The sequence below is a fragment of the Embleya sp. NBC_00888 genome, assembly GCF_045207655.1.
In the GTDB taxonomy this organism is placed as follows: Bacteria; Actinomycetota; Actinomycetes; order Streptomycetales; family Streptomycetaceae; genus Embleya.
Window position 1 is genome coordinate 3,852,800 of sequence record NZ_CP108784.1, and the last position, 115,343, is coordinate 3,968,142.

The 115,343-nt window shown below is 70.6% G+C and carries 100 protein-coding genes and 1 riboswitch (1 of these 101 cut by a window edge); of the genes, 52 read left to right on the forward strand and 48 right to left on the reverse strand.

Annotated elements, in window-relative coordinates; genetic code table 11:
• Window positions 1–245, forward strand: the final stretch of a protein-coding gene (locus tag OG948_RS15920; RefSeq protein ID WP_406297188.1) for a VanZ family protein. It extends 397 nt beyond the left edge of the window; only the last 245 of its 642 coding nucleotides appear in the window; its start codon lies beyond the left edge, outside the window; the stop codon is at window positions 243–245.
• Window positions 246–274: 29 nt separating this feature from the next.
• Here OG948_RS15920 and OG948_RS15925 read toward each other — a convergent pair whose 3' ends face one another.
• Window positions 275–1,921, reverse strand: a complete 1,647-nt coding sequence (locus tag OG948_RS15925; protein WP_395874609.1) for a DNA repair helicase XPB — start codon at window positions 1,919–1,921, stop codon at window positions 275–277.
• A 192-nt stretch (window positions 1,922–2,113) separates the two neighbouring features.
• Between OG948_RS15925 and OG948_RS15930 the strand changes: the two genes are divergently transcribed.
• Window positions 2,114–3,100 carry an ABC transporter ATP-binding protein gene (locus tag OG948_RS15930; protein ID WP_406300269.1) on the forward strand — a complete coding sequence of 329 codons (987 nt, stop codon included), beginning with the start codon at window positions 2,114–2,116 and terminating at the stop codon, window positions 3,098–3,100.
• On the forward strand, window positions 3,097–3,945 hold the full coding sequence (locus OG948_RS15935) for a hypothetical protein (protein ID WP_406297190.1): 849 nt from the start codon (window positions 3,097–3,099) through the stop codon (window positions 3,943–3,945). Before OG948_RS15930 ends, OG948_RS15935 begins: the two co-directional genes overlap by 4 nt.
• A 551-nt stretch (window positions 3,946–4,496) precedes the next feature.
• Here the strand turns inward: OG948_RS15935 and OG948_RS15940 are convergent.
• Window positions 4,497–6,917: a helicase-associated domain-containing protein gene (locus tag OG948_RS15940; RefSeq protein WP_406297192.1), complete on the reverse strand. Its 2,421-nt coding sequence runs from the start codon at window positions 6,915–6,917 to the stop codon at window positions 4,497–4,499.
• Window positions 6,918–7,202: 285 nt separating this feature from the next.
• On the opposite strand from OG948_RS15940, the gene OG948_RS15945 reads away from it, so the two are divergent.
• From OG948_RS15945 to OG948_RS15960, 4 genes are all read left to right on the forward strand, one after another.
• On the forward strand, window positions 7,203–8,237 hold the full coding sequence (locus tag OG948_RS15945) for a hypothetical protein (RefSeq protein ID WP_406297194.1): 1,035 nt from the start codon (window positions 7,203–7,205) through the stop codon (window positions 8,235–8,237).
• 224 nt (window positions 8,238–8,461) lie between these two features.
• Window positions 8,462–9,856: a hypothetical protein gene (locus OG948_RS15950; RefSeq protein ID WP_406297196.1), complete on the forward strand. Its 1,395-nt coding sequence runs from the start codon at window positions 8,462–8,464 to the stop codon at window positions 9,854–9,856.
• A gap of 723 nt (window positions 9,857–10,579) precedes the next feature.
• Entirely contained in the window at window positions 10,580–11,590 is a 1,011-nt protein-coding gene (locus tag OG948_RS15955) for a WxL protein peptidoglycan domain-containing protein (RefSeq protein ID WP_406297197.1), read from the forward strand.
• A gap of 43 nt (window positions 11,591–11,633) precedes the next feature.
• Complete coding sequence (locus OG948_RS15960; RefSeq protein ID WP_406297198.1) at window positions 11,634–12,851, forward strand: hypothetical protein; 1,218 nt, start codon at window positions 11,634–11,636, stop codon at window positions 12,849–12,851.
• A 57-nt stretch (window positions 12,852–12,908) separates the two neighbouring features.
• Here the strand turns inward: OG948_RS15960 and OG948_RS15965 are convergent, their stop codons facing one another.
• The gene (locus OG948_RS15965; RefSeq protein WP_406297199.1) at window positions 12,909–14,375 is read right to left on the reverse strand and encodes a trehalose-6-phosphate synthase; all 1,467 of its coding nucleotides are present in this window, start codon (window positions 14,373–14,375) and stop codon (window positions 12,909–12,911) included.
• 228 nt (window positions 14,376–14,603) lie between these two features.
• Between OG948_RS15965 and OG948_RS15970 the strand changes: the two genes are divergently transcribed.
• Together OG948_RS15970 and OG948_RS15975 are read left to right on the forward strand one after the other, a co-directional pair.
• Window positions 14,604–15,008, forward strand: coding sequence for a peptidase inhibitor family I36 protein (locus OG948_RS15970; protein ID WP_395874536.1), 405 nt, complete (start codon window positions 14,604–14,606; stop codon window positions 15,006–15,008).
• On the forward strand, window positions 14,993–15,961 hold the full coding sequence (locus OG948_RS15975; protein WP_406297200.1) for a hypothetical protein: 969 nt from the start codon (window positions 14,993–14,995) through the stop codon (window positions 15,959–15,961). The genes OG948_RS15970 and OG948_RS15975 overlap by 16 nt, the downstream gene beginning before the upstream one ends.
• Window positions 15,962–15,983: 22 nt before the next feature.
• On the opposite strand, the gene OG948_RS15980 is transcribed toward OG948_RS15975, so the two are convergent.
• Window positions 15,984–16,961, reverse strand: coding sequence for a glucosyl-3-phosphoglycerate synthase (locus OG948_RS15980; protein ID WP_406297201.1), 978 nt, complete (start codon window positions 16,959–16,961; stop codon window positions 15,984–15,986).
• 192 nt (window positions 16,962–17,153) lie between these two features.
• Window positions 17,154–17,306, forward strand: a riboswitch (SAM riboswitch).
• 16 nt (window positions 17,307–17,322) lie between these two features.
• On the opposite strand from OG948_RS15980, the gene thrC reads away from it, so the two are divergent.
• The 7 genes from thrC to OG948_RS16015 all read left to right on the forward strand — a co-directional run bounded on the left by thrC (window position 17,323) and on the right by OG948_RS16015 (window position 25,163).
• Window positions 17,323–18,597 carry a threonine synthase gene (thrC, locus tag OG948_RS15985; protein WP_406297202.1) on the forward strand — a complete coding sequence of 425 codons (1,275 nt, stop codon included), beginning with the start codon at window positions 17,323–17,325 and terminating at the stop codon, window positions 18,595–18,597.
• Window positions 18,594–18,872, forward strand: a complete 279-nt coding sequence (locus OG948_RS15990) for a ubiquitin-like small modifier protein 1 (protein ID WP_395874544.1) — start codon at window positions 18,594–18,596, stop codon at window positions 18,870–18,872. The genes thrC and OG948_RS15990 overlap by 4 nt, the downstream gene beginning before the upstream one ends.
• A 421-nt stretch (window positions 18,873–19,293) precedes the next feature.
• Window positions 19,294–19,497, forward strand: a complete 204-nt coding sequence (locus OG948_RS15995) for a cold-shock protein (protein WP_020557826.1) — start codon at window positions 19,294–19,296, stop codon at window positions 19,495–19,497.
• Window positions 19,498–19,948: 451 nt separating this feature from the next.
• On the forward strand, window positions 19,949–21,574 hold the full coding sequence (gene groL / locus OG948_RS16000; protein WP_020557825.1) for a chaperonin GroEL: 1,626 nt from the start codon (window positions 19,949–19,951) through the stop codon (window positions 21,572–21,574).
• Between the two features lie 195 nt (window positions 21,575–21,769).
• A complete protein-coding gene (locus tag OG948_RS16005; RefSeq protein ID WP_406297204.1) occupies window positions 21,770–22,348 on the forward strand; it encodes a Uma2 family endonuclease in 579 nt (192 codons plus the stop codon).
• A gap of 296 nt (window positions 22,349–22,644) precedes the next feature.
• Window positions 22,645–24,159 carry a hypothetical protein gene (locus OG948_RS16010; protein WP_406297205.1) on the forward strand — a complete coding sequence of 505 codons (1,515 nt, stop codon included), beginning with the start codon at window positions 22,645–22,647 and terminating at the stop codon, window positions 24,157–24,159.
• Window positions 24,156–25,163: an ARPP-1 family domain-containing protein gene (locus OG948_RS16015; protein WP_406297206.1), complete on the forward strand. Its 1,008-nt coding sequence runs from the start codon at window positions 24,156–24,158 to the stop codon at window positions 25,161–25,163. The genes OG948_RS16010 and OG948_RS16015 overlap by 4 nt, the downstream gene beginning before the upstream one ends.
• Here OG948_RS16015 and OG948_RS16020 read toward each other — a convergent pair.
• Entirely contained in the window at window positions 25,127–25,510 is a 384-nt protein-coding gene (locus tag OG948_RS16020; protein WP_395874552.1) for a hypothetical protein, read from the reverse strand. The genes OG948_RS16015 and OG948_RS16020 overlap by 37 nt on opposite strands.
• A gap of 45 nt (window positions 25,511–25,555) precedes the next feature.
• Here OG948_RS16020 and OG948_RS16025 point away from each other — a divergent pair, with 45 nt between their 5' ends.
• On the forward strand, window positions 25,556–25,825 hold the full coding sequence (locus tag OG948_RS16025) for a DUF4031 domain-containing protein (protein ID WP_406297208.1): 270 nt from the start codon (window positions 25,556–25,558) through the stop codon (window positions 25,823–25,825).
• Window positions 25,826–25,865: 40 nt separating this feature from the next.
• Here OG948_RS16025 and OG948_RS16030 read toward each other — a convergent pair whose 3' ends face one another.
• A complete protein-coding gene (locus OG948_RS16030) occupies window positions 25,866–26,495 on the reverse strand; it encodes a metal-dependent phosphohydrolase (protein ID WP_395874572.1) in 630 nt (209 codons plus the stop codon).
• A 114-nt stretch (window positions 26,496–26,609) separates the two neighbouring features.
• The gene (locus tag OG948_RS16035; RefSeq protein ID WP_406297210.1) at window positions 26,610–28,730 is read right to left on the reverse strand and encodes a HelD family protein; all 2,121 of its coding nucleotides are present in this window, start codon (window positions 28,728–28,730) and stop codon (window positions 26,610–26,612) included.
• A 607-nt stretch (window positions 28,731–29,337) separates the two neighbouring features.
• On the opposite strand from OG948_RS16035, the gene OG948_RS16040 reads away from it, so the two are divergent.
• A complete protein-coding gene (locus OG948_RS16040) occupies window positions 29,338–30,657 on the forward strand; it encodes a M14 family metallocarboxypeptidase (RefSeq protein ID WP_406297212.1) in 1,320 nt (439 codons plus the stop codon).
• A gap of 826 nt (window positions 30,658–31,483) precedes the next feature.
• Here the strand turns inward: OG948_RS16040 and otsB are convergent.
• Genes otsB through OG948_RS16055 form a run of 3 tightly spaced genes read right to left on the reverse strand, consistent with a single transcriptional unit; the run spans window position 31,484 to window position 33,510 of the window.
• A complete protein-coding gene (otsB, locus tag OG948_RS16045) occupies window positions 31,484–32,335 on the reverse strand; it encodes a trehalose-phosphatase (protein ID WP_395874560.1) in 852 nt (283 codons plus the stop codon).
• Between the two features lie 10 nt (window positions 32,336–32,345).
• On the reverse strand, window positions 32,346–33,164 hold the full coding sequence (locus tag OG948_RS16050; protein WP_406297213.1) for a LytR C-terminal domain-containing protein: 819 nt from the start codon (window positions 33,162–33,164) through the stop codon (window positions 32,346–32,348).
• Window positions 33,165–33,174: 10 nt separating this feature from the next.
• A complete protein-coding gene (locus OG948_RS16055) occupies window positions 33,175–33,510 on the reverse strand; it encodes a DUF3263 domain-containing protein (protein WP_406297214.1) in 336 nt (111 codons plus the stop codon).
• A gap of 159 nt (window positions 33,511–33,669) precedes the next feature.
• Here OG948_RS16055 and OG948_RS16060 point away from each other — a divergent pair, with 159 nt between their 5' ends.
• A complete protein-coding gene (locus OG948_RS16060; RefSeq protein WP_406297216.1) occupies window positions 33,670–34,014 on the forward strand; it encodes a cupin domain-containing protein in 345 nt (114 codons plus the stop codon).
• A 94-nt stretch (window positions 34,015–34,108) separates the two neighbouring features.
• Here the strand turns inward: OG948_RS16060 and OG948_RS16065 are convergent, their stop codons facing one another.
• From OG948_RS16065 to OG948_RS16080, 4 genes are all read right to left on the reverse strand, one after another.
• Window positions 34,109–35,044: a carbohydrate ABC transporter permease gene (locus OG948_RS16065; protein ID WP_331772331.1), complete on the reverse strand. Its 936-nt coding sequence runs from the start codon at window positions 35,042–35,044 to the stop codon at window positions 34,109–34,111.
• Window positions 35,041–35,955: a carbohydrate ABC transporter permease gene (locus tag OG948_RS16070; RefSeq protein ID WP_406297218.1), complete on the reverse strand. Its 915-nt coding sequence runs from the start codon at window positions 35,953–35,955 to the stop codon at window positions 35,041–35,043. The genes OG948_RS16065 and OG948_RS16070 overlap by 4 nt, the downstream gene beginning before the upstream one ends.
• Before the next feature lie 44 nt (window positions 35,956–35,999).
• The gene (locus OG948_RS16075; protein WP_406297219.1) at window positions 36,000–37,313 is read right to left on the reverse strand and encodes an extracellular solute-binding protein; all 1,314 of its coding nucleotides are present in this window, start codon (window positions 37,311–37,313) and stop codon (window positions 36,000–36,002) included.
• Window positions 37,314–37,732: 419 nt separating this feature from the next.
• Window positions 37,733–38,524 carry a DeoR/GlpR family DNA-binding transcription regulator gene (locus OG948_RS16080; RefSeq protein WP_395867020.1) on the reverse strand — a complete coding sequence of 264 codons (792 nt, stop codon included), beginning with the start codon at window positions 38,522–38,524 and terminating at the stop codon, window positions 37,733–37,735.
• Window positions 38,525–38,768: 244 nt separating this feature from the next.
• Here OG948_RS16080 and OG948_RS16085 point away from each other — a divergent pair, with 244 nt between their 5' ends.
• Both OG948_RS16085 and nagA read left to right on the forward strand, forming a co-directional pair.
• Window positions 38,769–39,725 carry an ROK family protein gene (locus OG948_RS16085; protein ID WP_406297221.1) on the forward strand — a complete coding sequence of 319 codons (957 nt, stop codon included), beginning with the start codon at window positions 38,769–38,771 and terminating at the stop codon, window positions 39,723–39,725.
• Entirely contained in the window at window positions 39,722–40,864 is a 1,143-nt protein-coding gene (nagA, locus tag OG948_RS16090; protein ID WP_406297222.1) for an N-acetylglucosamine-6-phosphate deacetylase, read from the forward strand. Before OG948_RS16085 ends, nagA begins: the two co-directional genes overlap by 4 nt.
• A gap of 71 nt (window positions 40,865–40,935) precedes the next feature.
• Here nagA and OG948_RS16095 read toward each other — a convergent pair whose 3' ends face one another.
• Window positions 40,936–42,039 carry an ADP-ribosylglycohydrolase family protein gene (locus OG948_RS16095; RefSeq protein ID WP_395867014.1) on the reverse strand — a complete coding sequence of 368 codons (1,104 nt, stop codon included), beginning with the start codon at window positions 42,037–42,039 and terminating at the stop codon, window positions 40,936–40,938.
• A 396-nt stretch (window positions 42,040–42,435) separates the two neighbouring features.
• Here OG948_RS16095 and OG948_RS16100 point away from each other — a divergent pair, with 396 nt between their 5' ends.
• Window positions 42,436–44,508, forward strand: coding sequence for an arabinofuranosyltransferase (locus OG948_RS16100; protein ID WP_406297224.1), 2,073 nt, complete (start codon window positions 42,436–42,438; stop codon window positions 44,506–44,508).
• 91 nt (window positions 44,509–44,599) lie between these two features.
• Here OG948_RS16100 and OG948_RS16105 read toward each other — a convergent pair whose 3' ends face one another.
• The 6 genes from OG948_RS16105 to OG948_RS16130 all read right to left on the reverse strand — a co-directional run bounded on the left by OG948_RS16105 (window position 44,600) and on the right by OG948_RS16130 (window position 51,965).
• On the reverse strand, window positions 44,600–47,194 hold the full coding sequence (locus OG948_RS16105; protein ID WP_406297226.1) for a bifunctional FO biosynthesis protein CofGH: 2,595 nt from the start codon (window positions 47,192–47,194) through the stop codon (window positions 44,600–44,602).
• Between the two features lie 202 nt (window positions 47,195–47,396).
• The gene (locus tag OG948_RS16110) at window positions 47,397–47,816 is read right to left on the reverse strand and encodes a PIN domain nuclease (RefSeq protein ID WP_406297228.1); all 420 of its coding nucleotides are present in this window, start codon (window positions 47,814–47,816) and stop codon (window positions 47,397–47,399) included.
• A complete protein-coding gene (locus tag OG948_RS16115) occupies window positions 47,813–48,028 on the reverse strand; it encodes a type II toxin-antitoxin system VapB family antitoxin (protein WP_406297230.1) in 216 nt (71 codons plus the stop codon). Before OG948_RS16115 ends, OG948_RS16110 begins: the two co-directional genes overlap by 4 nt.
• Window positions 48,029–48,202: 174 nt before the next feature.
• A complete protein-coding gene (locus OG948_RS16120; RefSeq protein WP_406300270.1) occupies window positions 48,203–49,978 on the reverse strand; it encodes an amidohydrolase family protein in 1,776 nt (591 codons plus the stop codon).
• A gap of 164 nt (window positions 49,979–50,142) precedes the next feature.
• Entirely contained in the window at window positions 50,143–50,931 is a 789-nt protein-coding gene (locus OG948_RS16125; protein WP_406297231.1) for a glucose 1-dehydrogenase, read from the reverse strand.
• 86 nt (window positions 50,932–51,017) lie between these two features.
• Complete coding sequence (locus OG948_RS16130; protein ID WP_395867007.1) at window positions 51,018–51,965, reverse strand: TIGR03619 family F420-dependent LLM class oxidoreductase; 948 nt, start codon at window positions 51,963–51,965, stop codon at window positions 51,018–51,020.
• 117 nt (window positions 51,966–52,082) lie between these two features.
• Between OG948_RS16130 and OG948_RS16135 the strand changes: the two genes are divergently transcribed.
• Entirely contained in the window at window positions 52,083–52,922 is an 840-nt protein-coding gene (locus OG948_RS16135) for an enoyl-CoA hydratase/isomerase family protein (RefSeq protein ID WP_406297233.1), read from the forward strand.
• Window positions 52,923–53,328: 406 nt separating this feature from the next.
• Here OG948_RS16135 and OG948_RS16140 read toward each other — a convergent pair whose 3' ends face one another.
• Window positions 53,329–54,960 carry a FadD3 family acyl-CoA ligase gene (locus OG948_RS16140; protein WP_406297234.1) on the reverse strand — a complete coding sequence of 544 codons (1,632 nt, stop codon included), beginning with the start codon at window positions 54,958–54,960 and terminating at the stop codon, window positions 53,329–53,331.
• Window positions 54,961–55,095: 135 nt separating this feature from the next.
• On the opposite strand from OG948_RS16140, the gene OG948_RS16145 reads away from it, so the two are divergent.
• Entirely contained in the window at window positions 55,096–55,872 is a 777-nt protein-coding gene (locus OG948_RS16145; RefSeq protein ID WP_395867002.1) for an enoyl-CoA hydratase/isomerase family protein, read from the forward strand.
• 168 nt (window positions 55,873–56,040) lie between these two features.
• Here the strand turns inward: OG948_RS16145 and OG948_RS16150 are convergent, their stop codons facing one another.
• Together OG948_RS16150 and OG948_RS16155 are read right to left on the reverse strand one after the other, a co-directional pair.
• Window positions 56,041–57,069, reverse strand: coding sequence for an acyl-CoA dehydrogenase family protein (locus tag OG948_RS16150; protein ID WP_406297235.1), 1,029 nt, complete (start codon window positions 57,067–57,069; stop codon window positions 56,041–56,043).
• A 13-nt stretch (window positions 57,070–57,082) separates the two neighbouring features.
• A complete protein-coding gene (locus tag OG948_RS16155; protein ID WP_406297236.1) occupies window positions 57,083–58,225 on the reverse strand; it encodes an acyl-CoA dehydrogenase family protein in 1,143 nt (380 codons plus the stop codon).
• Between the two features lie 215 nt (window positions 58,226–58,440).
• Between OG948_RS16155 and OG948_RS16160 the strand changes: the two genes are divergently transcribed.
• Window positions 58,441–59,607, forward strand: coding sequence for an acetyl-CoA C-acetyltransferase (locus tag OG948_RS16160; RefSeq protein WP_406297238.1), 1,167 nt, complete (start codon window positions 58,441–58,443; stop codon window positions 59,605–59,607).
• Window positions 59,608–59,700: 93 nt separating this feature from the next.
• Here OG948_RS16160 and OG948_RS16165 read toward each other — a convergent pair whose 3' ends face one another.
• From OG948_RS16165 to OG948_RS16185, 5 genes are all read right to left on the reverse strand, one after another.
• Complete coding sequence (locus OG948_RS16165; RefSeq protein WP_406297239.1) at window positions 59,701–61,902, reverse strand: MMPL family transporter; 2,202 nt, start codon at window positions 61,900–61,902, stop codon at window positions 59,701–59,703.
• Between the two features lie 199 nt (window positions 61,903–62,101).
• Window positions 62,102–63,193, reverse strand: coding sequence for an NAD(P)H-dependent flavin oxidoreductase (locus OG948_RS16170; RefSeq protein ID WP_406297240.1), 1,092 nt, complete (start codon window positions 63,191–63,193; stop codon window positions 62,102–62,104).
• Window positions 63,190–63,963 carry a CoA-transferase subunit beta gene (locus OG948_RS16175; protein WP_406297241.1) on the reverse strand — a complete coding sequence of 258 codons (774 nt, stop codon included), beginning with the start codon at window positions 63,961–63,963 and terminating at the stop codon, window positions 63,190–63,192. The genes OG948_RS16170 and OG948_RS16175 overlap by 4 nt, the downstream gene beginning before the upstream one ends.
• Window positions 63,960–64,829 carry a CoA transferase subunit A gene (locus tag OG948_RS16180; protein ID WP_406297243.1) on the reverse strand — a complete coding sequence of 290 codons (870 nt, stop codon included), beginning with the start codon at window positions 64,827–64,829 and terminating at the stop codon, window positions 63,960–63,962. Before OG948_RS16180 ends, OG948_RS16175 begins: the two co-directional genes overlap by 4 nt.
• A gap of 142 nt (window positions 64,830–64,971) precedes the next feature.
• Window positions 64,972–65,730: an enoyl-CoA hydratase family protein gene (locus OG948_RS16185; RefSeq protein ID WP_355533169.1), complete on the reverse strand. Its 759-nt coding sequence runs from the start codon at window positions 65,728–65,730 to the stop codon at window positions 64,972–64,974.
• Window positions 65,731–65,946: 216 nt separating this feature from the next.
• On the opposite strand from OG948_RS16185, the gene OG948_RS16190 reads away from it, so the two are divergent.
• Together OG948_RS16190 and OG948_RS16195 are read left to right on the forward strand one after the other, a co-directional pair.
• Complete coding sequence (locus OG948_RS16190) at window positions 65,947–66,750, forward strand: SDR family oxidoreductase (RefSeq protein ID WP_406297244.1); 804 nt, start codon at window positions 65,947–65,949, stop codon at window positions 66,748–66,750.
• Window positions 66,751–66,754: 4 nt separating this feature from the next.
• Window positions 66,755–67,405 (forward strand): TetR/AcrR family transcriptional regulator, encoded by a 651-nt coding sequence (locus tag OG948_RS16195; RefSeq protein WP_395866986.1) that lies wholly within the window; start codon window positions 66,755–66,757, stop codon window positions 67,403–67,405.
• Between the two features lie 154 nt (window positions 67,406–67,559).
• Here the strand turns inward: OG948_RS16195 and OG948_RS16200 are convergent, their stop codons facing one another.
• Window positions 67,560–68,831: an acyl-CoA dehydrogenase family protein gene (locus tag OG948_RS16200; RefSeq protein ID WP_406297245.1), complete on the reverse strand. Its 1,272-nt coding sequence runs from the start codon at window positions 68,829–68,831 to the stop codon at window positions 67,560–67,562.
• Window positions 68,832–68,960: 129 nt separating this feature from the next.
• Between OG948_RS16200 and OG948_RS16205 the strand changes: the two genes are divergently transcribed.
• The 4 genes from OG948_RS16205 to OG948_RS16220 all read left to right on the forward strand — a co-directional run bounded on the left by OG948_RS16205 (window position 68,961) and on the right by OG948_RS16220 (window position 74,899).
• Entirely contained in the window at window positions 68,961–70,478 is a 1,518-nt protein-coding gene (locus OG948_RS16205) for a class I adenylate-forming enzyme family protein (RefSeq protein ID WP_406297246.1), read from the forward strand.
• 210 nt (window positions 70,479–70,688) lie between these two features.
• Window positions 70,689–72,884: an acetate--CoA ligase family protein gene (locus tag OG948_RS16210; protein WP_406300271.1), complete on the forward strand. Its 2,196-nt coding sequence runs from the start codon at window positions 70,689–70,691 to the stop codon at window positions 72,882–72,884.
• 344 nt (window positions 72,885–73,228) lie between these two features.
• On the forward strand, window positions 73,229–74,110 hold the full coding sequence (locus tag OG948_RS16215) for an enoyl-CoA hydratase/isomerase family protein (protein WP_406297248.1): 882 nt from the start codon (window positions 73,229–73,231) through the stop codon (window positions 74,108–74,110).
• 234 nt (window positions 74,111–74,344) lie between these two features.
• On the forward strand, window positions 74,345–74,899 hold the full coding sequence (locus tag OG948_RS16220; protein ID WP_406297249.1) for a flavin reductase family protein: 555 nt from the start codon (window positions 74,345–74,347) through the stop codon (window positions 74,897–74,899).
• A 58-nt stretch (window positions 74,900–74,957) separates the two neighbouring features.
• On the opposite strand, the gene OG948_RS16225 is transcribed toward OG948_RS16220, so the two are convergent.
• The 3 genes from OG948_RS16225 to OG948_RS16235 form a co-directional block, all read right to left on the reverse strand.
• Window positions 74,958–76,619, reverse strand: a complete 1,662-nt coding sequence (locus OG948_RS16225; RefSeq protein ID WP_406300272.1) for a cation acetate symporter — start codon at window positions 76,617–76,619, stop codon at window positions 74,958–74,960.
• 53 nt (window positions 76,620–76,672) lie between these two features.
• Complete coding sequence (locus OG948_RS16230) at window positions 76,673–77,098, reverse strand: DUF485 domain-containing protein (protein ID WP_406297250.1); 426 nt, start codon at window positions 77,096–77,098, stop codon at window positions 76,673–76,675.
• Window positions 77,099–77,525: 427 nt separating this feature from the next.
• Window positions 77,526–77,984: an ATP-binding protein gene (locus OG948_RS16235; protein ID WP_406297251.1), complete on the reverse strand. Its 459-nt coding sequence runs from the start codon at window positions 77,982–77,984 to the stop codon at window positions 77,526–77,528.
• A gap of 284 nt (window positions 77,985–78,268) precedes the next feature.
• Here OG948_RS16235 and OG948_RS16240 point away from each other — a divergent pair, with 284 nt between their 5' ends.
• The 6 genes from OG948_RS16240 to OG948_RS16265 all read left to right on the forward strand — a co-directional run bounded on the left by OG948_RS16240 (window position 78,269) and on the right by OG948_RS16265 (window position 83,945).
• Window positions 78,269–79,120, forward strand: a complete 852-nt coding sequence (locus OG948_RS16240) for a helix-turn-helix domain-containing protein (RefSeq protein WP_406297253.1) — start codon at window positions 78,269–78,271, stop codon at window positions 79,118–79,120.
• 11 nt (window positions 79,121–79,131) lie between these two features.
• Window positions 79,132–79,323, forward strand: a complete 192-nt coding sequence (locus OG948_RS16245; RefSeq protein ID WP_406297254.1) for a hypothetical protein — start codon at window positions 79,132–79,134, stop codon at window positions 79,321–79,323.
• A gap of 70 nt (window positions 79,324–79,393) precedes the next feature.
• Window positions 79,394–79,585, forward strand: coding sequence for a hypothetical protein (locus OG948_RS16250; protein WP_406297256.1), 192 nt, complete (start codon window positions 79,394–79,396; stop codon window positions 79,583–79,585).
• Window positions 79,586–79,677: 92 nt separating this feature from the next.
• Window positions 79,678–79,869 carry a hypothetical protein gene (locus OG948_RS16255; protein ID WP_406297257.1) on the forward strand — a complete coding sequence of 64 codons (192 nt, stop codon included), beginning with the start codon at window positions 79,678–79,680 and terminating at the stop codon, window positions 79,867–79,869.
• A 380-nt stretch (window positions 79,870–80,249) separates the two neighbouring features.
• Window positions 80,250–83,012 (forward strand): SdrD B-like domain-containing protein, encoded by a 2,763-nt coding sequence (locus OG948_RS16260; protein WP_406297258.1) that lies wholly within the window; start codon window positions 80,250–80,252, stop codon window positions 83,010–83,012.
• A gap of 135 nt (window positions 83,013–83,147) precedes the next feature.
• Window positions 83,148–83,945: a hypothetical protein gene (locus tag OG948_RS16265; protein ID WP_406297259.1), complete on the forward strand. Its 798-nt coding sequence runs from the start codon at window positions 83,148–83,150 to the stop codon at window positions 83,943–83,945.
• A 119-nt stretch (window positions 83,946–84,064) separates the two neighbouring features.
• On the opposite strand, the gene OG948_RS16270 is transcribed toward OG948_RS16265, so the two are convergent.
• Window positions 84,065–85,438, reverse strand: a complete 1,374-nt coding sequence (locus OG948_RS16270) for a right-handed parallel beta-helix repeat-containing protein (RefSeq protein ID WP_406297260.1) — start codon at window positions 85,436–85,438, stop codon at window positions 84,065–84,067.
• 85 nt (window positions 85,439–85,523) lie between these two features.
• Between OG948_RS16270 and OG948_RS16275 the strand changes: the two genes are divergently transcribed.
• Together OG948_RS16275 and OG948_RS16280 are read left to right on the forward strand one after the other, a co-directional pair.
• Window positions 85,524–86,681: a Dyp-type peroxidase gene (locus OG948_RS16275; protein ID WP_406297261.1), complete on the forward strand. Its 1,158-nt coding sequence runs from the start codon at window positions 85,524–85,526 to the stop codon at window positions 86,679–86,681.
• Window positions 86,678–86,854 (forward strand): hypothetical protein, encoded by a 177-nt coding sequence (locus OG948_RS16280; protein WP_406297262.1) that lies wholly within the window; start codon window positions 86,678–86,680, stop codon window positions 86,852–86,854. Before OG948_RS16275 ends, OG948_RS16280 begins: the two co-directional genes overlap by 4 nt.
• An 80-nt stretch (window positions 86,855–86,934) precedes the next feature.
• Here OG948_RS16280 and OG948_RS16285 read toward each other — a convergent pair whose 3' ends face one another.
• From OG948_RS16285 to OG948_RS16300, 4 genes are all read right to left on the reverse strand, one after another.
• Window positions 86,935–88,002 (reverse strand): Zn-dependent alcohol dehydrogenase, encoded by a 1,068-nt coding sequence (locus OG948_RS16285; protein WP_402234589.1) that lies wholly within the window; start codon window positions 88,000–88,002, stop codon window positions 86,935–86,937.
• Window positions 88,003–88,244: 242 nt separating this feature from the next.
• Complete coding sequence (locus OG948_RS16290) at window positions 88,245–88,871, reverse strand: hypothetical protein (RefSeq protein WP_406297263.1); 627 nt, start codon at window positions 88,869–88,871, stop codon at window positions 88,245–88,247.
• 915 nt (window positions 88,872–89,786) lie between these two features.
• Window positions 89,787–90,119, reverse strand: a complete 333-nt coding sequence (locus tag OG948_RS16295) for a helix-turn-helix transcriptional regulator (protein ID WP_406297264.1) — start codon at window positions 90,117–90,119, stop codon at window positions 89,787–89,789.
• A 514-nt stretch (window positions 90,120–90,633) separates the two neighbouring features.
• Window positions 90,634–91,560, reverse strand: coding sequence for a cyclase family protein (locus OG948_RS16300; RefSeq protein ID WP_406297265.1), 927 nt, complete (start codon window positions 91,558–91,560; stop codon window positions 90,634–90,636).
• Between the two features lie 346 nt (window positions 91,561–91,906).
• Here OG948_RS16300 and OG948_RS16305 point away from each other — a divergent pair, with 346 nt between their 5' ends.
• Window positions 91,907–92,833, forward strand: coding sequence for an SDR family oxidoreductase (locus tag OG948_RS16305; RefSeq protein WP_395866956.1), 927 nt, complete (start codon window positions 91,907–91,909; stop codon window positions 92,831–92,833).
• A gap of 97 nt (window positions 92,834–92,930) precedes the next feature.
• Complete coding sequence (locus OG948_RS16310; protein WP_406297266.1) at window positions 92,931–94,115, forward strand: acyl-CoA dehydrogenase family protein; 1,185 nt, start codon at window positions 92,931–92,933, stop codon at window positions 94,113–94,115.
• A 17-nt stretch (window positions 94,116–94,132) separates the two neighbouring features.
• Here the strand turns inward: OG948_RS16310 and OG948_RS16315 are convergent, their stop codons facing one another.
• Complete coding sequence (locus OG948_RS16315) at window positions 94,133–95,353, reverse strand: IS110 family transposase (RefSeq protein WP_331770323.1); 1,221 nt, start codon at window positions 95,351–95,353, stop codon at window positions 94,133–94,135.
• A gap of 239 nt (window positions 95,354–95,592) precedes the next feature.
• Between OG948_RS16315 and OG948_RS16320 the strand changes: the two genes are divergently transcribed.
• From OG948_RS16320 to OG948_RS16355, 8 genes are all read left to right on the forward strand, one after another.
• Complete coding sequence (locus OG948_RS16320; protein ID WP_402234582.1) at window positions 95,593–96,378, forward strand: SDR family oxidoreductase; 786 nt, start codon at window positions 95,593–95,595, stop codon at window positions 96,376–96,378.
• A 647-nt stretch (window positions 96,379–97,025) separates the two neighbouring features.
• Window positions 97,026–98,207: an acyl-CoA dehydrogenase family protein gene (locus OG948_RS16325; protein ID WP_395866951.1), complete on the forward strand. Its 1,182-nt coding sequence runs from the start codon at window positions 97,026–97,028 to the stop codon at window positions 98,205–98,207.
• Between the two features lie 13 nt (window positions 98,208–98,220).
• Window positions 98,221–99,387 carry a CaiB/BaiF CoA transferase family protein gene (locus OG948_RS16330; protein ID WP_402234580.1) on the forward strand — a complete coding sequence of 389 codons (1,167 nt, stop codon included), beginning with the start codon at window positions 98,221–98,223 and terminating at the stop codon, window positions 99,385–99,387.
• The gene (locus tag OG948_RS16335; protein ID WP_406297267.1) at window positions 99,384–99,911 is read left to right on the forward strand and encodes a MaoC family dehydratase N-terminal domain-containing protein; all 528 of its coding nucleotides are present in this window, start codon (window positions 99,384–99,386) and stop codon (window positions 99,909–99,911) included. The genes OG948_RS16330 and OG948_RS16335 overlap by 4 nt, the downstream gene beginning before the upstream one ends.
• Window positions 99,908–100,381, forward strand: a complete 474-nt coding sequence (locus OG948_RS16340) for a hypothetical protein (RefSeq protein WP_406297268.1) — start codon at window positions 99,908–99,910, stop codon at window positions 100,379–100,381. The genes OG948_RS16335 and OG948_RS16340 overlap by 4 nt, the downstream gene beginning before the upstream one ends.
• 12 nt (window positions 100,382–100,393) lie before the next feature.
• Window positions 100,394–101,533, forward strand: coding sequence for an acyl-CoA dehydrogenase family protein (locus tag OG948_RS16345; protein ID WP_406297269.1), 1,140 nt, complete (start codon window positions 100,394–100,396; stop codon window positions 101,531–101,533).
• Between the two features lie 238 nt (window positions 101,534–101,771).
• Complete coding sequence (locus OG948_RS16350) at window positions 101,772–102,461, forward strand: hypothetical protein (protein ID WP_406297270.1); 690 nt, start codon at window positions 101,772–101,774, stop codon at window positions 102,459–102,461.
• Window positions 102,458–103,204, forward strand: a complete 747-nt coding sequence (locus OG948_RS16355; RefSeq protein ID WP_406297271.1) for a hypothetical protein — start codon at window positions 102,458–102,460, stop codon at window positions 103,202–103,204. The genes OG948_RS16350 and OG948_RS16355 overlap by 4 nt, the downstream gene beginning before the upstream one ends.
• A gap of 52 nt (window positions 103,205–103,256) precedes the next feature.
• Here OG948_RS16355 and OG948_RS16360 read toward each other — a convergent pair whose 3' ends face one another.
• On the reverse strand, window positions 103,257–104,105 hold the full coding sequence (locus OG948_RS16360; protein WP_406297272.1) for a TIGR02452 family protein: 849 nt from the start codon (window positions 104,103–104,105) through the stop codon (window positions 103,257–103,259).
• A 109-nt stretch (window positions 104,106–104,214) separates the two neighbouring features.
• On the reverse strand, window positions 104,215–104,778 hold the full coding sequence (locus OG948_RS16365) for a dihydrofolate reductase family protein (RefSeq protein ID WP_406297273.1): 564 nt from the start codon (window positions 104,776–104,778) through the stop codon (window positions 104,215–104,217).
• A 255-nt stretch (window positions 104,779–105,033) separates the two neighbouring features.
• Here OG948_RS16365 and OG948_RS16370 point away from each other — a divergent pair, with 255 nt between their 5' ends.
• Window positions 105,034–105,900, forward strand: a complete 867-nt coding sequence (locus OG948_RS16370; RefSeq protein WP_406297274.1) for a GyrI-like domain-containing protein — start codon at window positions 105,034–105,036, stop codon at window positions 105,898–105,900.
• Between the two features lie 130 nt (window positions 105,901–106,030).
• On the opposite strand, the gene OG948_RS16375 is transcribed toward OG948_RS16370, so the two are convergent.
• Together OG948_RS16375 and OG948_RS16380 are read right to left on the reverse strand one after the other, a co-directional pair.
• Window positions 106,031–106,996: a DUF4419 domain-containing protein gene (locus OG948_RS16375; protein ID WP_406297275.1), complete on the reverse strand. Its 966-nt coding sequence runs from the start codon at window positions 106,994–106,996 to the stop codon at window positions 106,031–106,033.
• A 106-nt stretch (window positions 106,997–107,102) separates the two neighbouring features.
• Entirely contained in the window at window positions 107,103–107,882 is a 780-nt protein-coding gene (locus OG948_RS16380; RefSeq protein WP_406297276.1) for an SDR family NAD(P)-dependent oxidoreductase, read from the reverse strand.
• A 350-nt stretch (window positions 107,883–108,232) separates the two neighbouring features.
• Here OG948_RS16380 and OG948_RS16385 point away from each other — a divergent pair, with 350 nt between their 5' ends.
• Window positions 108,233–108,997, forward strand: a complete 765-nt coding sequence (locus OG948_RS16385) for a hypothetical protein (RefSeq protein ID WP_406297277.1) — start codon at window positions 108,233–108,235, stop codon at window positions 108,995–108,997.
• A 236-nt stretch (window positions 108,998–109,233) separates the two neighbouring features.
• On the forward strand, window positions 109,234–110,034 hold the full coding sequence (locus OG948_RS16390; protein WP_406300273.1) for an MMPL family transporter: 801 nt from the start codon (window positions 109,234–109,236) through the stop codon (window positions 110,032–110,034).
• A 317-nt stretch (window positions 110,035–110,351) separates the two neighbouring features.
• Here OG948_RS16390 and OG948_RS16395 read toward each other — a convergent pair whose 3' ends face one another.
• The 5 genes from OG948_RS16395 to OG948_RS16415 form a co-directional block, all read right to left on the reverse strand.
• Complete coding sequence (locus OG948_RS16395; protein ID WP_406297278.1) at window positions 110,352–111,296, reverse strand: ABC transporter permease; 945 nt, start codon at window positions 111,294–111,296, stop codon at window positions 110,352–110,354.
• Between the two features lie 5 nt (window positions 111,297–111,301).
• Window positions 111,302–112,237: an ATP-binding cassette domain-containing protein gene (locus OG948_RS16400; RefSeq protein ID WP_406297279.1), complete on the reverse strand. Its 936-nt coding sequence runs from the start codon at window positions 112,235–112,237 to the stop codon at window positions 111,302–111,304.
• A 140-nt stretch (window positions 112,238–112,377) separates the two neighbouring features.
• Window positions 112,378–112,737 carry an ATP-binding protein gene (locus tag OG948_RS16405; protein WP_406297280.1) on the reverse strand — a complete coding sequence of 120 codons (360 nt, stop codon included), beginning with the start codon at window positions 112,735–112,737 and terminating at the stop codon, window positions 112,378–112,380.
• A 238-nt stretch (window positions 112,738–112,975) separates the two neighbouring features.
• On the reverse strand, window positions 112,976–113,962 hold the full coding sequence (locus tag OG948_RS16410; protein ID WP_406297281.1) for an acyl-CoA dehydrogenase family protein: 987 nt from the start codon (window positions 113,960–113,962) through the stop codon (window positions 112,976–112,978).
• Window positions 113,963–114,133: 171 nt separating this feature from the next.
• Complete coding sequence (locus OG948_RS16415; RefSeq protein WP_395866927.1) at window positions 114,134–115,321, reverse strand: acyl-CoA dehydrogenase; 1,188 nt, start codon at window positions 115,319–115,321, stop codon at window positions 114,134–114,136.
• Between the last annotated feature and the right edge of the window lie 22 nt (window positions 115,322–115,343).

Genomic DNA, 115,343 nt, shown 5'->3' on the forward strand with positions numbered 1-115,343 from the left:
TGCGCGGCCCGCTTCGGATCCTGCTCACCGTCGGCGGGCTGATGCTCGTCGTCGAGTCGGTCCAGGGGCTGTTCGTGGTCGGCCGGGCGTTCGACATCGACGACGTGATCCTGAACGCGACCGGCGCGTTCCTCGCCTACATATTCCTGGGCCGGCACCTGGCCGCCCGCGTCCACCCCCGCCGCACACCGTTTTGGCGGCGGGAGCGGACCGTGAAGACGCCCGAAGGGCGCCCGAGCCACTGATCGAACGTTCCCCGGACCGAACGCCCCGGCTACCTCTGCTTGTCCAGGTCGTCGGAGTCGACGATCCGGTACGCGTAACCCTGTTCCGCGAGGAAACGTTGCCGATGCGCCGCGAAGTCCTGGTCGATGGTGTCCCGCGCGACGACCGAGTAGAAGCGCGCACCCCGGCCGTCCGCCTTGGGTCGCAACACCCGCCCGAGTCGCTGGGCCTCCTCCTGCCGCGACCCGAACGAACCGGACACCTGGATGGCCACCGTCGCGTCCGGCAGGTCGATCGAGAAGTTCGCCACCTTGCTGACCACGAGCGCCTGCACCGCGCCGGTGCGGAACGCGTCGAACAACCGCTCGCGCTCCTTGTTGGTGGTCTCGCCCTTGATCACCGGCGCGTTCAACACCTCGCCCAACTCGTCGAGTTGGTCGATGTACTGGCCGATGACCAGGGTCTGTTCACCACGGTGCCGCTCGACCAGGTCCTTGACCACGCGCGTCTTGCTGGCGGTGGTCGCGCAGAAGCGATAGCGCTCCTCGGGCTCGGCGGTCGCGTAGGCCAGCCGTTCGGTCTCCGTCAATGTCACCCGAACCTCGACGCAGTCGGCCGGCGCGATGTATCCCTGGTTCTCGATCTCCTTCCACGGCGCGTCGTAGCGCTTGGGGCCGATCAGCGAGAACACGTCGCCCTCGCGGCCGTCCTCGCGCACCAGCGTCGCGGTCAGGCCCAGTCGACGCCGAGCCTGCAGGTCGGCGGTGAACCGGAAGATGGGAGCGGGCAACAGGTGGACCTCGTCGTACACGATCAGGCCCCAGTCCCTGGAGTCGAACAGCTCCAGGTGCGGGTAGACGCCCTTTCGGCGCGTGGTCACCACCTGGTAGGTCGCGATGGTGACCGGCCGGATCTCCTTGCGGGTACCGCTGTACTCGCCGATCTCGTCCTCGGTCAGCGACGTGCGCTTGACCAGTTCGGACTTCCACTGGCGGGCCGAGACCGTGTTGGTGACCAGGATCAGCGTGGTCGCCTTCGCGGTCGCCATCGCCGCCGCGCCCACCAGCGTCTTGCCCGCGCCACACGGCAGCACGACCACACCCGAGCCGCCGTGCCAGAAGCCTTCGACCGCCTCCTGCTGGTACGGCCGCAACTGCCAGCCGTCCTCGGCCAGGTCGATCGTGTGCGCCTCGCCGTCCACGTAGCCCGCGAAGTCCTCGGCGGGCCAGCCGAGCTTGAGCAGCACCTGCTTGATCTGCCCGCGCTCGGAGGGGTGCACCACCACGGTGTCCGGGTCCACCCGGGTGCCGACCAGTGGAATCATCTTCTTGCTGCGCAGCACCTCCTCCAGCACCGCGCGATCGGTGGTGGTCAGCACCAGGCCGTGAGTGGGGTGCTTGGACAGTTGGAGCCGGCCGTAGCGGCCCATCGTCTCCGCGACGTCCACGAGCAGCGCGTTGGGCACCGGGTAGCGCGAGTAGCGCAGCAGTACGTCCACGACCTGCTCGGCGTCGTGGCCGGCGGCGCGCGCGTTCCACAGGCCCAGCGGGGTCAGCCGGTAGGTGTGCACGTGCTCCGGGGCGCGCTCCAGCTCGGCGAACGGCGCGATGGCCCGGCGGCAGTCGGCGGAGGCCTCGTGCCCGACCTCGAGGAGCAGGGTTTTGTCGGACTGGACGATCAGCGGGCCATCGGGCACGGGCCAACCTTTCCGCAAGGAGGAGGGGACGGGACCAACAAGTGTCAACCATCCGCCCGGCGGCCGTGTTCCGAAAACCGTTTGTCATCGGCGGGAGCAGGCATTAAGGGCCGTACTGCCCAGGGAGGAGCGCCAGACCCATCCTTACGGAGGAACACACAAACCGGCCGGCCTACCTACCCTGGATACTTGATGGCGCAACAAACGTCGTCGGCCTCCGACGATCGGGTTCCCCGTCCCGATCGCACCGCCGCCGAGACCCCCGAGCACGCCGGCGAACCCATGGGTCCCGCCGTGTCCACCCGTGCCCTGACCCGGGACTACGGCGGTGGCACCGGGATCTTCGGCATAGACCTGAAGGTGCCGCGCGGCTGCGTATACGGCCTGGTGGGACCCAACGGCGCGGGCAAGACCACGCTGTTGTCCATCATGGGCGGCACCCGGCGGGCGGATTCCGGCGAGGTGGTCTTCGGCGTCGATCGACGCCGCGTCGCGGTGTCCACGGACGTGCCCGAGTTCGAGCCCTGGCTGACCGCGTCCGAGGTGGTCGAACTGGCCGGAAACCTCGTCGACCGTCGGCTGCCCCGGGAGAAGGTCAAGGTCGCCCTGCACCGTACCGGCCTGTCCGCGTGCGGCGACCGCAAGGCCGGCTCGCTCTCGCGCGGCATGACGCTGCGCCTGGGTCTGGCCGCCGCGCTGGTGGCCGACCCCGAACTGTTGATCCTGGACGAGCCCACCTCGGCGCTGGACCCGCGCGGTCGGGCCGACGTGCTCGACTTGGTGGCGAGCCTGCGCGAGCACACCACGGTCGTCTTCTCCAGCCACATCCTGGCCGACGTACAGCGGGTCTGCGATCACGTGGGCGTGGTGCGCGCGGGCCGGCTGCTCTACCAGGGGCCGACCGCCGAACTGGTGGACACGCACATGCGGCCGAGCTGGCTGGTCCGGGTGCGCGGTGGCGGCACCGACCTGTTGCGCGCGTTCGCCGCGGAGAGCTGGGTCGCGCGCGTGTCGTCGCTGCGGCCGGGGCTGTTCCGGGTGGAGGCCCGGTCGCTGGAGGCCGGTGAGCGGCACCTCGCCGAGGTGCTCAGCCGCAGCACCGCCCGGTTGGTGTCGGTCGCGCCGGAGGAGTCGGACCTGGAGGCGGCATTCCTGTCCATCACCGGCGGTCCGCGATGACCCGATCCGGCGCCGTTCAGGCGCCCGCGTCGACGTCGACCGGCCCGCCCGCGGTGGTGGCCGACGCGGAGCGGGTGCTCCCGCGCGGGCCGCGCCGACTGGGGCTGTGGCGCCTGGAGTGGCTGCGGCTGGTGCGCACCAAACGTTTGTCGCTGCTCCTGGTCGCCTATCCGGGCGTGGGCCTGATCGGCCCGGTCTTCGCCAGGCACCGTGATCGCATCGTCGAGGCCCTGCACATCGACGCGGTGGCACCGGCGAGCGGGATGCGGGCGGACAGCGGGATGGCGGTGTACACCTACGCCGCCGGCCAGATCGGCATCCTGGTCGGCCTCGCGCTGATGGCCAGCGCGCTCGCGGTCGACCATCGACCCGGTCTGGCCGCGTTCCATCGCACCCGGCTGCGGCGACGTCGCGATCTGGTGGTGCCCCGGTACACGGTGACCACGGCGGCGGTCTCGTTGGCCTACCTGATGGGCAGCCTGATCGCCTGGGCCCAGGTGCACTGGATGTTCGGCCCGCTGCCGGCGAAGGCCGTCTTCTACGGATCCTTCTACGGGATCGTGGGCGTGGTGCTGGAGGTGAGCGTGGTCGCCGCGATGGCGGCGTTCCTGCGCCGACCCGTGGCGATCTTCGGCGGATCCCTGGTCGCGTTCGTGCTGATGCCGGTCGCGGCGCTGTGGCGCCCGTTGCAGCACTGGTTGCCGAGCCAGCTCTTCAACTGCCAGGTCGACCTGCTGCGCAGGCACACTCCCGGCGAGTACGTCGACAACCTGGTGGTCGCCGTGGTGCTGTCCGCGCTGTGCGTGTGGCTCGCGGTGTGGCGGATCGGGCGCCGGGAGATGTGAGTTGGGCTGTGTTGGGCGACTTCGTCGCCGGCTCGCGAAGGGGTGGGGCGTGGGTGGGGGCGTGGCGTGGCGGGCCGGAGTCGTGGGTGCGGCGTTGCTGTTTGTTGGGCGACTTCGTCGCCGGCTCGCGAGGCACCGCTTTTTCTTTCCCCCGCAAGCTCCTCCAAGAAAAAGCGGCGCCTCGCTCGGGACGGTGTGTCCCTCCGCTTCGCTCCGGGGCACACCGTCCATACCTGCGGCTCCGCCGCTCTCCGCGCTTCGCGCGTCGATCACTGGGGTGGGGGTGGGTCGGGGGCGCTGACGCGCCGTGGGGGTGGGGCGGGTCGGCAGCCGAAGGACGCGACGCGGGCCTGCTGCGGGGTGGGTGCCGGGGCGTGTCTTCGATCTCCCGTCGGGCTTCGTGGCGTGAGCGGCGAGGGGCCCGACGGGCGGATGCCGTGCGTCGGTGTGCCGGAGAAGCAGCCGCATAGTGGTTCCATTCGGCTGATTCTCCGGTGCGGCGAGGCGCGGTACCAGGCGGCGCGGACCCACCAGGATCCGCCGGGCAGGGCCTAGCCCGCCTCCGCGACGCCGGTGATGCGGTGCAGTGGGTAGGTGTGGATCTCGCCGGTGCCCTGTTCGTGGGCGGTGACGTAGCCGCCCTCCAGACGCAGCGGGACCACGATGTGTTGGGTGGCCCGGCCTTCCCGGGTGACGTGCCCGATCCACACCGCGCGCCGCTCGGCGTGTGCGGCCTGGAGCGCGAGCAGCGTCTCGGCGGCCGAGGTGCGTGGCAGTTCGACCGGCTCGCCGTCGCGCTCCGCGCCGTCGTCGGCGGCCCGGCCGGTGGCGGCCGCGTCGCCCGCGCGGATCGCGGTGACGGCCGCGCCGAGCAGCGCCTCGCTCGGGGCCGGCGGCTCGCCCGCGACCCGGGGCGGCGCCGAGCGCGGCGGGGTGCGCTTGGTGTCCGGGCGGGTGAGCACCAGATCGCCGGTGGCCGACTCGGCGACCGGCGCGAAGCCCATCGCGCGCAACTTCTCCAGCACGCCGTCCGGTGCCGACTCGGCGGCCAGCACGGTCGGCGCCAACCTGCGCAGGCGCAGCCCGGCGGCCCGGCGGTCGGCGAGCAGTTCACCCAGCAGCGCGTCGTCGTCGCAGCGCAGGAAGGCCGCCGCGGTGCCGACCCGGATCCGGCCGTGCCGGCGGGCCACGTCGTCCACGAGGTAGCTGAGCGGCTGCGGCACCGGGGTACGCGAGTGGGTGGCGAGCAGGTGGTGCAGGTCGCCGGCGGTGCGGCCGGCGTCCAGCGCGCGGCGTACCGACTCCTCGGTGAAGCGGTACACGGTGGCGCCGCCGGTGGACTCCACGTCGGCGGCCAGGTGCAGTTCGTGCGCGAGGTCCAGGACCAGCGGGCCCGGCGCCACCGCGGTGAGGTCGGCCTGGAGGAGTACGTGGTTCAGCGGCTCGGGGAGCAGCGGGGTCAGCGCGTCGCCCGCCTCGTAGACCCGGCCCTCGGCCAGCGTGCGGGCGTATCCGGCGAGCGCGCCTCGGCCGGTGATGCCCAGCAGTTCGGCCTCGACCAACATCGCCCGGAACAACTCCCGCGGCAGTCGCGCCGCCCGGATCGGCTGATGCCAGGTCAGGTGCGCGAGCAGCGACTCGGCGTCGGTGGCCGAGCCCGGCGGCAACGCGGCGAGGGTGGCCAGGATCCGACGACGCACCTCGGGGGCGGCGGTACGGTCCACCTGCAGGCCCAGCGCGCCGATCGGCCGGTCCTTGTCGTCGCGCGAGCCGACCAGGGCGGGCACTCGGGTGGTCTCGAGCCAGGTGCCGGCGAGCGCGGCCCAGCGGGTGCCGACCGGGGTCCGGCGCCAGGTGTCGTAGGCGGGCGTGGGCAGCCACTGCTCGTCCGGTTCGCCGTCGCCGGCGACCAGACCCATCGCGTAGGCCAGTTCCAGCCACAACGCGACCTCGGCCTCGGGCGCGTCCAACTGCACCGCCGCGCGCTTGAACTCGCGCATGCCCAGGCCGCCGGCCCGCAGCACCGAGGGACCGCCGGTGCTCCACGCCTCCAACAGGTCCTCGACCCGGCGGACGGCGGTGAACGCGGAGCCGGCCGCCAGGTTGTCCACAGCCTGTGGATCGTGCCCGCGCACCGGCAACTCGGGAGGGGTCGGTTCCACCGTGCGATGCACCCGGCCGCCGCGCAGGTGCAGCGCGATCTCGCGGGGCAGCACCACCGCGTCCGGGCCGGCCGGTACCAGCAGTGCCCTGGCCAGCAGCCACTCCACCGGGGTCCGGGCCGCGTCGGCGCGCACCGGCCGGTCGGCGCCGCGCACGCTGCCCGTGGGCGGGCCCCAGACCAGCTTGTCCAGCACCTCGCGGGCCGCCTCGGGCGCCTGCGCGAGCAGCGATTCCAGGCGGACCGGGTCGGTGCACAGGTCGGTGACGGCCGCGATCGCGGAGACCGCGTCGTGGGTGGAGCCCAGGCCGAGGTCGGCGAGCAACTCCTGGAGCCGGGAGGGCGCGGTCGCGGCCAGCGCGCCGGCCAGCGTCGGGCCCAGTCCGGCCGGACTCGCGCCGATCAGGTCGCGCACCGTCCGCACCACCCGCAGCCCGCCGTCGGGCCCCCACAGCAGGGCCTGCTCGCGCAGGTTGGCCACCGCTCGCGCGAGCGCCTCGGGGGCCGCGCCCACCAGCGGGGACAACCGCGCCGCGGTGAACCCGTCCGGGAGCACCACCGCGGCGTCCACCACCTGGAGGGTGAACCGGTCCAGCCGCTCCAGGGCGCGCGCGATCGAGGCCCGCGTGGTGGCCCGGGTGGCGAGCTGGGTCAGGTCCACCGGGACCGGCGTGGTCAGGTCCGGCCGGGCCCGCAGCAAAGCGCCGAGAGCCGCGTCGGTACGTCCGCGCAGATCCTCGGCGAGCGTCCGGGGGCCGGAGTCGGCGGGCCGATCCGCCTCGGCACGGGTGGGCGACGCAGCTGTGGTCATCCCATCAACGTTAGACGGTTCGCCCGTCGACGATCACCGCTCCCGGGATCCCGATGCCCTCGAAGATCCGAGGAAGCTCCCGAAAAAGCCCCGAAGGAGCCCCGGAGGAAGCCGAGCGGAAGCCGTGGATCCGGGCCGCCGGCGCCCGATCCACGCGATCGGGGCGATCACCATTTCGGTCAACCCCTCGCTCCGCTTCGCCCGCGCCCCTACGCTGAGTTGTCGCTTTACCGACGCAGGCGTTGTGCCGATTCGACGATCCCTCGGCGGGGGTGGGGTGGGGGCGTGAACTTCGAGAGCGATCACCTGGTTCTGCAGTACCTGGGCGAGGTCGGCGACGCCGCCCAGCGCAGGCTCCGTCCCGCCGATCGGGCCCGACTGGTGGAGCGCCTGCGCAGCCAGATCAACAGCGAACGCGAGCGGTTGAACGCGCACACCCCCGGGACCGTGCAGGTCGTCCTGGATCGGCTCGGCACCCCCGAGGCGGTGGTGGGCCACGAGTTGTACCGGCTCGGCGACCTGCGCAGCGCCGGGGCCGACGACGGTGTCGGCGCGATGTCGATGCGCGGTTCGCGCTACGCGACGGTGGCCCGGCAGATGGGCTTTCGCGCGGACGCGACGCCGATTCCCGCGGTGGTGGATCCGTCCCGACCGCAGCCGAGCACACCCCCGCCCCGGACCTCGCCCGAGGCTGCGGCGCCGGCCGGTCCGCCCACGCTCGCCGAGACCGCCGCCGGCGGCACCGCCGCGACCAAGCCGGTGCCGCTCGCGGATCCCGAGGAGGAGCCGCTGTGGTGGCGGACCCCGCCGGAGGGTGGGACGCCGGAGCGGCCCGGCCCCGACGTGTACGGCGACGGTTCACTGCATGCGCCGGCGTACCCGATCGGCGTGGTCTCCGACACGTCGGCGACCTGGGACGACGAGGAGTCGCTGACCGAACCCACTCCGGCGCTGGGCATGTTCGGGCCGGGCGCGCTGCGCACGCAGGTGCGCGAGGTGTTCGCGATCGCGATGATGGCGATCGGCGCGATCGTCGCCTCGACCGCGGTGGTGGTGCTCGGCCTCCTGGTGGTCTTCACGGCGGGCGCGTGGTCGCTCAAGGAGCGGCGCTTCGCCGCGTTCTACGTCCCCGGTGCGACCGCGCTGGCGTTCGCGATCGGGATGTGGATGCGCGCCACCGGGCACATGGGCGTGGACCTGACCAGTGATCAGGCGTGGGACCGGTACGGCGAACTGCTTCCCGCGATGGTGCGGATCGCCGCGATCGCCGCGTCGCTGTATCTGCTGTGGCGGCTGAATCGGCGTCAGCTCGCGGCGTAGGCAGCCGAATTGCCGTATCGGATCACCGCGTAGGCGAGGGAACACAACCGGTACCCGGACCCCCGTTCGGGTGTGACGCACTCCGCTGTCGGAGCGCCGCACCCGCTCTTTACGATGCCATTAATTAGGTTAGCCTTACCTCCTCTGCGCAGGGCGGCGCCCGGACCTACCGCTAATAGGTCCGGGCGTCGCCCTGTGCACACTGCCAGATGGAGGAGCCAAGGATGACGAACGGAGCGCGGCCCCAGCCCGCGAACCGCTTGATCCGCTTCGGTGCGATAGGCGCGACCGCCGCGCTGGCGATGGCCGGCGTGAGCCTGGCCTCGCCCGCGCAGGCCGCCACGACCCCGTCCGTGACCGTGTCGCCCAACGTCGACGTCAACCCCGACGGCGCCACGATCACGGTCGACGGCACGGGCTTCGACAAGGTGCGCAACTCCGGCAACGGGGTCTACGTCCTGTTCGGTCCCAAGATCGACGACTACTTCACCAACGCGGGTGCCTACAGCGCCCAGGCGTGGGTCGCGGGCAGCAAGATGACCGCCGACGGGGCCTTCACGACCACGCTCGAGGTCAAGGCCAAGTACACCGACGGCAACGGCAAGGAGGTGGACTGCCTCAAGCAGGAGTGTCGGGTCGTCACCTTCGCCGCGCACGGCGCCAGCATGACCGATCGCAGCCAGGACACCTTCACGCCGGTCGCGTTCAAGAACAACACGCCGGTGCAGACGCCCAAGCTCGCGGTGACCCCGGCCGTCGGGGCCGACCCGGCCGGGCAGACGTTCACCGTCACCGGCACCGGGTTCGACCCGGTCCGCGACGGCGGCAACGGCATCTACGTCGCGTTCGGTCCCAAGGGCGCCGACTGGAACACCAACCCGGCGCCGTACCAGGCGACCAAGTGGGTGCGCACCAACCCGTCCGGATCATCGAGCCAGGCCAAGCTGAACGCCGACGGCAGCTTCTCGCTGACGCTGGACGGTATGAAGGCCAAGTACAAGAACGCGAGCGGCGTCGAGTACGACTGCTCCGTCACCACGTGCAACGTGGTCACCTTCGCCGCGCACGGCTCGCCCGACCGTACCCAGGACACCTTCCTCCCGGTCGCGTTCAAGCCCGTGACGGTCCCGCCGGGTCCCGGCACCGGCTACCAGGTGATCACCACCGACGTGCAGGGCGGCCCGCTGGCCCTGGGCGTCGGCGGCACCGACGTCGCGCTCCCGGGCGTCACCCTCAACGGCAAGGACGCCTTCACCGGCGGCGCGCTGAACCCGCTCACCGTCTCCGACGCGCGCGGCACCAACGCGGGCTGGACGCTGACCGGTCAGGCCAGTGACCTGACCGCGACCGGCGGCCGGATCGTCGGCGACAACCTCGGCTGGACGCCCACCGCGAAGTCGGTCACCGGTTCGCTGCCCACCGGCGGCGCCACACCGCAGGTCACCGCGGGCGGCAAGGCCGAGCCCGGCGCCGGTCTGGGCCGGCCGCGCACGCTGTGCTCGTCGGCGGCCGGCGCCAGTGCCGGTTCGTTCGAGTGCGGCGGCGACCTCAAGCTCGGCATCCCGGGCATCACCGTGCCCGGCACCTACACCGGCACCTTGACGCTCACGCTCATCTGACGCCGACCCGAACCGGGGCTTTCCCCACACGCCGACGACGGCCATCCCCCGACGCCGACGCGTCGGGGGATGGCCCCGGCGCGCCGCCCCCAGGGCCCCACAATCCCCCGCCGAGCACCACGACACCCGGCATCCACCCATCGGACTCCCCAGCCGCACTCACCTCGCCGCCCCGGAGAATCACCCACCCGCAACCCCCGTGCGAGTGCTCCTCCGGCACACCGACGCACCGCACCCGCCTGTCGGGCCCCTCGCCGCCCGCACGCAGCGAAGCCCGACGGGGGATCGAAGCCCCGCCCCGGCACCCCCGAAAGAGGCCGCGTCGCTTCCTTCGGCTGCCGAACCGTCCCACCCCAAGGCGCGTCAGCGCCCCCGACCCACCCCCACCCCGGTGATCGACGCGCGCAGCGCGGAGAGCGGCGGAGCCGCAGAACTTGGGCTTCGTGGCCCGGAGCGAAGCGCAGGGACACGCCGTCCCGAGTGCCGAACCGTCCCACCCCAAGGCGCGTCAGCGCCCCCGACCCCGCCCCACCCCGGTGATCGACGCGCGAAGCGCGGAGAGCGGCGGAGCCGCAGGTATGGACGGTGTGACCCGGAGCGAAGCGCAGGGACACGCCGTCCCGAGCGAGGCGCCGCTTTTTCTTGGAGGAGCGAAGCGGGGGAAAGAAAAAGCGGCGCCTCGCGAGCCGGCGACGAAGTCGCCCAACAAAGGAGCACCCCGCCATGCGTGCCGCAGCTCGACTCTTGTGTGCCCTGTTCGCCACCGTGTTGCCGCTGATCGCGCTCGCGGCGCCCGCCCGGGCCGCCGACGAGTTCACCTGGGGCGTGCAACCGGCGGGCGGGCGCGACCACTTCGTGCTGACCGCCGGGCCCGGACAGACCCTGGTCGACGTGGTCGGCGTGTCCAACTTCGGCGACAAGCCGCTGACCCTGCGCGTGTACGCCACCGACGCCGTGCTCGCCGCCGACGGCGGGATGACCCTGCTGACCGCCGCCGAGCGGCCCAAGGACGTCGGCGCGTGGATCGGCTTCGACGCCGAGACGTACACGATCGCGCCGGGCAAGCGCGCGGACATCCCGTTCCGGCTGACCGTCCCGGCGGACGCGAGCCCCGGCGACCACACCGGTGCCATCGTCGCCTCGATCAAGGCCGAGGCGACCGGCCCCGGACAGCAGCGCTTCGACGTCGACCGGCGGGTCGGCGCGCGCGTGTACCTGCGGGTGGACGGCCCCGCGGTGCCCCGCCTGGCGATCGAGGACCTGCGGCTGTCCTACGACAACCCGATCGCGATGTTCGGCGGCGGCGAGGCGATCGTGCGCTACCGGGTCCGCAACACCGGCAACGTGCGCACCTCGGCGAGCGCCGAGACCACCGTCACCGGGCTCGGCGGATGGCGGCTGGGTGGACCCGCCCGCGCCGCCCTGCCCGAGTTGCTGCCCGGCGCGACACACGAGGTGGTCCAGCGATTCACCGGCGTCTTCCCGGCCGGTCGACTCACCGCGGACGTCACGGTCACCGGCAACCCGGCGACCGTGACCGCGAAGTCGACGAGCGTGTGGGCGCCGCCGTGGCTGCTGCTGGCCGCGCTCACGCTGCTGCTCGGCGCGCTGATCGCCTACGTGGTGACCGTGCTGCGCCGCCGCCGAACCCGGGCCGCCGCCGCGCGCGATGCCGCCGCCGCGCCGAACGCCGCCGACATCCCCACCGAAGTCACCGCCGACTCGACCGGCTGACCGCCCGCCGTCGCGTCGCCGCCCCGACCCTCCAGGAGTTCACATGTACACCTCGCACCGCATCCGTCGCGCCGCGACCGCGGCCGCCGCGCTCGGCCTGGCCGGCGCCGGCGTGCCGGCCGCCGCCCCCGGCGCCCTCGCAGCCCCCGCAGCCCCCGCCGACACCCGCGCCGAGACCCTGGCCGCACCCTCCGTCACCGCGTCGCGCAGCACCGAACTGGCCGCGGCCGGCGACGAGATCACCGTCGTCGGCCGAGGCTTCGCGCCCGGCGCGCGGGTCACCGTCGCCCTCTACGGCGGCGACACCGCCGACCGGACGGGCAGCCGTACGCTCGTCGCCGATGCCCGGGGCATCGTCGCCACGCCGCTGCGGGTGGGCACCGGATTCGCCCCGGACGCACCGGCGTTCGAGGTCCGGGTCGGCGCCGAGGGCGGGCCGACCGCGAAGGTCGCGGTGACCTTCGCCGCGCAGGCGCCGGCCGGCGCCCCCAAGTCGCTGCGCGCCGCACCGCAGGCGGCGGCCGAGCAGGCCCGAGCCCCGCAGGCCGCTCCGCAGGCGGCGGCCGGCGGTGCCAAGCTGACCGTCACGCCGAGCACCGGCCTGGAACCGGCGGGCGCGTCGGTCACGGTCAAGGGTTCCGGCTACGTGGCGGGCAGCGGCAACGGGATCTACGTCGTGTTCGGCCCCAAGGAGGCCGACTGGACCACCAACGCGGGCAACTACGGCGCCTCGAAGTGGCTCAAGGCGTACGGCGCGGACGGGATCAACCCGGACGGCACCTTCTCCGTCACCCTCACCGACGTCAAGGCCTCGTACAAGAACGGCGCGGGCAAGGACGTCGACTGCCTCAAGACCGAGTGCTACGTGCTGACCATGGCCGCGCACGGCTCGCCCGACCGCAGCCAGGACGCGTTCGTGAAGGTCTCCTTCAAGGGCGGCTCGACCACGGCCGGATCCGGCACGACGGCGGGGGCCGGCAGCACGACCGGAACCACGACCGGAACCACCACCGGCACCACCTCGGGCACCGGCTCGACCGGTTCGGCGAGCACCGGCGGCGGGACGAGCGGGTCGACCGGCGGCGCGGCGACGAGCGGCTCGACCGGCGGCGCGGGCAAGTCCGGCGGCGGCAGCCTGCCGCTCACCGGGCCCGCCGGCCTGGTCGGCGCGAGTGTCGCCGGCGTCGCCCTGGTCGCCGCCGGCACCGTCGCGATGGTGACCACCCGGCGCCGCCGCGGCACCCCGCCCGCCTCGGCCTGAGTCCCCGCCCTGGAACGCCGGTCGGCCCGGCGTTCGAGGGCGGTTCGCCGGTCGCGGCTACTTGCCGAGCGCGTCCAACTGCTCCAGGAACCACTGCTGCGGGTTGAGCGCGACCGCCGCCGCGGCCAGCCGCTTGGTGCGTTGCAGCCGCTCCGCGGGCTCCATCGTGAGCGCCGTGTGCAGCGCCTCGGTGGTCTGCGACACGTCGAACGGGTTGACCACGATCGAGTCCTCGCCCAGCTCCTCGAACGCGCCCGCCTCGCGCGAGAGCACCAGCGCGCAACCCCCGTGCGCCTCGTCCAGCAGCGAGACCACCGGCACCTCCTTGGCGACCAGGTTCATCCCGTCCCGGATCGGGTTCACCAGCGCGACGTCGGCCAGCCGGTACGCCGCGAGCGAGCGCGGGAAGTCGTCGTTGACGTGCAGGATCAGCGGCTGCCAGTCGCCGGTGCCGAACTCGTCGTCGATCTCCTTGGCCACCCGCTGCACGGCGGCGGTGTACTCGCGGTACTCCGGGAGGTCGTGCCGCGAGGGGTAGGCGAACGCGACGTGCACCACCCGGCCGAGCCATTCCGGCCGGGTGCGCAGCAGTTCGCGATAGGCCAGCAGACCGCGAACGATGTTCTTGGACAGTTCGGTGCGGTCCACCCGGACGATCACCCGGCGATCGCCCACCGCCTCGCGCAGCCCGGCGAGTCGGGTGTCCACGTCGGCGCGGGAGGCCCGCTCGCGCAGGAAGTCGGCGTCCGCGCCCAGGCCGTGCACACCGATCTCGGTCACGTGGCCCGCATGGGTGACGGTCATCGCGTCCCGGTCCACCACCGCGCCGAGCACGTCCGCGCAGCAGTCCAGGAACGCGAGCGCCCAGCGCCGGGTCAAAAAGCCCGCGTGGTCGGCGCCGAGCACGCCCTCCAGGACGAACCGCGCGATGTCGTCGGGAAGCAGCCGGAAGTAGTCCGGCGGCGCCCACGGGGTGTGCGAGAAGTGCCCGATCCGCAGGTCCGGACGCAGCCGGCGAAGCAGCACCGGCACCAGGGTGAGGTGGTAGTCCTGCACGACCACCTTCGCGCCCTCGGCGGCCTCGTCGGCCAGTGCCTCGGCGAAGGCCTGGTTGTACGCCTCGTAGGAGGCCCACTCCTTGCGAAAGCGCGCGTCGAAGACCGGCTTGGACGGGGTGTCGTAGAGCAGGTGGTGGACGAACCACAGGGTCGAGTTCGCTATGGCGTTGTAGGCCCGCGCGAAGGTGCCCGGATCGATGTCCAGCATCCGTACGGCCAGGCCACCGGTGTCGTGACCGGCCAGATCCAGCCGGCCCGAGGGGGCGGCCCGGGTCGCGGTGCGATCGGCCTCGCCCAGGGCCGAGCACACCCACACCGCGCCGGTCCCCTGGCCCGCGGTGGACAGCCCGGACACGAGTCCGCCGCCGCCGCGACTGACCGACAGTGTGCCGTCGTCCTCCAGTGCGAAGGACACGGGACCGCGATTCGAGGCGACCAGGACACCGGCGGGAGGGGGAGCACTCATGCCCCGACCCTAGCCACGCTTTCCGGTGCGCAAACCCGGCCCGATCGCCCCCGCGGCTCGAACGGTGTGGCGAGTATCACGTGCGCTTGTCATTACCGGGAGTAGCGGAGGTGTGCTTTCTCTTGACTCGTCGGGCCGATCTCGCCCGGGTTCGACCGGGGCTCTCCCTGCGGACCCGTTCGTTGGACGGGGTCCGAAAAAGGGCGACGGGGCAAGGGGGAATCGGGAATGGGCAACAATCGTGGCCTGGCCGCGGGCGCCGTGGCCGCCGCATTGATCCTGGCGAGCGGCGCGACACCGGCGGTCGCCGAGGGCGACGGCGCGTGCAACGACGGCGACGCGTGTCTGTACTACAACTCGAACGCCAAGGGCGCGCGTTTCGATCACCGGTACAACGTGGCCAACTACTCGGGGTACCGGTTCATGCCGTCCCCGGACGGCAGCAGCGGCGCGTGGACGGCGGTCAAGAACAACGCGGCGTCGGTGTGGAACAACGATCCGACGCACATCCTGCGGATCTACTACGGCAGCAACTATCAGGGCCCGGTACAGGAGATCGGTCCGAAGTCCACGGCCAATCTCGATCCGGCGCTGAAGAACAACAACGCGTCGGGCAGTTGGACCGCGCAGTAGTGCGCCCGCGCCGCGTCCCGAGCCCGGTCCTGGTGGGCGTCGTACTGGGCGTGGTGTTGTGCGCCGCGTCGGCGGGGTGCACCGCGAGCGACGAGCGCGCGGACCCGGCGGCGCGGGCGCCCGGCCGCGCCGACCCGTCGGTCCCGCCGCCGCTGAACGCGGTCCCGCCCGCGGGCGAGGTGACCCGGCTCGACCTGCCGATCGCGGCCTACCTGCCGACCCCGGAGCAGCGCGCCCGGCAGACCGCGGCCGAGCAGGTGCTGATCCGGGCCTGCCTGGGCCGGCTGGGCCTGACGTATCCCACCCCCGCGACGGCGGACACCGAACCGGTGCTGCGCTCGCGCACCGAGCGCCGGTACGGGGTGGGCGACCCGGTCGAGGTGGCCGGCTGGGGTTTTCGGCCGCCGGGAGCGGCGCAGGCGGGCGACAAGCCGAGCGCACCGGCCCTGGGCCGCGAGCTGGAGGTGGCGCTGTACGGCGCCGCGGCGGCGGACGGGGTGCCGCCGGCACCGACCGAGGGCAGCGATCGGCCGGGGCCGGGCTGCCTGGGCGAGGCGCGGTTCGCCCTCGGTGTCGATCCGGCGCTGGAGCGCGCGGCACTGCCGAGCCGCCTGGATGTGGAGTCGTTCGAGCGCTCGCGCGCGGATCCTCGGGTGCGCCGGGTGCTCGCGCTGTGGTCGACGTGCATGCGGGGGAAGGGGTTCGACTACCCCGACCCGTTGGCGGCGGGCGGCGATCCGGCCTGGGACACGCCCGTGCCGAGCGCACGCGAGATCGCGGCGGCGACGGCGACGGTGGCCTGCCGGGCCGAGCACAACGTCGCGGGCATCTGGTACGCGGTCGACGTGGCGTATCAGCGGCAGGCGATCGAGCGCGAGGCCGCGGCGCTGACCCGGGTGCGGGCGGCCCGGGAGAACACCGTGCGCAAGGTCGCGGAGGTGCTCGGCGGCTGAGCCCGCCGGCGCCGCCCGGCGATCAGCGCTCGACCAGGCGGGTTCGTGCGCGGTATGCGGGCACAGTCGCCATCGGTGGCCGCTCCCGGGCCGCGACGTCGTGCGTACGCAGCCGGAAACCGCCCTCGTCCCGCTCGAACTGGGTCAGCGCGGTGCTCAGCTCGACCGGGTGCGCGCCGTTCGGGCCGCGCCGCAGCCGGCGCTCGACGGCCTGGAGTATCTCCGCCGCCATCCGGCCCAGCCCGGCCTCGTCCTGGTGGTTGTGCCGGCGCACCCCCACGTCCACCTGCGCCATCGCGTCCAGACCGACCAGGCGCAGGGTGTCCACGAGCATCGCGGTCTCGACGCCGTAGCCGCACGGGAAGGGCAGTTGTTCCAGCAACGAGCGGCGGGCCGCGTACTCGCCGCCGAGCGGCTGGACGAAACCGGCGAGTTCCGGCCAGTGCAGGTTGAGCAGCGGACGCGCGACCAATTCGGTCACCCGGCCGCCGCCGGCGGGCACGATCGTGTCGCCGATCTCCAGCGGCCGGTCGTACATCGCCTTGACCAGTTGCACCGAGGTGTCGGTGAGCAGCGGGCCGAGGATCCCGGTGACGAAGTCGGCCGAGAAGTCCTTGAGGTCGGCGTCCACGAACGCGACGATGTCGCCGTCGGTGACCAGGAGCGAGCGCCACAACACCTCGCCCTTGCCGCGCACGGCCGGGAGCGCGGGCAGGATGTCGTCGCGGTGCACGACCCGCGCGCCCGCGTCCGCGGCGATCCGGGAGGTGTCGTCGACCGATCCGGAGTCGACCACGACCAGCTCGTCCACCAGCGGCGCGCGCTCGATCAGCTCGGTGCGGACCACCTTGACGATGTCCCCGACGGTCGCCGCCTCGTTCAACGCCGGCAGGACGACGCTGACCCGAGTGTCTCGTTTGGCGTCAAGAAGCTTGTCGACGGGCCAGTCCGCGGCGACGGAGGACCGTCGTCGAAGCCAGGCGCTCACCTCGGGCTGCACGTTCGAAATCCCCTGTCGTCGCCGGTGTTCCGGCCTCGGTCACGGCCACCCTTCATCGTCTCGCGAGGTGGACCGGATGATCGACGCGGCACCGGTTCGGTTACAGTCGTCGTCACCGGTAACGACGATCGCACGTCGTGCCGGACAAACGCGGACCGGCCACCTCGCGAAGGGTGTGTCCACCGCCATAGCAGCTCATCCAGAGGGGCAGAGGGAACGGCCCGTTGAAGCCCCGGCAACCATCCGATCGTCATTCCTCGTGACGCGCTTTCGGCGCGAGCGAGCACCGGCGGATCGGACAGGTGCCAAGTCCGGCCCGTGGAACCCCACGGGTAAAGATGAGGACAGAAAGGCCCTCGCCATGGCGACACCCACCGCCACCCGTTCCACCAGCGCCACCTCCACCTCTTTCGGTCCGGCCGTCGCGCTGTCGTGTCGCGAGTGCGGCGAACGCACCGAACTGGGTCCCAAGTACGCCTGCGAGTCCTGTTTCGGCCCGCTCGAGGTGGCCTACGACTTCGGTACCGTCACACGTGAGCGGATCGAGGCCGGCCCGCAGAACATCTGGCGCTACGCGCCGCTCCTGCCGGTGTCCGCGGACGTCGCGTCCCGGCCCAATCTGAACCCAGGTTTCACCAAGCTGGTCCGCGCCGAGAACCTGGGCCGCGAGCTGGGCATCGCGAAGCTGCACGTCAAGGACGACTCGGGCAACCCGACGCACTCCTTCAAGGACCGCGTGGTCGCGATCGCCGTCGAGGCCGCGCGCACGTTCGGCTTCACCACCCTCTCCTGCTCCTCCACCGGCAACCTGGCCGGCGCGGTGGGTGCCGCCGCCGCCCGGGCGGGCCTGCGGAGCTGCGTGTTCATCCCGTCCGACCTGGAGGCCGGCAAGGTCGTCACGGCGGCCGTGTACGGCGGCGAGCTGGTCGCCATCGAGGGCACCTACGACGAGGTCAACCGGTTCTGCTCGGAGCTGATCGGCGACCCGGCCGGTGAGGACTGGGGCTTCGTCAACGTCAACCTGCGGCCGTACTACGGCGAGGGTTCCAAGACGCTCGCGTACGAGATCGCCGAGCAGCTCGGCTGGCGGCTGCCCGAGCAAATCGTCATCCCGATCGCTTCGGGTTCGCAGCTCACCAAGATCGACAAGGGCTTCCGCGAGCTGATCGCGCTGGGGTTGGTCGAGGACGCGCCGTACAAGATCTTCGGCGCGCAGGCCACCGGGTGCTCCCCGGTGGCCGCCGCGTGGAAGGCCGGCCACGACGTGATCCGCCCGGTGCGGCCGGACACGATCGCCAAGTCGCTCGCGATCGGCAACCCGGCCGACGGCCCGTACGTGCTGGACGTGTGCAAGCGCACCGGCGGCGCGGTGGAGGACGTCACCGACGCCGAAGTGGTCGAGGCGATGAAGCTGCTGGCCCGCACCGAGGGCATCTTCGGCGAGACCGCCGGTGGCGTGACCGTCGGCTGCCTGCGCAAGCTGCTCGCGTCCGGCGCGCTGGACCCGGACGCCGAGACGGTCGTGCTCAACACGGGCGACGGCCTCAAGACGTTGGACGCGGTCACGCCGACCACCGGCGCCACCGCGACCATTCGACCCACTCTGGAATCCTTCCGAAAGGCCGGCCTGGCATGAGCGTCTCCGTTCGCATCCCGACGATCCTGCGCACCTACACGGGTGGGGCGGCCGAGGTGTCCGTCGAGGGGAGCACCCTCGCCGAGGTCCTGGACGCCCTGGAAAAGGATCACACCGGAATTCGCGCGCGCATCCTCGACGACGAGGGCAAGCTGCGCCGCTTTGTGAATCTGTACGTGAACGACGAGGACGTGCGCTTCGCGGACGGTCTCGCCACGACGATCCCCGACAACGGCAGCGTTTCGATCATCCCGGCGGTCGCCGGCGGTTGCTGACGCGATAGGCGACCTTGCCGATCTTCATCGGCACTGATCGCGAAACGGAACCGAGAAATCCGCCGTCCGGAGCACCGGGCGGCGGATTTCCTCTCTCCCCGGCCGCCGTGCGTTACACGTGTTTACCCGGGTCCATTTCCCCGCTTTGGCGGCGTTGCGTCGGTAAACCCGTGGCCGGAATCACACCCGATATGTATCGAAAGTCGTTTTCCTGATGAATTGAAATACGGCTTTCCTGGTGGTTCACGAAGAATGCGAGCTTTATTCACTCGGGAATTCTCGTCCGATTGACCTGTTGCTCCGGGCATCCGTCCGGATACATTCAGCCGCGGTCGTAGCGGAAGGCCGGGTCCTTCTGGATACGAACCCGGAGCTGCGGCGTGCAGTATCCGTGAAAGGGCCAGTAACAGGGGAGTTAGGAATGGCTCAGGGCGCCGTCAAGTGGTTCAACGCGGAGAAGGGGTACGGCTTCATCGCGGTCGACGGTGGTGCGGACGTTTTCGTCCACTACAGCGCGATCCAGATGGACGGGTACCGGACGCTCGAGGAGGGGCAGCGAGTCGAGTTCGAGATCTCGCAGGGGCAGAAGGGGCCGCAGGCCGACATGGTCCGCGTCACCGCCTGAACCAGGGGGCATCCGCTCCTCTGCTTGAAACGGTCCACACCACGGACTGCACGACACATCGCAGCACAACACTTGTCCCGATCTCTCGTCCGACCTGTTGTCCGATGGTCGGATCGGATGCGTATCGGGTGTGATCAGTGACCGGGGCCCGGCCTTCCCGCCATGCGGGGGCCGGGCCCCGGTCGTTGTGCGTGCGGCCGCGCGGACCCGCGCTTCGTGCGACACGCGCGGGGGTGTGCGCGGACGGGTCGGGACCGGCCGTTGCGCTTGCACTCGGCATGGTCGAGTGCTAATCATTGGCGTTAGCACTCTGGATGTGAGAGTGACAGAAACGGACCGAGCCGGTGAGGCTCGGCACCCGTGAGGGAGGGATCCTCGCGGTGGTCGGGTCGTCCGTCGCGGGCACCTGTGCGGTCCGGCACTCACCCCCGTTCTGGGAGGACTTCACCACATGGCCAAGATCATCGCGTTCAACGAGGAAGCGCGCCGCGGCCTCGAGCGCGGGATGAACCAGCTCGCCGACGCCGTCAAGGTCACGCTGGGCCCCAAGGGCCGCAACGTCGTGCTCGAGAAGAAGTGGGGTGCGCCCACCATCACCAACGATGGTGTGAGCATCGCCAAGGAGATCGAGCTCGAGGACCCGTACGAGAAGATCGGTGCGGAGCTGGTCAAGGAGGTCGCGAAGAAGACGGACGACGTCGCCGGTGACGGCACGACGACCGCGACCGTCCTCGCCCAGGCGCTCGTACGCGAGGGCCTGCGCAACGTGGCCGCCGGCGCGAACCCGATGGCCCTCAAGCGTGGCATCGAGAAGGCCGTCGAGGCCGTCTCCGAGCAGCTTCTCGCGCTTGCCAAGGACGTCGAGACGAAGGAGCAGATCGCCTCCACCGCCTCGATCTCCGCCGCGGACCCCCTGATCGGCGAGATGATCGCCGAGGCCATGGACAAGGTCGGCAAGGAAGGCGTCATCACCGTCGAGGAGAGCAACACCTTCGGTCTCGAGCTCGAGCTCACCGAGGGCATGCGCTTCGACAAGGGCTACATCTCGCCGTACTTCGCGACCGACATGGAGCGCATGGAGGCCGTCCTCGAAGACGCCTACGTGCTCATCGTCAACTCGAAGATCACCTCGGTGAAGGACCTCCTCCCGCTGCTGGAGAAGGTCATGCAGTCGGGCAAGCCGCTCATGATCATCTCCGAGGACGTCGAGGGCGAGGCCCTGGCCACGCTCGTCGTCAACAAGATCCGCGGCACCTTCAAGTCCGTCGCCGTCAAGGCGCCGGGCTTCGGCGACCGTCGCAAGGCCATGCTCGGCGACATCGCCATCCTCACCGGTGGCCAGGTCATCTCCGAGGAAGTCGGCCTCAAGCTCGACACCGCGGGTCTCGAACTCCTCGGCCGCGCCCGCAAGGTCGTCGTCACCAAGGACGAGACGACCATCGTCGACGGTGCCGGTGACTCGGACCAGGTCGCGGGTCGGGTCAACCAGATCCGCGCCGAGATCGAGAACTCGGACTCGGACTACGACCGCGAGAAGCTCCAGGAGCGCCTCGCGAAGCTGGCCGGCGGCGTTGCCGTGATCAAGGCCGGCGCCGCGACCGAGGTCGAGCTCAAGGAGCGCAAGCACCGCATCGAGGACGCGGTGCGCAACGCGAAGGCCGCCGTCGAAGAGGGCATCGTCGCCGGTGGTGGCGTGGCCCTGCTCCAGGCGTCGACCATCGCGTTCGACAAGCTCGAACTGGACGGCGACGAGGCGACCGGCGCGAACATCGTGCGCCTGGCCGTCGAGGCCCCGCTCAAGCAGATCGCGGTCAACGCCGGCCTCGAGGGCGGCGTGGTTGTGGAGAAGGTGCGCAACCTGACCCCGGGTCACGGCCTCAACGCCGCGACCGGCGAGTACGTGGACCTCATCGCCGAGGGCATCATCGACCCGGCGAAGGTCACCCGTTCCGCGCTGCAGAACGCCGCGTCGATCGCCGCGCTGTTCCTGACCACCGAGGCTGTCATCGCCGACAAGCCGGAGAAGAACCCGGCCCCGGCCGGCGGCGCTCCGGACATGGGCGGCATGGACTTCTGATCCACTGAGGATCGGCAGACCTGTACGGTCGGTCGCTTGACGCGAGAGGCGGTCCCCTTCGGGGGGCCGCCTCTTTCGCGTTTCCGCGTGTTCGAGCCTTGTTCGCTCGTTCGAGTGGCGGTGGCGACTTACCCTGAAACGGTCTCCGGGCGGCCGTAGCGTCGTTCTCGTACGACATGGATCGAGGTGGGCGAGGTGGACGAGTTGACCGCACCCGTGATCGAAGTGAGCACCGCCTGGCGCGACATCGTGACCATGTGGAAGGAATTGGAGGCGCCCGAAGGCTGGCGCGCCGAGTTCGACGGAGAGAACATCACGATGTCACCGCCTCCGGGACACAGGCATGAATTGATCGCGGACGACCTCCATTGGCAGCTGCGTCGGGCCGCCCCCGAAGGATGCGGTGTCTTTCAGCATCTCGGCGTGGAGATCATGTCGGTCGGCCGGCTGTGTATTCCCGACCTGGTGGTAATGGCACGGGAAGACGTCGCCACGCCGACTCCGGCGGATCGGGTTCTTCTCGTCGCCGAGATCACCTCCCCGAGCAACGCGGGCACCGATCGTGTCGACAAGCTGCGGGCATACGCACACGGACCGATTCCGCTCTACCTGCTCGTCGATCGGTGGGACAAGGACGGCCCGGCGGCGACGTTGTACTCCGAGCCGGACGGCAAGGTCTACCAGCGCATCCAGCGCGTCGATTTCGGCGGATCGGTGGCCATCCCCGGGCCCTTCGGTATCGAACTGGACACCTCGGACTTCCCCTCGAGGTAATAATCGCCGGCACCGGCGGTACCTCGCTCGTAGGCTCGTAGCGCGACTCCGGGAACTACGCGTTCCTTCTGTCTTGGCGTACAAGCGCTTTTGGGGTGCTTGGGGTTCGAATCCCTATCCGGGACCCGTGACCTGCCCGGAGTCGCGTGCCATCGCACCCGGGGAACTGCGTGTTCGTACAGAGCCGTTTCCCATGGGTTGGAAGCGGTCCCGGCGGAGGGGTCTTCGGACCCCGGTGAAACTTGGACCACACCGGACCCGCGACCTGCCCCGGGTGCCCACGGGGGAGCCTTTCGATGACCGAGATCACGCGCGCCCTGAGCGCCGACAATCCGGCCCGCGCCGAGGCCGCCGCCACCGTCGTCCGCTTCCTGGACGTCGCCGTGGCCGCGACCGGGCGGGCCTCCTTCTACAACACCCGCGACGAGCAGCTCGCCCTGGAGCACGACGCGCACCGCGCGATGATCGCGCTGGACCGGCGGCTGTACGCGGGCCTGGTGTGCTCCCCCGGAGCCACCGACCGCAGCCGGCAGCTCGGCGTGCTGCACCTGCTCGACACGCCCGCGCGCGAGGACGACGGCACCGCCGTGTACGACGCGGTGGCCGCGCTGACCGTGCCGCGCCGACTCAAGTTGTTCGGGCTGCTGGCCGAGCGGCGGGTCAACAACGCGCGGGTGCGCCGGCTGATCCTGCGCAGCGTCCTGGGCTCCGGCTCGCTGGAGTTGTGGTCGGTGCGCTACCGGGACAAGCTCGCCGGCGCCCTGCGGCACGCGTGGGGTCTGCGGCTGAGCGGCATCCTGCGCTCGATCCTGACCAAGCGGCTCGCCGGCGCGGAACTCGACCCGAAGGAACGGCGCATCCTCGCCCTCGAGCTCGACCGCTGGGCGCCGGACCCGACCGACGCCGCCGTCGCGCGCGAGTGCGTCGCGTTCGTGCTCGGCGCCGACGGCCCGTACACGCTGCCGCTCCCGGTCGCGTATCGAGCCGCCCGCACCGACCTGGACGCGGGCGCGGCGCTGCCGCTGGAGACCCTCGAAGGGCTGCGCGGCCGATTCCACCCGGACGAGAAGCCCGCTCGCGTCCTGGAGCTGACCGCCGATCGACTGACCGTCGGCCAGCGGCTCGCCGGGCAGCGGCAGGCCGAGCGCGCGGGCGTCGAGGTCGAGGTCGACCTCGACCGCTACGACGCGGTCCGGCTCTACCTCTACGCGTTCGCGACCGGGATGACCGACGAGGTCGCCGCGGCGCTGGATCGGCGGGCCGTGGCCGGCGCCGCCGGGCTCGACCTGGCCGGCCGTCGGATCGCCCTGGTGCTGGACGGGTCCGCCTCGATGCGCGGCGGCGCCGATCAGCCGCTGCGGCCGATCGCCACGGTGCTCGCGCTGCGCGACGCGCTGCGGTCGGCGTCGGGCGAGTGCCACGACGTGTGGATCGGCGGCGCCCCGGACGGCCGACTGGTGCGGCCCGCCGGCGCCACGGCGGCGGCCGAGGCGCTGGTCGCCGCGCTGCGCACCGGCGCCGAGCTGATCGTGGTGATCGGCGACGGCTACGAGAACGCGCCCGCCGGTCGGTTCGCGCAGGTGCTCGACGCCGCGCACACCCTCGGCGTCGCGGTGCCGGTGGTCCAGCTCTCGCCCGTGCTCGCGGCCGAGGCGGGCGGCCTGCGCGGCTACGCGCCGGACCTGCCCACCGCCCCCGTCCATCGTCCCGAGGCTCTCGAACTCGCTTGGTGCCGGCTGATGTTGGCCGCCGACCCGGCCGCCGCCGTACCCGCCCTGCTGCGCTTGGCCCACCTGGAGGTGACCGGATGAACACCCTCGCCCACGACGCGCTGCCGATCGGCGACCTGCTGACCGGCTGCACCCTGGGTCGGGTGCAGAGCGTCGGCCGAATGCAGGTGTTGCCGCTGCTCGGCGACACCTGCGACGCGCCCGCCGTGACGCTCCCGACCGATCTGTGGATCGGCACGAGCGGCTACGGCACGCTCACCTTCGTCAACCACACGCCGAACGTCGCGCTGGTCCCGTGTCACCTCGCGGTGATCGTCGAGCAGAGCGCGCAGGACCACGCGATGCCGCGCGCCGCCATGGTCGAGCCCTCGGATCGGCTCGCCTTCGACGCGGCGATGTGCGTCCAGCAGACCCAGCCCGGGCTGATCCCCGAGGCACCGCGGCCGCTCGCCGTGCTGCCGCTCGCGCTGCGCGCCGCCGCGTCGGCGAGCGCGGACGCGGACGGGTACAGCAGGTTGTGGCCGGCCGTGCAGCGCTTCAACGTGTCCTCCGGCCTCGCCGAGACCGGGAACCTGGCGCTGTTCCTGAAGCACTTCGCGCTCGAGCTCGAACGTTTCGTCGCCGAGTTCGAGTGCGTCGACGAGCAGGTGGGCGCGGTGGTGCTGCTGGACGGCGAGATCGCCGGGATCGAGCGGGCGCCCTCGCGGGCGTACTGGTCGGTGATGTGGGAGCCGTTGATCCGGTTCTGCTACGGCGCGGAGGCGCTGCGTTACGGTCTGCACGACGCGGGTGATCCGCCGCCGAGCCGGACCGTGCTGAGCCTGCCCGGTGGCGACGGCGCGGCGGCCGGCGACCCGTACGACGTGCTCGCCGAGGCGCTGCGGGTCGCCGACGCCGAGGAGCGGCGGCGCGCCGAGCGCACGCTGGACGCCGCCGGCGCGCAGGTGGTGACGGTGACGCCGGAGCACACGGCCGCCGGTGTCACCGTGGGCCGGGCCCAGAGCGAGCGGCTGGTCGGCGCGTACGCGGTCGGCGGCGACCGGCCGATCTACGCGTCGTTGACGGCGCGCTCGTTCGGCGGCTGAGTGGGCGCGAGGCCGCCGAGCGGGGCGATCACCTCGGCGTCCCGTTCGCAGACCCAGTGCGGGTCCTCGCCCAACTCGGGTTCGAGGTAGAGCGGGTGGTCGTCGTGCCGCGGGCACGGCGGCCACACCGTGCCCTGCTCGGTGAGCGCCTCCTGGACGTCCTGGCCGATCAGTCCGGGGACGTACGCGGCGCCGTCGGGCCACTGCTCGACCCACCACTTGCGCTCGACCAGCGCGTGCTCGACCACGGTCACGGTCTCGGGGGTCTCGACGCCGTGCGTGCGCAGATCGGCCAGGACCAGGGCGCGGGCGGTCAACAGGGCGACGTCGGTCGGATCCTTGCTCATGGTCCACAAGTGTGCGCGATCGCGGCGTATACGAGAATCGACCACGTGGCACTCCTCATCGATCCCCCGGCCTGGCCCGGACGCGGGCGGCTGTGGTCGCACCTCGTCAGCGACGTCTCGCACGCCGAGCTGCACGAGTTCGCGCGCGAACTCGGCGCGCCGGAGCGTGCGTTCGACCGGGATCACTACGACGTCCCGGCCGACCTGTACGCGCGGGCGGTGGCGAGCGGGGCCGAGCCGGTCTCCAGTCGGGAACTGGTGATCCGGCTGACCCGGGCGGGGCTGCGCCGGCGCAAGCAATACCGCCCGCGCTAGACGCGGCGGCGTCCGCCGTGCCGCGCCGGTCGGTGCCGGGTCAGGACTGCTGGCGCGGGATCGTGCCCTCGAGTCGTTCCAGCTCGGCGCGCATGTTGTAGCGGGCCGCCTCCTCGTACCGTGCCGCGCCCAGGCGGGTGTGGAACAGCCGGGGCAGCGACATCAGGTCGCGCAGCACGGCGGCGCGGGCGGCGCGGAACGCCTCGTCCGGGACGAACGCGTACTCCTCGCGGACCGCCGCCGTGTACGCCTCGTAGCGCTCGCGGTCGGCGGCCAGGATGGCCAGGTCCGCGTCGCACAGGACGTGCGCGTTGTGGTCGTGCTCGCCGGGCGCGTGCTCGGCGGTCACCCGGACCAGCCGCACCGTCTCGGCCACCAGGGCCGGGTCCACGCCCGCCTCGCGCAGGCCGCGCTCGGCCAGCCGCGCGCTGCGCTCCTCGTTGTCGGCCCGGGCCGGGTCGTAGACCGCGTCGTGGAACCACGCGGCGAGCACGACCGCGTCGGCGTCGTCGGCCTCGTAGGCCAGTTCGCCGACCAGGTCGAGCACGGTGCGCAGATGGTCGGTGTCGTGATAGCGGCGGTGCGGCTCGGCATAGCGCGCCAGCAGGCTCTCGACGACGGCGCCCGCCTCGGCGTGCTCACCGACGAGCCGGGCCCATTGGTCCCGCAGTGTCACAGTCGCGGACTCCTGGATACGTTCCACCCGGCCAGCATGGCAGAACGAGCGAGCGAAGCCGACCACCAACCGGTTCGACACACGCGGTTCACTCGTATTGGATGCCCGTCACCGATGCGGCAGGACCGGTACCGCCAGCGGTTCCGGGAGCGGGCGCGCGTGCAGCACGACCAGCGCGGACACCGCGCGGGTGAGCACCACGTAGAGCCGACGCAGCCCCTGGGCCTCGGCGTCCACGATCTCGGCCGGTTCGGCGACCGCGACGTGGTCGAACTCCAGACCCTTGGCCAGCGACGCGGGCACCACGCTGATCCGAGCCTCCTCGGCGCCGCCCTCCTCGCCCAGCACCCGGTGCGCGACGCCGGTCGCGCGCAACGCGTCGGCCACCTCCGACACCCGCGCGTCGGCGCAGATCAGGCCGATCGAGCCCTCGTGCGCGAACAGTTCCAGGGCCGCGTCGGCGGACCGGGCGGCCAGTTCGTCGGCCTCGACCGGGCGCAGGGCGAGCGCGCCGGCCGCCTGGCGGACCGAGGACGCCGGGGCCAGCCCGGGGGCGATCACCGGCAGCAGTCGGCTCGCGAACTCCAGGATCTGGAGCGGCACTCGGAAGCCCCGGGTCAACTCCTCGATCCTGGCCCCCTCGTGCCCCAGGTGGTGCAGCGTCTGCGCCCAGCCGGGGGTGGCCCACGGCGTGGTGCCCTGCGCGATGTCGCCGAGCACCGTGGCCGAGCCGGTGGAACAGCGCCGGCCCACCGCGCGCAGTTGCATCGGGGACAGGTCCTGCGCCTCGTCGATCACCACGTGTCCGTAGCCGCCGGTGCGGTAGAGCAGGTCGGCGGTCTCGTCCACGAGCACCGCGTCGGCCACGGTCCAGCGGGCGGATCCCACCCCGCGCGGCGGCGTGGCCCAGCCGATCGCGGCCTGTTCGTCGGCGGTCAGCACGCCGTCCGCGCACGCGGCCCGGAACCCGGCGTCGCCCAGCAGTCGGAACACCAGCTTGAGCGGGTCCACCGCGGGCCAGATCGCGTCCACCGCCGCCTTGACCGGTCGGCTGCGCGCGACCGCGTCCTGGACCCGGTCGTCCGGGGATTCGCCGCGCTCCTCCATCTTGGTCAGCAGCGCGTGCGCGAGCCGTTGGCGGAGCATGTCGCGCGCGGCGCCGTAGCGCACGTCGCGTGTGCGCAGCGCGGCCACCAGTTCCTCGACCTCGTACACCGCCAGTCGCCATGTGCGCGAGTCGCGGACCACGGCCACCGACTCGGTCGGCGCGCGCAGCCCCGACCACACCGCGCGCCGGAGCACCTCGGCCATCCGCGCGTCGCCCTTGATCGTGCCGGACTCCGCCTCGTCGAGTGCCCGGACCTTGATCTTGGAGCTACGGGTGACCAGGTCCTCGACGGTGGTCTGGCCGACCTCGATCTCGCCCAGCGCGGGCAGCACCTGCTGGATGTAGTCGAGGAAGGACCGGTTCGGACCGACCACCAGGGTGCCGCTGCGGGCGAGGCGGTCCCGGTAGGCGTACAGCAGCCAGGCCACGCGGTGCAGGCCGACGGCGGTCTTGCCGGTGCCTGGCGCGCCCTGGACACACAGCGTGTGGCCCAGGTCGGAGCGCACGATCTCGTCCTGCTCGGGCTGGATGGTCGCGACGATGTCGCGCATCGGCCCCACACGCGGGCGCTCGATCTCCGCCGCGAGAATCCCGCTCGCGGTGTCCGCCTCGTCCGGGTCGCTCAGGTGCTCGTCCTCGAACGCGGTCAACTCGCCCGCCGTCCAGCCGAACCGGCGGCGCAGTTCGACGCCGAGCGGCTCGGCGCGGTTGGCCCGGTAGAAGGCGCGGGACAGCGGCGCGCGCCAGTCCACCACCATCGGGTCGCCGAGTTCGTCGTGCACGTGTCGGCGGCCGATCCAGAAGGACTCGACCGGCTTGCTCGGGTCGGCGCTCACCTCGACCGGTTCGACGCCCTCGACACCGTCGGCGAACCGCCCGTCGACCCGGCCGAAGAACAGCGGCGAGCCGGCGTGGTCGGCCAGCGCGGCGATCCGCTTGGCGATCAGGTGTTGTGCGGTCTCGTTGGCGACGGCGGTGGCACCGACGTCGCGCAGGTCCAGTGCCTCGGTCTCCTCGCGCATCCGGCGCAGCGCGGCGCGGGAGGAGTCGAGGTAGGCGCGTTCGACGGCGAGCGCGTCGTGGGCGGGCAGGGCTGGGCCGGGTGTGGCGGGCGCGGACATGTCTCTCCGGTTCGTGGCGGCGACGGATCGGAGCCCGGCCGTGCGCGATGCCACGTCCTGGTGCGCCCCTGCGGAGGGCACGGGCCGAGCGCCCGGAGGCGGCGGCCCGCGCGGCCCACCGGTGCCGGGCGCCGAGGACGGTTCCCGATCACTGCACTGGGTGGGACAGCGGAATCAGCGAGCCTAGGCCAGTCCGGCTCTCCCATCAACTCCCTATCGCAGGCCATGCTCTGTTGCCGAGGTGTGGAGGCGAGCGGGCGAGCGGGCGGACGGACGGACGGACGGACCGCGAAGCGGCACCGGGTGGGTGACGGCCGAACACGTGCGGGTCGATGCGCGGGTTCGACGCCCGGGTTCGACACGCGGGTTCGACACCCGGGGTCGACACGCGGGTTCGATGCGCGGGTTCGACACCCGGGTCCGACACGCGGGTTCGACGCCCGGGGTCGACACGCGGGTCCGACACGCGGGTCCGACACGCGGGTCCGACACGCGGGTCCGACACGCGGGTCCGACACGCGGGTTCGACGACGGCGTGGGCGCGTGGGCGATCGCTCGGGGCGGTGGGCGGGGTGTCGATCGTGGTGAAGGGGACGGTGGTTCGGGGATGAGGGCGTGGACGGCGAGGACGGTGCTCGCGATGGCACTGGTGGCCGGGGTCGCGCTCGCGCCGGCTCCGCCGGGCGGTGGGCGCGGAGGTCGGGTACCGACCGGTTTCGAGCGACGCGGCGGGACCACCTGGACGACGCTCTCCCAGGAGCGCGACCTCCTGCGCGACCTGGTCTCGGCGAGCCCGGGTCCGGAACGGGCCGGATGGGGCGCCGCGCGGGTCACCGTGAGCCGGGTCGGCACCAGCGCGCGCGGCCGGGCGCTGGAACTGATCACCGTGGCCGGGACGAGCACGGTGCCCGAACCGGTCCGCGTGTTGTTCGTGTGCGGTCAGCACGGCGATGAGCCCGCCGGTCGGGAGGCATGCCTGAAGCTGGTTCGGGACCTGGCCGCCGATCGTTCGCCGGCGGGGCGTCGGCTGCTGGAGCGGGTCACCGTCCTGGTGCTGGCCACACCGAACCCGGACGGACTGGTGGCGGGCACCCGCACCACCGCGGAGGGGGTGGACCTCAACCGCGGCCACGTGGCGGTGAGTTCGCCCGAGGCCCGGGCCATCCGGCGGGTGCTCCGGGAGGCCCGCCCGCACATCGTGCACGACCTGCACGAGTTCGACGTACCGACCGGCACATACCCGACGCCGACCCTGTACCTGTGGCCGCGCAACCTCAACGTGGCGCCCGAACTACGCTCCCTGGCAGTCGAGTTGGCACGCGATCGGATCGGCACCGCGCTGCCCGCGGCGGGCTGGGCTGCGGGTGTCTACGGAGAGGGCACGGCGGGTCGGCAACTCGGCGGTGACGCGGACGAGCGGCTGCTGCGCAACGCAGCCGGGCTGAACCACGCGGTCGCGGTGCTGGTCGAGATCGCCCGGCGGCCCATCTCGGCTCTGGAACGCGCGGATCCGGGCCTGCTCGGGCGGCGGCGGGTGGCCGCGCACCTGGTGGCCGCGCGGGCCACGCTGCGGATGGCCGCCGAGCGCGGCGACACCATCGTCGCGGCGGTACACGCGTCCCGGGAGCGGGCCGTGCACGGCGGCGGACCAGTGTATTTCGACGGGGCCGACAACGTCCCGGTCGGCCGAACGGCAGTCGCGCCGATGCCGTGCGCGTATCGGCTGACACCGGCCGGGTACGCCGACGCATGGGCCGCGTTGACCGCGCACGGCATCCGGGTCGAGCCCGACCTGCGGGTGGAGACGGCGCAACCGGCGGGCGCGATGGCCGCGTTGCTGCTGGACCCGAGGGCACGCTTCGCGGTCGCCGAGGCAACCCCCTTGCCCTGCGCGGGTGGATCACCGGCGACCGGAGACGAGTCCTGACGCGACGCGCGGACAGGACGACTCCCGAACGATCACGAGGCCGGCGGCGAGCCCCGACCGAGTGCACGAGCGCGAGGATCCCGAGCGAGCGCACACGTACGAACCCGCCGCGAGCGGTGCTCTCCACGTGTGCAGTGCTCTCGTCGCACGCAAGAGAGCACTGCACACAACGAGAGCGCTGCGCACGTGGAGAGCACCGCCCGTGACGAGAGCGCTGCTCACAACGAGAGCAGTGCTCGCATTAGGAACACAGCTCGCCGCAAGAGCACCACACACCACGAGAGCACCGCTCGCCGCAAGAGCAACCACTCGCAACGAGAGCATCGCTCGCCGTAAGAGCATTGCTCCGCTCGCCGCGAGGGCACCGCCCATACCGAGAGCACTGCTCGCAGTGAGAGCACTGCTCACAACGAGAGCACCGCTCTCGCGCGCGTGAGAGCACCACCCATGACGAGAGCACTGCTCACAGCGAGAGCAGTGCTCGCCGTAAGAGCACCGCCTTTACGAGAGCGCTCACGGCAAGAGCACCGCTCGCATTAGGAGAACAGCTCACAGCGAGAGCACCGCTCGCCGTAAGAGCATTGCTCCGCTCGCCGCGAGAGCACCGCCCATGACGAGAGCACTGCTCGCAGTGAGAGCACTGCTCACAACGAGAGCACCGCTCACGGCGAGAGCGCCGCACACGGCGAGAGCGCCGCACACAGCAAGAGCACCCTCGCAGCGAGAGTGTCAGTCACACTCAAGAGCACCGCTCACAACGAGAGCACCGCACACACTCCACGCCCCCACACAGCGCTCACACCGAGAACGGACCCGCTGAACCCGCCTATGCCCCCTCGACCCGGTCGGCGAGCGCGGCCAGCAGCTCGGCGACGCCCTCCGGGCCGGGGACGACCAAGTCGGCGCGTTCGGCCAGGGCGTGCACCTCGGCCGAGCCGCTGCACACGGTGAGGCCGGCGACGCCCTGTTCGCGCAGTTCCTCGACCGCCTCGAACGCGGCGAGATCGCCGAGGTCGTCGCCGGCGAAGAGCACCGACCCGGCCTGCTTCTCCTTGAGGAAGCCGGTCAGCGCGCGGCCCTTGTCCATTCCCCGGGGGCGCAGTTCCAGCACGTAGCGGCCCGGCTCGACGGCCAGGTCGTGCCGCGCCGCGAGTTCGGCGAGCGGGTCGCGCAGCAGCGCGAAGGTGGCGTCCGGGTCCGGGGCGCGGCGGGTGTGCACGGCCAGCGCGCTGCCCTTGTCCTCGATCCAGGTGCTGTTCCATACGTCGAGCGAGTGCAGCAGGCCGGGCAGCGCGAGCCGCACCTCCCCCACCCCGCGCGGTGGTTCGGGCGCGCTGACCCGGCCGGTCGCCGCGTCCCAGCGCTCCAGGCCGTAGTGGCCCAGGACGACGAGTTGTTCGAGCCCGGCGACGCCGCGAAAGCGGCCGTACTCGACGGCGACCGCGGCGGGGCGACCGGTGACGATCACCGTCGCCGCCAGGTGCGGGGTCAATCGGGACAACGCCCGGACCGCGCGCATGTCCGCGCGGGCCTGGTCCGGGCGGTCTACGATCGGGGCGAGCGTGCCGTCGAAGTCGAGCGCGACGACCGCTCGGGCCGGCTCGCCGAGCAACGCGGCAAGGCCCGTGCGACCGGCCGGCGTGGTGGGTTCGGGCAGCGTGGACCGGTTCGAGGTCATGCCGACCAACCTACCCAGTGGTCAGCGAACCGAGCAGGCGATCCGCCGGCGGCACCACCTGGTCGTCGACCACGATCACGGTGAGTCGATGCAGCGGGATGCCGGCGAAGGCGGGCTTGATCCGGCCGATCCCGGGCAGCGCGGCGGCCAGCGCGCGCGCCTGCCGTTCCTGGCCGACCGGGTGGTAGACGGTGGTGGCCGGGACCGCGCCGCGGAACACGTCGGTCCCGCTGACCTCCCAGCCCGCCGCCTCCAGCCGTCGGGCCATGCGCTCGGCGAGCGTGGGCACCTTGGTCTGGTCGAGCAGCACCACCTTGCCGCGCGCTCCCCGGGGCGCCGAGGGGGCCCGGGCGGGCGGCGCCGGGCGGGCCGACGCGGCAGGGGCCGCGACCGGGGCCGGTGCGGGAGCGTTCCGGGCGCGGTCCGCGGCCACGCGGGTCGCGGGCTCGTCCCGGCCGACGGCGAGCGCGCCCGCCACCGCGCAGAGCGCCAGGAGCGCGGCCACCGGGAGCAGGCCGCGCCGGGGACGCCCGGGCCCGGCCCGGCCCGTGGGGGCAGGGGACGCCCGCAGCCCGCCGATCAGATCGCGCTCGGTCGGCACCGCACGCCCGCCGACGACCGCCTCGGCCCGCTCGGCCCGTTCGGCTCCTCCGGCCCGCTCGGCCCACTCGGCGCCTCCGGCTCGCCCGGCGCCTCCGGCTCGCCCGGCGCCTTCGGCTCGCCCGGTCCGCTCGATCTCCTCGGCCCACAGGTCCTCGTTGGTCCAGATCAGGCCGTACCGACCGAAGCCGGCGAACACGTCGTACTCGTCCCTGCGGCGGGTGAACACCCCCGGCCCCTCAGCGCCCGGGACGACGCGCGGTGGAGCGGGCCTGTTGCCGAGCCTCGCGCAGCCGACGCAGCCGCTGCACCAGCATCGGGTCGTGTTCGAGCGCCTCCGGCCGGTCGAGCAGCGTGTTCAGCACCTGGAAGTAGCGGGTCGCGGAGAACCCGAAGCGGTCGCGCACGGCGCGTTCCTTGGCACCCGCGTGCTTCCACCACTGGCGTTCGAATTCGAGGATGTCCCGGTCCCGGTCGGACAACCCGCCGGCGGGAACCGCCTCGGAGGGGGTCGCCGCGGCGCCCTGCCCGGGAATCACGGGCGGCTCGGGCCGCGCGTCGTGTTCCTCGCCCATCGGTCACCCCTTCGGTACCTCGCCCGGGCCCGTCGACCCGCTTCCGGCATTGTGCCCGCCCGTGCCGACGGACCATCGCACCGGCGCGGTGATTCGCCGGAAAAGCCCACGAATCACCCGAGGGAGGGCGTCACGGCTGTGGCTTATATGCTCCGCCGCATGTCTACTTTTGCCGTCCATATCCCCGCCGCCGAACTCGAAGTCGACCCGCTCGACCCGGCCCAGATCGTCTCCGGCACGCCCGAGGTCTCGGGCAAGGTCCTGTGGGAGTCCGAGGACGGCAAGCAGATCCGCGGCATCTGGCAGATCACCCCGGGCGTGGTGACCGACACCGAGGCCAACGAGCTGTTCGTGGTCGTCTCGGGCCGAGCCACCATCGAGATCCGGGGCGGCGCGACGATCGAGGTCGGACCGGGCGACGCGTGCGTGCTCGAAGAGGGCGACGAGACGGTGTGGACGGTGCACGAGACGCTGCGCAAGGCGTACCACATCACCCTGCCGTAGCCGCCGTGTCCAGGAACACGCCGAAGCCCACAGGCCCCCGAGACCTGTGGGCTTCGTGTTTCCCGGGGGTGTCCCGGGCCGAGGGTCGTTCGGGTTACTTGACCGATCCGGCGGTCAGGCCCGATACGACGTGTTTCTCGATGTAGGCGAACAGGATCACGACCGGCACGATGGCCACCACCGATCCCGCGAAGAGGTACTGCCATTCCACCCGGTAGGCGCCGAGGAAGCTGTTGATGCCGACGGTGAGGGGTTGTTTGTCCGGTGTGGTCACCAGTACCAGGGCGACGGTGAATTCGTTCCACGCGGCGATGAAGGTGAAGATGACCGCCGTGACGATGCCGGGCATCGCCAGCGGCAGGGTGACCCTGCGCAGTGCCCCGAGACGGGAGGCACCGTCGATCATCGCGGCCTCCTCCAGCTCGACCGGGATCGCGCTGAAGTAGGCGGTCAGGATCCACACCGAGAAGGCCAGGTTGAACGCGCCGTTGACGAGGACGAGCGCCCAGTACGAGTCGAGCAGGTCCAGGATGTAGAACTCGCGGTACAGGCCCACCAGCAGGGAGGTGGGCTGGAACATCTGGGTGACGAGCACGAGCATCAGGAACACGCCCCGGCCGCGGAACCGTTTGCGCGCGGTGTAGTACGCCGCGGGCAGGGAGACCACCAGTACCAGGAGGGTGGACATGCCGGCGACCAGGAGCGAGACCTTGAGGTTGTCGCCGAGGGTGGACTTGTCCCACACGTCGACGAAGTTGGCCCATTCGAACCTCGACGGCAGGTAGCCGTCGCCGGTGAGTTCGTCCTTGGGCCGCAGCGCGGTGATGCCCATCTCGATGTAGGGGGCGACGAAGACGATCGCGATCACCCACGCGAGCGCGCCGAACCACAGTTGTCTGTGGCTGTACTTCGAGCCCCCGAGCACGGACTTCCTTCGTCCGGGCGTGTTCCCGCCGGCCGCGGCACCCGAGGGCTTTCCGGTGGTGCCGGTGTCCGGCCTGCGGCCGGCGGCGGCGGTGCTCGTGCTCATCGGTCGGTCTCCTTGTTCCCGCGGCTGACGACGAGGAAGAACGCGACCAGGATGATGATCATCGCGAAGTTGGCCACGGACATCGCGGCGCTCTCGCCGATGTCGGACGCCTTGAGCTGGTACATGAACACCGTGGTCGTCGCGGTCTCGTAGCCCGGTCCGCCGTTGGTCATCGCCCAGATGATCGGGAACGAGTTGAAGACGTTGATCAGGTTGATCACGACCGCGACCAGGATCGCGGGCTTGAGGAGCGGCAGGGTGATCGACAGGTACGTGCGCCAGGTGGACGCGCCGTCGATCTTGGCCGCCTCGTACACCTCGCCGGGTACGGTCTGCAGGCCCGCGAGCAGGGTGTAGGTGGTGAAGGGGAGCGATACGAAGACGGCGACCGCCATCATCCACGGCATCGCGGTGGACGGCCTGCCGAGCCAGTCCTTGCCGGCGTCCATCAGGTGCAGGTCGACCATGAGCGTGTTGATCGCGCCGTGACTCTCGTGCAGCATCCATTTGAAGACGACGGCGGTCATGAAGACCGAGGCCGCCCACGGCACGATCATCGCCCAGCGGGCGAACCGCCGGCCGGGGAAGTGCTGGTTGAACAGTTGCGCCAGGAACAGCGACAACACGAGCGTGATGGCCACGACCACCAGCACCCAGACCACGGTGTTCCACAGCACGGCCACGAAGTCCGGCTCGTCGAACAGCTTGGTGTAGTTGTCGGTGCCGTTGGATCCCACCACGATGCCGGTGCGACGGATGCGCTGGAAGGAACTCCAGACCATCACGACCACGGGCCACAGGACCACGACACCGATCAGGAGGACGGCCGGGCCGATCCACGGCAGCGGGGCCAGCGCCTTCTTGACTCTGGTGACGACGGAAGGCGCTCTGCGTACGGCGGTTTCGGCCACGGGGCCGTCCTCCTCCTTCGGTGCTCGGACGTATCTGTGGTGCGTCAGCTCTTCTGCTGCGCGACCGCCGCTTCGGCTTCCTTCTGGAGCTGGTCCAGCACGTCCTTGGGCGACTTGCCGGAGACCGCGCTGCCCAACTGCTCCTTGATCTTCGGCGAGAGCACGTCCCACGCGACGTCGTTGAGCGGGTAGAACTTCGCCTTCGGGAGCAGGTCGATGTACGGCTTGAGGCCGGCGTTGGCGGGGTTGGCCGTCATCTTGGCCATCACCGACTTGGTCACCGGCGGGAAGCTGTACTGCTCCTGGAACTTGAGCTGCTGGTCGGTGCCGAAGGCGTGGTCGACGAAGGCCTTGATCTGGTCCTTCCTGCCGTTCTTCTTGAACGCCATCATCCAGTCGGCGACACCGAGGGTCTCGTTCAGCGGACCGGTCCTGCCGGCGATCGGCGCGGTCGCGTACTTGAGGTTCGGGTAGTCCTTCTTCAGCGTGGCGATCATGGTGGGGTTGCTGTTCACCATGCCGACGCTGCCGCCGTAGAAGTCGGTGTAGACGTCCTTGCGGTTCTTGGTGCCGGGGTTGGACTCGGTCAGGCCGGTCTTGACCAGGTTGTCGTTGACCCAGTTCAGGGCCTCGACGTTCTGCGGGCTGTTGACCGTGTACTTGCCGTTGGTCTGGTAGCCGCCACCGTTGCCCAGCGCCCAGTTCATGAACTCGCCCTGGGCCTCCTCCTTGCCCAGCGGCAGGCCGAAGGGCGTGGGCACGCCGGCGGCCTTGAGCTTGGTCGCGGCGGCCTTGAGTTCGTCCCAGGTCTTCGGCGGGTCGGTGATCCCGGCCTTGGCGAACAGGTCGGTGTTGTAGATCAATTGCCGGGTGCTGGAGGTGAAGGGAATGCCGTACTGCTTCCCCTTGACCGTCGCCGCGGGCGTGAAGGAATCGACGAAGTCGGCCTTGGTGGCGGGCGACATGACGTCGTCGACCGGGTAGAGCAGGTCGTCGACGACCTTGTCGGCATAACCGCCGGTCTGCAGAAGGTCGGGCATGTCGTTGTTCTGGATCATGGTCGCGACCTGCTTGTCGATGTCGTCCCAGTTGACGACCTGCAGGTTCACCTTGATGCCGGGGTATTTCGCGTTGAAACTCGAAATCACGCCGTTCCAGTACTTCTGCATGCTGCCGTCGCCGCTGCCGTAGTCGGCCACGACCAGCTTGATCGACCCGTCCTTGGGCGCACCGGCCTCACCGGAGGCGCCGGGCGTCGCCTTGTCCTCGTCCTTCTTGTCGTCCGAGCCACCACACGCCGACAGAAGCAGTGCGGCCGACAGTCCTGTCGCCGCCAATGCCATCTGGTGCCGCTTCATCGCAGTACCGCCTTCATGCCTTCGGGAAAACAGGACCGTTGGTGAGGGTTTGGTCGCGCTAAACCCATGCACTCGCTTGCGCAAAACTGTTCGCAACACGGATTTGAAGAAAACTCTTGAGCAGCATCGAGCATTTTGCGGACTCGCCGTGTCGGCAGTCAACACCTCGACGGAAGAAAGGTCTACACCAATCCTGAGATTCCGAGGAGGGGTCGCGGAAGTTTGCAGAGCAATTCGTTACCCATGCGAGGCCCATCCGTGCGCGCATGCAGAGGAACCGACACAGACGGTGTCGGTTCGATCTCACGAATGGTCTATCGGGTTGGTTGGCGAACGCATATGCGAATGCCCGGGACGCGTGTCGCACGTCCCGGGCGAACGGGTGCTTCGGGGGCGCCGGGCGGGTCCGGCGCGCGGGCTCAGACCCGGATCACCCGCACGCCCGCGTCGACGAAGGCCGCGGTGGCCTCCTCGGGCGCCGAGGTGTCGGTCACCAGCACCCCGATGCGATCCAGCGGGCAGATCCGGGCGAACGCGCGGCGCCCGAGCTTGGACGAGTCCGCGGCCACCACCACCCGACCGGCGCCGGCGGCCATCAACTGGTTGATGCTCGCCTCGCCCTCGTGGTGGGCACTCGCGCCGTGCTCGACGTCGATCGCGTCGACGCCCAGGATCGCCACGTCCAGGGCCACCTCGCGCAGGATCCCGGTGGCCAACGGGCCGATCAGTTCGTAGGACTGGGTGCGGGCCACGCCGCCGGTGACGACGATCTTCACGTGCCGCCGTACGGCCAGCTCACCCGCGATGTTGAGCGCGTTGGTGACGATCGTGAACGCCTGTGCGTTCGAGTCGCCCTCGGTGTGCAGGTCGGCCCGGGCAACCAGGGCGCGGGCCACCTCGGTCATCGTGGTGCCGCCGTTGAGCCCGATCGTCTCGCCCGGCTTGACCAGCGCCGCGGCGGCCTGCGCGATGCGCTGTTTCTCGGACGCGTGGCGGGCGGTCTTGTAGCGCAGCGGCAGGTCGTAGGAGACCGCGTGCGCGACCGCGCCGCCCCGGGTGCGGGTCAGCATCTGCTGCTGCGCGAGCTGATCCAGGTCGCGACGGATCGTCGCGGGCGAGACGTCCAGTTCCGAGGCCACGTCCTCGACCTCGAGCCGACCGTGCTTGGCCAGCAGCTCGAGAAGCGCACCCCACCGCTCGTAACGGCTCACCCGTGACCTCCGCCCTGTCCGACAGCCCTGGCCGACTCGCGTCGGATCGTTCGGGACATCCTCGCGGGCGCCCCACACGTGTCGAGCATCGGGGCTTCCGTGAGCCTGCGCTCACTGAACGATGCTGTTGCATGTTCATGTTTTCAACTGCTATCCAGTGAGCACAAACGCGCATTCACGGATCCACCCGCCCTCGGGCTCACAATCTGCCCCACCTACCAGACTCGAGACGCCGATGCCGCACGTGAACACCCCGCCGTCCGACCTGTCCGGCGCGGACTGCGTCGTCGCACTCGACGTCGGCGGCACCGACATCAAGGGCGGCGTGGTCGACGCGGGCGGCAACCTCGTCTACAGCGAGCGACGTCCCACCGGCCGCACACACGGCCCGAACGCGGTGGTCGCGGGCATCGTCGACTTCGCCGCGGCGCTGCGCGAGCGGGCGCTGGAGCTGGGTGGCGTGCCGCGCGCGGCCGGGGTCGTGGTGCCGGGCATCGTGGACGACCCGGCGGGCGTCGCGGTGTGGTCGGCCAGCATCCAGTGGCGCGAGGTGCCGCTGCGCGCGCTGATCGCGGACCGGCTCGGCCTACCGGCTGCTTTGAGCCACGACGTGCGCACCGGCGCGCTGGCCGAGGGCCGGCTCGGGGCGGGTCGCGATTGCGACAACTTCCTGTTCGTGGCGATCGGCACCGGGCTCGCCTCGGTGCTCGTGTTGAACGGCCGCCCCTACCCGGGCGCGCACGGACAGGCGGGCGAGATCGGCCACATCACGGTGCGGCCGGGCGGTGGCAGGTGTACGTGCGGCGCGGTCGGCTGTCTGGAGGCGCACTTCTCCGGACCTGCCATCGCGCACGCGTTCGCCGAGGCCGCGCCGGGCGACGATCCGCCGCTGAGCGCGGCCCAGGTGGTCGCCCGGGTGGCCGCCGGCGACCGGGTCGCGGCCGCCGTGTGGGGGCAGGGCCTGTCCGCGTTCGCGGACGGCCTGCTCACCGGACTCGCGCTGTACGACCCGAAGTTGCTGGTCATCGGCGGCGGTCTCTCGCTCGCCGGGGAGCAGTTGTTCAACCCCTTGCGGACGCTGCTCGCCGAGCGCGCCGTGGTTCAACACGTACCGCCGCTGGTGACCGCGGCGCTCGGGGACGAGGCCGGTTGCCGAGGCGCCGGTCTGATCGCGTGGGACACCTTGGAGGTGCGCGGGTGACGGTGCTCGGCAATGCGCGAGTGGTGCTGCCCTCCGGGGTGGTCGAGGGCGCTTCGGTGGGCGTGGTCGGTGATCGCATCGCCTTCGCGGGCCCGGGGCTGCCGGCCGGTCCGGAGCCGGCGGTCGACGTCGCGGGCGGCTGGATCGTGCCCGGCTTCGTGGACATGCACGTACACGGTGGCGGGGGCGGTTCGTACACCTCCGGCGACCCGGACGAGGCGCTGCGGGTGGCCGAATTCCATCGCTCGCACGGCACTACGACCACGGTCGCGAGTCTGGTCACCGCCTCCCCCGCGGACCTGCTGCGGATCGTGACCGAGTTGGCCCCGCTCGTGCACGACGGCAGGCTGGCCGGGCTGCACCTGGAGGGCCCGTACCTGAGCGTGGCCCGCTGCGGCGCGCACGACCCGACCCAGTTGCGCGCGCCCGACCGGGACGAGGTCACCGCGCTGCTGAAGGCGGGCAGCGGCGCGATCCGGATGCTCACGCTGGCGCCCGAACTGCCCGGCGGCGTCGAGCTGGTACGCCGACTGGCGGACGAGGGGGTGATCGCCGCGGTGGGGCACACCGACGGCACCCACCGCGAGACGCGCGCGGCGCTGGCCGCGGGCGCGAGTGTGGCCACCCACCTGTTCAACGCGATGCGCAGCGTGCACCACCGCGAGCCGGGACCGGTCACCGCGCTGCTCCAGGACAGCGACGCGGTGGTCGAGTTGATCAACGACGGCGTGCACCTGCACTCCAGCGTGGTCAATCTGGCCTACGCGAGCGCGGGGCCGGACCGGGTCGCGTTCATCACCGACGCGATGGGCGCGGCGGGCATGCCGGACGGCGTGTACCCGCTGGGGGTGATGACCGTGGACGTGGTCGACGGGGTGGCCCGGCTGGCCGACGGCGACTCGATCGCGGGCAGCACGCTGACCCTGGACCGGGCGCTGCGCAACGGCGTCGCGGGCGGCCTGCCGATCGCCGACGTGGTCCGCTCGCTGTCCGCCACCCCCGCCCGGGCGTTGGGCATCGCCGATCGGGTCGGCACCCTGGAGCCGGGCAAGCGGGCCGACCTGGTGGTGCTCGACGACGCGCTGCGGGTGCGCGCCGTGATGGCCGGCGGCGCGTGGGTGGACGACCGCCGCCCCTGACCGAATCGGCCGGCCGCCCCGAAGTCGGGGCGGCCGGCGCTCGGTCGGACCTGGGAGACGCCCGCCGGCGCTCAGTTGGGCGGGTAGCGCTTGGCCCAGGAGGTGTCGCCCGCCTCGGGCCCGTGCAGCGTGGTGCCCTGGGTCATCTCCATCGCGAAGTCGTCGGCCAACTCCAGGATGGCGCCCCGGCCTTCGAGCTCGGCGACCAGATCCGCGGGCAGCACGGTGTCGCCGTGCATGGCGCCCAGCAGGTTGCCGCAGATCGACCCGGTCGAGTCGCTGTCGCCGCCGTGGTTGACCGCGAGCAGCAGTCCGGTGCGCATGTCCGGCGCCACCAGCGCGCAGTACAGCCCGATCGACAGCGCCTCCTCGGCCGTCCAGCCCTGGCCCAGCGCCTCGACCCGCTCCGCCGAGGGCACGCCGGCGCGGACCGCGGCCAGCGCCGCCTCGATCGCCTGCGCCGTCTCGGCGTGCTCGGGACGGGACTTCACCAGCTCCAGCGCCACCCGCACGCCCTCCTCCAGCGGCGCGCCCTGCATGACCGCGTGCACGATCACCGCGAACGCGCCCGCCGACAGATAGCCGGTGGGGTGACCGTGCGTCAGCACCGCGCACTCCACCGCGAGTTGGAAGACCAGCTCGGGACGCCAGCCGACCAACAGGCCGAACGGCGCCGAGCGCATCACCGCCCCGCACCCCTTGGAATCGGGGTTCTTGGGCCGCTCCAGCGTGCCCATCACGCTCTCGTCCTCCAGCCCGCGCAGGCACGCGGATCCGGGCGCACGCGAGCTGTACAGCCACTCCTCGCGGACCAACCAGCCCTCGTCCTTGCGCTCGTCCGGCCCCCACTCGCTCTGCGTCGCCTTCCAGCGCAGATACGCGCCGTGCAGATCGGTCGGCGGATGCCAGGCGCCGGTGTCCCGGCGCACGTGCGCGCGGATCAGACCCTCCACCGTGAACAACGTCATCTGCGTGTCGTCGGTGATCGCGCCGTGCCGGTGATACGCCGTCACATACCCGACGACGCCGTCGGGCCCGTGCTGTTCGCGGATCTCCGCGAGACTGAGGAACTCGATGCCGGCGCCGAGCGCGTCACCGATCGCCCCACCGACCAGGCACCCCCGTACTCGCGCCCGAAAGTCCTGCAGCCGGTCTCTGGACCAGAGTGCGGCCATGTGTGTACTCCCTCCCCCGACACCCCACGGCAGCGTACCCGCGGCAAGTCACCAAGGGGTCGCACACGCGTCCGACGGCCCGGGGTCGGGGCGGCGCCGAGCGGGTGCGGCACGGCCTCCGTCGCGGTCCCCGACTCCCATCCGCCGAAAAGGGACGAGTATCCACCGGGAAGGGAGGAGTCCCGGCCGCCTCGGGCGGGGAGCGCCGCGCTCCTGTGGGCATGATCGGGTCGGAGGATAGGCTGCCGTCCCGAGGTGCAGGCCCCGACGAGTCCGGCAACCGTGTCCGGCCCGATCGATCCGCGGCGGCCCGCTCGCCTCGGTGCTCGAGCCAGCCGATCCGGAAGTCGACCAACGCTCCCGGATCTCATCGAACGGGACCGCTTGGTGGACGTAATGTCGGATCATTCGGCGCACGACGTGGCGCGTTCGCCCGTGTCCGGAAATGGATCCGCCGGCCCGGCGGTCGGCCCTGCGGGTCGCCGATCGTGGTCGATCATCGGCGAACTGTGCTGTGCGGCGGCGGTGGCGGTCGCGACCAGCCTTCCGCTCCAGTACCTGATCACCCACGCCGGGCTGCCCCGGCCGCGGATCATGATCGGACCGGACAAGTCGCAGACCCTCTCCAAGTCCTTGATCCCGTTGGAGTTCGCCAGTCTCGGTGCCCTCGCGCTGCTCGGCGCGATCGCCTTCCTGATCCTGCGCGGCGGGAAGCGGCCACTGCTGCGCACCGTGCTGACCTGGGTGTTGCTGACCGCGCTGCCGACGATCGTGCTCGCGCTGCCGCTGTACGCGACCAAGTGGTACTACGGCGGACTCGCGGGCGACAACTCGTTCCGCAGCCAGTACCTGACCCGGATGACCGACTCGCCTCGGCTGTCCGACATGAACTACGAGAGCACGCCCCCGCTGTACCCCACGGGCTGGTTCTGGCTCGGCGGACGCTTCGCGAACCTGTTCGGCCTGGCGGGCTGGGAGGCCTACAAGCCGTTCACCATCCTGACCGCGGGTGTCACGGTCGCCCTCGCGTTCACGTTGTGGAGTGCGATCGTCTCCCGTCCCATGGCCATCGCGCTGAGCACCGCGACCACGCTGGTGGGATTGTCCGGGATGTCGCCGGCGGTGAACGAGGGCTACGCCTGGGTCGTCACCGCACTGGCCCCGCCGGTCGTGGTCGCCATCGCCCACGTGCTGGCCCGAGGCGGCCGGGAGGCCCACCGCGACCGCCGGCCGAAGAACCTCGGCGTGCTCCTGGGCATCGGGGTCTTCCTCGGCATCTCCGCGCTGTTCTACACGCTGATCACCGGCTTCCTCACGCTGGTGATCATCGCATCCGCCGTGGTGGGGCTGGTGCTCGACCGCAGGCGTTCGGCCCGGATCCCGAACCCGCGCGGCGCGCCTCCGTCCGGCTACACGCTCGGTACGGTGCTCGGCCGATTGCTGGCGATCGCGGGCGCGGCGGCGGTGCTCATCCTCCCGGTGTGGCTGCCGTACCTGCTCGAATCGCTCCGCCAGGGGATGCCCAGGAACGCGGCGCAGCACTACCTCTTTCCCGAGGGGGCGACCTTCGCCACACCCATGTTGGACTTCACGCCGATCGGCGTGCTGTGTCTGATCGGCGTGGTCTGGTTGATCTGGGCGGCCGGAGCGGGCGACGTCATCGCGCGCGGGCTCGCGATCGGCGTCGTCGGTTGCTACACGTGGTCGGTCTTCTCCTTCGCCGCGGGTGTCGCGGACACCACCCTGCTGACCTTCCGGGTGACCCCGATCCTGGAGCTCTGTCTGGCCGCCGCGGGTGTGTTCGGGCTCGCTGCCGGGCTGCGGGAGATCCGGGCCAGGGCGACCGAGCCGAGGATCGCGCGCACCGCGCTCGCCGTGGTCACCGTGCTCGCCGTGGCGTCGGGCGTCGTGGTGGCCCAGCAGTTCGCCCGCTCCGACCGGGGTTCGTTGGACCAGGCCCTGGGCGAGCCCTATCCGGACGGCCACGAGCCACGGATCCGGGACGAACCGCCGACCGGCGACACCCTCGCGGCGCTGGAACTGGACCGCATGGTCTTCCGGGCCATCGCCGATGCCACGAAGAACAAGGCGCCGAACAAGACGGTCCTGCTCACGGACAACTACCGGCTGCTCGCGATAAAGCCCTACTGGGGCTTCCTGGCCTACATCCCGCAATACTCCAACCCGCTGGGCGAGTTGGACGCGCGCCAGAAGGAGGTCGCCCGTTGGGCCGCCGCCGACTCGGCACAGGATCTGATCAAGCGGATGAAGGCCAGTCCGTGGCGTGCCCCGGACGTGATGCTCCTGCGCGCCGAGGCGGACGGGTACCACGCGCGCATGGTCGTCGACGCGTTCCCGATGTCGCCCGAGAACCAGTGGCGCGACGTGGTGTTCCCCAAGAAGCTCATCGACCCCGCGGTGTTCGACCTGAAGAAGGTCGGACCCTTCACCCTGGTGTCCCCGCGCTGAACCCGTACCCGTAGTACCCGGACACGACCGCGCCCGCCGCCCCTGCGCAAGGGGGCGGCGGGCGCGGTCGTCGGTCCACGCGTCGGCCGGATCAGCCCAGGATCGGGAGCATGATGCGTTCGACGTCGGCGTCGTGGCGGCGGGCCACTTCCTGGCGCTCGGGGCTCACCTCGCCGTAGGTGGTGGTGCGCTGGCGGGCTCGGCGGCCCAGGGAGGCGGCCATCGCCTCGAGTTCGGCGATGGACTTCTTGGAGCCGTTGTCGGCGCCCGCCATCCGGGAGATGGTCTCCTCCATGAGCGTGCCGCCCATGTCGTTCGCGCCACCTTCGAGCATCAGGTTGGTGCCCTCGACGCCGAGCTTGACCCAGCTCGTCTGGATGTTGTCGATCTTGCCGTGCAGCAGGATCCGGGCCATCGCGTGCACGGCGCGGTTGTCCCGCAGGGTCGGGCCCGGGCGGGCGATGCCGGCCAGGTAGACCGGCGCGTTGGTGTGCACGAACGGCAGCGTGACGAACTCGGTGAAGCCGCCCGTCTCGTCCTGGATCCGGCCGAGCAGGCGCAGGTGGCCCAGCCAGTGCGAGGGGGTGTCCACGTGGCCGTACATCATCGTCGACGAGCTGCGGATGCCCAGCTCGTGTGCGGTCTTGACCACCTCGACCCAGGTCGCGGCGGGCAGCTTGCCCTTGGTCAGGATCCAGCGCACGTCGTCGTCGAGGATCTCGGCGGCGGTGCCGGGGATGGTGTCCAGGCCCGCCTCCTTGGCGGCGGTCAGCCAGTCCCGGATGGACATCCCGGTGCGGGTCGCGCCGTTGGCCACCTCCATCGGCGAGAACGCGTGCACGTGCATGCCCGGCACGCGCTTCTTGACCTCGCGCGCGATGTCGAAGTAGGCGGTGCCGGGCAGGTCCGGGTGGATGCCGCCCTGCATGCAGACCTCGGTCGCGCCGACCGCCCACGCCTGTTCGGCCCGCTCGCCCACCTGGTCCAGGGAGAGGGTGTACGCGTCCGCGTCGGTGCGTCGCTGGGCGAACGCGCAGAATCGGCAGCCGGTGTAGCAGACGTTGGTGAAGTTGATGTTCCGGTTGACGATGTAGGTGATCTCGTCGCCGTTCACCTCGCGCCGCAAGTCGTCAGCGATCCGGCCGAGTTCGTCCATCGCGACGCCGTCGCAGTGGAACAGCGCGAGGGCCTGGTCGTCGGTCAGCCGGGTCGGGTCGGCGGCGGCCTGGGCGAGCGCCGCCCGGACCTCCGCGTCCAGCCGGACCACCGATCCCGTGGCGGCGTCGGCGACCTGTTCGCGCAGCGACTCCCAGTCGCCGTACACGTTGTCGAAGTCGTCGCGGCGGTCGCTGGTGCGGCCGACGGTGTCGATGCTCACGTGCAGGTCGGTCCGGCCGGACGCGGCGGCGAAGATGTCCTCGGGTTCCTGCCACGGCAGGCCCTCCGGGCACTTGCCCTCGATCGCGAGCCCGGTCTCCGGGTCGGACAGCGCGCGCACGTGCGGCAACACCCGGGGGTCCACCCACGGCTCACCGCGCAGGATCACCTCGGGGTAGACGTTGAGCCGCTCGCGCAGCACAAAACCCGCCTCGGCGGTCCGCTCGGCGAGGAACTCGATCTGCGGCCAGGCGAGTTCGGGGTTGACGTGGTCGGGGGTGAGCGGCGATACGCCGCCCCAGTCGTCGATGCCGGCGGCGATCATCAGCGCGTATTGGTCGCCGATCAGGTTCGGCGGGGCCTGTACCCGGACCTTGGGCCCGAGCACGAGCCGGGAGACGGCGATCGCGGCGGCCAACTCGACCAGGTCGGCGTCCGGCGTCGAGCGCATCGCGGTGTCCGGCTTGGCGCGGAAGTTCTGCAGGATGATCTCCTGGATCGAGCCGTACTGCCGGGCGACCTTGCGCATCGCGAAGATCGACTCGGCCCGCTCGGTCATGTTCTCGCCGATGCCGATCAGCAGACCGGTGGTGAACGGGACGTTCGAGCGCCCGGCGTCCTCCAGCACCCGCAGGCGTACGGCCGGCTCCTTGTCCGGCGAGCCGTGATGCGGGCCGCCGGGCTCGGACCACAGTCGGGTCGCGGTGGTCTCCAGCATCATCCCCATCGACGCGCTGACCGGCTTGAGTCGCTGGAAGTCGGTCCAGGAGAGCACGCCGGGGTTGAGGTGCGGCAGCAGGCCGGTCTCCTCCAACACCCGCACCGACATCGCCCGCACGTACGAGAGCGTGTCGTCGTACCCGTGCGCGTCCAGCCACTCGCGCGCCTCGGGCCAGCGGTCCTCGGGCCGGTCCCCCAGTGTGAACAGCGCTTCCTTGCAGCCGAGCGCGGCCCCCTCACGGGCGATCTTGAGCACCTCGTCGGGGCTGAGGAACATCCCGTGGCCCTCGCGCCGAAGCTTGCCGGGGACGGTGACGAAGGTGCAGTAGTTGCAGCGGTCCCGGCACAACCGGGTCAGCGGGATGAACACTTTTCGGCTGTAGGTGATCATCCCGCTACGGCCCACCGCCTCCAGCCCGGCATCGCGCACGCGCGCGGCCGACCGGCTCAGGTCCGCCAGGTCCGCGTCGCGCGCGTGCAGGAGCACGGCCGCTTCCGAGACGTCGAGCATGACCCCGTCTCGGGCTCGTCGCAGCGCGCGCCGCATCGAACTCTCGGTGGGACGTCCCTCGTTGGGGGTCGGGGTCATGCGACACCTCGCTGTCGTCGCTGTTGCTCGGGCCGGATCGGCGGGCCGACCGCACCACGTACGTTCCGACCGGCCGACAAACGGGAGCCGACGCGACGCCGCCCCCCGAACAGACCAAGCGTAGGCGCGCTCGATCGAGGGCATCGGGACTCGTGTCGCACGTCACGTGCGGTCCGCGGGCGTCGACGAACCCCGGGCATCCCTACGGCAACGAGCCGGTCACCCGAGCCAGTGGCTGCCCGGTGACCTTGGCAATCGCCTCGAAGTCGTTGTCGTCGTGCAGCAGGGCCAAGCGGTGGCGCTCGGCGGTGGCTGCGATGATCAGATCGCTGGGCCCCGGGGCTCGATGGGAGCCGGTGTGCATCAGCCTCTGCTGGACCGTCCGCGCTCGGCGGATGTCGCGCTCGTCCGTTTCGTAGGGCAGATAGGCGTGGCCGAGCCAGTCGTCCCAGTCGGCGGCCTCACTCGGGCTCCGGGCACTACGAAGGACCTCCAATTCCGTGATCGTGCAGATACCGACCAATCCCGCTTCGATCGAAGCGTGCCAGGGCAGCACCAGATCGGTGTCCCGCAACAAGCGCCACACGGCACTCGTATCGATCAGATAATCGGCAACGATCAACTGCGGTAGTTCCTCTTGTCGCTCAGGAATTCCAGATCGATCCCGCCCTCGGCGGCCGACCGCTGCATGTCGCCCATCGCCTGACGACGACGCCGGCGCATCGCGACCTCGCGCAGTGCCGTGTTCACCGTGTCCTTCTTGGTCTTGGTGCCGAGCAGGACCATGGCTTCGGCCAACGCTTCATCGTCTATGTCGATCACGGTGTTGGTCATATATGCCTCCAGTACGTGTCGTATAGATCGTAGGCGGCGGCCGGGCGATTCGCCCGGCATCCCCAACGGATCACTCGAACGAGAACCGCCCGACCCGCCCTGCACGATCCGGCCCGGACATGGAGCGGCGGCGTACGGGAGGACCCCCGTACGCCGCCGAGTTTCCTGGTGCGGTCAGACCGAGACGGTGACCGTGTCCTTGCCGGAGCGCAGCAGTGTGCCGTTGGCGGCGCCGGTGGTCTCGCCGTCGCGGATGGTCTCCACGCCGTTGACCCGGACGCTGACCACGCCGGTCGACTCGCTGGTCAGTCGGGGGCTGTCACCGGGCAGGTCGTGCATCAGCCGGGCCGGGCCGGAGCCGACGGTGGCCGGGTCGAACAGGACCAGGTCGGCGTGGAAGCCCTCGGCGATCCGACCCCGGTCCTTGAGGCCGAACAGCTCGGCGGGCTCGGTGGTGAGCATCTGCACCGCGCGCTCCAGCGAGACCAGCTTGCGGCCGCGCAGCATGTCGCCCAGGAAGCGTGTGGTGTAGGTGGCGCCGCACATCCGGTCCAGGTGCGCGCCGGCGTCCGAACCGCCCAGGATCACGTGCTCGTTGTCCCACACCTGCTGCCGCAGGTCCCACGAGGCCTGGTCGTTGTCGGTGGGCATCGGCCACAACACCGTGCGCAGGTCGTCGTTGATGCAGATCTCGACGAGCGTCCAGAAGTCGTCCTGGCCGCGCTCCTTGGCGATGTCCGCGACCACCCGGCCGGACAGACCCTCGTTCGCCTCGGAGTAGGTGTCGCCGATCACGTAGCGGCCGAAGTCGGCGAGCCGGCGGAAGACGCCCGCCTCGGGGCTGTCCGCGTTGCGCAGCATCTCCGCGCGCACCTCGGCGTCGCGCAGCTTGGCGATCCGCTCGGGCACCGGCAGGGACAGGATCGGGCCCCAGCCCGGGATCAGGTTGAGCGCGCAGTAGGTCAGGAAGGACATGTTCATCGGGACCAGGACCGGCATGGTCAGGATGACGATCCGCCCGCCGGCCTCCTTGGCCTTCTCCGACGCGTAGATCTGGCGCGGCGCGCGGTCGGGCGCGGCGGCGTCGACGGTGAGCACGTTCCAGTTCATCGGCCGGCCGGCCGTGGTGGTCATCTTGACCAGCAGGTCGATTTCCTCATCCGAGAACTTGTCCAGACAGCCGGCGACGATGACCTCGAGCTGGGTGCCCTCGTGCTTGCCGACCTCCTCGCACAGCGCCAGGATCTCGGCCGGCGTCGCGGCCCGCGAGGGAACCGGGTTGCCGTCGCCGTCGGTGTGGTTGGACTGGCCGGTGGAGAAGCCGAGCGCGCCGGCCTCCATCGCCTTGCCCAGCTCGATCACCATCGCCGCGACCTGCTCGGGCGTGGCCTCCTTGCCGACCGAGTCGGCGCCCATCACGTAGCGGCGGATCGCGCAGTGCCCGGCCATGAAGCCGGCGTTCACCGCGATCCGGCCCTCCAGCTTGTCCAGGTACTGGGCGAAGGTCTCCCAGCTCCAGTCCACGCCGTTCTCCAGCGCGGGCAGCGCCATGCCCTCGACCTTGGCCATCATCCGACGGGTGTAGTCGGCGTCCTCGGCCTTGAGCGGCGCGAGCGTGAAGCCGCAGTTGCCGCCGATGATCGTGGTCACGCCGTGGTTGACCGAGGGCGTGGCGTACGGGTCCCAGTGCAGTTGGGCGTCGTAGTGGGTGTGCGGGTCGACGAACCCGGGAGCCAGGATCAGACCCTCGGCGTTCTCGGTACTCGCGGCCTCTTCGGTTATGCCGCCGGCGGGGGTGACCGCGACGATCCGTCCGTCCCTGATGCCCACGTCACCGAGGAAGGACGGCGCGCCCGTCCCGTCGACGACGGTGGCTCCGGTGATGACGTGGTCCAGCATGGCGAAGCTCCTTCTGCCCTCGGTGTTGCCCGCGAACGCGGCCGGTCGCATGCCCGCGCATACCCGACCCCGCCCACCCACGAAACTGATGGTACGTCAGATATACGAGGTCGCCAGGGGCCGGCGCGGGATGAGACGGGGCTCACCACAGTCATGCCACAGCGGCATATCCTGCCGGCGGATCCGCACGGCTCGCGACGGCCACCCGCAACCGCTCAGAAGAGCTTCACGCCCGCCATCCACCCGCCGTCGACCACGATGTGGGTGCCCGTCATGTACGAGCTGTCGGCGCTCGTCAGGAACAGCGCGGCGGAGGCGATCTCGTCCGGCTCGCCGATCCGGGCCAGAGGTATGCCGCCGAACACCTCACTCACCGGGTCCGGCTCGCCCGGCGCCGGGGTCGGTACGGTCAGGCCCTCGATGTCGGCCGGATTGGTCATCGGCGTACGCACGCCGCCCGGACAGATCGCGTTCACCCGGATCCGCGGTCCGGCCTCCAGCGCGGCCACCCGGGTCATCGCGAGCACCGCGCCCTTGGTGGAGGCGTACGCGACCAGCCCCTCCATGCCGGCCAGCCCGGCATAGGACGCGATGTTCACGATCGTGCCCGGACCGTCCGTCGCGCGGATCGCCGGGAGCGCGGTCTTCATGCCCAGGAACGTGCCGAGCTGGTTCACCTCGACGATCCGCAGGTATGCCGCCCGGGACATCTCCTCGATCGGGTCGAAGGCCAGGATCCCGGCGTTGTTGACCAGCCCGTCGAGCCTGCCGAAGGTGTCGACCGCGATGTGCACCGCACGCTGCCAGTCGTCCTCGTCCGACACGTCCAGGTGTACGTAGCGGGCCGCGTCGCCAATCTCCTTCGCCGCCGCCTCGCCCGCTTCGTCGAGGATGTCGGCGAGTACGACCCGCGCGCCCTCGGCCGCGAACAGGCGGGCCTCCACCACGCCCTGCCCGCGCGCCGCGCCGGTGATCAGGACCACCCTGCCGTCCAGCTTGCCCATACCGAACTTCCTTTCGGAGAACCGAGACTGATGGAACGTCAGCGCATCAGAGCGTCGGGCCGGCGGGACGAGGCGGCCGCGCGGGGTCAGGACAGGTGCGGCGCGACCTCGGCGGCGAACCGGGCGATCTGGTCGAGCAGCTCGGCCAGGTCGCGGCTGCGGAAGCGCACCTGGATCTGGTTCGCGCCCTGCTCGCCGTACCAGCGCAGCGACTCGGCGAGCTTGTCCGGGCTGCCGGTGAGGGTGTTCGCGCCGACGTCCCAGCCGGCCTCGCCCACGTAGAGGAGCTCGGTGATCGCGCCGATGTCCAGTCGCTCGTCCGCGCGGCCGAACTCCTCCTGGTAGCGCCGAAGTTCGGCCAGCTGATCGGGGTACGTCGCGCGTGGGCTGCCCTGCGGCAGCCAGCCGTCGCCGTACTTGGCCACCCGCTTGAGCGCGGCGCCGGCCGAGCCGCCGATCCAGATCGGCGGACGCGGGGTCTGCACCGGACGCGGCAGCGCGCCCATGTCGCTGACCTGCCAGCGCTCGCCCGAGAAGGTCACGTACTCGTCCCGCAGCGCGAGGTCGAGCAGTTCCAGTGCCTCGTTGAGCGCCTTGCCCCGGGTCTTGAAGTCCACCCCGAGCATCTCGAACTCGGCCTCGACGTGTCCGGCACCCGCGCCGACGATCGCGCGGCCCTTGGAGATCCGGTCCAGCGTCGCGAACGCCTTGGCGGACATCATCGGGTGCCGGTAGGCGAGAACCGACACGTGACTGATCAGCCGGATCCGCTCGGTGATGCCCGCGAGCCAGCCCAGCGTGGTCATCGTGTCCCACCACTCGGTGCCCATCGCGCCGGCGTGGCTGCGCGGGATCGCGGTGTGGTCGCAGACCGCGATGTACGCGAAGCCGGCCCGGTCGCAGGCCTGTGCGATCTCACCCAGCTCGTCCGGCCCCGAGGTCTCCTCCCAGGCCTCCGCGTACAGCTTGCTCTGCGACTGGATGGGCAGCTGCATGCCGACGTGCAGGGTGCCCGGGGGCAGGATCGCGGCCATGAAAGTGCCTCCGAGGGATCGAGGGAGATCGTTGGACTGTGGCGAACGCGTGTCACATACTCCGATCTAACGGGTCGTCAGACAAGGCCGAAGTACCGCTCCTGGAGGAACCGGACCGTGATCAACACCACCGACCCGAGCATCGACGAGGCCGAGGCGCGGATGCGGCTCGACGTCGAGGAGGACACCGGCATCGCGGTGCTCACGTTGTGTCGACCGGACAAGCTCAACGCGTGGAGCTGGGAGGCGACCCGACAGTTGGGCATCATGGCCGACCGGATCCGCTTCGACGAACGGGTCCGTGTGGTGTTGCTCCGAGCCGAGGGGCGCGCGTTCTGCGCGGGCATCGACGTGACCGCGCCGGGCGGTGCGATCACCGGCCGCTCCGGCGCGGAACGCACCCGCAACTACTACGAGGGCCTGCGCTGGGTGCACGAGCGCTTCCGCGCCTTCGCCCGGCTGCCGCAGCCGGTGATCGCCGCCGTCCAGGGCTACTGCCTGGGCTTCGGCTTCGAACTCGCGCTGATGGCGGACATCCGGATCGCGGCCGACGACGCCAGGTTCGCGCTGCCCGAGGCGCAGATCGGTGTCGCGGTGGACGCGGGCGGCGACATCCGCATCGCCCGCGAGGCGGGCGCCGGCTGGGCCAAACTCCTGTCCCTGACCGGCCGCCGCATCGACGCCGCCCTGGCCGAACGCCTGAACCTGGTCCAGGAGGTGGTCCCGGTGGCAGACCTGGACCACACCGCCCGCGCCCTGGCCGAAGAGATAGCCGCCAACGCCCCCCTGGCCGTCCAGGGCATCAAACGCAGCATCGACACCTTCGCCGACGCCAACCTCGACGCGGCCCTGGGCCTCACCGCCATGTCCGCGGCCCTGACCCTGGTCTCCGAAGACTCGGTAGCCGGCTACGCAGCCAAGGCGGCCCGCAAACCAGCCGAATTCGAAGGCAAGTAAAACCCACCCAAAAGCCCGGCCGGCCCCCAACCCAAGCAACCCACCCAACGCAGCGCGACCGACTCGACCCGGTCAACTCGACCGCCCAACTCGCCCGGCGCAATTCGATCTGACCGACTCGGCCGACGCAATTAGGCGTGACCAAGTCGGCCCGACCAGGACCGCCGGCGCATGCGGCCCGCCCAACTCAGCGCGACCAACTCAGCCAACCCAACCAGCCCGGCCGGCGTTTGAGGCCAAATAGCCCGGCCGGCGCATGAGGCCAAGCAGCCCGGCCGGCGTTTGAGGCCAAGCAGCCCGGCCGGCGCTTGAGGCCACCTCGGCCAAAGGCCAGGCCACCCCAGCCCGGCCGGCGCATGAGGCCAAGCAGCCCGGCCGGCACATGAGGCCAAACCCCGCCCCCGCGTCAGCGGCGAACCGCCTCCTCCGCAGCCCGCGCCCGAAGCTCGAACTTCAACACCTTCCCGCCCGGATTCCGCGGCAACTCGGTGACGAACTCGACCGCCCGAGGCACCTTGTAGTTCGCCATCTCCTGCCGGCAGAACGCGATGATCTCCTCGGCCGTGACCTCCGCCCCCGGCCGCAGCAGCAGGTACGCCTTGCCCACCTCACCCATCCGCGCGTCCGGAACACCCACCACCGCGGCCTCCGAGATCGCCGGATGCCCCGCGAGCACCGACTCGATCTCCGCCGGGTAGGCGTTGAAGCCGCCGACGATGAACATGTCCTTGATCCGGTCGGTGATCCGCAGGTTGCCGTGCACGTCCAACACGCCCACGTCGCCCGTGTGCAGCCAGCCGTCCGCGTCGATCGCCTCGGCGGTCTCCTCCGGGTCCTCGAAATAGCCCTTCATCACGTTGTAACCGCGCACCCACACCTCGCCGGACTCGCCGACGGCGGTCGGCTTCCCGTCCGCGTCCACGGTGACCACCTCGACCCCGGGAATCGCCCGGCCGGACGTGGACGAGACGACCTCGGCCGAGTCGCCCTGCCGGCACATGGTGGCCGTACCGCACGACTCGGTCAGCCCGTACGCGGTGAGCACCGAGTCGAAGCCCAGTTCCTCGGCCATCCGGGTGACCAGGGACAGCGGCACCGCCGCCGCGCCGGTGACCGCCAGACGCAGCGAGGACAGGTCGTACCCGCCCGTCCCCTCGCGCGCCACCGCGTCCAGGAGCGACGTGTAGATCGTCGGCGCGCCCGGCAGCACGGTGACCCTCTCCTGCTGGATCACCGTCATCGCGGCGTCCGCGTCGAAGACCGCCTGCGGGATCATCGTGGCACCCTTGATCAGGCTCGCGACGATCCCGGCCTTGTACCCGAAGGTGTGGAAGAACGGGCTGACGATGAGGTACCGGTCGCCCTCGGTGACACCGACCACCGACGCCCACGTGTCGAACACCCGCAGCGTCTGCGCATGGGTGGTCATCACACCCTTGGGCCGGCCGGTGGTGCCGGAGGTGAAGATGATGTCGCCGATGTCGTCCGCGCCGACGCTCGCCTTGCGGGCGTCCACCTCGGCGGCGGTGATCCGCTCGCCGCCGGCCAGGAAGTCCGCCCACGCGACGCAGTCGTCCGGCGCGGTGTCCGCGAGCACGACCACCCGGCCCAGCTCGGGCAGGTCCGCGAAGGCCCGGCCCTCCGCCGCGCCGCCGGCCGCCCGCCGGAGCATCCCGACATAGGACGAGCCGAGGAAGGTGCCCGATACGAACAGCAGCCTGGCATGCGTCCTGGCCAGCACGAACCTGGCCTCGGCGCCCTTGTACCGGGTGTTCATCGGCACCACGACCGCGCCCGCGGTCAACGCGCCGAGCGCGGACACGATCCACTCCAGCGAGTTCGGCGCCCAGATGCCGACCCGGTCGCCCTTGTCCACGCCCGCCGCGACGACCGCCGCCGCGGCACGCCGGACGCGGTCCCGCAGTTCGCCGTAGCCGACCCGTACATTGCCGTCCACCACGGCCTCACGGTCACCGAAACGGTCCGCCGCGCTGTCCACGAGGGCAGGGATGCTCCCCCACTCAAGGTCCCCTTGCATGATCGCTCCCGGTGAGGCCAGAGGTTGATTGAACCTGACGGTACGTCAGATCATGGCGGCGAGGGAAGCGGCATCACGGCGATCGAGACGCAGACCACCGCGACGTGGTGGTCACCGATGATTGAGGGCTGAGGCATGCGCAAGTTCGAGACGCTGGGCTACGAGCAGGAGAACGGCGTCGCGTGGGTGACGTTGAACCGCCCGGACCGGCACAACGCGTTCGACGTCACGATGATCGACGAGCTGCACACCGTGTGGCGTGAGCTGCGCCACGACGACGACGTGCGCTGCGTGGTGCTCACCGGCGCGGGCGACAAGGCGTTCTGTACCGGCATCGATCGGGGCGTGGACATCCCGCAGCCGTCGTCGCCGTACATGATGGACGACCCGATGCTCCGGATCGGGCCGAAGTTCTCCGACCTGTGGAAGCCGGTCATCATCGCGGTCAACGGGATGGCCTGCGGCGGCGCGTTCTACCTGCTCGGCGAGTGCGAGTTCGTGATCGCGGCGGAGGAGGCGACCTTCTTCGACCCGCACACCACGTACGGCATGGTGTCCGGATTCGAGTCGATGCACCTGGCCCAGCGCATGCCACTGGGCGAGGTCATGCGGCTCACCCTGCTGGGCAACGCGGAGCGGATGAGCGCCAAGCGCGCCTACGAGACGGGGCTGGTGTCGCAGGTGGTGCCCGCCGCCGAACTCCTGGACACCGCGCGCTGGGCCGCCGAGACGATCGCCTCCTACCCGCCGCACGGCGTACAGGGATCGGTCCGCTCGATCTGGGCCGCCCGCGACCTGACCCGCGCACAGGCGCTCACCATGGCCCCGCACATGATCGAACTGGGCAACCTGGACTGGTCCGAGCAGGCCGGCCTGTTCCAGACCCGCAGCAAGGAGTACCGGATCCGCTGAGGGCGCGCCGAGGCCCCCCGACCCGCTCGCGCGGATCGGGGGCTCGGCCGGACGACGGCCGCCCTGTTGCGTCGTCGGGCTGTGGGGCTCGAAGGGCCGTGGTGCTCGTAAGGCCGGGGACCGGAAGGCCGTGGGACCGGAAGGCCGCAGGTCGGAAAACCGTGCGGCTCAGAAGGTGGGCGTGGTCGGGGCCGGCGACGCCCCCAGCAGGTCCGTCGCGACCCGGTCGCGGTGTGCGCCCGTGTCGCCCCACGCGCTGCCCAGCGCCCACGCGCGCTTCATGAAGAGCTGGAGATCGTGCTCCTCGGTGTAGCCGATCGCGCCGTGCACCTGGAGGCAGTTGCGGGCCGCGAGGTCGGCCGCCTCGCTCGCGTAGATCTTCGCCATCGACACGTCGCGGTCCGCCGAGGGCAGGTCGCGGGCGAGCGAGTAGGCCGCGCGCAGTACCACCGGACGGGCGAACTCCAGCCTGATCAGCACGTTGGCCAAGTGGTGCTGGACCGACTGGTGGGTGCCGATCAGCACGCCGCGCTGGACCCGCTGCTTGGCGTAGTCCACCGTCATGTCCAGCATCCGTCGAGTCAGGCCGAGCAGTTGTGCCGCCGCGCCGAGCGCACCGCGGTTCGCCGCACGGGCCAGCGCCCGGTGGGCACCGGAGGCCACCAGGGTCTGGTCGGTCGGCCGGAAACCGACGGTGTGCAGCTTGCGGCTGCGGTCGACCGAGCGTTGTGCGGTGAGCTCGCAGTCGCCCGGCTCGACCACGTGCAGCTCGCCGTTGTCCAGCCCGATCACCAGCAGGTCGGCCGCCGCGGCCTCGACCGCGAGCCGCTGCCCCGGCAGCAGCACCGACGCGGTGGCTTGCCCGGCCGCGATCTTCGCCAACCATCCGGCGTCGGGGGCGAACTCGGCGAGCAGGCCGACCGCGACCGCCGATTCGAGCAGCGGTTCGGGCAGCGCCGCGTAGCCGGTCTCGACCAGCACGGCGGCGAGTTCCTCGTCGCCCATGCCCAGGCCGTCGTACTCCTCGGGGACCACGATGCCGGTCACGCCGACCTTGGCGAGTTCGGCCCAGCGCTCGGAGATCGCGCTGTCGGCGTCCCACGCGGCGCGTACGTGCGCGGTGGTGCACCGGTCGGCGAGGAATTCGCGGACCGTGTCGCGGAACAGTTCCTGGTCTTCGGTGTATGCGAGGCGCATCGTCGGAATCCTTCTACTTCGCTCGGGGCAGGCCGAGGATGCGTTCGGCGATCGTGTTCCGCTGGATCTCGTTGGTGCCGGCGTAGATCGGCCCGCCGAGCGCGAACAGGAAGCCGTCCAACCAGCCGCCGTCGCCGTCGTCCAGCTCGCCCGCCTCGCCGAGCAGGCGCAGCGCGGTCGCGTGCAGCTCGACGTCCATCTCGGACCAGAAGACCTTGTTGATCGAGGAGTCCGCGCCGATCGCGCCGCCCGCCTGAAGCTTGGTGACGGTGCCGAAGGTGAACAGCCGGTACGCCTCGGCGTCCATCCACGCGCGCACCACCGCGTCCCGCTCGGCCGGGCGCGGGTCCCGCCGATACAGGTCCAGCAGCCGGTTCGCCGGTGCCACGAAGCGGCCCGGGCTGCGCAGGTTGAGCCCGCGCTCGCTGCCGGTGGTGGCGATCATGATCTTCCAACCCTCGTTCACCCCGCCGAGCACGTCGGCGTCGGGGACGAAGACGTTGTCCAGGAAGACCTCGGCGAAGCCGGGCTCCCCGTCCAGTTGCGGGATCGGCCGCACGGTCACGCCCTCGGCGGCGAGGTCGACCATGAAGTAGGTCAGGCCGCGGTGGCGCTGCGCGTCCGGATCGGTGCGGAACAGGCCGAACAGGCGGTGTCCGTAGGTGCCCCGCGAGCTCCAGATCTTCTGCCCGTTCAGCAGCCACCCGCCGCGCTCGTCGTCCCGATCGGCGCGCGAGCGCACGTTGGCCAGGTCGGAGCCGGCCTCCGGCTCGGACCAGCCCTGGACCCAGATCTCCTCACCGGAGGCCATCTTCGGCAGGTAGCGGTCCTGCTGCTCCTTGCTGCCGAACTCGAAGACGGTCGGCGCGAACAGGAAGATGCCGTTCTGGCTGACCCGGCCAGGGGCACCCGCGCGGTAGTACTCCTCCTCGAAGATCAGCCATTCGGTCAGGCCGGCCTCGCGCCCGCCGTACTCCCTCGGCCAGGACACCACCGCCCAGCGCGCGTCGAAGAGCTTGCGCTCCCACGCCTGGTGGGCCGTGAAGCCCTCCCGCGTGTCCATCGACGGCAGTGGCTCGGCGGGCACGTTGGCGGCCAGCCAAGCGCGCACCTCCCGGCGGAACTCCTGCTCCTGCTCGGTGAATTCGAGATCCACTGGGCGACTCCCTCGACGGGTGTGAGACCGAGGACACACAGGTCGAAACCCGGTCGGACACGGGTAGCATAACTGACGGGTCGTCAGGTTAGCTGTTGCACGCGGTGTGGCGACACCGTAAGCGGCGTGCGATCGGACACGCGGGCGGGCTTTCGGGCCGACCGGGGTGCGAGCGCGATCGCCGGCCGAACACACGAGGATCAAAGGGGGCCCCAGTGGCCGAGGCATACATCGTCGACGCGGTCCGTACGCCGGTCGGCCGCAAGAAGGGCAGCCTGGCCGGGGTGCACCCGGCCGACCTGGGCGCGCACGCGATCCAGGCGCTGGTCGAGCGCAGCGGGATCGACCCGAACGTGGTCGAGGACGTGGTGTTCGGCTGTGTCGACACGATCGGCCCGCAGGCGGGCGACATCGCCCGCACCGCGTGGCTCGCGGCGGGCTACAGCGAGGCGGTGCCCGGGGTCACCATCGACCGGCAGTGCGGCTCCTCGCAGCAGGCGATCCACTTCGCGGCCCAGGGCGTGATGTCCGGCACGCAGGACGTGGTGATCGCCGGTGGCGTGCAGAACATGAACCAGATCCCGATCGGCGCGGCGATGACCTCGGCCGTGCCGCTCGGCTTCTCCGACCCGTTCTCCGGCTCCAAGGGCTGGGTGGCGCGCTACGGCGACGAGCCGGTGGACCAGTTTTACGGCGCCGAGCTGATCGCGAAGCGGTGGGACATCTCCCGCGAGGAGATGGAGCGCTTCGCGCTCGCGTCGCACGAACGCGCCCTGCACGCGATCGACAGCGGCTTCTTCGAGCGCGAGATCGCGCCGATCGACGTGGACGGCACGCCGGTCTCGGTCGACGAGCCGCCGCGCCGGGGCACCACCTTGGAGAAGATGGCGGAGCTGAAGGTGCTGATGGAGGGCGGCCGGATGACCGCCGCCGTCGCGTCGCAGATCTCCGACGGGGCGGCGGCGCTGCTGATCGTCTCCGAGGGCGCGCTGAAGCGGTACGGTCTCACCCCGCGCGCCCGGGTCCACCACATGAGCGTGCGCGGCGCGTCCCCGATCGAGATGCTCTCCGCGCCGATCCCGGCCACCGAGTACGCGTTCGCCAAGTCCGGCCTGGGCATCGACGACATCGACGCGGTCGAGATCAACGAGGCGTTCGCCCCGGTCGTGCTGTCCTGGATGAAGGACATCAAGGCCCCGCACGAGAAGGTCAACCCCAACGGCGGCGCCATCGCCCTGGGCCACCCGCTCGGCGCCACCGGCGCCCGCCTGATGACCACGCTCCTGCACCACTTGGAGCGCACCGGCGGCCGCTACGGCCTGCAGACCATGTGCGAGGGCGGCGGCCAGGCCAACGCCATGATCATCGAACGCCTGGGCTGACCCGGCGTCGGATCGCCCGACACGCGAAACACCGAAGGGCGCGACCACGGATTCGGTGGTCGCGCCCTTCGGCGGTCGTGCGGTCGCGCCGGGTCAGATCTGCCGCTGGTACACGTGCGGCTCGTACTCGGCCGGGTGCTGCGGCGCCGCGTGCTGCGGGGCGTGCACCCGGGGGATGCGGCTGGGCCACCAGTTGGCCCGGCCCAGCAGGGTCATCAGCGAGGGCAGGATCACGATGCGGACCACGATCGCGTCGATCAGGACGGCGGCGGCCAGGCCGATGCCCATCTGCTTCATGTCCAGCATGCTCAGCGTGCCGAAGACCACGAACACCGAGACCATCACGATCGCCGCGCTGGTGATCACCCCGGCCGAGCCGGTGATGCCCTTCTCGACCGCGGCCTTGGTGGACATGCCCTGCATGGCCGCCTCGCGGATCCGGCTGACCACGAAGACGTGGTAGTCCATCGACAGGCCGAACAGCACCACGAACAGGAACAGCGGCAGCCAGGAGATGATCGCGCCGCTGGAGTCGAAGTCCAGGATGCCCTCGGCCCAGGTGTGCTGGAAGACCACGACCAGGAAGCCGAACGAGGCCAGCGCGGAGAGCAGGTTGATCCCGATCGCGGTGAGCGCCACCACCACCGAGCGGAACGTCACCGACATCATCACGAAGGTCAGCAGCAGCACGAACGCGATCACCAACGGCAGCTTGTCCTGCACGTGGTCGGCGAAGTCCTTGTTCTCCGCCGTCTCGCCGGAGACCGCGAACTCCGCGCCGGAAACCTTGCCGACGGTGTTCGGCAGCACGCTCTCACGCAGTTGCTTCAGCGCCGCCTTGGCCTGAGTCGAGCTGGAGATGTGCGGCACGGTCACGTCCACCTTGAACGCGCGCCCGTCCTTGGAGACCAGCACCTCGACCGGGTCCTGGGTGAACAGCGGGTTGTTCCGGGTCTGCGCGACCGCCCGGTCCAGCGCGGCGCGGGTCTCCTTCTCCTTGCCGACCGGAGCCAGCGCGACCAGGTTGTACGGGCTGTGCTTGCTCGGGTAGGCCTCGGTCATCCGGTCGTAGGTCTGCATCGTGGCCATCGAGCGCGGGAAGTCGTCGCTGGAGGTGTTCTGCAGCTTCATTCCGAAGGCCGGCAGGGCCAGCGCGCCCAGGGCGATCACCGACACCGCGAGGGTGATGGCGGGGTGGTTCAGCGCGGGGCGCAGCAGCGCCTTCCACACGCGCGGCTCGCGGTCCTCGCGGGCGGTCAACCGCCACAGGACCGGAATCCGCGGGCGGTCGATCTTGTTGCCCAACTTGGCGAGCAGCGCGGGCAGCACGGTGAGCGAACCGATCATGGCGACCGCGACCACGATGATGCCGCCGGTGGCCAGGCTGGAGAAGATCGCGTCGTCGGCGATGTACATGCCGGCCATCGAGACGGCCACCGCGATCGCGGAGACCACCACGGCGTGCCCGGAGGTGGCGGCGGCGATCTCGATCGCGTCGATCCGGCCGCGGCCCTTGGCCCGCTCCTCCCGCTCACGCTTGACGTAGAAGAGCGAGTAGTCGACGCCGACCGCCATGCCCATCATCATGATCACGCTGGAGACGGTGCCCCCGTCGGGAAAGACGGCGGAGGCGAGGCCGTACAGGCCGATCGAGGCGCCGACCGCGGAGATGGCCAGCAGCACCGGCACCGCGGCGGCGATCATCGCGCCGAACGCGACCATCAGGATGACCAGCGTCACCGGCAGACTGAACAGTTCGGCCTGGCCGAGGTCCTTGCCGATCTGGTCCTGGATGCCCTTGCCGATCGACGCGTCGCCGATCTCCTCGACCCGCAGGTCCGGGTGCGCCTTCTGGACGCTCGCGGTCGCCTCGAGCAACGGGTCGATGTGGTCCTGGGCCTTGTCCGCCGACCCCTTCATGGTGAGCGGGACCAGCAGCGCGCGCCCGTTGTCGGACGGGATCGGCGCGGCGACGTCGGCGACCTCGGGCAGCGCCCGCAGCTTCGTGGTGACCTCGACGGCGACCTTGTCGGCCGCGGCCCGGTCCAGCGTGCCGTTCTTCGCGGTGATCAGCACGTTCTCGCTCGCGGCGGCGTCGAGGCCGTACTGCCGGGAGATCTCGTCGGCCCGGCCGGACTGGCCGTTGCCCATGTCCGCGCTTGTGGTCTTCTCGGTACCCGCCATGCCCCCGACGACCAGGCAGATGGCGACGAACGCGATCCACATGGTGATCGCCCGCCACGGGTGGGTGGCGCTCCATCGTGCGACGCGAACGGTCGCCGGCTGCTTGGCCATTGTCAGGTCCCCTCGTGTTCCACTGTGTGTCCCGCTGACAGTTCGAGTCTGTCGGCGGGACGCTCGCGGAACACTGCGCCGGGACCCCGATCCGGGGTGGGTCCAGACCCACCCCCGGGTGGGCGCGGACACCGTGCGAACCCGACGCCGGCACCGCCCGGGTGGGCGATGCCGGCGTTCACGGGAGGCGGGAGGGCGGTCAGACCCGGGTGGACTCCAGGTCGTGCAGGATCCCGCTCGCCTGCTCGACGATCCGGGTGATCAGTTCGGCGCACGAGGGCAGGTCCTCGATCACGCCGACCACCTGGCCCGAGGCCATCACGCCCAGGTCCGGACGGCCGTCCACCATCGCGGCCTTGAGCAACATCGGGGTGTTCGCCGCCATCAACACCTGCGGCCAGCTCAGCCCTTGCGACTTCTTCATCGCCAGGCCCTCGCGGACCATGTCGGTGAGCTTGGTCCCGCTGAGCTTTTGGAAGCGCACCGCGTTGGCGATCGAGCGCGGATAGCGGGCGAGCACCGAGCGCTGTTCGAGCCGCTTGACGAAGTCGGTCGCCAGCACCCGGTGCGGGACGCCGTCGACCTCCTTGGACACGATCGTGCCGTTGACGTCGGTGGCCAGGTAGACGTCCTTGACCGCGTGCCCCACCGGGCTGTCCGAGGTGAGCAGGAAGCGGGTGCCCATCGCGATCGCGTCCGCGCCGTACGCCAGCGCGGCGACCAGGCCGCGCCCGTCGAAGAAGCCGCCGGCCGCGATCACGGTGACGTCGCTGCCCCGCAGGACGTCGGTGACCTGTGGCAGCAGCAGCGTGGTCGGGATCGAGCCGGTGTGCCCGCCGCCCTCGCCGCCCTGCACGATCACACCGTCGACGCCCCACTCGGCGACCTTCTGCGCGTGCCGCTTGGCGCCGATCGAGGGCACCACGAGCATGCCCAGGTCGTGCGCCCGCTTGATCAGGTCCTTCTTCGGGGCCTGCGCGAACGAGGCGACCCTGACGCCCTCACGGCCCATCAGGTCGATCCGCTCGGCCGCGTCCGGCGCGTCCGCGCGCAGATTGACCGCGAACGACTTGGCGGTGCTCCTCTTGACCGCCGCGATCGCCGCGACCAGTTCCTCGTAGGTCATCGTGGCCGACGCCAGGATGCCCAGCCCGCCCGCCTCGGCGGTGGCCGCGACCAGTTGCGGGTAGGACACGTACCCCATGCCGGTCTGCACGATGGGGAAATCGACGCCGAACTTCTCGGTGAACGCGTTGCGCAACGCCGGGTGCGTGCCGGCCGCGGCGCTCACGCCGGCACCTCGCGCGTCCGCATCCCGCGCGGGTCGAGCACGTCCCGCACGATCCGCAGTTCCTCGTTCGTGGGCACCCGCGAGGTGGGCACCTCGCTCGGGATCACCAGCTCGAAACCGGTCGCCTCGACGACCTCCTCGACGCTGACGCCGGGGTGCACCGAGCGCAGCCGCATGACCTTCGCATCGGTCTCGAAGTCGAGCACGCACAGGTTGGTGACGACCCGTCGGACCTCGTGGAAACGCCCGGCGGAGCCCACCTCGGCGGCCCGGTCATAGCCGACGCAGGAGACCATGTCCACCTTCGGCGTGAGCACGCGCGCCGAGTGCTTGGGGATCCAGTAGCTGGTGGTGTGGTTGATCGTGTTGCCCGGCCCGCCGCGCGACCCGAGCACCTGACGCTTGGGCTTGGCCCAGTCGCCGATCGCGGAGATGTTGGCGTTGCCGTGCCGGTCGATCTGCACCGGGCCCATCATCACGTGCCGCCGACCCGAGGCGAGCACGTCCAGCACCTGGCGGTAGGGAATCCAGCCGACGACGGCGAACTCGTCCGGCGTGGCACCCAGTCGGGCGTCGCCCTCGAAGAAGTACGACTCGCCGTTGGAGAGCATCAGGTCCGGCTCGAACGTCGCGCGGGCCAACCGGGCGCCGATCGTGGGCACGGCGCCCATCGGGCTGCCGATGATCTCGCCGTCGCCGCGGAAGCAGTCCGCGACGGCCGCGACGCACACGTCGGCCCGGGTCGCCTCGGTCAGGGTCTCGGTGCTCACTTGGCCGTCTCCTTCTTGAACTCCGCGACGGCGGCCTGATATGCCGCTTCGTTCTCCACCTTGAGGAATCGCCGCTCGAACGCGGCCCACGCCTCGGGGTCGGCGGCGGCGGTGACGTACGCCTTCTGGAACGCCTCGTCCCGGCCGTACTCCGGCGGACACTCGGTGAAGTGCGCGCCGTTCGGCGCCTCGACCACACCGTGCGTCGTGTAGCGGTGCACGGTCAGCGTGTGCACACAGCCGGCCGCCTTGAGCAGCTCCTCGCTCGGCACCACGCGCTCGGCCGAGACGTACGCCTTGTCGGCCGCGAGGCAGAACAGGTCGTCCATGAACTGGTCCGGGCCGGTCAGCGCGGCGTTGCCGCGCTCGTCGGCGACGTTCGCGTGGATCAGCGCGACGTCCAGGTTCAGCGCGGGCATCGCGACCAACGTCTCGTCGCCGTACGGCGATTCGATCGTCCTCAGGTGCGGCGAGACCTTCAGGATGTCCGAGCCCAGGCCCGCCCGGGTGGGCAGGAACGGCAGCCGCTGGGCGGCGGCGCGCAGGCCGGTGAGGAACATGCCCTCGTCGTACTCGACCGCCTCGACCAGGCCGTTCTCCCGGACGTGGCGGAAGTTGGGCTCCAGCGGAATCGAGTCGAGCGACACGAACGCGTAGACGAGCTTGCTCGCCTTGCCCGCGCGGGCCAGCAGGCCCACGTCGGGACCGCCGTAGGAGACGACCGTCAGGTCCTTGAGGTCGGACCGCAGGATGGCCCGGACCAGGGCCATCGGCTTGCGCCGCGAGCCCCAGCCGCCGATGCCGACGGTCATCCCGTCGGAGAGCTGTGCGACGACCTGATCGGGCGTCATGCGCTTGTCAGCCATGGATGGTTGCTCCCGTATCTACTTCGAGGTGTCCGCTTCGCGACCCTCGGTACCGTGCTCACCCGGGGGACGACCCCCGGACCCCCGGCAAGGGGTCGCGGCGGTCACTTGGAGCCGGACCCCCGACAGGGGGTCGTGGTGGTCACTTGGAGGTGTCCGCTTCGCGACCCTCGGTGAAGGCGTCGCGCAGTTCGTCCGACACACCGGTCAGGTTCAGTTCGAACGTGAAGCCCTGCTCGTAGCGGTACGAGCGCTTGACGTCGACCGGGTCGATGCCGTTCAGCGACGCCTTCGCGGCGCGGATGACGGTCGGGCTCTTCGCGGCGATGGCCCGAGCCACCTCGAACGCGGTCTCGACCAGCTTGTCCCGGTCGACCAGCTTGTAGATCGAGCCGTACGCGTGCAGTTCCGCCGCGGGGGCGTTCTCCGACGTGTACACCATCTGTCGCATCCGGTGCTGCGGCACCAGGCGGGCCAGGTGGGTGGCCGCGCCGAGCGCGCCCCGGTCCACCTCGGGCAGCCCGAAGAACGCGTCGTGCGACGCGACGATGATGTCCGCGTTGCCGACCAGCCCGATCCCGCCGCCCACGCAGAAGCCGTGCACCGCCGCGATCACGGGCACCTCGCAGTCGTACACGGCCGCGAACGCGTCGAAGCAGCCCTTGTTGGCCGCGACCAGCGCGTCGAAGCCCTCGGTGTTCGACATTTCCTTGATGTCGACGCCGGCGTTGAAGCCGCGCCCTTCGGCCCGGAGCACCACGGCCCGGACCTGCGGGTCGCGGCTCGCGTCGCGGAGTCGGTCCGCGAGCTCGAACCAGCCGGCGACGGTGAGCGCGTTGACGGGGGGTGCGTCCAGCACCACCTCGGCGATGCCCTCACGCACCTCGTAACGGATAGCCATGGCAACCAGATCCATTCGGCCGCGTGCGTCGGATCGGCTGATCACGTACCCGTGTACCGGCGGGTGCGGCCGACGCGGCCGTCCGGTCGTGAGAGGCACATCACCACCCGATCTGACTGATCGTCAGATTTCTGCCACCATAGTTGACCCCGAGCGACCCACGCCAGACGGACCGAGCGTGGCGCCCACGACACCGCAGCCCGTCAGGAGCAGGCCATGACGTCCTCCCCCAACCCGCTCGACATGAGCGGACGCGTCGTTCTCGTCACCGGTGGCGGCAAGGGGATCGGACTGGGCATCAGCGAGCGCTTCCTGGCCGCCGGCGCCGACGTCGTGGTCTGCTCGCGACGCGAACCGGAGACGCTGCCCGGCTCCGGCGGACGCACCGCCGCGTACACCCCCGCCGACGTGCGCGACCCCGACACGGCCTTCGCCGCAGTGCAGTTCGTCGAGGAACGCTTCGGTCGACTCGATGTGCTGGTGAACAACGCGGGCGGCGCGCCGCAGACCGACGCGGCCACCGCGTCGCCCCGGTTCTCCAAGGCGATCATCGAGCTGAATCTGCTCGGTCCGCTCTATTTCGCCCAAGCAGCCCACCGCTTGATGCACCGTCAAGAAACCGGCGGGGTGATCGTGAACATCTCCAGCGTGAGCGGCGTGCGCCCTTCACCGGGCACCGCGGCCTACGGCGCGGCGAAGGCCGGGATGAATTCGCTCACCCGCTCGCTCGCCGTCGAGTGGGCTCCCAAGATCCGAATCAACTCGGTGATCGTGGGCCTGGTCCGGACCGAACAGGCCCACCTGCACTACGGGGACGAGGCGGGCGTGCAGCGCGTCGCGGACACGATTCCGCTCGGTCGGATGGCGGATCCGTCGGACGTCGCGGACGTTTGTCTGTTCCTCGCGTCGCCGATGTCACGGTACGTCAGCGGAGCGGAACTACTCATGCACGGCGGCGGGGAAATGCCCGCTTTCCTCCGTGCGGCGGACAGCGAAACCGATCATGCGCCCGTAAACTGACGGCATGACAGGACAAGTTCGCACCGTCGACGGCCGCGTCGCCGGGCGACGCGGACAGGCGACGCGGCAAAAGCTGCTCGACTGCCTCCGCGAGATGCTCGACACGTCTCCGTACCGGGACGTCAAGGTCATCGACGTCGCCCGTATGGCAGGCACCTCTCCCGCCACCTTCTACCAGTACTTTCAGGACGTCGAGAGTGCGATCCTCGAGATCGCGAACGACATGGCCAAGGACGGCCAGCGTCTGAAGACTCTCGCCGAGGACCAGAACTGGGCCGGCAAGGGCGGCTTCGCCGCCGCCGAGGCCCTGGCCGACGGATTCCTCGACTTCTGGCGGGACTACGAGCCGATCCTTCGCGTCGTCGACCTGGCCTCGGCCGAGGGCGACAAGCGCTTCTACAAGGTGCGCCAGAAGATCCTGACGGCGGTCACCGGTTCGCTGACCGAGGCCATCGAGAACATGCAGGCCAAGGGCAAGGTCGGCGACGACGTGCACCCGAACGCCATGGCGGGCACCCTCGTCGCGATGCTCGCGGCGGTGGCCGGGCACCAGAAGGGCTTCGAATCCTGGAACATCAAGATGAAGGACGTCCGTCCGGCGCTGTCCACCCTGGTCTACATGGGCGTCACGGGGAAGAAGCCCCCGACGCGTTAAGCCTGTCGGCGAGCGGGAGCCCGACGAACGCCCCGGCCTTCGGCCGTGTTGTCCTCGAACGCCGGACGGGCTGACTATCAGCCCGTCCGGCGTTCGAGGACACATTCCAAGCCAGTCCGGCGTTCGAGGACACCAGGCCGCAGGCCGGCCGCGCCTAGATCCCGGCGAGTTCCGCGATCCGCTCCCGCTGCGCGCCCCGGTCACCGAACAGGTGCGCGGACGTGATGGCCCGCTTCAGGTACAGGTGGCAGTCGTACTCCCAGGTGAAGCCGACGCCGCCGTGCAGTTGGATCATCTCCTCGGCGACATGCCGGTACGCGGCGGTCGCCGTCGTCATCGCCAGCGGTGCCATCACCGCCAGTTCGCCGGGCGACGCGAGCCCCGCCGCCTCCGCCTCACAGGCCGCCCACGCCGCGTAGTACAGCGCCGAACGGGCCGTCTCCACCTCGACGTACAGGTCCGCGCAGCGGTGCTTGATCGCCTGGAACGAGCCGATCGGCCGGCCGAACTGCACGCGCCCCTTGGTATACTCGACGGTCGCCTCCAGGCAGCGCGCGGCGCCGCCGACCGCCTCGGCCGCCACCGCGATCTCGGCGAGCGCCAGCACCCGCTCCAGCGCCGCGTCGGCGCCGGGAGTGCCCAGCAGTCGGGCGGGGGTGTCCACGAAGGTCAGCCGGGCCTGCTTGCGGGTCTGGTCCAGAGTCGGCAGCGCCGCGCGGGTCAGCCCCGCGGCGTCCTTGTCCACGGTGAACAGCGCGAGGTCGCCGGCCCCGCCCCGGTTCGCAGCGCTCCCGCCCTCGACCCGTGCCACCACCACGATCAGATCCGCGATCAGCCCGTCGATCACGTGCGTCTTGACGCCGTCCAGGCGCCACCCGTCACCGTCGGCCCGCGCGGCCGTCTCCACCGCGCGTACGTCCCGCCGCCCCGGCTCGGCCAGCGCCAGCGCGCCGAGCGTGACGCCCGCCGCGATCCCCGGCAGGTACTCCGCCCGCGCGGCCTCGTCGCCCGCGTGCGTGAGTGCGTACGCCGTCAGCACCGACGACGCCAGGAACGGTGAGGGGAAAAGCGAGCGGCCCATCTCCTCCAGGGCCACCACCAACTCGGTGAAGCCGAAGCCGACCCCGCCGTACTCCTCCGGGATCGCGAGACCGGCCAGCCCGGTCTGTTCGCACACGCGCCGCCACACCGTGGCGTCGTAGCCCGTCTCGGTGGCCATCACGGCCCGCACCGCGGGCGAGTCGCTGTGCTTGTCGAACACGTCCCGGAGTGCTCTGCGGATCTCCTGCTGCTCATCGCTGAACTCGACGTCCACGTACCGCAACTCCTTGGCACTCATGTCGTGCGGGTCGGGACGGTTGCCCGGCCCGAGTTCCGGTCGGCTCCATTGACGATCCGGCAGCCCGCGAGCACCAGTATCTGACACACCGTCATACCTTTAGAACATTGCTTTCGTCACACCTCTGAAACGTCGCGTTACCCCGGGCGTGTCGTGTTGTGTGGCATACACCATCCCCACGCCGACTACTTCGCGCGCAGGCCGAAGGGACCCGTTGTGACCGTTCTCGCCCAGGTGCTTCACGAGGCCGCCCGACGCTTTCCCGAGCGGCGGGCCCTCGTGCACGGCGGAAGCGGGTTCACCTACGCGGGGCTGGACGCGGTGAGCGACCAGGTCGCCGCCGGACTGGCCCGGCGCGGCGTCCGGCCGGGTCACCTGGTCGCGCTCGTGCTCCCGTCCGGGCTCGAGTACGTGGTCGCCTACACGGCGCTGGCCCGGCTCGGCGCGATCACCACCGGGGTGGGACCGCGCTACACCGCCGCCGAGCGGGCCGCGATCCTGGAGCGGGCCGCGCCGGATCTGGTGCTGGTCACCGAGGATCTGGCCGAGGGCGTCCCGGCCGGACCCGAACTCGTCCGCTGCGTACCGGCGGCCGACGCGCACCGCGTCTGGGCCGACCTCCGGCTCGACGAGATCCCGCCCGCGCCGCCGGTGACCGGGGACCGGGAGCCGGACCTGCCCGAGACGGTCGTGTTCACCTCGGGCACCACGGGCACGCCCAAGGGCGCGCTGTTCACGTCCCGGCAGATCGCCGCGATCACCGCGATGGACACCGGCGACCGCTGGGGCGAGGGCGGCCCGCAACTGGTCGCCACCGGCCTGCCGCACGTCGGCTTCATGACCAAGTTGGCCGGCTACCTCAAGATGGGCGCGACCCTGCACCTGCTCGGCCGCTGGCGGGCCCAGGACGCGTTGCGCCTGGTCGCCAGGGAGAAGATCCCCTATCTCGGCGGCGTGGCCGCGCAGGTCTCCCTCCTGCTCGGCCGGCCGGAGTTCGACCGCTACGACCTCACCCACGTACGCGGTCTGATCGTCGGCGGCGGGCCGTCCCCCGCCCCGCTCGTGCACGAGGCCCGGACCCGGTTCGGGGCGGGCTACTCGATTCGCTACTCGTCCACCGAATCCGGCGGGCTCGGCACGCTCACCGCGTTCGACGCCCCCGACTCCGAGGCGTTGTTCACGGTCGGCCGCCCCCGACCGGGCACCGAGTTGGAGATCCGCGACCCGCGGACCGGCACCGTCCTGCCGGCCGGCGAGGAGGGACAGATCTGCCTGCGCTCGCCCGCCGTGATGGCGGGCTACTGGCGCGACCCGCGGGCGAGCGCCGCCGCCCTCGACGGCGACGGTCGGCTGCGGACCGGCGATCTCGGCCGGATCGACGAGGCCGGCTGCCTGCGGATCACCGGGCGGATGACCGAGATGTACATCCGCGGCGGATACAACGTGTATCCGCAGGAGGTGGAGGCGGTACTGCTCGACCATCCCGACGTGGCCTCCGTGGCGGTGGTGCCGCGGCCCAGTCGGGTGATGGGCGAGATCGGCGTCGCGGTCGTGGTGTCACGTGCCGCATCCGAGCCGTCACTGGCCGCGTTGCGAGAGTTCGCGGCCTCACGACTGTCCGCCCACAAGCTCCCCGAGGCGATCCGCATCGTGTCGGCGCTGCCTCTGACCGGGATGGACAAAGTGGACCGCAGATCCCTGACGGAACGTGAGAAGTCCTTCGGGGACGTTTAGTAACCGCGCGATGACCAGCAGATATCCGCAACATGTTTGACCAAGTCAGCAAATGTCCAGGTGATCGGACAGATGCGTCGGGACCGGGCCGGTGAGACAGTGGACAGCCCTGACGTCCCATCAGCAAGCTAACTGACTAACCGTCAGCTCGATTCCAGTGTCGATCGGATCTGGCGGCGACGAAAGATCGAAAAAGGGACGGGCGCGATGATGCTTCACGACAGCAGAGGACACCACTTCCCGGGGCACACTCGAACCAGCGTCACCGTGAACGCGGATCCGTCGGCCGAACTCGACGTGACCGGCCGACCACTCGCGCTCCGCCCCGCAGACCTGGACCGCTTCTTCCGACCACGCACGGTGGCGGTGATCGGCGCCTCGGACACCGAGGGCCGGCCCGGTGCCCGGATAACCGCGCAACTGACCGCGTGGGCCGACCGGGTGGGCGCACGATTGTTCCCGGTGAACCCCAAGCACGAGCGCATCGCCGGCCGACCGTGCCACGCGGACATCTCGGCCGTCCCCGAACCGGTCGATCTGGCCGTCGTCCTGGTCGGCGACCCGGCCGAGGTACTCGAGCAACTGGCGGGCGCCGGCGTGGGATTCGCGGTCGTGTTCGCGTCCGGCTTCGCCGAGGCGGGTGCCGCGGGGGCCGAGGCACAGGCCCGGCTCGCCCAGCTCACCTCGGGCGGCTCGCTGCGCCTGCTCGGGCCGAACACCAACCTCAACGCGTTCGAGGAGTTCCGCACCGACCTGGAGGGCCCCTCGATCGCGCTGATCACCCAGAGCGGCCACCAGGGCCGACCGGTGTTCGCGGCGCAGGACATCGGCATCCGGGTGTCGCACTGGGCCCCGGTCGGCAACGAGGCCGACCTGGAGATCGCGGACTTCATCCGGCACTTCTCCGATCAGGAGGAGGTCGGCGTGATCGCCGCGTACGTCGAGGGATTCAAGGACGGCCGCACCTTCGCGCTGGCGGCCGACCACGCGGCCCGTCAGGGTGTACCGGTGGTGGTGGTCAAGGTCGGGCGGACCGAGACCGGCGCGCGGATGGCCCAGTCGCACACCGGCAAGCTGACCGGCGGCGACCGCACCGCCTCGGCGGTGTTCCGGCAGTACGGGGTCACCCGGGTCGACGGCCTCGACGAGCTGATCGACACGTCCCAGCTCTTCGCGCGCACCCGGACCCCGCTGGCACAGGGGGTCTGCGTGTACTCGATCTCCGGCGGCACCGGCGCGCACATGGCCGACCTCGCCGCCGCCGAGGGCCTGTCGGTGCCCCGGCTGGACCGCTCCACGCAGGAGCGGCTGCACGCGTGGATCCCGCCGTACCTGACCGTGTCCAACCCCGTGGACAACGGCGGGCACCCGGCCGGCGACGAGCGTGGCCGCAAGATCATCGACACGATCCTGGCCGACCCCTCGATCGGCGTGCTGGTGTGTCCGATCACCGGCGCGTTCCCGCCGATGAGCGACCGACTCGCGCAGGACCTGGTGGACGCGGCGGAGGCGACCGACAAGGTGGTCTGCGTGGTCTGGGGTTCGCCGGTGGCCGACGAGGACGCGTACCGCGAGATCCTGCTCAAGTCGAACAAGGTGGTGGTCTTCCGCACCTTCGGCAACTGTGTGCGGGCGCTGCGCGCCTACTTCGACTACCACCGCTTCCGCACCCAGTACTCGTCGCCGTTCGAGGACGTCCCGCGCACCGCGTCGCCGGCCGCCGCGAAGGCCAAGCGGCTGCTGTCCTCCGGCAAGCCGCTGTCCGAGCACTCGGCGAAGCAGTTGCTGCGCACGTACGGGATCCGGGTGCCGCGCGAACAGCTCGTCACCTCGGCCGCCGCCGCGGTGCGCGCGGCCGGGCTGATCGGCTACCCCGTGGTGATGAAGGCGTGCGGCCCGCAGTTGCCGCACAAGAGCGACCTGGGCCTGGTCAAGCTGAGCCTGCGCTCGGCGAGCCAGGTGCGGGACGCGTACCGCGAGATCACCGACGCGGCCAAGGAGGTGGGCACGGGCCGCCTCGAAGGCGTCCTGGTCTGCCAGCAGGTCGACCGGGGCGTCGAGATGGTCGTCGGCATCTCGCACGACGACCTGTTCGGCCCGACCGTCTCGGTCGGGCTGGGCGGCATCTTCGTCGAGGTCTTCGACGACATCGCGATCGGCGTGCCGCCCTTCGGCGCCTACGAGGTCAAGCGCATGCTCGGTGAACTACGCGGCCTCAAGTGTCTCCAGGGCATGCGCGGCCAGCCCCCCGCCGACCTGGACGCACTCGTCGACGTGGTCATGCGGGTACAGCGCATGGCGCTCGAACTGGGCGGCGAACTGGCCGAGTTGGACATCAACCCGCTGATGGTGATGCCCAGGGGCGGCGGCACGGTCGCCTTGGACGCCCTCGCGGTGGCCCGCTAGGGGCCTGCGGGCCGGGCTCCCGGGAGGCGACGCCTCGCACCCGGGAGGTGGCCTCGAACGCCGGCCGGGCCGAATGCCCCGGCCGGCGTTCGAGGCCACCTCCCGGACCGACGGACGACCCCGGCGCGACCGGCGCGCAAGGTCGCCCGCCGGCCCGACCAAGCAACCCTTCAGCCGGGCCGGCGTTTGAGGCCAACCTTCAGCCCGGCCGGCGTTCGAGACCAACCCTTCAGCCCGGCCGGCGTTTGAGGCCAACCCAATCCGACCAACGCTCAACGCCGGACGAAAACCCTTCGGCCCGGCCGGCGCTTGACGCCAAAAACCACCAAGGAGCCAACGCACACATGACCACCGACACCGACCAGGACCTGCTGCACCGCGTAAGCGAGGGCGTCCTCTGGCTCACCCTCAACCGCCCCGCTGCCAGCAACTCCCTCACCTGGGCCCAACGCGAACTCCTGATCGACCTCCTCGCCGAGGCGTCCGCGACCGAGTCGGTCCGCGCCGTGGTCCTCACCGCCGCAGGCCCCAAGCACTTCTGTACCGGGATGGACCTGCGCAGCTCCCCGGGCACCAAGTCCCTGCTCGCGGCGGCCGCCGAAGGCGCGGCGGCCGCCGAGGGCGCCGAACCCGACGACGCCGCCCCCAAGCCCCCCGCCCGCCCCACCGGCTATGCCACCCGGATGATGAAGACCGGCGTACAGCGCCTGACCAACGCCGTCCTGGACTGCGAGAAGCCGGTGATCGCGGCGGTCAACGGCACCACCGCCGGCTACGGGATGAGCCTGGCGCTCGCGTGCGACCTGGTGATCGCCGCCGACACCGCCCGCTTCATCCAGATCTTCACCCGTCGCGGCCTGGTGCCGGACGGCGGCAGCGCGTACCTGCTGCCGCGCCTGGTCGGCCCGCAGAAGGCCAAGGAGCTGATGTTCTTCGGCGACGACCTGCCCGCCGCCGAGGCGCTCCGGATCGGCGTGGTGAACAAGGTGGTCGCCGCCGACGAGCTTCAGGCCGTGGCCAAGGAGTGGGCCGAGCGGCTGGCCACCGGACCGACCCGGGCGTACGCGTTCACCAAGCAGCTGGTCAACCGTTCGCTGGAGAGCGACCGCGTGGCGGCCTTCGACGAGGAGGCGCGGATCGTCGAGCTGAACATGACCTCGCGTGACGCGAACGAGGGGGTCGCCTCGCTGATGGAGCGCCGCAAGCCGGAGTACTACGGCTGGTAGCCGTGCTCCCGGCGGTCGGACGGCGGGCCCCGCGGCGGGCCCGCGGCGGCCCGCCGAGCGCCGGTCGGGCGCCCGCCGTTCGGTCCTTGTTCGAGCCTTGTGCCTTACGCCACAAGGCAACTGACGAGTCATCAGATGTGACGAAGGACCCCCTCTCCTTTGATTGACGCAAGGAAATCGGGTGACGTAGCGTCACAGACCCGACGCCCCAAGACACCTGCGAGGAAGTCCACCATGGGCCAGATCGACGCAGCGAGCACGAAGCCGGCGGATCCCGCGGCCATCGCCCTGCCGGAGGGTGAGGGCATCGTCGAGGCCGCCACGTTCCGGCACGTCCTCGGCCACTTCGCCAGCGGCGTCACGGTGATCACCGCGCTCGACGGCGACACCCCGGTCGGCTTCGCCTGCCAGTCGTTCGCGTCGCTCTCGCTGGACCCGCCGCTGGTGACCTTCTTCGTGGCGAAGACCTCCACCACGTGGCCGCGGATCCGACCGGGCGGCCGGTTCTGCGTGAACGTGCTCGCCGAGGACCAGGAGCAGCTCTGCCGCGGCTTCGCGGTCAGCGGCGCGGACAAGTTCGCCGGCGTCGCGCACAGCCCCGCGCCGACCGGCTCGCCGAAGCTGGACGACGTGCTCGCGTGGATCGACTGCACGCTGGAGAGCGTGGTCGACGGCGGCGACCACGAGATCGTGATCGGCCGGGTCCAGGCCCTGGACGCGCCGCGGATGGAGTGCGCCCCGCTGCTGTTCTACAAGGGCCGGTTCGGCCACCCCAGCAACAACGCGTAGCCCCGATCCGGACCCGGGCGCCGGCGCCGCGGATCCGGATCGGTACACGCGTACCCGCTCAGTGCGCGCCGGCTCCGGTCAGCGCCCTGACCTCGAGTTCGGCGAACTTGCGGTCATCGTCGTCGTCGCGACGGCGTCGCGCGGACATCGCGCCGATCGCGGCACACGCGAAGCCGACCGGGATGGAGATGATCCCCGGGTTCTCCAGCGGAATCGGTGCCGGGGTCGTACAACTGAACAACGCCGTCGCGTTGCCCACGTCCTTGCGATCCTTCGAGACGTCACAGTCGGCCGCCTGCTTCGCGGTGAGCTGCTTGATCGCCGGTTTGGTGTCGGACGCCCCGCCCCAGCAGATCGGCGACAGCGCCACCACCAGGACCGAGGTGACCAGGCCGCCGTAGATGCCGAACACCGCGCCGCGCGTGTTGAAGTTCTTCCAGAACAGCGAGAACACGATCGCGGGCAGGTTGGCGGACGCCGCGATGGCGAACGCGAGCGCGACCAGGAACGCCACGTTCAACTCGCGGGCGAACACCGACAGCACGATCGCCGCCGTGCCGATCACGAAGGCCGCGATCCGCGCGACCTTGACCTCCTCGGCGTCGGTGGTGCGGCCCTTGCGGAACACGTTCGCGTACAGGTCGTGCGCGAACGACGAGGACGAGGCCAGCGTCAGGCCGGCCACCACGGCGAGGATGGTCGCGAAGGCCACCGCGGCGATGAAGGCGAGCATCAGCGCGCCGCCGGTGGTCCCCGCGCCGCCGCCCAGGTGTTCGGCCAGCCGGGTCGCGGCCGTGTTGCCGCTCGGGTCGGCCTTCTTGATCTCCTTGCTGCCGATCAGGGCGGCCGCGCCGAAGCCCAGGATCAGCGTCATCAGGTAGAACACCCCGATGATGCCGATCGCCCAGGTCACCGAGCGGCGCGCGACGCGCGCGTTGGGCACGGTGTAGAAGCGCACCAGGATGTGCGGCAGGCCGGCCGTACCGAGCACCAGCGCGAGCCCGAGCGAGATCAGGTCGATCTTCGACCAGCCGTCCGTGGCACCGTACTTGAGCCCCGGTTGCAGGAACGACTCACCCGAACCGGACTTGCTCGCCGCGGTGCCGAGCAGGTCGGCGACATTGAAGTCGAACTTCGCCAGCACCCAGACGCACATCACGAACGCGCCCACCATGAGCAGCAGGGCCTTGACGATCTGCACCCAGGAGGTGCCCTTCATGCCGCCGACGGTGACGTACACGATCATCAGCGCGCCCACCGCGGCGATGACCGAGATCTGCGCGACGTCGCTCTTGACGTCGAGCAGGAGCGAGACCACCGACGCCGCGCCGACCATCTGGGCCAGCAGGTAGAAGATGGACACGACGATCGTGGACACGCTCGCGGCCATCCGGACCGGGCGTTCGCGCATGCGGTTGGCGAGTACGTCCGCCATCGTGTACCGGCCGGAGTTGCGCATCGGTTCGGCGACCAGGAGCAGGGCCACCAACCACGCGACCAGGAAGCCGATCGAGTACAGGAAGCCGTCGTAGCCGGACAGCGCCAGGATGCCCGCGATGCCGAGGAAGGACGCGGCCGACATGTAGTCGCCGCCGATCGCCAGTCCGTTCTGGAGCGAGGTGAACGAGCGGCCACCGGCGTAGAAGTCGGCCGCCGTACGGTTTCTGCGACTCGCCCAGAAGGTGATGCCGAGCGTGACCGCGACCAGCACGGCGAACATCGCGAAGGTCCAGCCTCGGTTGCTGGACTCCGCGGCGAGTTCGAGAGAAAGGTTCACGCTTCGAGTTCCTCTCGCAGTTCGGTGGCGACGGGGTCGAGTCGGGTGCGCGCGAATCGCGAATAGGCCCAGGCGATCAGGAACGTCGAGACGAACTGGAGCAGGCCGAACACGAGAGCGACATTGATGTGGTCGATCAGTTCCTTGGCCATGAAGTCACGCGCGTAGGCGGACATGACCACGTACAACAGGAACCACGCGAGGAACGCGGCGGTGACCGGGAAGATGAAGGATCGCTGGCGCTTCTTGAGTGCCCCGAATCTCGGATCCTGCTCCATTTCCAGATATCCGGTGCGGTCGTCCACGTACGGGGTGCGCTGCCCCGGAACGGACGCCTTGCCGGCGGCCGGTGCCGCCCTCTTCCTGGTCGCCGGATCGGGCTCGGGGGGACGATCGTGCGTGTCATCGTGCGGAGTCGGCATGGGGCGGTAGGGCTCCTCTCCAGCGGACACCCCGCGCGTGGCCCGAGGCGCCGATCGGGTACCTGACCGCGGTCCGTGGGACCTGGGGCCGCAGCGGAGCGAGTTTAGAGGCGCCGCCGGGACGCGCGGAACCTATCCGATCAACTGAAAGCGGGACTGACTGGTTACGCGGATAACCCACGAATTCCTACTGCCCACGGAATTGACCGAAACTGCCCGCGAGTTCACCGCATTCGACCGAACCACCTTCTAGGCCGCCCGAGTTGGTTCGATGCGACCAACCATCGCCACATCCGAAACAACCCGATCACCGACACTTCGAGCCGGGCCCGCGCCCCACGCCGAATCCGTTGTCAAGATCGAAATGTTGTCGATTGGCGCTCGGGAAGGGCGACTTCGGCGATCCGGTCACCCCTCGAAGCACCGCTCAGCCGGCGAGTCTCAGCCCCACCACCACCGACTTGCCACACCCGTGGCGCGGCACCACCGCCCAGGCGGCGGTGAGCGCACTCACCAGGAGAAGCCCGCGTCCTCCGCATTCCCTCGGACCGGGCGAGGCGAGTGCGGGCAGGGCCGTGCCGGGGTCGGAGACGGCGAGCCAGCAGTAGCCGTCGGCGGGCCAGAGCACGAGTTCGATCGGGCAGCCGTGGGCCGGGCAAGTGCCGTACAGCAGCGCGTTCGTGACGAGCTCGGACGTCACCAACACGAGTTCGTCGGCGAGTTCGGGGCGACAACCGCGCGGCAGTGCGCCCATCACGGCGCGCCGGGCGCGCCGCACGGAGGTGGGATCGGCGGGAAAGCTCCAGTGCGACGGGATGACCGGGATCGCAGGGACGGCAGGGATGGCGGGCGCCGGTTCACCGGCGGGGCAGAGGGATCCGGGCATGGGCAACTCCTGGGCAGCGCGGGCTGGATGGGCGCTTACGCGGTGAACGCGTCGCGCTACGGCGCCGGTGGCCTACCTCCCCGAGCGCGAACACACCCGTCCCGAGACAGGCGGGCATGCTCGCGCGGTGCACTTCCGGCATCGCTTTGCGTAGGTGGTTCGACACCGAGCGTAGAACATGGCGGGGTAAATTTGCCACGCAATCGAGACTATTGAGCCGCCTCTTGGTGTGTGCGCATGGTTGGGCGGCAGACTGCCTCTGACGGCGGGCGAAAGGAACCGGCATGGCCCCCAGGACGGTGCTTACCGAACGACAGAGGCGCTTGGGGAGTGAACTGCGACGGATCCGAACCTCGGCAGGTATGTCCGCCGAGTACGCGGCAGGCCTGCTGGGCGTGGACCGGGGCAAGATCTCCAACATGGAGTCGGGCTCACGTTCGATCAGTGCCGACCGGCTGCGCACGTTGGTATGCAACTGCGAGTGCACCGACGAGCGGTACATCGAGGCGTTGATCGAGATGGCACAGCCGGACGTCAAGGGTTGGTGGGACCGCTACCGGGGGACGTTGCCCCAAAGCCTTCTGGACATTGCCGAGTTGGAAGCTTCCGCGATGGGGATGCGAGTGGCGAACACCGTGCACATCCCCGGACTGCTCCAGACGCCCGACCACGCCCTCGCGGTCTTCCGGGTAGCCGTGCCCACGCTCCCGGACCACGAAGTCGGGCTCCGACTCGCCCTCCGCGCAGAACGGCAACAGGTCCTCGTCCAAGACGATCCGCCCACGTATCGAGCCGTCATCCACGAAGCGGCACTTCGGATGCAGTTCGGCGGCAGGGCGATCGCGCGGGCCCAACTGGAACACCTGATCGGCATGTCCGAGCGACCGAACGTCACACTGCTGGTCATCCCCTACGAAGCAGGAGCCTTCCCCGGCGCGGGTCAAAGCGTCCTCTACGCCGAGGGTCCGGTGCCACTACTCGACACCGTTCAGGTCGACAGCTCGCACGGGCCTGCGTTCATGTGGGCCGAGAACCAGTTGGCCAAGTACCGAGCACAACTGAACTGGCTGGAAGACCTCGCCCTGCCCACCGATCAGTCCTGCGATTTCATCCACCGAATCGCCCGCCACCTGTGAGGAAAACTCCTATGCACGGCATCACTTGGGAAGACCCCTTCTGCGCCGAGGGCAACTCGTGCTTTCGCCTCGGTACAGACGCGAACGGCAACGGATACATCGCGGTCGCGGGACATGAAGACGCTTGCGTCAAGGACTCCCTCGAAGCCCTCCGCGTCCTCATCCGAGACATCAAGGCGGGCAAGGCCGACCACCTGCTCTAGGCCCAGGCGCCCGCCAGTAAGTCACGAGAGGTCACCCACACCATCGCTCGCCGACTCTGAAGGAGTTTCAATGCAGGACATCGCATGGGAAGCCCCGTTCTGCGGTGAGGGCAACAACTGCTTCCGCCTGGGCACCGACGCCGAAGGGAACGCCTACATCGCCGTCGCCGGACACGAGGACGAGTACGTCACCGACACCATGGACGCCCTCCGCACCCTCATCCGCGACATCAAAGCCGGCAAGGCCGACCACCTGCTGTAGCCCACCGGACAAACGGGTATCACCCATCACGGCAGCTGTCGCGACCTCACGACGCCAACTCATGTGCGCACACCGTCACTTCAGGAGCACCCATGCCTGACATCGCCTGGGACGAACCCTTCTGCCAGGACTCCGGAAACTGCTTCCGGCTCGGCACAGACGCGGACGGCAACGGCTACATCGCCGTCGCCGGACACGAAGACGAGTACGTCACCGACACCATGGACGCCCTCCGCACCCTCATCCGCGACATCAAAGCCGGTCGGGCCGACCATCTGCTTTAGGTCCCTGCGGACTTGCCGGACCGCGCCGTGCAACCGAGCGCGCCTGCGGGTGGGCTCGGGCCCGCGTGCGGCGGCGCGACTGCCGTCCGGCGCTGCCACCCGGGTCGGCTACTTCCCGATTCGTAGGCTTTCCTCCCGTATGGCGGACGGCAGTTGCCGCGATCACGATCGCCATGCGAATGCGCATTCGTCATCGTCGTACGAATCGGCCGCATCCGGGCGCGACGAGCCCGCACCGGCCGCATCGGAAAGTGGTTCAACGTCAACTTCCCCTTGTCGTCATGCACTTGCCAAATCCCCTTTAGGCTTCGGCCAACGAAGTGGGTCACGGCCGACCGGAAGGGTTTCTCGCGGGGTCGCACGCCGGGCCTTTTTAGACAATGAGAGCAGGTATGACACATTTAACTGAACAGACGGACGGCGCCACACCCGGGCCCGGCCGACTGCGGTCGGCTTTGCGCGTGCGCCGCTCCGTGGGCGGCCTCGCGGCGCTCGCCATAGTGTTCGGCGGTTTCGCGCTGGGCGCGGGGCCGGCATATCCGCAGACGGACGACGGCTCCGTAACGGTCCGGGTGGTGCGGGCCGTGGACACCACCGGCGTGTGGAGTCCCGCCCTGGAACCGGGCATGGGCGGCGTCACGGTGACCCTCACCAACGACGCCGGCGTCAAGGTCACCGGGGTGACGGCCGCCGACGGCACGGTCACGCTGGCGCCCGGCACGGCGCGGACGACCGCGGGCAAGTACCGGGTCCAGGTGGTGAATCCGAAGCCGGGGGTGTTGTTCCCGGCATTCGCCTCGCGGCAGGGCCTGGACGGCGCGCCGAACCAGCTCAGCAGCAACGAGGAGTTCGTCGACCTCGGCGACGGAAAGCACGTCGCGTACACGACGGGCCTGTGGAGCCCCGGCGACTACTGCCAGAAGAACGCGCCGCTGGCCACCGCGTGCCAACCCTCGACGAACGAACCGACGTCCACGCGGACGTTGGTGACGTTTCCCTACAGCGCGCGCGGCGTCAACACGAACGTGACGAACGTGGCCACGAACGCCGAGACCGGCAACCTTTACGGCATCGGCTGGAGCAAGCCCGAAAAGCGGCTGTTCAGCTCGGCGCTGGCCAAGCGCGACACGGCGTATGGCCCCGGCGGCGCGGGCGGGATCTACGTCACGGACGTCGCCGACAAGAAGACGTCGCTGTTCACCACCGTCCCGGACGCCGGAACTTCGGCGCACGGCGTGGGCACCAGTGACAACGCCTTCCTCGCCGCCCCCGGCAAGGAGAGCCTGGGCGACATCGAGGTCTCCGACGACGGCCGCGACCTGTTCGTGGTCAACCTCAACAACCGCAAGCTGTACCGCTACGACGCCGCTCTGCCGACCGCCACGGCACCGGTGGCCTCGTACGCCATCCCGGACCCCGGCTGCCCCGCACCGGGCGACTGGCGTCCGTTCGGCCTGGGCCTGCAGGACGGCATCGGATACGTCGGCGGCGTCTGCTCGGGCGAGTCGACCGGGAAGCTCTCGGACATGCGCGCCGTGGTCCTGACCTTCGACCCGAAAACCGGGGATTTCGGCACGGCCGTGCTGAACCAGCCCCTGGACTACCCGCGCAAGTACACGCTCAACACGACTTGCCCGGGGGCGGGTTGGTTCCCCTGGACGAACACGTTCCCGACGCAGCAGAACGGGCAGACGTGCGTCGGCGGCATGGCCAACCCCGAACCCGAGTTGGCCGACATCGTCTTCGAGACCGACGGCTCGATGCTGCTGGCCTTCCGTGACCGGTTCGGCGACCGCGTCACGGCGTTTCCGCGGCCCGGAGACCCCCCGACGCAGCTCCCGGTGGTGGCCGGTGGCGACCTGAACAAGGCGTGCCTCTCCGGCGGCAAGTACGTCATGGACACGAACAACGGCTGCGGGTTCACGACGCGAGGAACCAGGTTCTTCCATGTGGGCACCATCGGGGAGGCCCATCCGAACTCGGCCTACGCCGGCATCGGGCTCTCGAAGGTGGAGGAGTTCGTCGCGACCGCCGGAGTGGATCCTGTCGACACCCCGGTGGGCGCCGGCGTGATGTTCACCAAGCGGGATGGCACGCGGCAGCCCGGTTCGGGGCTGCGCATGAACCCCGAAGGCGGCCCGGCCTCCTTCGGCAAGGGCGCCTCGATGGGCGACCTGGAGGTGCTCTGCGACCAGGCGCCGCTCCAGATCGGAAACCGGGTCTGGTACGACCCCGAGCGCAAGGGCATCCAGAGCCCGGGTCAGCGTCCGGTGTCCGGCGCCACCGTCAACCTCTACGACGAGTCCGGCAAGGTGGTCGGGACGGCGAAGACGACGGCGCGCGGTGAGTACTACTTCGACGATTCGAACGTGACCGGCGGTCTGAAGCCGAAGACCAAGTACACCATCCGGATCGACAACCCGGCCGACTACGCGCCGAACGGGCCGCTGTACCAGTGGGTGCCGACCGACGAGGGGGTCGGCGACAACCGCTTCGTGGACTCCAAGGGCATCGTCCCGCAGGGCGGACGTTATCCGGAACGGGCGCTGACCACCGGCGGACCGGGCGAGAACGATCACACGTTCGACTTCGGATTCCGTCTCCAGGAGGGTTCGGTGCGTCTGGTCAAACACGACCAGGACGACAAACCGCTGGCCGGAGCGAAGTTCGTGCTCTGGCGGGACAGCAACGGGACCGAGGGATTGCAGCCCGAGGGGGCGACTCCCGACACGAAGGTCGGCGAGCCGTGCACGACCGGGACCGATGGCGGCTGCAAACGCGACGTGGTCCCCGGGACGTACTACTGGCAGGAAGTCAGCCCTCCCGATGGCTACGCCCCGCCGGACAAACCGGTACTCGGCCCGCTGGTGCTGAACGCGCAGAACCTCGACGCCGGAGTCTCCGTGACGGCGGTCAACCGAAAGCTGCCCACCACACCGCCGACAACGAGCACGCCGACGCCATCGGGTACACCGACCACGCCGGGCACCTCGGGTGGCAGCGGCGGGGGCTCGTCTTCGCCCCTGGCGCGCACCGGCCTGAACGGCGGCCTCCCCTTGGCCTTGGCCGGCTCTGCGGTGTTGATCGCCCTCGGCGGCGGGGCACTCGTGCTCTTCCGTAGGCGCGAAGCCCGGCAGCGGTAACTCCGGGCACGGTGATCGGCGGCCGATGCCGGCTGCCGACCGTTGATCGCCGACAGAGATGGATCGGGCGGGTTCGCGGACCGATGGTCCGCGAACCCGCCCGAATCTTTGACCGATGCAAGGAAAGGCATCTGCATGGCCCGGAAGAAGAGCGGCGGCCGCCCGCCGCGGCGAAGGCTCTGGTTCGCGGCCCTGACAGTGGTCGCGCTGTGCGGGACCACGGCGGGTGGGCTGGCCGTCCACCGGGCGCTCTCCGACGGCGGCGAGCCGGACCGGGCGGTGACCGTCGACGAGGCGTCCCGCCTGGCAGCGTCGCGGCTGACGTTGTATCAGGCCAGTCCGGTCGCGGTGACCCTCACCGCCGCCGAAGGCGGGGATGTCGCGATCCGGGTCGAGGGGATCGTGGACTACCGCACCCACCGGGCCGTGGGCGGCTACCAGGTCACCGGAAGCGCCGGCCGACTCGACCGCGGCCTGATCGTCTGGGACGGCGCCGGCCTGGGACTGGCGCCGGTACCGGAAGGCGTCGACGGGCCACCGTGGCAGCAGGCCGAGCACATCCCCCGCCAGGGCTGGTCGTCGCGCGCCTACACCGCGGATCCGCTGGACTCCGGGCTCCGGCTGCTGATCCAGCTCGGCGCGGACCGGCCCGACAATCCGATGTTGCTCGCGCAGTCCGGGGCGCGATGGCTGGGCCGCGACCGCATCCAGGGTCGGAACTACGACAGGTTCTCCGGTCCGCGCGCCCAGGACGCCGCGCGCGGCACGGCGACCGACGGCACACTCTCGCCGCTGACGTACTGGGTCGACGACGACGGCGGACTGCGGCGGGCGACGATGCGCATGCCGGGCCTGGGCACCCCGACGACAGTCGAGATCACCGGACGCGACGACAAGGCGCGCATGCCCGAAGCGCCGTGGGTCGCCGGTTGAGCCGGCCGCGCCGAAGCCGGCCGGGCTCCCCGACCACCTGAACGGGCTACGGGACATGGCAACCGAGCTGCGGAGCAGCCTTGTCGGCCCCCTTCCGCGCCGGTGCACACCGACCAGGCTCAGCGTGGTTGCGGTATCGCGGTGGCGTCGGTCGGCAGGGCGTAGCGGTCGGGATCGACCGGTCCGGGCAGGTCCGTCGCCGGCCGGCCGGGCACCGTGGGGTCGGGCATCGAAGGTTGGGCGGGCGGGGCGGGCACGGCGTGGAACGCAACGCCGGGCGGCGGCTGGACCGGGACGGCTCGCCCCGCCGGGACGGTCCGGCGTGGGGTGATGCCGCACCCGGCGAGATCCTCCAGGCCGTTCGGGCTCTGTGTCGCGGGCGAGTTGCCGGTGAAGCAGTTGCCGGGGTCGGCCGCGGCCGTCACCAGGTCGGTGCCGTTGTCCGTGACGCGGTTGCCCTCGACGCGGTTGCCGACGGCCGGATGCCCGGCCGGGTCGGTGACGACGACCCCGGCCGAGCGATTGCCCCGGATGAGGTTGCGCGCGATGTGGTTCTCCTGGCCGCCACCGATCCCGATGCCGATCCCGAAGCCTCCGTCGGCCTGTTCGGGCGTGTCCGACGCGTTGTTGTCGGTGATCACGTTGCCGGCGATCACCGCGCCGTGCTGAGGCGCGAGCGCCTCCAAGTCGTTGGAATTCACCGTGATTCCGACGCGGTTGCCGACGACGCGGTTGCCGAGCACCGACAAGCCCTCCGAGGCGTTGGTGATTTCGATGCCGACCGCGTTGCGCTCCACCGTGTTGCCACGCACCAGCGTGTCGCACGGCTTGCACTGGCCGACGTAGATTCCGGAATCGGCCTGCCCGGACGTGTAGGACTCCTCGATGACGCCGCCGCGCGCGTCGAAGGCGTAGATGCCGTAGAGCCCGTTGTTGTACGCCGTCACCTTGGTGGCCCGGAACCCCTGCACCATCGGGAAGCGCGCGGTGTCCAGCGGGTTGTACGCCGAGCCGCCCGCGCCTCGCTGTTGCAGTCGCTCGTCGGTGACGCCGGTGAACAAGACGCCGTTGGCGAGATAACCGCGGACGGTGAGGTTCTCCACCACCGAGCCGGCGCCGGTGACCGTGATGCCGTTGGCGAGCCGCACACCGCCGTCGAAGACCACCGCGTTGCGGTCCATGCCGCGCAACACCACGCGCGGCGTGGTGACCCGCACGCTCTCGCGGTACACGCCGGGGCCGACCAGCACCGAGTCACCCTCACGAGCGGCGTCCACCGCCTTCTGCACCGTGCGGAAGTCCTGCGGCACACGGAGCACGGTCCCGGCCGGGTGCCGCTCGGCGGACGTCTTGGAATCCGTCGACGAGCAGCCCGCGACCGCCGGCGCGACACAGACGAGCACCAGCGACAGGTACCGCAGCGTTGTCGTCCGCAGGACGGCAGGCCGGGATATGCGACGAGGCAACGAGCGGTTGGGAGACAGGAGTTGCATGACAGGTGTTCTATCGTCTGCAATATCGCCCATGCATACCGAACCGAGAAGTCCGCAGGAACGGGCGCGACCTGCCACATCCGGTTTGGGACGCAGGGCCCTCCTCGCGACCGGAGCGGCGCTGGCCGCAGCGGTCGGCGCGGCGGCGGAGCCGGTGCCGGACAACGTTCGGGCACAGCGCCGCGGCACCGCGTCCGGCGCCCCGCCGGCGACAACGGCGATCGACTTTCACGGCCCGCGGCAAGCCGGTGTGACGGGGCCCCAGTTACCTGCCACGCAGATGCTGTCCCTGGATCTTCCGCCGACGTCCGCCACCGCGGACCGCGAGACCCTTCGCAACGTCCTCGCAGCGCTGACCCGCACCCTCTCCACCGCGGCCGCAGGCACTCTGCCGGACCCGCGCCTTCGGACCGGTGAGACGACCCGACTCGCCTGTGTCGTGGGCGTCGGCACCGCACTCGCGTCCCGGCTCGGCCTGAACGTACCCGCCGAACTGGCCGACCTGCCGCCCTTCCCCGGTGATCGCCTGGATGCGGCACGCGGCAACGGCGACGTGCTGCTCCAGTTGTGCGCGGCCGATCGCTGGACGCCGACCGTCGTCGCCGAACTGGCCGCCGCCGCCGCGCAGTCCGCCGGCGCCGTCTCGCGCTGGACCCAATCCGGATTCCTGCCCCACACAGCACCGGGCATCACCCCGCGGAACCTCTTCGGGTTCAAGGACGGCACCGCCAACCCCGACGACACGGCCGCCGTGCGCTGGGTCTGGGGCCCGCCGGGAGCCCACCGGAACGGAACCATCCTGGTCTACCGCAGAATCCACATGGACGTCGCCGGCTTCGCGGCAGTCCCCGAGGACCGGCAGAACAGGATCATCGGCCGCCGCGCCGGCGACGGCGTCCCGCTCACCGGCACCGCCGAGCACGACGATCCGGACATCTACGCCAAGCACCCCGACGGCTCCTACGTCATTCCCGTGACGTCCCACGTCCGCCTCAGCAGCCCCCGCCTCGACGGAGGCGCCCGAATGCTCCGCCGAAGCTACAACTACGACGACGGCCCGAACGACCGCGGCCTGCTGTTCTGCGCCTTCATGCGCGACCCTGCTCTCTTCACCCGCGTCCAGAACCGCATGGCCGCACGCGACGCGCTGATCCCCTTCATCGAACATCGGGCCTCGGCCGTGGCCTACATACTCCCGGGCATCAATCCGGGCGGAACCCTGGGCGAACAACTCTGGACGTGAGAGCAGGTCCCCGTCCGGGAACAGGCGGATACCGACGCCTGGGCACCGATGCCGAAGGGAACGCCTACATCGCCGTCGCCGGACACGAAGACGAATGCGTCACCGACACCATGGACGCCCTCCGCACCCTCATCCGCGACATCAAAGCCGGCAAGGCCGGCCACCTGCTGTAGCCCACAAGTGACCGGTGGCGCGCACGCACGAAGCGCGCCCCCCGGAGTGGGAGGCGCGCTTCGGCGAAGGGGCCGCGGGGTCAGAAGACGAAGACGCCTCGGGCGACCTTGCCCGCCTCGGCGTCCTCGACCGCGTGGTGGAAGTCGTCCAGGGCGTAGGTCTGGGTGACCAGTTCGTCGAGCCGCAGGGCGCCGGTCTTGTACAGGTCCGCGTAGCGCGCGATGTCGTACTGCGGGCGCGAAGAGCCGTAACGGCAGCCCATGATCGACTTGTCCAGGAACATCGAGGACACGTGGAAGGACGCCTCGGCGTCCGACGGCGCGACGCCCAGGATGATCGCCTGGCCGGCCCGCCCGAGCATGTCGATCGCGTTGCGGATCACCCCGACGTGCCCGACGCACTCGAACGCGTGGTCCACGCCGCCCGGAACCAGTTCCTGGACCGCCTTGACCGAGTCCTCGACCGCGCGCGCGTCCACGAAGTCGGTCGCGCCGAACTCGCGCGCCACCGCCTCCTTCGCCGGGTTCGCGTCCACGGCCACGATCCGCACCGCGCCCGCGAGCTTCGCGCCCTGGATCACGTTCAGGCCGATGCCGCCCGTGCCGATCACCGCGACGGTGTCGCCCGGCTGCACCTTCGCCCGGTTCAGCACCGCGCCCACGCCGGTCAGCACGCCGCAGCCGATCAGCGCGGCGGACGCGAGCGGGATGTCCTTGGGGATCTTGACCGCCTGGACACCCTTGACCACGATCTGCTCGGCGAACACCGACAGGCCCGCGAAGTTGTAGACCGGCTTGCCGCCGCGCGTGAACGGCTGGTTGAGCTGGCCGAAGCTCTTGGCACACATGGTCGGTCGACCCCGGTCGCACTCACGGCACGCGCCGCACGAGGCCAGCGTGGACAGCGCCACGTGGTCGCCGGGCTTGACGTGGGTGACCAGCTCGCCGACCGCCTCCACGACGCCCGCGCCCTCGTGCCCGAGCACGACCGGGGGCGGGAAGGGGATGGTGCCGTTGATCACCGAGATGTCGCTGTGGCACAGACCGGCCGCACCGATCTTCACCAGGACCTCGTTGGCCCCGGGTGCGCGCACCTCGAGGTCATCGACGATCGAGGCTTCCTTGCCGTCGAAAAGAACGCCCTTCACCGGTTCCTCCTCCATCGGAAATGGGCTGACGAGCCGGGGCGCTCGACGGCTTACCGGCCGGACCGGCTCCGGAGCTTCAAGCGCGCACGCGTACCCGCGCGGCACTCTAGCCCGGAACTGATGAGCAGTCAGCCGGTTGTGACAGTCCTCTCGTCACACCGCGACACCGCCTCTGAGCAGCCCGTCGATCACACACGTGTCGCATCGACGTACGGTTCATCACCCGTGTCACAGCGGCCACTTCACGAACCGCGCGGCGCACCGACCGCGTCCAGGATCCGGTGCATGGCCTCGACCGGAAGCGCCGGATTGCGCGCCGCGTACGGCCCGAGTTCGGCATCGTCCAGGAGTGCGAGCAGCCGATCCACCGGCACTGCCGGATGCCCGGCGAGCGCGGTTCGCACACACCGCTGCGGATCGGCGAGCAGCCCGAGCACCACGCCCGCCGGCGCGTCCGGATCGCGCAGCACGAGCTCGCGCATGCCCGGATCCGGATCGCCCGCGAACCGTGCGAGCCCGTGGGTCGGGAAACCCGCGCGGTAGATCAGCCGACTCCGCCCGCGACCGCGGAAGTCCCGATACGCCCGCAACAGCAACTCCGGCCCGACGCCTGCCTGGTGACGACAGGTCAGCACCCGCACCCCGAGATCGGGATCCACCGCCAGGAGACCGCGCGACCTTGCCGAAAGCCCGGCCGAGCCCGCCGCGATCCGCCGCAGCCCGGGATGTGCCGAGCGCGCCCACTCGTCCGGCGTACCCGCGAGGGGACGTGGCGAGTACCGAATCGCCTCGTCCAGGTCCTCCACCGCCGGCACCTCGTAGTGGATCGCCGCCCGCTGATCCTCCGTCAACTCCGATCGCATCGACACCCCGGTAGCGCACGCGCGGATCGGGATCGCGCGCCAGGACCGCCACCAGATCGGCCGAGAGATGTGGATTCCCGGCGGCGTAGTACCGGTAGTGCGGCGGCGCTTGACCCCAAACGATCCGCTCGGCGTCGGCGCGCGTGAGCGGGCGGCGGCAAATGGCCGATTCACTGCCTCGGTTGGTCGGCGCCCAGTCGATGTCGGTCAAGCATCGTCGTACATCCATCGCCGTCCTTCTGGCCCGTGTGCGGACCCTGCGCTCCCGGTCGACGGTCAGCACCACCCGATCGGCGCAGAGCAAACTCTCCCACCACCCGCACGCCATCGACCGCAGCTCCGCCTCCGGCCGCCGCGCGAACGATCGATAGATGTGCGACGGCATGCTCCCGGAGGCGAGAAGCTCCTGCATCACGTCGTCCCGGCTCAACACCTGATCGCCGTAACCGCTCTCCCACGACATCACGTGCGAAAGAAATCGCGCGTATCCGTCGTCCGGCAGCGGACGCGGGTCCCCGTCCGGATGGCGTACGCCACGGACCGTGCGGGCAATCACCCTCCGGTCCGGATCGCCGACCAGGCGCGCCCGCTGCGCCGGATCCACGTACGGATTGCCGGCCAACCCCATGCGCACCCAGCGGTCGGGATGCCCGACCATCGCCTCGATCACATCCTGCGGCAGGGCCGGCGCACCGGCGAGCCCGATGCGGGCGACCCGTCCCAGCTCACCGGTCAACGCCCGTAACAGGACCTCCCGCGGCGCCTCCGGATTCCCCAACACACCCTCGGCCCGCTCGTCGATCCCCGTCACGTCCCGCCCCCGCTCGGAATGTCCACGACGCCCAGGATCCACGGCTTCACCGCGACCGGAAGGCCGAAGCCTCCGGCCACCACCGACCCGCCCGAGTCGGTTCGTCCGCCTCAAGCGGTGTGCGGCGTGAAGACGACGGTCGAGGCGTCCCCATCCAGGGCGATGTTCAACGACGCGTCGAGCGCCTTCGCCAGGCGGGCGAGCAGCGGGAGGGTCGGTATCGTGCCGCCGAGTTCGATCTTGAAGATCTCCGGCTGCGTCATGTCCGCCCGCTTGCCGAGTTCGCTCTGCGAGATGCCCAGTGCGGTACGCCGCTCATAAACCGCCAGGCCGAGAACCGAAGCCATGCGGATCTCCACATGAATGGCCTGGGCCTCGGGCGATTCGGTGCCGCCGGCCACAAGCCTCCAGTCCCGAGTGAGCTTCCAGCGCGTATGGCTCATCAGGATTGTCCCTTCACGCAAGGATCATCCCCATACACAAGTGTATGGCCGGACATCCGAGGCGCGGCGGCCTCGGGTGGTGCGCCGGCCGGAAGGCCGTCGACCTCCGCGGTCACGCGCTGCACCCGAGCCCGGTGGGGCGCATGGTGCCGATGGGGCGGGCCGGCGGGTGCGCGGACGAATCGTGATCGGGGAAGCGAAATCGGTGCCCACAGGATATTGACGCCTCGTCCGACACTGATCACCCTGAGTGTGGCGGTCGTTCGCGAGGGGACGACGAGGCGCCCGGGACGTGCCCTGGGTTTCCTCGACGAAGTGGGACCGTCATCGTTCCGGGCCTCGTCGCGGTGCCCGGAACGCATGCGGGCCCCGGGACAGGGCGATCCTGTCCGGGGCCCGCACGCCGTCCGGTCTACGCGTGTTCGAGGTCCACGCCGACCCGGCCGACCCCGGACCAGCCGACCCGGCGACCCGGCGACCCGGCGACAGCCGACGCCGGTCGAATCGTCCCGTCCTACTTGATCGCCACCGGGTTCACCGGCGTGCCGACGCCGCCCACGAAGGGTTCCGGCGAGGCCTCCAGGAAGAACTCGTACACGCCGTCCGCCGCGCAGTCCTCGGACAGCTCCTCCAGGTTCCAGTTCTGCCCCTGGAGCATGCCCATCTCCACCAGGTGCAGCGCGTGCACCGCCATGAAGCAGTCCTCGATCTCCGGCGGGAAGACCTCGAAGGTCACGGTGTCGTTGGCCACCGCCGCCACGTCGCGCGCGTGGAACCACTCGGGCGTGCGCACCGACAGGCCCGGGCCGTAGAAGTACATGTCCTTCTCGCCCGCGAAGTACTGCCGGATCTGCCCCGTGCGCACCAGCACGATGTCACCCGCGCGGACCCGCACGTTGCCGAACTCCTCGGCCGCCTCCAGGTCGGCGGGGGTCACCGCGTACTCCGGCGGCAGGATGTCCAGGCCCTTGGCCCGCGCCACGTCGAGCAGCACGCCGCGCGAGACCAGCGTCTTGACGTTGTGGATGCCGAGCTTGCGCGCGCCGTCCTCCGCCGTGACCGTCTCCTTGGCCGAGTGGCCGTTGTACAGCCGGTCGTCGTAGGTCGCGTGGGTCAGCCCGTCCCAGTGCGTACCCGCCTGGATGCCCATCACCACCGAGTCGTCGCTGGTGGCCACCGTGCCGGGGCCGAAGACCTCGTGGTTGACCAGGAACGTGGTGCGCTTGGGGTTGTCCCGGCCCGGGATCATCCCGTTCTGGATGCCGTCCTCGCGCAGTTCCACGGCCAGCGAGAAGCGCTTGCCGGTGCGCACGCAGCCCGCCGCGGCCTTGACCACGTCGTCCGTGATCAGGTTGATCGTCCCGATTTCGTCCTCCCGGCCCCATCGGCCCCAGTTGTTCACACGAGCGGCGAGTTCATGAAACTCGGGGGGCAGCGACATAGGGGAGCCTCCTCCAGGCGGTGGTGACACGTGCCGATGGGCACGAATACCGACAGGCGCACTCTCGGAATCCGACGACCGCGCTGTCAAGTGCGTGTGTGGTGCTGCGTCGTGCTGTGTGCTGCGGCACTCTATCCAGGAAAACTAACGGATCGTCAGATAATGTCGGGAGGGCGTTCTCACAGGCTGCGCACCTTGCGTCCGCAAGGCTGCCGGACCTGTGCGGGCGGTCGCAGCGGTCCAGACCGCGACGACCGCGGAGCGCGCCACGACCGACCCCACCTGGGCCTCGGCCCTCGACTTCCGGGGCCTACTGGCGAGGCCACCGACAAGGAGCGGACAACACATGGGTGACTTCCTCACGGGCAAGGTAATCGCGGTCACCGGCGCCGGCCGGGGCATCGGCCGGGCCGTCGCACTCGCCGCCGCCGCGCACGGCGCCAAGGTGGTCGTGAACGACTACGGCGTCGCGATGGACGGCAGCGCGCCGACCAGCGAGGTCGCCGACGCCGTGGTGAAGGAGATCGAGGCGCTCGGCGGCGAGGCCGTCGCGGTCGCCGACTCCGTGGCCACGATGGAGGGCGGCGCCCGGATCGTGAACGCCGGCGTCGAGAAGTGGGGCCGGATCGACGGCGTCGTCACCGTCGCGGGCAACCTGCGCGAGCGCATGTTGTTCAACATGACCGAGGACGAGTGGGACAGCGTCATCGCCACCCACCTCAAGGGCACCTTCACCGTCGTGCAGGCCGCGTCCAAGGTGATGAAGACCCAGGGCTTCGGCTCGATCGTCGGCTTCACCTCCGGCGTGTACGCGCTCGGCTCGGTCGCCCAGGCGAACTACGCCGCGGCCAAGGGCGGCATCGTCTCGTTCGTGCGCTCCGCCGCGCTGGGCCTGAACAAGTACGGCGTCAACGCCAACTGCGTCGCGCCGGTGGCCCGGACCCGGATGTCCGAGGGTGTCCCGCAGACGCTCAAGGAGATCGGCGACCCCGAGGACGTCGCGGAACTGGTGGTCTTCCTGCTCTCCGACCACGCCAAGAACATCACCGGTCAGGTGTACACGACCGCCGGCCCCAAGATCGCGCTGTGGGACCAGCCGCACGAGATCAAGACGATGTACGCGGCCGACCGCTGGACGGCCGAGGAGATCGCCGAGAAGCTGCCCACCCAGATCGGCCAGGACCCGATGCCGGTACTCGCGCAGCTCAAGGAGTACGCGGCCGCCGCGGCCAAGAAGAAGGCCGCCGAGGCCGCTGCCGCCGCCGGCAACTGACCCAGTCCTCGGCAGGCGGTGCGCGCGGGGTTCGAAGTCGTGAACGGCGAACCCCGCGCGCCGCTGTCCGTGCACCCCCCGCGAGATTGGACAGGCTGTGGATTTCCGGTACAGCGCCGAGGACGAGGAGTTCCGGGCCGAGGTCCGCGAGTGGCTCCGGGAGAACCTCTCCGGTGAGTTCGCCGCGGCCGTCGGTACCGGCGGTCCCGGCAGCGAGCACGAGCACTTCGAGATCCGCCGCGCCTGGGAGCTGCGCCTGGGCGAGGGCGGCTGGATCGGCTTGGACTGGCCCAAGCGATTCGGGGGCCGCGAGGCGTCCTTGATGCAGCAGGTGATCTTCGGCGAGGAGTACGCCCGCGCCCAGGCTCCCGGCCGGGTCAACCACATGGGCGAGAACCTGCTCGGCCCGACCGTGCTCGCGTTCGGCACCGAGGAGCAGAAGGCCCGCTTCCTGCCCGCCATCGCGCGCGGCGAGGAGCTGTGGTGCCAGGGCTACTCGGAGCCGGGCGCCGGTTCCGACCTGGCCAACCTGCGCACCACCGCGACCGTCGACCCCGAGTCCGGCGACTGGCTGATCACCGGCCAGAAGGTGTGGACCTCGCTCGCGCACGAGGCGAACTGGTGCTTCGTGCTGGCCCGCACCGATCCCGCGTCGCAGCGGCACAAGGGCATCACGTTCCTGCTCGCGCCGATGGACCAGCCGGGCATCGAGATCCGCCCGATCGTGCAGTTGACCGGCACCAGCGAGTTCAACGAGGTGTTCTTCGACCACGCCCGCGCGCGAGCCGAGCACGTGGTCGGCGAGGTCGGCGCGGGCTGGGGCGTGGCGATGGGCCTGCTCGCGTTCGAGCGCGGAGTCTCCACGTTGGCCCAGCAGATCGGCTTCGAGATCGAGTTGGACAACGTGGTCGCCGAGGCGAAGGCGAACGGCGCGATCGAGGACCCGGTACTGCGCGACCGACTGCTGCAGAGCTGGATCGACCTCAAGGTGCTGCGCTGCAACGCGCTGCGCACGCTCGGCTCGCCCGATCCCGGCGCGGCCTCGGTGGCCAAGCTGGTGTGGGCGGGCTGGCATCAGCGGCTCGGCACGCTCGCGATGGACGTGGCCGGCCCCGAGGCCACCCTGGCCGCCGAGGCACCGTACGAACTGTCCGCCGCGCAACGCCTGTTCCTGTTCACCAAGTCCGACACCATCTATGGCGGGTCGAACGAGGTACAGCGCAACATCATCGCCGAGCGTGTCCTCGGCATGCCCCGTGAACCGCGAGGAGACGCCAAGTGAGTTCCTTGAGTCAACCTCTATGCAGCCGAGGACTTACTGGTGGCCATGTTGATTTTGCCGTTGGCTTGGTGGGTTTCGCGGTCGTAGCAGGTTCCGTCGCGCCAGCAGGCCCATATGACGCGCAGCCAGGCTCGGGCGAGGATGCGTGTGGCGTGGGGGTGTCGTTTCTGGCGGGCGCGGGCGTCGGTGTAGATCTTCGCGGCCCACTCGCTGCCGTGTCGGCTGTTGTCGGCGAAGGTGGTCAGGGCGAGGCGGGCTCTTCGGTTGGTCGCGAAGCGGAAGGTCACCGCGCGGGACTTGCCGGAGGCGCGGGTGACGGGCACGACGCCGGCCTCGGCGATGAGTTGTTCGCAGGTCCGGGCGCGTTCCAGGAGCGGGCCGATCTCGCCGACGATCTGGCCGAGGTTGACCTTGCCGATGCGTGGCATGGACGCGAACAGCGGTGCGTAGGGGTGGGTTTCGACCGCGTCGGCGATGGCCTTGTCGAGCAGGCGGATGGTTGTGCGTATGCCCTGAACGAGTTGGACCTGGACGCGGATCAGCCGCTCGACGACCACCTCGCCGAGCCGGGAGGCCGCGGTCGGGGCCGAACGCAGACGTTCGATGAGCACGCTGCCGGGTCGCTTGCCCGAGTAACCCCGGCGCTTGCACCAGGCTTGAAGGCGTCCGGCAGTCAACTTGGCGGCGGAGGCCGGGGTGGGGTATCGCTCCAGGAACGCGAGGGCGATGTCGCTGTCGAGGTCGGCGAACACCGCCTTGCCGCCGGGCCAATGCATGTCGAGCAGCGCGGCGAGTTGGTTGGTCGCCGCGACGCGGGCCTCGATGTGGTCGGCGCGCTGTCGGGTGAGCGCCTGGAGGTCCATGGTGGCCTGCTCGGTGGGTTCCAGGCGGGGCAGCATGTGGCCGTCGGTGCGCAGGTAGTCGGCGAGTTTCATGCTGTCGCCGGCGTCGGTCTTGGCCTTGGATGCGCCCCAACGCGCCCGCATCGCGTGGAAGGCGTTCGGGTGCACCGGTACCACCGGGTGCCCGGCGGCGAGGAGTCGGTCCACCGCCAGACCGCGGGTGGTCTCGATCGCGACCGGGAGATCCGCCGGGGCTCCGTGTTTCCGCAGTCGGGCCAGGGTCTTGGTGAACCCCTCCTCGGTGTGGGCGAACTCCCAGCGGTCGACGCGCTTTCCGGTGTCGTCCATGACGGTGACGTCGTGGGTCTCGGTCGCCCAGTCCCATCCGATGAACACGAAAGAAGTACTCCTGTGCCTGTGATGGAGCACCTGCTCGGGGGTGAGGTCGTCTGCCGGGAGCTCATTAATCGGCCCTCTGTGGGGCGTGTCCCTGAAGCCGATCAGACGGCCTCGGTCCGGTGGGGCCGGCGGAACTCACTTTGGCCGTCGAACGGCTCGCGCCACAGGCCGTGCACCCACCGGGACCGAGAGGTCACAACCCTACTCGTGAAGGCTGCACAAAGGATGGTCCTCTAATGAGCCCCACCCCCGCCCCCGCCTACGTCGAGGGCCACGGCCTGTTGGCCGGCAAGACCGTCCTGATCACCGCCGCGGCCGGCACCGGGATCGGCTTCGCCGCGGCCAAGCGCGCCGCGGAGGAGGGCGCCGTGATCGCGATCAGCGACAAGCACGAGCGCCGCCTCGGCGAGGCCGCCGACGAACTCGCCAAGCTGATCGGGTCCCGCCCGCTCGCCGTCCCGTGCGACGTCACGGTCGAGGACGAGGTGCAGCACCTGATCGACACGGCCGCGCGCGAACTCGGCGGCATCGACGTGCTGATCAACAACGCCGGGCTCGGTGGCGAGGCCAACCTCGTCGACATGACCGACGCGCAGTGGGACCTGGTGATGAACGTGACGCTGAACGGCACGTTCCGCTGCACCCGGGCGGCGCTGCGGCACATGCAGCCGCGCGGCAAGGGTGTGATCGTCAACAACGCCTCGGTGCTCGGCTGGCGCGCGCAGAAGGGTCAGGCGCACTACGCCGCGGCCAAGGCCGGTGTGATGGCGCTGACCCGGTGCTCCGCCGTGGAGGCGGCCGAGTTCGGCGTACGGGTCAACGCGGTCGCGCCGAGCATCGCGATGCACGCGTTCCTGGCCAAGGCCTCGTCCGAGGAACTGCTCGACGAGCTGTCCTCGCGCGAGGCGTTCGGGCGCGCGGCCGAGCCGTGGGAGGTCGCGAACGTGATGGTCTTCCTCGCGTCGGACTACTCGTCGTACATGACCGGCGAGGTCGTCTCGGTCAGCTCGCAACGCGCCTGACGACACGTCACTCCGGCGGCCTGACGGCACGTCACGTCGGCGTGGTGACGGCGCATCACGTCGGCGCGCGCGGCGACCCATCGCGCCGCGCGCCGGCCGCCACACCTCTGACGTCTCGTCAAGAACGGCGCCTGGGCCCGGGTATCAGTCCCCGCAGGGACCGACCCGGGCTTTCGCGCGCGCCGGCCCAATCCGGCCCGCGGCTGCCACGCGCCAGGAAGTCGAGGATGTCGGGAAGCAGTTCACTGACTCGGTACGGCGGCCCCTCGGCATCGCCGCCATCGGGGTCCGGGCGGTCCGCGTCGTCCGGCTCGCGTGCCGACCACTCGAACCCGCACCACGGGTGATCACGACCACATTGCGGGCAAGCTTTTCCGCTCATGTCCACCCACGATAGGTGGTCGATCGCGGACGCGCCGTAACTTTTCCGGACTTGTCCAGAACCGGTTCGTCGGTCGCGCCCCGGCCGTGCCCGGCGCGCACGCGGGAGCGAGACGGGGCCCACACATCTATTGCCGACCGCCACTCGAAATGAACCGAGGCCGGTGTTACTTTGATCTGACTATCCGTCAGGTTCTGTGCCGGCTGCCTCACCTGCACGTACACAGGTGAGGCTGCCGGCATGGGCGCGCCCCGAAAGGCGACCCGTGGACTTCGACTTCTCCCCCGACCAGACCGCGTTCAGCGAGACGGTCGAGCGGTTTCTCGACGCCAATCCCGACCCTGAAGTGTTCGATGTCACCCGGGAGAACATGGCCCAGGTCGTCGACACCCCCGCACGCCGCGCGTACATGCGCAAGATGGCCGACCAAGGCTGGCTCGGCATCACCTGGCCCGAGGAATGGGGCGGCCAGGACGGCGACGGGGTCTACGAATACCTGCTCAACGAAGCCCTCGCCGGGCGCGGTGGACCGCAGATCGGCAAGGGCGTCGGCATCATCGGCAAGACCCTGCTCGCGCACGGCAGCGACAAGCTCAAGGCCGAGTTCCTGCCGAAGATCCTCAACAACGAGGTCGAGTTCGCGGTCGGCTACAGCGAGCCCGAGGCGGGCTCCGACGCCGCCTCGATGAAGCTGCGCGCGGTTCGCGACGGCGCGGGCTGGCGGCTCAACGGCCAGAAGACCTGGACCACCTCGGCGCACTTCGCCGAGTGGTACTGGGTCGGCGCGCGCACCGATCCCGACGCGCCCAAGCACCACGGCATCACGCTGTTCCTGGTGCCGATGGACCACCCGGGCATCACCGTCCGGGGCATCTGGACGATGGGCGACGAGCGCACCAACGACGTCTTCTTCGACGACGTGTGGGTCTCCGACGAGTATGTGGTCGGCGAGCTGAACAAGGGCTTCCAGTACATCTCCCAGGCGCTCGACCTGGAACGCTTCACGATGTTCTCGTTCGCCCCGATCCAGCAGCGCCTGAACGTGCTCACCGAGTACGTCAAGGAGGCCACCCGCGACGACGAGCCGCTGCGCGAGGACCCGATCGTGCGCAAGCAGTTGGCCACGCTGGTCACCGAGGCCGCCGTCGCCCGTCTGCTCGGACTGCGCGTGGTGGCCGCCGCGGCCGGTGGCGGAAAACCGCCCACGGTCGAGGCGTCCGGCTACAAGCTGTACGCCACCGAGCTGTCCAAGCGGCTCGCGAACGCGTCGATGGACATCGCCTCGCCGGGCACCCAGTTGCGGGTGGGCACCGAGGACGCGCCGATGACCGGTCGCGCCGACTCGACCTACCGCTACACCGTGCTCGACACCATCGGCGGCGGCACCTCCGAGGTGCAGAAGAACATCATCGCCCGCCGCGGTCTCGGCCTTCCCAAGAACTTCTGACGGGGCCGCGGTCATGTCCGGAGAGTTCCTGGAAGGCGTCACGGTGTTGGATCTCGCGAGCGTGGGCCCCGCCGCCCGCGCCTCGCGCTGGTTGGCGGACTACGGGGCCGAGGTGATCAAGGTCGGCCCGGTCCCGGCCAAGAGCGGCGTGCAGATCGCGCCGCCCTACTACTCGTACAGCGCGCATCGGCGGATGAAGCGCGTGCTGGTCGACATGAAGGCGCCCGAGGGCCGCGAGGCGTTCCTGACCCTGGTCGAGGGCGCCGACGTGGTGATCGAGAGCTTCCGCCCGGGTGTGGTGGACCGCCTGGGCATCGGCCCGGACGCGGCCGCGGCGCGCAACCCGCGAATCGTCTACTGCTCGACGTCCGGCTTCGGTCAGGCCGGCCCGCACGCGCAACAGGCCGGGCACGACCTGAACTACCTGGGCGTGGGCGGCTTCCTGCACATGTCCGGGCCCGGCGCGGACGGCGGTCCGCCGATCCCGGGCGCGACCGTGGCGGACAGCGCGGGCGGCGGCATGCACGCGGTGATCGCGATCATGGGCGCGCTGTTCCGCCGGCAGCGCACCGGCGAGGGCGCCCGGCTGGACGTCTCGGTGGCCGACGGAATGCTCGCGCTGATGGCGCTGGGCGTGGACGAGTACCTGGCCACCGGCGTCGAACCCGAGCCCAGGCACGGCATCCTGACCGGCCGCTACGCGTGCTACGACACCTACCGCGCGCGGGACGGCAAGTGGCTCGCGGTGGCCGCGATCGAGGGTCGCTTCTGGGCGAACCTGTGCCGGCTGACCGGGCTGGACAAGTGGGCCCCGCGCCAGCTCGACGACGACGCGCAGGACGCGATCCGGGCCGATCTGGCGGCGGCCTTCGCCACTCGCGACCGGGACGACTGGGTGGCCGAGCTGGCCCCCGCCGACACCTGTGTGTCGGCGGTGCTGTCGGTGCCGGAACTGCTGGAGGACCCGCAGTACCTGGCGCGCGACGCGTTCACCACCGCCAAGCACCCGGTCCAGGGCGAGTTCCGCCAGGTGGGCCCGGTGCTGGCCGGCCAGCAGGCACCCGCGGACCCGTACCCGGTCCGGGAATCGGGGATCACCGACACCGACGAGCTGCTCGCCTCGGCCGGGCTGAGCCCGGACCGCATCGCCGAGCTTCGCGCTTCAGGAGTGGTCGCATGACGGCACAAGACACCGCGCTGCCCGAGGACGTGGCGGCGCTCATCGGCAAGGTCCAGTACGAGAAGCGGGGTGACTTCCCCGCCGAGCGCGGCTACATCTGGACCTCGTGCGCGTCCGTGCAGAACGGCAACCCGCTGTTCTGGGACGAGGCGGTCGCGAAGGAGGTGACCGGGGGTCCGATCGCCCCGCTGAGCCTGCTGTCCGCGTGGGCCCGCCCGCACTACTGGGCGCCCGGCGCGGAGGGCGAGCAACTCTCCCTCCAAGTGCACTTCGACCTCAAGATCCGCTTCGAACTGCCCGAGGCGATCATGACCGACAACACCAACGTCTTCCATGAACCGGTACGCCTGGGCGACATCGTGACGTCGCATCAGGTGCTCCGCTCGGTCAGCCCGGAGAAGCGCACCAAGCTCGGGATCGGCCGCTTCTGGGTGATCGACGTCGAGTACCACAACCAGGACGGCGCCCTGCTCGGCACCGAGTCCTACACCGGCTACGGCTACCGGCGGGAGGCCACCGGATGAGCGACCTGACTCTGGACCAGTTGGCCAAGGGCGACGCGCTGCCCACGTTCGGCGTCGACGTCACCGCGACCACGGTCATCCTGGGCGCGCTGGCCAGCCGCGACTGGCGGCCGATGCACCACGACTACAAGTTCGCGGTGGAGCGCCAGGGCGTGCAGGACATCTTCCTGAACACCCCGAACCAGGCCGCCTGGTTCGAGCGCTACCTCAACGACTGGACCGGTCCCAAGGGCCGGATCGGCCGGATGGTGTTCCGGATGACCAAGCCGGTCTTCCCCGGCGACCACATGCTGCTCACCGGCACGGTGGACGACGTCTCGGTGGACGAGGCCGGCTGCGGCTGGGTCCGCGCCGAGATCTCGCTGACCGTGGACGGCGCGCCCCGCACCACGGCCACCGCGCGAATCGCGTTGCCCACCACCCCCGACGACAACCCGTGGGACCGGCGCGGCGAGCGCTGGAAGCCCTAGAGGAGACGCGCGATGGACCTCGATTTCACCCAGGAACAGGACATCCTCCGGGAGACCGTGCGCGGCCTGACGGCCCGTCACGCCGACCTCTCCGTCGTTCGCGAGTTGGAGAACGACCCGGTCGGCTACCCCAAGGACTTCTGGAAGAAGCTCGGCGAGTCCGGCCTGACCGGCCTGACCCTGCCCGAGAAGTGGGGCGGGTCGGAGATGACCACGCTCGACGCGGCCGTGGTCTACCAGGAGTTCGGGCGTTCGCTGGCGCCGACTCCGCACTTCGTCAGCTCGGTCCTGGTCGGCGGCGTGCTCGCCGCGGCCGGGTCCGACGAGCAGCGGCAGAAGTACCTGCCGGGCATCGCGGCCGGCACCACCATCGCGAGCGTCGCGTGGCTGGAGCCGGACCGCGGCTACGGCGGCAAGGGCGTGGCGCTGGCGGCCCGCGCGGACGGCGACGGCCACGTGTTGTCCGGTACGAAGCGGCACGTCGCGTACGCGTCGTCGGCCGATGTGCTGCTCGTGCTCGCCCGGACCGGCACCGCGGGAACCCCGGGCGACCCCGCCCAGGGCGTGTCGCTGTTCCTGGTCGACCCGAAGGCGGCCGGAGTCACTTTGACCCAGCAGACCACGATCGCCTCGGACACCCAGTATCGGGTCGAACTGGCGGACGTACGCGGCGAGTTGGTCGGCTCGGCCGGAGCCGGCTGGCCGGTCTGGTCGGACGTGCTGCACGACGGCCTGATCCTGCTCGCGGCCCAGGCCGTCGGCGGCGCCAAGCGCGCCCTGGAGATCACCGTCGAATACGCCAAGCACCGCAAGCAGTTCGACAAGCCGCTCGGCGCGTTCCAGGCCATCGCGCACAACCTGGCCGACGCCTCGACCGCCGTGGACGGCGCCGAGACGCTGGTCTGGGAGGCCGCCTGGTCCCGGGACAAGGGCCGCGACACCGCGCGCCTGGCCCCGATGGCCAAGCTCTTCGCCGCCCGCACCTACCGCGAGGTCACCGACCTGGCGGTACACGTACACGGCGGCATGGGCTTCACCCTGGAATGCGACGTACAGCTCTACTTCCGCCGGGCCAAGTCCCTCCAACTCAACTGGTGGGACGACCGCTACCTGGAAGACCTGATCGCGGCGGACGTCCTCGACAAGGCCTGACCCCGACACACGCCACGAAGGCGGCTCCGACTCCGGTCGGAGCCGCCTTCGTGGTGTGTTGGGGTGTGGGTGGATCGAGGCCATCGTGGACCGGGCGGCTCCGGGGCGGGCGATCGCGCGCCCGCCGAAGGGGTCGTCGCCATGGGCGACGGCTCGGCTGCCCGCCGTCGGTCACCCGAAAGTGGGGTTTCGGGGCATTCACCCGGGTGCGTGCGCCCATCGTCGTCACCCTGACGCCATGGGCAACTCTCGGTTCGCGGCGCGGTGTCTGCTGGTGGTGTGTGGATGCCTGCCGGTCCTGGCCGCCGCCGGCGACGCGTTCGCCGACGAACGCACCGCCGTGAACGTGGAGGCCCGCCCCGACCCGGCCGCAACGGGCCGACCGGCCGGGCCCGTGGGCTCACGTACGCAGGTGCACACCGGCCGCGTACACGTCGTGTACCAACCCGGCGTGCTGACCGCCGTCCGGATCGGCGACGACGTCTCGGTGACCGTGCGTCCCGGATGCGGCTGCCCGGCCGGGCCCGGCACGACGCCCCCCGCCACGCCGTCGCACCGTCCGCCGGCGACCGAGCCGGCCGTACCGCCCACCGGCAAGCCGGCGTCACCCGCGCCACCGGCCATCGCCGCGACCGGGCAGGCCGCCGGCCCATCCTCCGGAACCCGACCGCCGCCCGCCGCGCCCATGCGCCGCCCGTACGCCTCCGCTGCGGTCGACGCACTGCCCGAGGCACCGGGCACCACCGCGCCCGTCGCCGAACCACCCGCCACCCGGCGGCCGTTGCGCACCACCACCGTGCCGCCCGAGGACGAGGCGTCACCCCCGGGATTCACCGACGGGATCACGCCGGTCCTGGTCGTGTCGATCCTCCCCGCCGCGCTGGCGGCGCTGCTTCCGAACCCGGCCCGACGAGGAGTACGGACGTGATCATCTGGATCCTCGGCGCCCTTCTCGGCGCCGGCATCGCCGCGGCGGCCGTCGTCCTGATGAGCCGCACCGAACGCGCCAAGGACAGCGGCTTCGACGGCCAACTGCTGTCCTTCTGCGGCGGAGCCGTCCTGTCCTCCTTCGTGCTGCTGACCAGTTTCCAGATCGTCGGAGCGTGGGAACTCCAGTCCACGGTCCGCCAACACGCGAGCGACGAGGCGCGCGTGCTGACCAAGACCTACGCGGCGGCCGGCCAACTTCCGCCACCCGACCGAGACTTCGTTCGCACCGGGCTGCGCGACTACACCCGCACGGTGATCGACAAGGAATGGTCGGCGATGGCCGACAAGCACGAGACCCCGCTCGCGTGGCGCCAACTCGACCGGATCGCGGCCCGCGTCGGCACGGTCTCGGAGACGGCGCACGATCGGGCCGTCGACACCCAGGCGGCCGTGGCCGACCTGTACGTCAAGCGCCACGTCCGCCTCGCCGACCCGGCCTCCACCACACCGATCGTGCTACCGGTGGCCATGATCGTCGCCGGCATCTTCGCCATCGTCTTCCCGGCGCTCGTCGTCCCGACCGCAGACCGCCGCCACGTCATCGCCCTCGCCTTCGTGGGCACGATCGTCGCCTTCGGAATCCTGCTCGTCCTCCAACTACGAAACCCCTACACCGACCCCCTCGCCGTACACCCGACCGCCTTCCGCGCAGCCCTCACCCGCTACGCCCAACTGGGATGACGGGGGCGACCCGACTGAGCGACCCAGCGCCCCCTTTCGCCCACACGCACCTCTACCGGCAGTTGCCCAGCACTCGCTCGAACACCCGGCGGGTGGAGTCGTCCCGATCCGGGATCGCGAACACGACCTGTTCGAAGACCCCCGCGAACCCGCCGCGCAAGTGCACCGCGAACGCCGCCGCGACCTCCGCCGGTTCGTTGCCGAACACACCGCACCCCCACGCACCCAGCACGAGACGGGATTCGCCCTGATGGGCCGCAACGGCGAGCACACCACGTGCCCGGGTCGCCAACACGCCCGCGATCCTGCCGACCGCGCTCGGCCGATCCCGCTCGATCGCCCCCCGATTCGGCGCGGCCGACGTCAGAAACGCCACCCGCAACGGCACGGGCAACCACGAACCATCGTCCCGGCGAAACACCGGAACCCCCGGCGTATGCACGACCCGATCGCTGTAGAACGGGTCGCGATCGTTCCGGTGCGCCTCGTAGAACTCGGGACACCGGATCAACGCGTCGTACAGGCCACTCGACCGGGCCAGGCTCTCCTCCTGCGCCTGCGCCCCACGTTCGACTCCCCCTCCCGGATTCCGAGCCGACGCGAAGTTCAGCGCCGCGACAGGTCCGCCCCCGCCCAGCCGCTCCACGGCCTCCAGCGTGGTCTCCCGCACCACCTCGATCCGGGTGTCCCCCGAGCCCCGGGGAAAGCCCAGACCACGAAGCTCCTCGGCACCGAAGAGCCGAATCCCCCGACCCATCTCACTGAGCCCGGCCGATAGATCCACCCGCCTCCCGCCATACGCGTACCAGCCCTGATCCAAGGCCGCCCGCGTCTCCCGCCACCTTTCCCGCAACGCCGAACGCACCCTTACCGAACCCCCACCCTTTCGCCACCGGTTCACGATCGACCGCGAACCCCACAGACCCCGAAACGAACTGTGCCGCACACGCGTCGGTAGCGCGCGCCGGTCACACCCCGCATCCGGTGCGACCCCTACGCCGCCCCGGCCCCTACTCGGCTCGCCCGTACCGCAGCAGCGCCACCCCGTTGCCGAAGGTTCGGGACTCCACGAGGCGAAGCGCGGTCCGGGTGTCCGTCGCCCCGAACATCGGCTTCCCACGTCCGATCAGCATCGGATGGACGTAGACCGCGTACTCGTCGATCAGATCCAGTCGCCGGAACGTGGCCGCCAGATCCGCGCCACTGAGCGCGAGGTCGCCGCCCGGCTCCGCCTTGAGCGCCATGATCTCCTCGGCCACCACCTCCCGCTTGATCGTGGTGTTCCAGTCGGCGTGCTCCAGCGTCCTGGAGAACACGATCTTGGGCATGTCCCGCCAGATGCCGGCGAACTCGACCATGGTCTCCGAACTGGACGGGTCGGCATCGGCCGTCGGCCAGAACCCCGCCATGAGCTCGTGGGTGACCCGTCCGCTCAAGAAGCCGCCCATGGTCTTGAGCAGGTTGTTGAAGTACCCGTGCAATTCCTCGTCGACCCGATGCCAGTCGATCTCCCGATTCGGCCCCTCGATGAAGCCGTCGAGGGAGATCGACGAGGTGTAGATGATCTTTCGCATGGCACGCACCTCATCGAACTCGTCCGCGACCGGCACTCGGGACGGTCTCCCGGTGCTTCTTCGGCCGGAGAGTCCCCGCGGACCGTGCCACTCATGCCGCCGCCGTCACCGACACCACCGCCGGCACCACCACCGGCCGGGCCCGGCTCCCGGCCCCCGCGCGCGCCCGACCACCCGACCGAACCGGGCACGGAATGTCGGGTCGGGCATACGCGAGGCTTCCTAACGTGGTCGGCGCAAGGGAAGGAGTCCACAGTGCTGGAGCGCCTGAATCAGGCCCTGGGTCACATCGAGTCGCGGCTCGACCGGGAGATCGACGTCGCCGAGGCGGCACGCATCGCGACGACGTCGGAGTACCACTTCCGACGGATGTTCTCCGCGTTGGCCGGGATGCCGCTGTCGGAGTACATCCGGCGCCGCCGGCTCACACTCGCGGGCGCCGAGGTGCTCGCCGGCGAGCGAACGCTGCTGGAGGTCGCGGTACGCCACGGCTACTCCTCGGGCGAGGCGTTCGCCCGGGCGTTCCGCGCGATGCACGGTGTGGGTCCCGGCGAGGCCCGCCGTACCGGTGCGGTGTTGAGCTCGCAGCCGCGGATGTCCTTCCGTCTCGTCATCGAGGGGAGCAGCAGCATGCGATACCGCATCGTCCACAAGGACGCGTTTCAGGTGGTCGGCAGGAAGGCCCGCGTCCCGCTCGTCCATGTCGGGGTGAATCCGGCGATCGCCGAGTTCGTCCGAGGCATCGACGAGGAGACGACCCGGCGGATCAAGGATCTGTCCGACCAGGAGCCGGAAGGGCTCGTCGCGGTCACCGACGACCTCGCGCCCGACCGCGCCGAGGGAACCGAACTCGACTACTACCACGGTGTGGTGACGCACGCTCAGGCACCGGCCGACCTGGACGCCCTCGCCGTGCCGGCCGGGATGTGGGCGGTCTTCGAACACTCCGGCCAATTCCCGGAATCGCTCCAGTTCCTGTGGCGCGAAGTGTTCACCGATTGGTTCCCGTCCAACCCGTACCGCACCAGGCCGGGTCCGGAGATCCTCCGCGTGCAACCCTCCTCCGACGGCACCCGCGCCGACGCGACCCTATGGATCCCCGTGGAGCCCGCCGCGGCCTGATCCAACGTCCCGTCCGGATCCGCGTCCCGATCCAAGTTCCCGATCCAAGTCCCGTCCCGATCCGAGACGTGTCCTGATCCGAGACGTGTCCTGATCCGAGACGTGTCCTGATCCGAGTTCGGCAAAAGTGTCAGAAGTAGCTGCGCAGAGCGTTCCCGAGGTCCGGACCGCAGCACTCCCAGCACTCGATGTCACCCGATTCGGCCGTCAGGTGCCCGAGATACCAGTCACCGGCCACGCTCCGGACGACGCAGAGCCCCTGCACGTCGATCGCGCAGTCGACGTGCAGGGGCTCGCCGTCGTGGGTGACGACACCGGGAGTGTCCAGGATCCGGGCCTCGGGACAGCCGGTGCGACGCCGGATGCCGGTCAACGTCCAGGGCCCGGGCAGCAGTTCTTCGCCCGGCTCGGCGTCGAGCAGGGGCTCCACCACGGCGTTCCCGAGCCGGGGCCGGATCCACTCGCCATCGCGCTCGATGCCCAGTACACCGCCCAGGAAGGCCATGTCGAATGTGCCGCCGAGCGTTCGCCACACGAAGGGAACACGGGAGACGTGCGAGGGAAAGTACCCCTTCGCCATCCTGCCCGGGCCGAACTCGTCCTTGGGCAACGGCCCGTCGTCGCCGTATCGGTGGGCGAAGAAGGCGTTGATCCATCCGGTGACCCAGGCGCCGCCGGAAGCCGATCGGTACTTTCGCTCCCAGTCGAGCGGGGCCGAGTCGTCGCGCACGGTGATGGTTTGCCGTTGCCCGGGCGTGTCGGTGAACAACGACGCGTGGGTGTCGGGGTCGAGCCGCACATGGACGGCCACTTCGTGGACGACGGCGTACCACAACACGTCGGGCGAGAGGCTGAGCGGCAGGTGGGCCGAGAAGCACATGTGCAGGGCGCGCAGCAACAGACTGGAGGACGGCTCGGTCACCTCGGGGGCATCGGACGGCCACCCGACCAGCCGGTCGGTGCTGCAATGGTGGAACCGCGCCGAACCACCGACAACAACCCTGAGGAATCGCCTATTGCCGACCTCGGCCGGTGCGTTGGCCGATCCGGCGACCTTGGCATCCTCGGCAAGCGGCAACGCCACCTCGAACGCCACCCACTCCCCCGATCACCCGTCGGCACGGCAACGAGGCCGCCTCATGGCGGCACCCCACCACGACACGTCATGACGAGCCTTCATGGCGGCCCTTCATGACGACACGTCAGACGCCGTAGCCGCCGTCCACATCCAGTTTCTGGCCGCTGATGAAGCCGGCCCGGTCGGAGGCCAGGAAGCAGACCGCCTCGGCGATGTCCCGGGCCGCGCCGAACCGCCGCAGCGGGATGTTGCCGCGCGTGACGTCCAACGCGCGCACGTCGAGGTCGCCGCTGTCGATCAGCCGCGCCGCCATGCCGTCGGTGAGCATCCCGGGTCCGACGCTGTTCGCACGCACGCCGAACCGGCCCTCCTCGGCGGCGATGCCGCGCACGATCGCCTCGACCGCGCTCTTGGTGCACGACGACAGGCCGTCCCGGACCGGGAATCGGCTCGTGGCGGCGGTGGTGACCGCGACCAGGCTGCCATTGCCGGCGGCGCGCAGGTACGGCAGCGAGGGGTGGACCAGGTTGAAGAACGCAACCGCGTCACCATCGAGTTGCTCGCGATACTGCGCGGGCGTGACCCGACTCAGGTGCAACATCGGTACGTGTGGGCCGGCCGCGTACACAACCGTGTGCACCCCGCCGAACTCCGCCGCCGCCTCCGCCACGAAGCGCGCCACGGCGTCCGCGTCGGTGAGATCGACCTGCCACGCGCGGGCCCGCCGGCCGTGCTCGACGCGGGCCTCCTCGGCGACGGCCTCGGTCGCGGCGGCGCCGTTGCGATAGGTGACCGCGAGGTCCGCCCCGCGCTCGGCGAACACCCGACAGATCGCCGCACCGATCCCGCCTCCGGCACCGACCACCACGACCGCGCCGGCCCGCTTCCCGAAGTCGCGCTCCATGACTGGCTCCCTGCTGCACGCGAATCTGACGACCTGTCAGGAATATCCCCAGTCCGGGAAACTGTCAATGGATCCCACCCCTGACCAGCCAAAACACCCGACCCGATGGACCGACGACACACAAATTCCACAGCCTGCCCGACCTCGGCTCCGCCCCCGGCGCACGCATTGCCCCCTGCGCCGACTCCGGTCCGGCCCCACTCCCGAACAGGATTGACTACTAAGGCGATTCCCCCAGGTCACGGGGGCACGGACGCGCCGAAAGGCCACTGCCATACTGAACCGGCTTTGCCATCCCCTGGCACTTCTCGCGGAGGTCTCCCGCCTTGGTACGTGTTCGCCCGCGTCGTATGACGGGTCTGCTCGTGATCGCCCTGTTGTCGGCGGCAACCGCGTGTGGGGGAACGGCCGAAGACCTCGCGTCGGCCTCCTCGGCGAACAAGTCGTCCACAACGGCCCCGGCCTCGTCCGCGCCGTCGAGCACATCCCCGAAGGCGCCCCGCGCCGCCGCCCAACTGACGACGGCCGAACTCAAGCGCGCGCTCCTGAAGAAGTCGGACCTGCCCGAGGGCTGGGAGTCGAGGGTCGACACCGACCGGGGTGGCGACGACTCGCCGACGGAATCGGACTCGGCCGACTGCGATCGACTGATGAGAGCGGCCAATCCGGTGTCGGGTGTCTACCCCGTCCTGGCGGCGGCATCGATCATTGCTCGGGAACCGGCGCCCGGGGGCAAGGCGTACGCGCTTCTCGGTTCCGGCTTGACCTCCCTGGCACCCGATGACGCCGAAAGGCTCATCTCCGAGGCCCGAGAGCTGATTCCTCGATGTGCGGATCAGCGGCTGACAACGGCCGAGTTCTCCGGGCGATTCACGGCTCGGGAAATCCGATGGGAGGGTCTCGGTGACGAAACCTTGGCCACCGAATTCGTGACGCGTGTCGACAGCGGACAGGCCTGGGTGCACTCGGTCGTCCTGGTACGTGTCGGCACCACCCTGATTCGGGTGGCCCGGGTCAACCTCACCGGCCCCGCACCGCAACATCCCGACGAGGCGTTGGTCCGCAAGCAGGTCGAGCAGGTGGCCTCGGCCATGCGCGGAAGCGGAACCGGCTGACGCACCCATCCGGCCACCGGCGGCGAACGGTTTCACATCGACGAACCTCGAGAAACCACAGCCTTCCAGTGACCCGCCCCGGCGTCGGAGGGTGATGGCGCCGGGACGACGGGCCGGATGGCGCGTACAAGCAGCCCACCCGTAGACCTCGACCGCGCGACCCCGGCCCCGACTCGATCGCCGGCCAAAAGCTCCTGGCCGCGCACTTCCCGGCGAGCCGGAGCCGCCCGGTCCGCATCGTCGCCGACACCGCCGCGGCCGACGCCGTCACCACCGCACTACGCGACCTGCCCGGCGTCGACGTCCCCAAGCCCCCGATCCGCTCGACCGACGGAAATCTGGTCGAGATCCGCGCGGTCCTGGACGTCCCCACCGACAGCCCGGCCGCCGCCGACCGACTCGCCACGATCAAGACCGCGGTCCACACCCTCCCGAACGCACACGCCCTGGTCGGCGGCCCCACAGCGGCCGGCCTGGACAAGGCGGCGGCACAGGCGCACGACCGGCGCACGGTCATCCCGTTGGTGATCGGCGTGGTGTTCCTGATCCTGGTCCTGCTGCTGCGCGCACTGGTCGCGCCGCTGCTCCTGATGGCGACCGTACTGCTGTCCTACCTGGCCGCCCTGGGCCTGAGTTGGCGGCTGTTCCGACACGTCCTCGGGTTCCCGGCGATGGACGTCCAGATCATGCTGGTCGGATTCCTCTTCCTGGTCGCCCTGGGCGCGGACTACAACATCTTCCTGATCTCCCGCATCCGCGAGGAGTACGAACAACGCCCGCACGCGGCGGCCGTACTCACCGGCCTGACCGCCACCGGCGGCGTGATCACCGGCGCCGGCGCGGTCCTGGCCGCCACCTTCGCCGCCCTCACCGCCGCCCCACAGGTCGCCTTCATCCAAATAGGCACCCTGGTAGCCCTGGGCGTCCTGATCGACACCTGCCTGGTCCGCTCAATCCTCGTCCCAGCCCTGGCCCTCGACACAGCCCGAACCTTCTGGTGGCCATCCCACCCAAGGCCCCGGAACCCACAAAGGTGAAGTCCCCCCACCTCAAACCCACAACACCCCACCAAGCCCGGCCGACGCACGAGGCGCCTCAGCCCGGCCGACGCTTGAGGCCACCCAACCCGGCCGACACCCAACGCCAACCAACACCGCCCAGCCAACATCAGCCCGGCCGGCGCACGAGAAGCCAAGTCCTGTAACCCGATGCCAGGTTCACCAAGACAACGGCTTCTCGGATCGGACGCAGCAGCATGAGCGCACTTCTCCGCCGCTATGGGTGGAGGTGACTGGCGCACGGAACGCGAAGTCCCGTCCGGGAGGCGATGGACGGGACTTCGGTGCGGCTCGGGTCAGACGTCGCGTGATTTGATGAGTGTGGCGGCGCCGGCCAGTGCCGCGGCGGCGTAGCAGGTCATCAGGATCATGCCGGGCCACGGGCCCAGGCCGCCGGCCATGCCGCCCTCCACGTCGCCGTACGGCGCCACCATTTTGGTCAGCAGTGCGGTGGGCGAGTAGGCGACGACCCATTCGCCGAACTTGCCGGGGATGAACCCGCCGAAGATCGTCGGCACGAGCACGATGCCGAGGACCGCGGTGATGGCCCCTGCCGAGTGCCGGAGCATGGTGCCCACACCGAGGCTGAACAGGCCGAGCAGCGCCAGGTACGTCGCCGAACCCAGGACGCCCTTGAGGATCTCCCGGTTCGTGGAGTCGGCGGCCACCTCGCGCGAGAACATCCCGTCGGCGACGAGGTAGGCGAGATAGCACGCGACCAGGCCGACCACGAACATCAGCAGGCCGAAGACGACCGATTTGGCGGCCAGGACCGTGATGCGGCGCGGGTACGCGGTCATCGTGGAGCGGATCATGCCGGTGGTGTACTCGGCCGAGATGGTGAGCACGCCGAGCGTCGCGGCCGCGATCTGCGCGACCACCGTGCCGGCCAGCGCGAGCGACACGGTCGGGTCCTTGCCCTCGTCGTCCGGGGTGTCGATGGTCGCGCCGAGGAGGGCGGCCATGCCGACGATCAGCACTGCCATGACGATCAGCGACCACATGGTGGAGCGGACCGTGCGGATCTTCGTCCACTCGGACTGCAGCATGCGCGTGAAGTGCGGGCGGCTGACGGGGGTTTGCCGGTACAGCCCCAGCGCGCCCGGGGTCTGCGGCGGCTCGGGATCGTACGAACCCCGGCTGTTGATCCGCCCGTTCGCTGACGGAGTGCGCGCGCTGCCGTTGTCCTCGGCGCCCGTCTGCACGCCGGTGGGTGACTGCCGTGGGGTGGGAATGGCCATGATGCTCAGCCCTCGCTTCCGCGGGTCTGGCCGGGTCGGCCCGAGCGGTATTCCACGGCGTCCTGGGTGAGGTGCATGTAGACCTCTTCGAGGGAGGCGAAGCGGGGGGAGAGTTCGTGGAGGGCGATGCCGTGTTCGGCGGCGATGTCGCCGATCGCGGCGGTGTCGGGGCCGGTGACGCGCAGGGCTCCGGTGTCGCCTTCGGGGGCGATGGTGCCGCCCTTGGCGGTGAGGAGCTTGGCGAGCTTGTCGGCCTGCGGCGAGCGGACCACGGTGTGGGCGGTGGAGTTGCGTTCGATGAAGTCGCGCATGGAGGTGTCGGCGATGAGCCGGCCTTGTCCGATGACGATGAGGTGGTCGGCGGTGACCTCCATCTCGCTCATCAGGTGGCTGGAGACGAACACCGTGCGGCCTTCCGCGGCGAGGGCTTTCATCAGGTTGCGGATCCAGAGGATGCCCTCGGGGTCCAGGCCGTTGACGGGTTCGTCGAACATCAGGATGCCGGGGTCGCCCAGCAGCGCGGACGCGATGCCCAGGCGCTGCCCCATGCCCAGGGAGAAGCCCTTGGTGCGCTTCTTGGCCACCGCGGTGACGCCGACCACGTTCAGGACGTCGTCGACGCGGCGGCGCGGGATGCCGTTGCTCTGCGCCAGGCACAGCAGGTGGTTGTAGGCGCTGCGGCCGCCGTGCAAGGCCTTGGCGTCCAGCAGCGCGCCGACCTCGCGCAAAGGTGCGGACAGGTGCTGGTAGGGGCGGCCGTTGATGAGGACGTTCCCGGCGGTGGGGGAGTCCAGGCCGAGGATCATGCGCATCGTGGTGGACTTGCCCGCGCCGTTGGGGCCCAGGAAGCCGGTGACCGTGCCCGGCCGGATGTGGAACGAGAGCTGATCGACCGCCAGCTTGTTGCCGTACCTCTTCGTCAAGCCTTGGGCTTCGATCATCGCGTCCTCGTCGGGGCATCGGAGAGTCAAGGATGAGGAGCGGCGACGCCCGTCATGTGCCCGGCGTCGTCGTCGACCTCAACTCTGGAGAACACCCAGGATCGGCACCTCGTCCTTGCGATCTAAGGGACTACCCGGACTCACCCCGTACCTGCCCCTGACACACGTGCGTCGAGCTCCGCCCACACGGTCTTCCGCCCGGCCCCCACGCACCTGCCGCCCCAGCGCTCCGCGAGGGTGGCCACCAGCATGAGGCCACGCCCCGACTTCGCGTCCGGCGCCGGCGGCCGCAGGACGGCGGTCGGTACGTGGCCGCCGTACGAGTCGGTGACAGCGATGCGGAGCAGCTCGGGGTCGGCGAGGTCCGGCCGGACGGCGACTTCGAGTTCGAAGCGCGCGTCGGGAGTGTGTCCGTGGTTCACCGCATTGGCGGCAAGCTCCGCCACGACCAGCGCGGCGGCCGGCCCTTCGCGGTGATGGGGCACGACGGCGCCGGCCACGGCCGGCGCCGTCGCGACCGCAACCGGTCCGACGCCCCCGGCATCCTCCGAGCCCCGCACCCGAGTTCATACCTGACCAGCGGAAACTCAGCTCCCGTGATCGATAAGAGAACAGCTACCGAGGCCACCTAGCCCGGCCGGCGCATGAGGCCAACCCAGCCCGGCCGGCGCTTGAGGCCACTCAGCCCGGCCGGCGCATGAGGCCAACCCAGCCCAACCCCACCCCCGCGCCCACCGGCTAGAGCGTCCCGGCCAACGCCTCTTCGTTCTCCTCCGCCCCACCAAATTGCGTCGCATGCACCCACGCCCGCTTCAGATACAGGTGCACGTCCACCTCCCAGGTGAACCCCATCCCGCCATACACCTGCGTGGCGTCCTTCCCGTTCCGCGTCGCCGCGTCGTCCCCCATCACCTTCGCCGTGAGGACCGCGACCTCCGGATCACCCACCGCCGGATCATCCAGCGTCACGGCCGCCGCATACACCGCGGCCCGCGCGATCTCGGTCCGCACCAGCATCTCCGCGCACAGGTGCTTGACCGCCTGGAAGCTGCCGATCACCCGCCCGAACTGCTCCCGCTCCTTGGCATACTGCGTGGCCAACTCGGTGAGCCGCGCCGCGATCCCGAGCTGAAGCGCCGCCGTGAGCACCGCTCCGATTCGGCGCCACTGCTCCGCAACGAGAGCATCGGCCACCAACTCGCCCACCGGCAGCTCGTCCACCGAGGTCACCGGCGTGAACGGATCCACCGGATGCGCGACCCGCTCACCGCGCACATGCCTCGGGTCGACCAGCCGAATGCCCTCATCGGTGAGCACCAACAAACAGTCCAACGCGTCCAGATGCTCGACCAGCAAGGGCCACGAGTCACCCTCGATCAACCCGACCACCGCATCCCCCGAGGCCGCGTCCGTCCCCAGGTCCCCGGGCAGCGAGGCCGCCAGATGCGTGGCCACCAGCGGCCCGGGCAACAACACCCGACCCGCCTCCTCGTACACCAGCGCGGCCTCGGCCACGCCCAGCCCGACGCCGCCCGCCTCCTCCGCGATCCGCAGCGAGAAGAAGCCGGTCTCGGCCAGTTCCCGCCACAGCGCGCGGTCCACCATCCCGGGCACCGGCGCGGTGTCGACCAGCGCCCGCATGCGATCCCGGTCGAACCGACCCTGGCAGAACTCCCGCACCCCGGACCGCAGATCGCGCTGGTCCTCACTCAGCTGGAAATCCATGTCCGATCACCGTTCCTTGCTCAGCCGAAAGTCCATGCCCGACCGTTCCGTGCCCAGCCGGAAATCCACCCCGTCGCGCAGCCGGCAACCCACGCCCGGTCGCCCCTCCACGCTCGGCCGGAAATCCCCGCCCGGTCGCCCCTCGACGCCCGGCCGGCAACCCACGCCCGATCACCGTTCCTTCGGCAAGCCGAGGATGCGCTCGCCCACGATGTTGCGCTGAATCTGCGACGTGCCCGCCGCGATCGTGTACGACAGCGACGACAGCCGCTCGTCCATCAGCGTGCCGCCGGGCAGCCCCGCGACGTCGTCCACGGCCAGGGCCGCCCGACCCAGCAGCCGATGCGCCAGGTCGTACACCTTCTGCTTCGTCTCGGAGAACCGCAGCTTGAACACCGAACCGCCGACCCCGGGCACGCCGGAGCGCTGCGCCTCGGACACGTTCCACTTGGTCAACGCCCACAGCGCCTCGAACTCCGCCGTCAGATGCCCGAGTTCGCGCCGCAACGCGAGATCGTCCCAGGCGCTCGCCTGACGTCGCGTCACCTTCTTGGCCAGTGCCGCGAGTTCGCGCAACAGACGCTGACAGGCCACCACTTCGCTGACGAACGCGGTACCGCGCTCGAACGACAGGGTGACCATGGTGACCCGCCAGCCGTCGTTCTCCTCGCCGACCCGGTTGGCCACCGGCACGCGTACGTCGTCGAAGAACACCTCGGCGAACTCCGACGTGCCCATCACCGTCTCCAGCGGACGAATGGTGATGCCCGGCGTGTCCATCGGCACGATCAGCCAGGTGATCCCCTTGTGCTTCGGCGCGTCCGGGTCGGTACGTACCAACATCTCGCAGTAGTCGGCCACTTCGGCGTGCGAGGTCCAGATCTTCGAGCCGTTGACGACGTAGTCGTCGCCGTCCCGGACGGCCCGGGTACGCAGCGACGCCAGGTCGCTGCCCGCGCCCGGTTCGGAGAAGCCCTGGCACCACACGTCGTCGCCGCGCAGGATGCCCGGGAGGTAGCGGCGACGCTGTTCCTCGGTGCCGGCCGCGTCGATGGTCGGTCCCGCGTGCAACAGGCCGACGAAGTTGGCGCCCACGTACGGCGCGCCCGCCCGCTCGGTTTCCTCCAGGAAGATCAGGTGTTCGGTCGGCGTGGCACCCTTGCCGCCCGCCTCGACCGACCAGTGCAGGCCCGCGTAGCCGGCCTCGAACAACAGCCGCTGCCAGGCGGTGTCATACGCCCGCCGCCCCGGCCAGTCGTTGCGATCGGGCTTGGCGGGCAGCAGCGGGATGGCCCGATCGAGCCACGCGCGCAGTTCCGCGCGAAATCTCTCCTCGGCCTCGGTATACCGGAGGTCCATCTCGACTCCCTGTCACGAACAG

What these genes read in the sequence shown, in the direction of transcription:
- OG948_RS16095 (WP_395867014.1), bottom strand. Translation starts at nt 42,039, where the DNA reads ATGGCCGCACTCTGGTCCAGAGACCGGCTGCAGGACTTTCGGGCGCGA.
- OG948_RS16195 (WP_395866986.1), top strand. Translation starts at nt 66,755, where the DNA reads ATGACAGGACAAGTTCGCACCGTCGACGGCCGCGTCGCCGGGCGACGC.
- OG948_RS16130 (WP_395867007.1), bottom strand. Translation starts at nt 51,965, where the DNA reads ATGGCCGCGATCCTGCCCCCGGGCACCCTGCACGTCGGCATGCAGCTG.
- OG948_RS16230 (WP_406297250.1), bottom strand. Translation starts at nt 77,098, where the DNA reads ATGCCGACTCCGCACGATGACACGCACGATCGTCCCCCCGAGCCCGAT.
- OG948_RS16235 (WP_406297251.1), bottom strand. Translation starts at nt 77,984, where the DNA reads ATGCCCGGATCCCTCTGCCCCGCCGGTGAACCGGCGCCCGCCATCCCT.
- OG948_RS16365 (WP_406297273.1), bottom strand. Translation starts at nt 104,778, where the DNA reads ATGCGAAAGATCATCTACACCTCGTCGATCTCCCTCGACGGCTTCATC.
- OG948_RS15955 (WP_406297197.1), top strand. Translation starts at nt 10,580, where the DNA reads ATGCGTGCCGCAGCTCGACTCTTGTGTGCCCTGTTCGCCACCGTGTTG.
- OG948_RS15930 (WP_406300269.1), top strand. Translation starts at nt 2,114, where the DNA reads ATGGCGCAACAAACGTCGTCGGCCTCCGACGATCGGGTTCCCCGTCCC.
- OG948_RS16060 (WP_406297216.1), top strand. Translation starts at nt 33,670, where the DNA reads ATGTCTACTTTTGCCGTCCATATCCCCGCCGCCGAACTCGAAGTCGAC.
- OG948_RS16105 (WP_406297226.1), bottom strand. Translation starts at nt 47,194, where the DNA reads ATGACCCCGACCCCCAACGAGGGACGTCCCACCGAGAGTTCGATGCGG.
- thrC (WP_406297202.1), top strand. Translation starts at nt 17,323, where the DNA reads ATGGCGACACCCACCGCCACCCGTTCCACCAGCGCCACCTCCACCTCT.
- OG948_RS16140 (WP_406297234.1), bottom strand. Translation starts at nt 54,960, where the DNA reads ATGCAAGGGGACCTTGAGTGGGGGAGCATCCCTGCCCTCGTGGACAGC.
- OG948_RS16305 (WP_395866956.1), top strand. Translation starts at nt 91,907, where the DNA reads ATGGGTGACTTCCTCACGGGCAAGGTAATCGCGGTCACCGGCGCCGGC.
- OG948_RS15960 (WP_406297198.1), top strand. Translation starts at nt 11,634, where the DNA reads ATGTACACCTCGCACCGCATCCGTCGCGCCGCGACCGCGGCCGCCGCG.
- OG948_RS16225 (WP_406300272.1), bottom strand. Translation starts at nt 76,619, where the DNA reads ATGTTCGCCGTGCTGGTCGCGGTCACGCTCGGCATCACCTTCTGGGCG.
- OG948_RS16385 (WP_406297277.1), top strand. Translation starts at nt 108,233, where the DNA reads ATGACGGGTCTGCTCGTGATCGCCCTGTTGTCGGCGGCAACCGCGTGT.
- OG948_RS16320 (WP_402234582.1), top strand. Translation starts at nt 95,593, where the DNA reads ATGAGCCCCACCCCCGCCCCCGCCTACGTCGAGGGCCACGGCCTGTTG.
- OG948_RS16295 (WP_406297264.1), bottom strand. Translation starts at nt 90,119, where the DNA reads ATGAGCCATACGCGCTGGAAGCTCACTCGGGACTGGAGGCTTGTGGCC.
- OG948_RS16265 (WP_406297259.1), top strand. Translation starts at nt 83,148, where the DNA reads ATGGCCCGGAAGAAGAGCGGCGGCCGCCCGCCGCGGCGAAGGCTCTGG.
- OG948_RS15965 (WP_406297199.1), bottom strand. Translation starts at nt 14,375, where the DNA reads ATGAGTGCTCCCCCTCCCGCCGGTGTCCTGGTCGCCTCGAATCGCGGT.
- OG948_RS16150 (WP_406297235.1), bottom strand. Translation starts at nt 57,069, where the DNA reads ATGCGCCTCGCATACACCGAAGACCAGGAACTGTTCCGCGACACGGTC.
- OG948_RS15935 (WP_406297190.1), top strand. Translation starts at nt 3,097, where the DNA reads ATGACCCGATCCGGCGCCGTTCAGGCGCCCGCGTCGACGTCGACCGGC.
- groL (WP_020557825.1), top strand. Translation starts at nt 19,949, where the DNA reads ATGGCCAAGATCATCGCGTTCAACGAGGAAGCGCGCCGCGGCCTCGAG.
- OG948_RS16255 (WP_406297257.1), top strand. Translation starts at nt 79,678, where the DNA reads ATGCCTGACATCGCCTGGGACGAACCCTTCTGCCAGGACTCCGGAAAC.
- OG948_RS16260 (WP_406297258.1), top strand. Translation starts at nt 80,250, where the DNA reads ATGAGAGCAGGTATGACACATTTAACTGAACAGACGGACGGCGCCACA.
- OG948_RS16335 (WP_406297267.1), top strand. Translation starts at nt 99,384, where the DNA reads ATGACGGCACAAGACACCGCGCTGCCCGAGGACGTGGCGGCGCTCATC.
- OG948_RS16215 (WP_406297248.1), top strand. Translation starts at nt 73,229, where the DNA reads ATGACCACCGACACCGACCAGGACCTGCTGCACCGCGTAAGCGAGGGC.
- OG948_RS16330 (WP_402234580.1), top strand. Translation starts at nt 98,221, where the DNA reads ATGTCCGGAGAGTTCCTGGAAGGCGTCACGGTGTTGGATCTCGCGAGC.
- OG948_RS16125 (WP_406297231.1), bottom strand. Translation starts at nt 50,931, where the DNA reads ATGGGCAAGCTGGACGGCAGGGTGGTCCTGATCACCGGCGCGGCGCGC.
- OG948_RS16020 (WP_395874552.1), bottom strand. Translation starts at nt 25,510, where the DNA reads ATGAGCAAGGATCCGACCGACGTCGCCCTGTTGACCGCCCGCGCCCTG.
- OG948_RS16065 (WP_331772331.1), bottom strand. Translation starts at nt 35,044, where the DNA reads ATGAGCACGAGCACCGCCGCCGCCGGCCGCAGGCCGGACACCGGCACC.
- OG948_RS16410 (WP_406297281.1), bottom strand. Translation starts at nt 113,962, where the DNA reads ATGGATTTCCAGCTGAGTGAGGACCAGCGCGATCTGCGGTCCGGGGTG.
- OG948_RS16120 (WP_406300270.1), bottom strand. Translation starts at nt 49,978, where the DNA reads ATGCGACCGGCCGCGTTCGCGGGCAACACCGAGGGCAGAAGGAGCTTC.
- OG948_RS16240 (WP_406297253.1), top strand. Translation starts at nt 78,269, where the DNA reads ATGGCCCCCAGGACGGTGCTTACCGAACGACAGAGGCGCTTGGGGAGT.
- OG948_RS16115 (WP_406297230.1), bottom strand. Translation starts at nt 48,028, where the DNA reads ATGACCAACACCGTGATCGACATAGACGATGAAGCGTTGGCCGAAGCC.
- OG948_RS16380 (WP_406297276.1), bottom strand. Translation starts at nt 107,882, where the DNA reads ATGGAGCGCGACTTCGGGAAGCGGGCCGGCGCGGTCGTGGTGGTCGGT.
- OG948_RS15950 (WP_406297196.1), top strand. Translation starts at nt 8,462, where the DNA reads ATGACGAACGGAGCGCGGCCCCAGCCCGCGAACCGCTTGATCCGCTTC.
- OG948_RS16250 (WP_406297256.1), top strand. Translation starts at nt 79,394, where the DNA reads ATGCAGGACATCGCATGGGAAGCCCCGTTCTGCGGTGAGGGCAACAAC.
- OG948_RS16270 (WP_406297260.1), bottom strand. Translation starts at nt 85,438, where the DNA reads ATGCAACTCCTGTCTCCCAACCGCTCGTTGCCTCGTCGCATATCCCGG.
- OG948_RS16345 (WP_406297269.1), top strand. Translation starts at nt 100,394, where the DNA reads ATGGACCTCGATTTCACCCAGGAACAGGACATCCTCCGGGAGACCGTG.
- OG948_RS16350 (WP_406297270.1), top strand. Translation starts at nt 101,772, where the DNA reads ATGGGCAACTCTCGGTTCGCGGCGCGGTGTCTGCTGGTGGTGTGTGGA.
- OG948_RS16100 (WP_406297224.1), top strand. Translation starts at nt 42,436, where the DNA reads ATGTCGGATCATTCGGCGCACGACGTGGCGCGTTCGCCCGTGTCCGGA.
- OG948_RS16165 (WP_406297239.1), bottom strand. Translation starts at nt 61,902, where the DNA reads ATGGCCAAGCAGCCGGCGACCGTTCGCGTCGCACGATGGAGCGCCACC.
- OG948_RS16145 (WP_395867002.1), top strand. Translation starts at nt 55,096, where the DNA reads ATGCGCAAGTTCGAGACGCTGGGCTACGAGCAGGAGAACGGCGTCGCG.
- OG948_RS16210 (WP_406300271.1), top strand. Translation starts at nt 70,689, where the DNA reads ATGCTTCACGACAGCAGAGGACACCACTTCCCGGGGCACACTCGAACC.
- OG948_RS16340 (WP_406297268.1), top strand. Translation starts at nt 99,908, where the DNA reads ATGAGCGACCTGACTCTGGACCAGTTGGCCAAGGGCGACGCGCTGCCC.
- OG948_RS16220 (WP_406297249.1), top strand. Translation starts at nt 74,345, where the DNA reads ATGGGCCAGATCGACGCAGCGAGCACGAAGCCGGCGGATCCCGCGGCC.
- OG948_RS15995 (WP_020557826.1), top strand. Translation starts at nt 19,294, where the DNA reads ATGGCTCAGGGCGCCGTCAAGTGGTTCAACGCGGAGAAGGGGTACGGC.
- OG948_RS16010 (WP_406297205.1), top strand. Translation starts at nt 22,645, where the DNA reads ATGACCGAGATCACGCGCGCCCTGAGCGCCGACAATCCGGCCCGCGCC.
- OG948_RS16035 (WP_406297210.1), bottom strand. Translation starts at nt 28,730, where the DNA reads ATGTCCGCGCCCGCCACACCCGGCCCAGCCCTGCCCGCCCACGACGCG.
- OG948_RS16075 (WP_406297219.1), bottom strand. Translation starts at nt 37,313, where the DNA reads ATGAAGCGGCACCAGATGGCATTGGCGGCGACAGGACTGTCGGCCGCA.
- OG948_RS16015 (WP_406297206.1), top strand. Translation starts at nt 24,156, where the DNA reads ATGAACACCCTCGCCCACGACGCGCTGCCGATCGGCGACCTGCTGACC.
- OG948_RS16400 (WP_406297279.1), bottom strand. Translation starts at nt 112,237, where the DNA reads ATGATCGAAGCCCAAGGCTTGACGAAGAGGTACGGCAACAAGCTGGCG.
- otsB (WP_395874560.1), bottom strand. Translation starts at nt 32,335, where the DNA reads ATGACCTCGAACCGGTCCACGCTGCCCGAACCCACCACGCCGGCCGGT.
- OG948_RS15970 (WP_395874536.1), top strand. Translation starts at nt 14,604, where the DNA reads ATGGGCAACAATCGTGGCCTGGCCGCGGGCGCCGTGGCCGCCGCATTG.
- OG948_RS15990 (WP_395874544.1), top strand. Translation starts at nt 18,594, where the DNA reads ATGAGCGTCTCCGTTCGCATCCCGACGATCCTGCGCACCTACACGGGT.
- OG948_RS16055 (WP_406297214.1), bottom strand. Translation starts at nt 33,510, where the DNA reads ATGGGCGAGGAACACGACGCGCGGCCCGAGCCGCCCGTGATTCCCGGG.
- OG948_RS15940 (WP_406297192.1), bottom strand. Translation starts at nt 6,917, where the DNA reads ATGACCACAGCTGCGTCGCCCACCCGTGCCGAGGCGGATCGGCCCGCC.
- OG948_RS16180 (WP_406297243.1), bottom strand. Translation starts at nt 64,829, where the DNA reads ATGGCTGACAAGCGCATGACGCCCGATCAGGTCGTCGCACAGCTCTCC.
- OG948_RS16395 (WP_406297278.1), bottom strand. Translation starts at nt 111,296, where the DNA reads ATGGCCATTCCCACCCCACGGCAGTCACCCACCGGCGTGCAGACGGGC.
- OG948_RS16040 (WP_406297212.1), top strand. Translation starts at nt 29,338, where the DNA reads ATGAGGGCGTGGACGGCGAGGACGGTGCTCGCGATGGCACTGGTGGCC.
- OG948_RS16185 (WP_355533169.1), bottom strand. Translation starts at nt 65,730, where the DNA reads ATGGCTATCCGTTACGAGGTGCGTGAGGGCATCGCCGAGGTGGTGCTG.
- OG948_RS16300 (WP_406297265.1), bottom strand. Translation starts at nt 91,560, where the DNA reads ATGTCGCTGCCCCCCGAGTTTCATGAACTCGCCGCTCGTGTGAACAAC.
- OG948_RS16415 (WP_395866927.1), bottom strand. Translation starts at nt 115,321, where the DNA reads ATGGACCTCCGGTATACCGAGGCCGAGGAGAGATTTCGCGCGGAACTG.
- OG948_RS16190 (WP_406297244.1), top strand. Translation starts at nt 65,947, where the DNA reads ATGACGTCCTCCCCCAACCCGCTCGACATGAGCGGACGCGTCGTTCTC.
- OG948_RS16245 (WP_406297254.1), top strand. Translation starts at nt 79,132, where the DNA reads ATGCACGGCATCACTTGGGAAGACCCCTTCTGCGCCGAGGGCAACTCG.